The organism is Alphaproteobacteria bacterium, assembly GCA_024244705.1.
Taxonomy (GTDB): Bacteria; Pseudomonadota; Alphaproteobacteria; order JAAEOK01; family JAAEOK01; genus JAAEOK01.
Genome location: JAAEOK010000075.1, coordinates 57,672 through 159,494, shown reverse-complemented (window position 1 = coordinate 159,494; position 101,823 = coordinate 57,672). Strand labels below are relative to the sequence as shown.

Below are 101,823 nucleotides of genomic sequence, written 5' to 3'. Positions count from 1 at the left end.
CGTCTTCAACTCATACGACGACATCGTCGACCACTGCTGTGACGCCTGGAACAAGCTCATCGATCAGCCCTGGAAAATCATGTCGATCGGACACAGGCAATGGGCACATAGGTCATGATCAACGGGATTTGGTATAAGTGCAATATAAGTGCGATTTGAGATACCAAACCCAAAGCAATTGATTTGCCATTGGATCGAGTGACGCTCGAAAAACTGAGATCTTCAGGCTCATAACCTGAAGGTCGCAGGTTCGAATCCTGCCCCCGCAACCAAATTTTGAATTTATACTTCAATAACTTAGCCCCGAACCGACGGGGCTATTTCGTTGCTTGGGCGTTGCCAGTCTGTGGCATGGAAAATGCCCAAATTGTTCGTATTCCGAACCATTACCGGCGATTCCGTGCGACGTCCATGCAACACGTCGGGGCACATTGTTCCATCCGTGTTCCACCGAATTCTGTTACGGCTTACCGGCTGACTCTTAATCCGCGGGTACGGGGTTCGAGCCCCGATCCTCCCCCTCGAATCTTTTCAATGAGTTAGAAGAAATATGATCGTCTTGCTGGCCTTCTGGGCAACCCGGAAGCGCAAAACCCTATGAGCGGCCCTGGCCGTGGCAGCGGCGCCACTGGTCATGAAGCATGAGGTTAAAACGGCACGCCCGCATCCAGCGCGCCACCTGGCCGCCTTACGCGGACGCCGTGCCGAGGCGCCCGACGTGGAGCTCGACCACTAGGCACCGATGCTGTGCGGGCCAATGCTGGATGCTTCATGTCCACTTCCAACCAGCCCCGCTGCCATGCATTGGCCGACGATGCTCTCGGACACCAGACGAAAGACTTTGTCCTCGCGGAAGCGGCCGTGCCGGCTGACCGAGAAGGTCGAGTGGTTGGGAACCTTGAGGGAATCGATGGCAAGGAGAAAGTGGCAGGAGAGGTGTGTCTGAAGGGCGAGAAAAATGACCAAATGGCCTTCCAAACGGAGGCCGCTCACCAAGATCAGGCCACCCGTTGACTGCAAGGGGGATGCAATTCCTTTGGCGGCGGGAAGGTGGTACGATTTCCAGGAATTTGGATGGCGCCTGAGAAATGTCGGATGAACGGGCGAGAGCAGGAATAGCGTCAGGAGACGACGATGACCCAACTACCGCCAAGCCGGGCCGGCGACGTCGCCCGCAAATATCCCGAGCTATGGGCCGCCTATAACGACCTCGGCAAGGCGGTGTCAGGCATCGGGCCACTGGACGCGCGCGCCCGCCGTCTCGTCAAGCTTGCGCTCGCCATCGGCGCGCGGTCCGAGGGTGCGACCCACTCTCACGCCCGGCAGGCGCTCGAAGAAGGCGAGTCGGCCGAGGCGCTACGCCAGGTTGCGCTGCTGGCGACCACCACCCTTGGCTTCCCAGCCGCCGTCGCCGGCCTGAGCTGGATCGAGGACGTGACCGAGGACAAATAGGCGTTTACGCCGAATCTTCGAGTCGCTCCTGAATGGCCATATCTCTCGGACGCATGGTGTGTCCACTTTAAGATCAGTGTCAGGCCTTCTAAGAAACAATAATCAGGGCTGATATTTGCGCCGTCGGACTGGATATGGCGCCTAGTGTCCGCGTACAGACCTCGACTCCGGAATCTAAGCTATCGGAGGCGACACATGGCAGCCTCAGGATTCCGATTTCTCGGAAACGACAGCCCGAAAGCAGGTCGCCGCGGTGGCAGATTTTCGCCAAAGGAAGTCCATTGCTGGGCCGCCCGCCTGACAGCCGCGACAAGCTCACTCTTCTCCACCGGCTTGACGACATAGTCGACTACGCCGTCCCTCATTAGGTCGACGGCAAGCTTCACGTCTGGATATCCGGTCAGCACGATGATCGGAATGCCGGCGTAGTTCTGCTGGAAATAGGCGATGGCCTCGATGCCGTTGATTTTCGGCATGCGGATATCACAAATGATCACGTTCATCTCCAGGATGTTCTCTCGGCCGAGGGTCTCGATGGCCTCTTCGCCGTTCGTCGCCTCGATAATCTCGAACGCGGTGCCTTCGAGTTGGAGTCGAATGGTCTTGCGAATCTCCGCCTCGTCATCGACGACGAGTATCTTGTTCTTCATCTCAACGCGTCCCTTCAGTGATGTCTCGGATCGGGAATTCGATGGTACAAAGCGTCCCTTGGCCGATTTCGCTCTCGAACGCGATAGTCCCCGCGTATTTCTTGACGATCTGCTGAACCACGAAGAGTCCAAGGCCTTCGCCCTCGTCCGGTTCTTTGGTGGTGAAAAACGGGTCATAAATCTTCGCCAGATTCGTCGCCGCGATACCGCGCCCTGTATCGCGGATACGCACAGAGACCAGGTCTCCCTCTTGCCGGCTTTTGATCTCCAGCGTGCCGCCTTGGTCGATGGCCTGGAGGCCGTTGCGAATAACGTTGAAGAAGGCCTGCTGGACCTCTTCCGATTTTGCCGCGATTTCCGGCACCGGTTCCAGCCACTGCTCTATCTCGATGTCGCTGTCCTGGAGCGAGAGCTGGGCTATCGACACCGCCTCCTGAATCGCCTTGTTGACATCGACCGGTCCCAGTCCGTGTGCGTCGGCGGGTCGGATATAGCCGGACAGGTTCTTGATGATCTCGGCGATGTGCTTGCAATAAGTAATTATGTCCTGGGCGTGCGACTGGGACCGGGAGAGGTCGCCGCCGTCCCGGATCGCCTCCGCCGCACCCAGAACGGCATAGAGGGGATTGTTGATCTCATGGCCGATGCCGCTGGCCAGGGTCCCGATCGCGGCCATCTTTTCGGCTTGGATGAGGGCTTGTTCGGCGCGCTCCTTGGCGGCGACGAGCTCGGCCTCGGCGCGCTTTCGTTCAGTGACGTCGTGCAACATCACCGTCAAAAGCGTCGCGTCGTCTATCCGCAGCTTGGATACCGAGGCCTCGGCCGGAAATTCGGAGCCGTCCGCACGCAGCCCGATGATTTCGCTACGCTCGGTCATCAGCCTGCTCTGCTCGCCCGATGTCAGGAAACGCCTGACATGTTCGCCGTGCGCCGAACGGAAACGGTCGGGCATCAGGATGTCGAGCGGCCGCCCCATCATGTCGGCGGCCCGGTAGCCGAAGAGCCTCTCGGCGCCGGGGTTGAAGACGCGGATCCGCGACTCCTCGTCCATCGCGATGATCGCGTCCGGGGCCACCGTCAACATGCCGGCCAAGCCGGCGTCATGGCCTTGCGGCACCGTTGTTGGCGCTTCCCGGATCCGCATCAGTTCGGCGATGAGCTCGGCTTTGCTCATCGCCGCGTAATCCGACTTGGTATCGGTTTGACTGGTCATCGCCCCGCCTTCGGTCCGGGCCTCAGGACGACTCGCCCGGCTGTGCCCGGGTCCTCTGGTCGTCCCTGGCGATGGTATCAAAGCGCCAGAGCCGGTGGTAGGCCTCTTGACGGCCCGGCAATGCAGCACGTTTCTGTTCACGGCTGGCGACGATATGCAGATGCGTCCTATTGTCACCTGGACGCCGTAACCGTTTGCGTTTATCTGCGGTATCGGAGCCTTGTCGTACATGGAACCACCCGTTCTCTTGACTTGTCTGCCGTAGGCGGACGATCCTGGTCAGAAGCTCAAGGAGGGACGATGGTTCGCACCGCCGACCTTGTAGAGTATTCTTCGGATGCGGCGTTCGCGGTCGACGCCGGAATGAGGGTCGTCGGCTGGAATACAGGTGCCGAGACGCTGCTCGGTTACGCCCCTGAAGAGACGATCGGCAAATACTGCGGCGATATCCTGCTTGGAGTCTTTCCCAGCGGCGAGCCGCTGTGCACGACCATGTGCGCGGGCCAGGCGTGTTTTCTGCGCGGCGACAAGTGGGCCGTCGAAACCTGCCGTTTCCGGCACAAGAATGGCGACATGGTCTCCGCCAGCATCAGCACCCTGGTGGTGCCGGCCGGGAAATTGGCGAACAACGACGGTGATGCGGTGGCCGTGGTGTTCCTCCGCGAATCGGGTCCAAAGCCAGTCGAGCAGGCTGCCTCGCACGTTCTGCGTATTTACACACTCGGCCATTTCTGCCTAACCATCGGCGGCAACGGTCTGATCGTCGACCAGTGGAAGCGCCGGCAGGCGGCGACCATATTGAAATGCCTAGTGACGAACCTCGGCCTGCCCGTCCACCGCGAGCGCCTGATCGAATGGCTGTGGCCCGACACCGACGGCGGTCGCGGATGGGAACGGCTGAAGGTGACCGTCAGCTACCTGCGCGGTCAGTTGCGCGCCGAGGGCGTGCCCGAGGATGCGATCCAAACCGTCGACAAGTCTTACTTGCTGCGGCGCGATGCGGTCTGGGTCGATGCCCACGCCTTCGAGCAACGGGTCACCGAAGGCCGTAAACTGGCCAACCAGGGACGCCCGGCGGAGGCATTGGCGTGTTTCGACGATGCGCGGCGGCTCTATCGCGGCGATTACCTGGAAACCGACCTCTATACCGACTGGTGCGCCGAGGAACGCGAACGGCTCCACGAAATCAACCTGGAAATGCTCGCCGGGCTGGCCCAAAGCCACAGTGAGCTGGGTGAATTCCTGGAGGCGTCGCAGGCATGCCGGACGGCGTTGTTCCGCGACCCCTGCCGCGAAAGCTTCCTGCAGTCCCTGCTCGAGAGCCTGGTGAGGCTGGGCCGGCCCGATTGGGCAGAGGCCCAGTTCAAGTCCTGGCGCCGCCGGCTCGGAGAGGATTTCGGTCTCGAACCCACGGCCGAGACATGGCGCGTCTACCGCGAACTGGTCTGTGCGGAAGGGGACGCCTGACCCCTTTCCTTCTTTCCGGCACGCCCGCCCGACATCGCGAATAGCGGCCCCAAATCGCCGACACAACGGGCCACCGGCGTGTCACCGGCGTGTTACCGCCCCGTGCTAGGCAGGGAATCACCAACCATTGAGGTGGTTACCGGCATGTCACCGGGGAGTTACCAATGCGTGTTATCTGGGCAGCAGAATCATCCGTGGCGATGGATGAGGACGGGAATTCGGTGGATTGGGGATGTCGATGCCAGGATGCCGCAGATCGTTCGTAGCACGCATTTGGCTGGAAGGAGAGCCGGAGAGCCAGCCGACCTGGCGTGGCCACATCCGCTACGTCCAGGGCGAGCAGGAGGCCTATTTCGAGAACCTGCGCGAAATGAAGGAATTCCTCGAACGAATCAGCGGCATTCCCTTGCCGTTGCCGGACGCCGATGCCGACGGACGACAATTGAAAAAAGGCCATTAGCGGATACCGGCCTTTAGGAGAGCGTTTCATGGAGACGATGGGGTCACTGGCGACGAATGCGACGGCGGTGCTCGCCGCATTCGTTGCCCTACGACCCGCAGGTCAGATTGGGAGGGATACATTCATGACCGCAAATCACAAAGGGGGGTTGTTGAAGGGGCTGGCGGTGGTCGGCGCGCTGACGATCTCCAGCACTTTCGTAACGTCCGCCGGGCTGTCCCCGTCGCTGGCATCAACGGCACGCCGATGCCGTCCTTCGTTCGCGCTCTCGACGACGATTCGCGCTGGTACCTGGCCAATTTCATCAAGTCGCTGCAGGTCACGCCGACCCAGCACCAGGCGCTGCAGGCCAAAGCCGTCGACGGCGCCCTGCCGACCGCCCCCGACGACCCGGCGTGGGAATCGGCCGAGCCCATGGACCTGCGCTTGGCGGGACAGGTCGTCGCGGCGCCGCGGTGGCAAAACCCGAGCATCGAGCTGGTTACCGTCCAGGCACTCTTCAACGACGAAGAGATCGCCTTCCGCCTGGCCTGGGACGACCCCTTCAGGGACGTGACCCATGACCCGGATGCGGCCTTCGATCCGATCGAGATCGGCCGCGTCGGCGCCTTGAATTCCTATGTCGAGGCGGTCGACATGGTGCCGCGGGCGCTCGAGACCTACCGCGACTCGGTCGCCCTGCAATTCCCGGTCAAGCTGCCGGAGGGGACGAAGAAGCCGCATTTCTACCGCGGCGATTCCTCGAATCCGGTGCATTTGTGGGTGTGGAAGGCCGATCTCGACGCCGAGGGCGACCGCGCGGTAGAGGAAGGCAACGCGCGCGGCTGGAAGCAGCCGATCAAGATCCAGGCCGAGGACAAGCAGCATGTCGCGTCGAGCGCGCAATGGGACCAGGGCCGCTGGACCATCGTCACGAGCCGGCCGCTCAGGACCGACGACAAGAACGACGTCCAGTTCGAGAAAGGTGTGTTCATCCCCATGGCCGCCAACGCCTGGGACGGCTCCAACGGCGAGCACGGGCTGATCATGAGCCTGTCGACCTGGTTCTACGTGTTCCTCGAGGCGTCGACGCCGATCACCGTCTACCTTTACGCGGTACTCGCCTTCGTCGTCGTCGGGGCGCTCGGGATCTGGCTCATGCGCAAGGTGGAGCACGAACAGAAAGAAGAGGAGGAAGCGACATGAGAGCGATAACGCATGCCGCCGTCGCGGCGGCATTCCTGGCCGCGGCAGCCGTGCCGGGGCAGGCCGATGCCGCTGCCGGCGACGAGGTCTTCGCGGCCAAGGGCTGCACCGACTGCCACTACACCGAAGGCCCGGCGCGGGAGAAGACGATCGACGACCAGCTCGCCAAGAAGGGGCCGGAGCTGTTCTACGCCGGCAGCAAGTTCCAGAAGGACTGGCTGGCCGCCTGGCTCGCCGAGCCGGTGCCAATCCGGCCGATGAAGTTCGGCTCGCTGACCGAAGAGAACCCGGGCGGCCATCCCAAGCTCGAAGGCGGGGACGTCGCCGCGGTCACCGACTTCCTGATGGGCCTGACCTCGGCTGACGTTGAGGCCGGCGTCGTCAAGCCGAAGAAGAACCCCAAAGGGCGGCAGATCTTCACCAAGAAGATGCCGTGCAGCGGCTGCCACCAATATACAGCGCGTAAGGCGATCGCCGGCGGGCGCAGCGGTCCCTCGCTGGTTGAGGCTGGCCTGCGCCTTAACCCGGACTGGATACTGGCCTATCTGCGCAAGCCGGACGTGTTCAAGCCGGTGAAGTCGATGCCGGTCTTCGTCGGCATCCTGAGCGACAAGGACATGGCCAATGTCGCCGCCTATATCGCCAGCTTCAAGCCGAAGAAGTAGCAGGGGAAGGAGATCGATGATGAAAACGCTAGGTATTCTCGCGACGGCAGCTACCCTTGCTTTTCTCGCCGGCGGCAGCACCGCGCCGGCGGCTGAGATCGAAAAGGTGTTCCAATTCTATTGTGCCCAGTGCCATGGCCTCGGCGGCAAGGGCGACGGCCCCAACGTGACCAAGGACTTTCCGGTCTCGCCGCGCAACTTCACCAACGCGGCGGAGATGAACAAGCTGACCGACGCCGACCTCAAGAACGTCATCCTTGACGGCGGTCCGGCTGTCAGCAAGTCGCCGATGATGCCGCCTTGGGGCAAGACGTTGACCGCCGAGCAGGTCGACGGCCTGGTTAAGCACGTGCGCGTGCTCTGCAACTGCAAGGGCAAGGAGGGCTAAGAACGAACCCCGGATTCAGAAGACGTAGAAATAGAGGATGAGGACGATGACGATCGCGTTGACGGCCATACCGATGAAGATAACTAGGTCGGCGATGCGCTTTTTTTGCGGCATGGCCGGGACAGTAGGCGATCGCTCCGTCGCTGTCCATCAACGGGGCGCGGGGGATAGGCGATGAACGACATACCCGCCGACGGCGAAAAATATCCATGGGCCGGCCCGGCGCTGTTCATCGTCGTCCTGATCGCCATCGTCTTCTTCTTCTGGTGGCTCTTATAGGGGGGGCCGGAACCATGCTTCTCAAGGGCTATCTGCTCCCCTTCGTCGCCGCGCTCATCCTCTGGGCGGTCCTGTTCCTTCTGCTCGACATGGCGGTAATGAACATGCAGGGCCTGAGCCTGGCCTTCCATCCGTGAACGCCAGCCGAAAGGGGCCCCAGGGATGATTCCGCGTCTGCTTCCACCACTCGCAACCGCCGCCCTGGTCGCGGTTGCCGCCACCGGCGTGCTCGCCTACGAGCCGGCGCCGCATCTGACCGCGGCCGACTACCCGACGGTGGCCGGGATCAACAGCCGGGTGGCGGTGTGGATCGTCGCCCAGATGCATCTGTGGCTTGCCGCCTTCGTCCTGGCGGTGCCGATCTTTGTCTTCATCATCGAGGCGATCGGCATGCGCACCCGCGACCGGCGCTATGACGACATGGCCTACGAGTTCATCAAGATCAGCATCACCGCCTACTCGCTGACCGCCATCATGGGCGGCCTGCTCGTCTTCTGCCTGGTGCTGTTCTATCCCGACCTGTTCGCTTATCTGGCGACGATCTTCAAGGACTCGATGTTCTATTACGCGCTCCTCTTCTTCGTCGAGAGCGCGGCCCTCTATCTCTACTATTACGGATGGCAATGGCTCCAGGGTGGGTTCAGGAAGTGGGTCCACCTGACCATCGGCCTGGTGCTCAATGCCGCCGGCACGACCTTGATGCTGCTCGCCAATTCCTGGCTCACCTTCATGATGAGCCCGGCCGGTGTCGATGCGGCGGGGGTGTTCAGCGGCGACGGCTGGGCCGCCATGCACAACTTCCTGTGGAACCCGATCAACATCCACCGTTTCATCGCCAATATCGCCTATGGCGGCTCGATTGTCGGCGCCTATGCCGCCTTCAAGTTCCTGACCGCGGCCGACGAGCGCGAACGCGCCCATTACGACTGGATGGGCTACAACGCCAACTTCATCGCCATCCTTTCGCTGCTGCCCTTGCCCTTCGCCGGCTATTACCTGGCCGCCGAGATCTATGCCTACAGCCAGCAGATGGGGATTACCCTGATGGGCGGCATCTTCGCCTGGCTGTTCATCATCCAGGCGGTGCTCATCGGCACCTTGTTCCTGTCGGCCAACTACTATCTGTGGTGCGGCATGGGGCGCAGCGACGGTGCCCGACGCTATTACAAGTACATCAAATATATCGCCATTGTCCTGGTCGCCGCGTTCCTGGTCTGGTTCACCCCCCATACCCTGGTCCTGACCAACGCCGAGCTGAAGGCGCTGGGCGGGCCGCACCACAAATATCTCGGGCCGCTCGGCATCATGCCGGCCAAGAACACGGCGGTGAACGTGATGATCCTGTTCACCGCGATCAGCTTCATGATCTATCGCCGTGCCAACAAGGTCGCTGTCGTGCCCTGGGTCAAGGCCGGCAACGCCGCGCAGATCGCGCTCTTTACCGCCGGCATCGTCAACATCATGATCCTCGGCGTCTATTACGGCTATTTCACCAATAACGTCTACAAGATCGCGGCCTCGGTTCCCCAGGTGCTGACAACCCTGGTCGTCATCGTCATCGGCATCGTCCTCGACGGGTTCATGTATAAGGGCGCGCGCGAGGTCGCCCCATTGCGCTGGGGCCGCATCCCCGGCCGTGCCCAATACGCCCTGTTTCTGCTCGCCGTCGCCTTTACCTGGCTGATGGGCCTGATGGGCTATATTCGCTCGGGCATCCGCCAGCACTGGCATGTCGTCGATATCATGCGCGACGCCTCGGTCGACGCCTTCACGCCGACCCTGGGTTACGCCGCCAATGTCGTTTCCGTCGCCGCGATCCTGTTCATGGCGGTCGTCATCTTCGTCTTCTGGCTTAGCCAGCTCGGCGCCACCAGGACGGCGCCGGCCGGCTATTGGAAGGGGTAGGCGGCGATGCGCTCTTTCCTGCTGGTCATCGTCTTCGCGCTGCTGATGATCGCCTTCTTCGCGGCCTATTCCAATTTCGGCATCCCGCAGATCGAACCCGCACCGCCGCCCGTGGATGAGGAGATCGACCTCGAGGCGATGACGATGGATCAGTTCGCCGCCCTCGGCGAGCGTATCTTCGTTGGCAAGGGAACCTGCACGCTTTGCCACAATGCGCTCGGCCGGGCGCCGATGCTCGACAGCGCCGCCGCGGTTGCTGCCGAACGCCTGGCTGATACCCGCTACGCGGGCGAGGCCGATGATGTCGAGGGCTATCTGCTGGAATCGTTGGTCGCGCCCTCGGCCTACGTCGTCGCCGGGTTCGGCAAGAAGGGGACCGACGACCGCGAGAGCCCGATGCCCGACGTATCGGCCGGCTCGATTCGCCTAAACGAGGCCGAGATCACGGCGGTGATCGCCTATCTCCAGGATCTCGGCGGCGCCGAGATCACGGTCGAGATCCCGAGCGGCGCCGAGGAGCCCGCCGAAGAGGAGGTTGCGGCGACGACGGTGGAAGCCGAGCCGCGCGCCGTCATCGACGACCCGCGCGCGCTGATCGCCGAATTTGCCTGCGACGCCTGCCACATGATCGACGGCGAGGGTGGCGACCTCGGCCCCGACCTCACTGGGATTGGCGGGCGGCGCGAGCGGCCCTATCTACGCCGCGCCATCCTCGACCCCGACGCCGACATCGCCGAGGGTTTCGAGGCCGAGATGATGCCCGCCGACATGGGCGAGCAGCTCTACGCCAAGGAACTGGAGGTCCTGGTCGACTTCCTGGGCGGGTTGAAGTGAGGACGCGGTGATGAGAATTCCACGCCTGCTCCAAGCTGTCCTGGTTATGGTCGGGGTCTATCTCGGCTTCATCGTCGGGTTCGATGTCGTCCTCGGTCAGGTCATTCCGTCGAGCCTGCTGACGATGTACATGTTCTTCGTCGCCGCCGGCGTCTTCATGACCTTCACCTACGACGACGAACGGACCCGCGAGTTGGTGGCGCCGATCAAGGCGCTGGTCGAGGACCCGTCGCGGCGCTGGCTGCGCAACCTGGTCTTCACCGTCGTGCCGCTGGCCGCCGGGGCCGCCACCTTCGTACAGATGCAGCCCAGCTTCGACGCGCCGGTGGAGCTGCGCTCGATCCACCCGGCGCCGCCGACGACGGCCAAGATCTTCGGCCGCCGGGTCAACCTGCTGGAAGTCGAGAACCCCTTCCGCACGCTCGAAAAGGACGACCCGGAAGGCTTCGCCGAAATGGTCGTCGAAGGCGCCGAAATCTACATCCGCAATTGCCAGTACTGTCACGGCGACAAGCTCGACGGCAGGGGACCTTACGCCGCCGGCCTCAACCCGACGCCGCTCGATTTCCAGGACGTCGGCACCATCGCCCAGTTGCAGGAGTCCTACCTGTTCTGGCGCATCGCCACCGGCGGGCCCGGCCTGCCCAAGGAAGCCGCGCCGTGGATTTCGTCGATGCCGGTATGGCAGGACTTCCTGACCGAGGACGAGATCTGGAAAGTGATCCTGTTCCTCTACGACTATACCGGCCACCGGCCGCGGTCGTGGGAGCACGGGTGATGGCCGCGCCGACCCGTCTGGGTGGATTTCCGGCGGTGCTCGCCGCCGTGCTGATGGTGGCCGCGCCAGCGGCGGCAACACCGGGCGACGCGGATCGGGGGGAGGAGATCTACGCCGCCCGCTGCCTGCAGTGCCACGGCGAGGACGGCGACGGCCTGAGCCCGGCGGAGGAGCGCCTGAACCCGCCGCCGAGGGACTTCACCAGCGGGGACTACAAGTTCAGGAGCACCGCTTTCGAAGACTTCGTACCCAACGACGACGATCTCATGCGGATGGTCCGCGACGGCATGAACGGGACCGCCATGCCGGGCTGGGGCGACATCCTGTCGGAGCAGGAGATGTGGGACGTGATCGCCTACATCAAGACCTTTGCCGGGCTAGAGGAGGAGCAGCCGAGCGCCCAGGTCGATTATGGGACGATGATCGAATCCTCGCCCGACAGCATCGCCAAGGGCCGCGACCTGTTCCTCGCCAGCGACCGCTGCAGCGAATGCCACGGCCGCGACGGCAAGGGCGACGCGGTCAAGCGGCTGAAGGACGACAACGGCGCGCGGACCTGGCCGCGAAACCTGACCAAGGGCTGGACCTTCCGCACCAGCAACGCGCCCAAAGACATCTTCACCCGCATCTCGGTCGGCATCCCAAGCACCCAAATGCCGTCCTTCGCCGACCCCAAGAGCAAGAAGAAGCTGAGCATCGAGGAGCGCTGGCATGTCGCCAACTACGTCGCCTCGCTGGCCGATTCCGAGCGGGTGGTGCGGGCCGACAACACGGTCATCAAGGCGGCCAAGGTCGATGGCGGCCTGCCGTCATCGCCCGACGATCCGGCCTGGACCGAGGGACCGCCAGCGACTTTCTTCCTGGTGCCGCAGATCGTCGCCGGCGAACGCTTCTTCACCCCGGCCAACGACTCGATTACCGTGCGCGCGCTTTACGACGACACCGCGATCGCGCTGCTCGTCGAGTGGGACGACCGGACCCAGAGCATCCCCGGCGACGCCAAGGCGGAGGCAATCGCGGAGGATGGGATGGGCGAGGACGCGGTCGCCATCCAATTTCCCGTGACCGTTCCGCAGGGCATGGAGAAGCCCTACTTCCTGATGGGTGATGCCACCCGGCCGGTGAACCTGTGGCAATGGAGCAGCGGCACGACGGACACGTCCGAGGGCGTCACCCTGGCCGATGCCCGTGGCATCAACGACCGGCGCGAACGGGACGCCTCCGCCAGCGGGTTGACCGCCACGGGCAGCTACCGGGACGGCACCTGGCGGGTCGCGATGACCCGTCCGCTGACCACCGACGCGATCGGCGACGATCTGCAGTTCTCCGAGGGCCGCTTCATCCCGATCGCGTTCTTCAATTGGGACGGCAGCAATGGTGAGACTGCGACCAAGCACACGATGACCACTTGGTACTGGCTGCTGCTGGCGCCGGCCGCCGGGTCGCGGCCGATCATCGCCGCCATCGTCGTCGCCCTGCTGATCCTGGGCGCCCTAATCCTGTGGGCGCGCGGCGCGGCGAAAAGGAGCGGATCATGAGTGCACCGGGACCGGAGCGGGGCGCCATATTGCGGCTGTTCGGCGTCGTCCTGCTGTTCCTCAGCGCGCTCGACTTCATGCTGTCCTGGCGCGCCGGTCTCGCCGTCGATTCCTTTTACATCTTCCTGTTTGGCGCCGGCGTGCTGTTCTACGCCCTCGGTGCCATCCGCCGCGAAGGCGGACCGCGGCGGCGCCCCGATCACCAACAGAGAAGCCTGTCATGACCTCATCACCCGCGATTTCGGCGGCGGCGGCCGACGACAGTGTCGACACAGCGCCGGTCTCGCTGGCGCGCATTCTGGTCGCCCTCGACGCCTCCGATCACGCCAACCGGGCGCTCGCGGAGGCGGTCCGCCTGACCAAGACAGTGGACGGCGAGATCACCGGCATCCATGCCTATGCGGCGATGCTCCACGACCGCCGCTTCAAGATGATGGAGGGCGGCCTGCCCGAGCGCTACCGCGAGGAAGAGGAGATGGGCTACCAGCGCGAGGTCCACGACGATCTCATTACGCGCGGCCTCGGCATTGTCAGCGACAGCTACCACGACGTCGGTCGGGCGGTCTGCGACGTCGCCGGGGTGGCGTTCCGCCGCCTCAGCCCGGAGGGCAAGAACTACCGCCGGATCGTCGAGGCGGCGCGAAGCGGCGACTTCGACGTCCTCGCCCTCGGCGCGGTCGGCCTCGGCGCCGTGCCGGGCGGCTTCGTCGGGACCGTCTGCGAGCGGGTGGTTCGGCGCTGCCCGATCGACTCCTTGGTTGTCCGCGACCCGGAAAGGGCGATCGGCGACGGGCCGGTCGTCGTCGGCATCGACGGCTCGCCGCAGTCCTACGGCGCGCTGATGACGGCCCTCGACATCGCCGCCCGGGTCGGCGCCGAGGTCCATGCGGTCGCCGCCTACGACCCCTATTACCACTACGTCGCCTTCAACAAGATCGCCGCCGTGCTCAGCGAGGAGGCGGGCAAGGTGTTCCGCTTCAAGGAGCAGGAGGCGCTCCACGAGGAACTGATCGACGACGGCATCGCCAAGATCTACCAGTCGCACCTCGATGTCTCGACGACCATCGCCGTCGGCCTCAACGTCGAGATCACAACCAAGCTGCTCGACGGCAAGCCCTATCGGGCGGTGCGCGATTACGTCGAGACAGTGGGCGCCAGTCTGCTCGTCCTCGGCAAGACCGGGGTCCATGCCGACGATGCACTCGACATCGGCGGCAATGCGGAGAACCTGCTCCGGCTGGCGCCCTGCCATGTCTGGCTGACGCAGACGACCTACACGCCGCCCCTTGATGTCATTGCCGAGGAGACGACGTCGTGGAGCGTCGAGGCCGAGGCCAAGATCAATCGGGCGCCGGAATTCGTCCGCGACATGGCGCGGAAGATGGTCCTACGCCACGCCCAGGCCAAGGGCCATACCTTCATCACCTCGGATATCGTCGATGAAGTGACGGCCCGGATGATGCCGGGGGGGGGCGGCGGCGCGGCCGACCCGGGCCGCACCCTGGATCTGAGCGCGGCGGCAGCGAAGCTGTTGGCGACGGTGCCCGACTCGAGCGTCGCCGATAACATTCGGCTGCGCGCCGTCAAGCGGGCACGCCGCGAGCGCGCGCCCGAGGTCCTGGCCAAGCATGTGCGGCCGTTCCTCGACGCCGCCGACGGCGACGCGCCGACGTGGAGCGCGGCGGCGCTGGCCCGGCTCGCCCGGGTGCCGGAGATCGTGCGCGGAACGGTCAGGGCCGAGATCGAGGACATGGCCCGCGAACGCGAGCTCGGCGAGGTCGCCCTCGACCTCGCCGAGGCGGGCATCGCCGAGATGCGCAAGGCAATGTGCCCGGTGCCGCCGGGCGGCGGATCGGGCACCGAAGAGAAGGCGGAGTGAGGCCCGCCATGACCGACCCGGCGCCCCCCTTCCTGGTTGCTCTCAACCTGACCCGACGGTGCAACCTGCGCTGCGCCCATTGCTACCTCGACGCCGGCACCCGCACCGACGGCGGCAGCGCCGAGCTGAGCACCGACGAGGTCCGCTCGCTGCTCGGCGACATCGCCGCGCTCAGCGACGAGACGATGGTCGTGTTCACCGGCGGCGAGCCGATGTTGCGCCGCGACCTGACCGCGCTCGTCGCCCATGCCGCCGACCTCGGCCTGATGGCGGTGGTCGGCACCAACGGCATGCTACTCGACGACGCGCGCGCCCAGGAGTTGCGCGCGGCCGGGTTGCAGGGCGTCGGGATCAGCGTCGATTCCCTCGACCCCGATCATCACGACGCCTTCCGCGGCCGGCCAGGGTCGTGGGCGCGGGCGATGGCGGCGATCGACGCCTGCCGGCGCAACGGCCTGCGCTTCCAGATCCATTTCTCGGTCAACGACGACAACGCCGACGAGCTCGACGACATGGTCGCGTTCGCCCGCGATTCCGGCGCCTTCGTCCTCAACGTCTTTTTCCTCGTCTGCACTGGACGCGGCCAGGAGGCGACCAACGTCTCCGTCGACACCCACGACCGGGTGCTGCGCCGCATCACCGAGATCGCGCGCGACGAGGAGGGCCTGATGGTGCGCGCCAAATGCGCGCCCCACTTCAAGCGCATGGCCTGGGAGCTCGACCCGACCTGGCCGATAACCGCGGCCCACGGTTACGAGGCCGGCGGCTGTCTGGCCGGGACCCGCTATTGCCGGGTCACGCCGGAAGGCGGGATCACCGCATGTCCTTATATAGAAGAGGAGGTCGGCTCCGTGCGCGAGACCGACTTCGCTGTGATCTGGCGCGACGCGCCTCAGTTTCAGGCCCTGCGCGCGCCGGTCCTGGAGGGCCGCTGTGGGGCCTGCGAATACGCCAAGGTCTGCGGCGGTTGCCGCGCCCGGCCGCTGGCCCGCGACGGCAATCTGATGGGCGAGGACTTCCTTTGCGGCTACCGCCCCGGCGGCGGCGCGGTGATCGAGCCCCTGAACGCGGTCGCCGGCTCGCTGCCGTGGACGCCCGAGGCCGAGGCGTGGCTCGCCCGGGCGCCGCCCTTCGTTCGCCGCTTCGTACGCCAGAAGGCAGAGGACCATGTCCGCGCCAACCACGGCAACGAGGTTACCGGGGAGGTGATGGCGGAACTGGCGCGGCGCCGCTTCGCCGGGGGCTCCTTCCCACCCGCCGCAATGGGCGGAGGGGGCGAGCGATGACGGCAAAGGTGGTCATCATCGGCGGCGGCGTCTCCGGGTTGGCCACCGCCTATGACCTCGAGCGCCGGGGCCACAGTGTGGTCGTCCTCGAACGCCAGCACGCGGCCGGCGGCAACGCCGTCTCCGAGCGCGTCGGCGGGTTCCTGATCGAACACGGGCCGAGCACGATGAACGCCGCCTTGCCCGCCGGCGCCGATTTCTCGGCGGAGCTCGAGCTTGACGGCGCCCGTTGCGACTTCGGCGCGGGCGTGCAGCGGCGTTATCTCGTCGGCCGCGGCAGGCTCCATGGGATCGCCACCGGACCCTTCGGTTTCCTGACCTCCGGCTACCTCTCCGCCGCCGCACGATTGCGCGTGATGGCGGAATTCGCCATTCCGGCCCGACGCGGCGGGCCGGAAGAATCGGTGATGGCCTTCTGCACCCGGCGCTTCGGTGGCGAATTCGCTCGCCGGGTCATCGATCCCCTGGTCGGCGGGCTCTATACCGGACGGGCGGCCGAGCTTTCGGTATCCACGGTGTTCCCGAAGCTGGTCGCGCTCGAACGCGACTACGGATCGATCTCGCGCGCCGTGTTCAGCCGCCGCCGTCAGGGCGGCACCATGCCCGGGAGCCGCCTGTTCTCCTGGCGAGGCGGGATGGCGTCCCTGCCCGACGCACTCGCTGGCCGTCTCGGCGCGGCGGTGCGGACCGGGGTCACGGTGCGGCGGATCATTCCCCGCGGCCGCGAGTTCCGGGTCGAGGCGGGCGCTGCCGGGGCGCTCGACGCCGACGCGGTCGTCATCGCCACCCAGCCCCATGTCGCGGCGCAATTACTGTTCCCCGCGGACCCGGTGGCGGCCAACGCCGCGGGCCGGATCCAGGCGCCACCGCTAGCCGTTGTCTTCCTCGGCTATGCCCGCCGCCAGGTCGACCACCCCCTCGATGGCCTCGGCTTCCTCATCCCCGAAATCGAAGGCCGCGACCTGCTCGGCGCCCAGTTCCCGTCGACCATGTTCCCCGGCCGCGCGCCGGCCGGTCATGTCGCCGTCGTCGGCTATATCGGCGGCGCCCGCGCACCCGACCTGGCGCGGCTGCCGGCCGCCGACCTGATCGCTCTGGCGCGTGCCGAGTTCCGCGATTTGATCGGCGCCCGCGGTGATCCGACCGTCGCCCGCGTCCGCCACTGGCCGGTCGGGATTCCTCAATACCGCCTCGGCCATGGCGCCCTGGTTAAGGACCTAAACGCCGTCTGCCAACGCCGGCCAGGTCTGTTCGTCACCGGAAACTACTTGGCCGGGCCGTCGGTCGCCGCCTGCTTGACGACCGCCCGAGAGACCGCCGCCAACGTCGGCGCCTATCTCGGCGCAACCAGGGATGACGTTCCTGCGGTCGTCCGGCGGAACGCGACCTAGCACGACACAAGGAGAAATTGTGGCCAAAGTGGAAAGCCTGTACCGGACCACGCTGGCGGAGATTCTCGAAAGTGGGCTGGAAAACATCGACGAGATCGAGGCCGTCGTCGCGACGGTGTTGTGGAAGGACGGCTGCGTCACCGCCGGCTGGTCGGCACTGTCAGACAAACCTGAACCGGCCCGCAAAGGGTGCCGGTCCGAGGCGCTCAGGCCGCCAGCAGACGCCATTCGGCCAGCGCAGCGGAGCGGTTCTTCTTGAAAATATCGCGGCGGTTGAGGTGACGGTCGAGATTGAAGTGATTGTGGATCGAGGCGTGAGCGGAGGCAAACTTCTGCAGGGTCTTGATGTCCCGGAACTTGGCCATCGCTCCCTCTCGTCGTCGCATCGGCCGGTGGGAGTTTTCCGCGCGGTCGTTGAGCCACCGACCACAGGTCTGATCGGCAGCAACGCCGATGATCCTCATCGCTGAGCGATATGACAGAAGACGATCCGTCACGATCGACTGGGGTCGACCGTAGCGTTTCATTGCGCGCTTCAGAAACGTAAGCGCAGCCTTGCGATCCCGTCGCTTCGTCGCAAAAACCTCGAGCACTTCGCCTTCCTGATCAACGGCCCGCCACAGGCAGTGGGTCTCGCCATTGATCCGCAGGAAGATTTCGTCGAGGTGCCACCGCCAATGCGAAAAGCACCGATGTCCGACGCGCCGCTTTCTGATCTCGGCGCCAAGTATTGGACCGAATCGGTTCCACCAAAACCGCACCGTCTCGTGACAAACGTCGATACCACGCTCGAACAGCAGGTCTTCGACCTGGCGTAGCGACAACGGATAGCGGATGTACATCATCACCGCGAGGCGGATCACCTGCGGCGACCTGTTGAAATAGCGGAAGGGGTTCTTCATCCGCCCAAGCTACGGACCGCCCGTCCCCGCCTCAAGCAGTCTTACTCTGACACTCCCCTCCCGATCGGCCGTCAGCCCTGCTACGCGGCACTTCGCGGCAGCAAATGGTTTCTTAATCAAGTTCGTGTTCAATACCTGCGGACGTCGAAACGTGGTTGGACGGTAGGCGATGCGACCCGCATTCATCGTGGCATTGGTGCTCGGCTTGACGATTGCTCAGCCGGGCCGTGGCGAGCTCCCTTCGATTGGTGTCCCGACCGATGTGGTGGGGCAAATGGCATGGTTCGCCGAGAAGACAGACCTGCGTCTACCGACCGCGGTCAAGGTCTCGGCCGATCACTCGTTCTGCGGCCAAAGCGGCGCCCGCCGCGGCAAACAGATCGCAGCCTGTTTCGATCCCCAAACCTGGACCATCTATGTCGATCCCTCGCGGTGCAATGGCGCGCCGTTGACCCAGTTTCTATGCGTGTCGGAACGAAGGTTCCATGAGGCGGCCCATGCGGTCTGCGTGTTCAATCCCGGCCGCTGCCGCGGCGACGTCGGTCACGTCGATATCGATTTCTGGACCAAGCTGTATCGCATCGAGCTTCGCGACGCGCTGGAAGAGGCGTGGTGGCGCGAGCTCAAATCCTAATCCGCTAGCCGGACCCCGAAATCTCGGTCCCAGGTTCGACCGGGCCGCGCCGGTGGCTGACAACATGGCCATCCGCCATCCGGTTCCGCTAGTCTAAGCGCCATGTCGCCGGTATTTCATTGCCGCGCCCGCGCGGTCCTCCCGGGTCTTGCTATCGCCGTTGCCACTTGGGCTGGCGCCGCGGCGGCCGAAACCTCCTGTCGCGCGCCCGATCCGGTTTGCGCCGCTCGGTTGGCGGTGTTCGCGGTCACGGCCTTCGATCCGCTCGGTTCGGCGGTTCGCATCGGCGAGGACTTGCTGGTCACCAGCCGCCATGTCGTCGCCGATCGTGAGACCGCCGTGATCACGACGCCCGATGGCGGCATTCTCGAGGGGAAGGTCGTTCCCAGCGCCTATGGCGGAGACTTGGCGCTATTGCGTGCCGATGGCCTCGGTCCCGGGCCCACCCTAGTGCCCGCCGCGCCGGATACCGACAGTTACGTGTTTGCGGTCGGCGCCGATGTGGCGAACCGCAAGGTTCGAGTCTATGCGCCGGGCCGGATCGTGAATTTGCCGGCAAGCGGCTATCCGCTGGCGCGGCTTCATCACGATGCCTACAGCCAGCCGGGAAACAGCGGCGGTGCGCTGGTCGACCGTGACGGGCGGCTGGTGGCGATCGTGGTGTCGGGAGGCGAGGGTCGAAACGAGGCCATTCCGGCGGCCGCGATTGCCGATTTAACGGCATCGACCGGTCCCCAATATGCGGACCACCAGGCCGCGCTGGGCGCCGCCTACCGTGCCTGTTTCGAACTCCTCGACCCGCGGTTGGGCCGCCCCGGGGACCTCGACGATGCGACCGCGGCGGCCATCGCCGATCGCTGTCGGGCTACCGGAAACCGCCAATTCATGGACTTGGCGGGCCAGGTCCTCGGCGTCGGCCGCCGGCTTCAAGCCTCGGTGGCAATACTCGAGCATGCCCTGTCCCTCGACCCACATGCCTTCAACACCCGGCTCAGTCTTCTGGTGTCCTTGCACTTCGCCGGACGCTACGCCGACGAACTGGTCCACATCGATCCCCTGATCGCGGCGGCATCCGACGATGCCCAGGTCCTGCGGTTTGCGATTCAGGCCGGCAAATGGGGCGGCGATCGAGACCTGGCCGAGGCGGCCTATCGTTTGCTCGAAACGCATCACGCCGAGATGGCGCCGGCCGCCCGGCGATTCCTCGACAGCGACGCCCCGCCGCCGCGCCTGACCCCGCAATAAACGCAGGTCGAACCCCGTCATTCGTCGTCGGCGGGATTGGCGATCCAACCGAAGCGCGTCACCGCGGGCCGCTGATAGGGCGACCGATTGGCGCGGGCTAGGATCGCGGCCTTGAGCTCGGGCGCGCGCCAAGACGGGTTTTCGGCCAGCAGCCGCGCCGCGAGGGCGGCGACGCGGGGCACGGCGAAGCTCGACCCCGATGCCTTGCGCCTGGCGCCGCGATGGTCGATGGCCTCGACCTGCTCCGCCGGCACCATGAAATCGACCCGGTCGACGCCCCAGTTGGAGCCGGGCGCCAGCTTTCCGAACGGCGTCGACGATGTCACGACGAGGGCGTTGTCGAGGCCGGCCGCCGCCGGATAGCGCGGCGACCGGGCGAGGTCTTGGCCTTCGTTGCCGGCCGCCATGATAAACAGCATGTGGGGCCGGCTGCCGGCGGCATCGACGAAGGCGGACCACTCCTCGGGGTTCGTGCTGCTCATCGGGACCGTTACGATGAGCGCCCCGGCGCGGTCGGCGGCGGCGATCAAATCGGCCATGCGGTCCATGCGCGGCCGCGGATACCGGAACGGCAGGAGCCTGACGTCCGGCCCCTCGCGCAGCAACACGCTCGCCACCGCGGTGCCGTGATGAAGCGGAAAGAAGGCGCCGCCGCGGCCGTCGATATCGTAGGGACGGTCGTCGTCATCCCAGTAATCGTAGCCGAGGATGCGTCCGGCCGTGTCGCGCGCGAGACGGTCGGCGACGAAGGGGAGGGTGTAGTTGACGCCGCTATCGATCAGCGCAACCGTGACCCCGTCCGGGTCCGGGCCCGGCGGCGGCGGCGGGTTGAGCGGCTCGTCGTAAAGCACCGCTTGCAAGCCGGGATCGAGATGTTCGAGACGAGCGGGCCGGTCGCTGTCGTCATAGACCAGACGACGGCCATCGACATTCGTGCAATCGGCGCTGGCGGCAACCTGCAGCACCGGGCGCATCTTTCCGTCGCTAACCGGTTCGTCGTAGGTGATTGTGAAACGCCGCACCTGCCCGCGGACAAGGCGGCGGTCGACGACGATGCGTCCGCCGCGGTCGATGTCGAGCGCAACGGATTCGCGGCCGAATGCGTGCGGGCTGGGGATGACCGAACCGGCCGTGCTCGGAACCGCGTCCTGGATGGCCGTGGCGACCGCTTCGAGGCCGGCCTCCGGCGCCACGCACATCGCCTCTAGGACATCCCTCATCAAATCCGCGGGCGCGGGGTTGGCGGCCGCGAGGCCGGTACCGGCGGCGGCGACAAACGGCGCCAAACCGGCAACCGTGATTCTATGGATCCAGGATGAAGGTCGCATCGAAGAGTTCGCCGTCGCGAATCAGCGAAACCGTTATGGCCTGTCCCGGCCGATTGAGGTGGAACGCCGATAGGATATCGGATTCGGTGCGGATCTTGCGCCGGTCGATAGCGGTGATGATATCCCCGGACCGGATGCCGGCCCCGGCCGCCGCGCTGTTCTCGCTGACGCCGATGACGCGGACGCCCGAAAATTGTCCGCGCGCCGCCTCATCGAGGGGCGCGACGCGAACCCCCGGACGGCCCCGCACCACTTTCCCGTAGGCGATCAGATCCTGCGCCACGCGATCGAGCAGTCGCGCCGAAACGGCGAAGTTGACCCCGATGTCGGCATCCGACTGGCGGGTGAAAATGGCCGAGAGCATGCCGACCAGGCGACCCTCCATGTCCACCAGGGCGCCCCCGGATGCGCCGGGATTGACCGTCGCGTCGGTCTGAATGAAATCCTCGATGATATTGAAGCCGGTTCCGGCGCGATTGACAGCCGACACGACCCCGCAGGTGACCGAAAGATCGAGGCCGAACTGGTTGGCGATCGCACATACCGGTTCGCCGAGGGCCGGCGGCAGGGCGCGCTCGAAGACCGGTGCATCGAGATCGATCTTGAGCACGGCGATATCCGTCGCCGGGTCGCTGGCAATCGCGGTGGCGGCCAGGACTAGGCCGTTGGATAGCCGCACCTGGATGTCGGTTGCCCGATCGACGACGTGGGCCGCGGTTGCGATATAGCCGCCGGCCTCGATTACGATTCCGCTGCCCTCGGGCGCATCGGCCATCGGGTCGCCGGTGCCGCCCCGCGCGTGCCCCGGCCACAGCGGTAGGACGCTGACCACGCTGTCCAGGCTTTCCGGCGGCAACGCCCACGCCCCAGACGTCGCCGCGGAGATGGCGAAGACCGCCACGGCACGGATCGATAATGCTCGGCGTCGTTTGGACGGGACGGGCGTCTTGCGCCGATCAAGTCTCCGGAATCCCATGGTTCTTCCTTGTGCCGCGCCCGACTCCACGCATAAAGTACATTCATGAAGCGTCAAATCATGAAGTTTCTCGAGGTCTTCGCCAATCCCGGCAAGGAGGACGACCCCGAGCGCGGCGAGGTCGCCAACGCCGCCAATTTGCTTCAGATCGGCGAGTTCCAGGTGCTGCAGCTCGCCTATCGCAAGGCCTACGGCAAGGATCTCGACGATTCACTGACCGACCAGCTTTTCGCGGCCTATATGCTGCATGGGGATGTGCCGTCATGGGCCCTGCGCTACGCCCGGCATATCGTCGATCTCGAGAAACGCGGCATGCTGACCGATCAGGACCCGACCTATCACCGTTACGACAGCGACTACTACAATTACCAACCGGAAGGCGTACGGAAATTCGCGATCGCCGTCGGCGTGCTATTTGTTGTCATCGGCGGCGCCATTCTGGTTGGCCATCTGAGCGGCTACAAGTCGACGTCGATCCTGCCGCCTTACCACAGCGAGGACGAGCTTCGCCCCGCCGCCGCGCCCGAGAAACCCAGGACGCCGGTCCAGGGTTCCTAGAATCCAGGGTGGAACGGTTCCAACGCGATGTTTGAATTCGCCGGCGCACTCGAAACACCGATCAATTACCTGTTCCTGGCGGTAACGGGTTTTATTGCCTGGCGCGGCATTCGATACCGTAACGAAGACGGCGATACCGATACGGTTCAGCTGCTTTTCGGGTCCATCGCCGCGGTCTTCTTTTTCCTGGTTCTGATGCAGGACGTGCTCGGCGTGGTGCGGTTCTACTGAGAACCCGAGAGCAAGATCGTTTCAGATCGAGTCGAACTGAAACGTGAATCTTGCTCTAATTCAATATGTTAGGGTGTGATTCGCGGCTTAATTCGTTGCGACGTGAGCCGATCATACCCTAGCGGGGCGGATTTGACCGATTTCCCCGTTCGCCGGCCCGCATCGGCTAGCGGGCTAGCTCATGCGCGCCGGGCCGCGCAGAAAATCCCTCACCGATCCCGTGAATATCTCCGGCTCCTGCAACGCCATCTGATGGGAGACGCCCTCGATGATCCCGAGCTCGGCGCCGGGGATCGCCGCGGCGATGATGCGCGCGGCGGCGGGCGGCGTTCCCGCATCGTCGGACCCGACGAGGACCAGGGTCGGCGCCGTGACGGTGGCGAGGTGCGGCGTGAGGTGCATGGTGCCGATCGCCGCACAGCAGCCGAGATAGCCGTCGAGCGAAGTGGCGGCAATCATCGCGCATACGGCGTCGGGGACTGCCTTATTGGCGGTCCGAAAATCGGGTGTGAACCAGCGTTCGATCGTGCCCGCGGCCTGGGCTTGCATTCCCTGCTCCCGCGCGGCGTCGATCCGCGCCTGCCAGATCGCGCTTGCCCCATCGGGAAGTTCGGCGAGGGAGCTGCAGATGATCAGACGCGCGAGCCGGTCGGGATGCCGCACGGCGAAGCTCTGGCCGATCATGCCGCCGATCGACAGGCCCACGATATGGCTGCGGCCGATATCGAGAACATCGAGGAGGCCGGCAAGATCGTCCGCCAATTGCTCGATCGAATAGGGGCCGGGAGTGGCCTCGGTGTCGCCGTGGCCACGCAAACTGTAGCGCAGCACCCTGAAATCGGTCTGCAGACCGGCGGCGATTTCGGCCCAAGCATGGTGGCTGGTGGCCAGCGAGTGGACCAGGGTAACGACCGGCGCGCCGGTCGGCCCGTCGATGGCATAGTCGACCTCGATATCGCCGACTCGAGTTCTCATCGAGTGGCCGCCCGCATCCGCTACGGTTTGTACATCCGCTGGCGCTCGTCCTTTTCCGGGAGGCGCAGCAAACGTTGGTCCTCCGGCAGCTTGAGCTGCTCCAGGATGTAAATCGCGCGATCCCGGATCGTCGACGGCTGTGCCTCATAGAGTATCTTGTGGAAGATGTCGGGACCGTCGACCGCCCCTTCGTCGATTTCGAGGGCCTTGATGTAGTGGGCGACGGCGTCCTCGTAGCGGGCCTGGCGATCGTAGAGAATGCCAAGATTGGCATGGGCGGCGGCCAGCGTGCCGGCGCCCGTCGGGTCATCCGGTTCCAGGTTTGCGTTGAGGTAGTTGATCAGATAGGTGAGCTCGGCCTCCGCCTCGGTGTCGCGGCCGGTCTGTACGAAGACGATCGCCCGGCCCATGAGTGCGCCGCGATGATCGGGCTGCTCCTCGAGCGCGAGGTTGAAATCCTCGAGCGCCTCATCCCACTCGCCGACGCCGAGATGGATATCGCCGCGCCGGACCTGAAAGTCGCCCGGGATCGGGTTGAGGTAGCCGTGGATAACCCACGCCGTGAAGGCGACGAATGTCAGGCCCGCCAACAAAATGATGAACCGCCTGAGGACGCGCGGGTTCACGGGCCGGCCTGCAGCATGTAGCCGGTGTAGAAAAATGCGAAAACGAAGCAGAGCAGTGCAGCGGTCACATTGGCGCGGCGCTTCAGGGATTGGCGCCGGGTCTCATCGGAATCGCCCTCGCGGCGCTCGAGACGGCGCACCGATGTCACCCAGATCAACTGGCGGACCGGATAGAACAGTGTCAGCGCCAGAATCGCGGTCCACAGATAACGGCTGTCGGGCGAAAGCAGGTAGTCCATGTTCACTGTGATCGGCGTCGAAGAGGTGCATGCTAATAAAAACGGGGGGAAGGGTGAACCCCTTCCCCCCGCGAAAGTTGGATAAGTAGAGCTGTTAGCTCTGCTGTTCCGGTGCGACGTCGCCGATATCCTCGGCCAACGCCTCGACCTCCTTATCCGGAACCGTCGACATCTCCATCTTGTATGCCAAGAACCACATCATGAAGACGCCGAGCACCCAGAACAGGATCTGCCATGCCCAGATCGACGGTATGCCGAAGGTCCAGCCATCGACGCCGGCATCCGGCGCACCGAAGATGTAGTTGCCGAGCACCGCACCCGGACCGATTCCGAAGAACATCCAGGCCAGAGTGATGACCCACGCCGCCGGGATCAGCTTGCGCTTTTCAGGCGACAGGCTGCCATGTTCGGCGAGGAAGTTGTGGTAGGTCATGCGATGGGCGAGGGCATTGGCATTCTGGGTCGCGGCCGAGATCGGCAGCGCGATAGCCAGATTGACGAGCATGCCCCAACCGGCCGAATGGATGGTCCACGGCCAGCGGCCCCACGGCAGGTCGATGCCGAACCAGCCGGCGATCGTTTGGCCGAAGGTCTCGGTAAAGATGACGGCGATCAGGCCGCCCGCGAGACCCCAGGTCACACCCTGACGGGTGAGCCACGGGAACCAACAAACCGACGCCAAGGACGGCCACATCTGGAACCCGAAGGCGACCGCCAAGCCGCCCAACAGAACCAGGGCATCGGCCGAGAAGGTCGCCACCGCCAACGCCGACAGCACGATGAATGCTACGCCGCCGCGGCCGCACAGCTTCTGCGTCGCGTGCGAAGCGGTCGGATTGAGGTACTTCTTATAGAGGTCGCGGGTCAGCATCGCGCCAGCCGTCGACATATAAGCGGCACCCGTCGACTGCATCGCGGCCAAGGCGCAGACCGCCAATAGCCCAACCAACCAGGGCGCTTGTGTCGCCATCAGGTTCATGTAGTGCGGTACGATCGAATCGGGCTTTGCCGCGATCGTGTCGGGGAGGACGTTGGCGATCGCCAAACCTGCTTCGTTCACCGCCGGGTTGGCGCCGAGGATATTGCCGCCCATGCCCTGGAACGCGGTGAAGAAGAACAGGATGCCGCCGATCACCAGCGACGAGGCCCACACCTGTTGCGGCGCGAACGGACGCGGATCGTTATTGGCGAACGACCACATCGAGAACGCCGGTGCCGACTGAATGCCCATCAATGCGAACATGTAGGTCAGGCACATGATGCCGGTCCACAGACCGCCGACCGGGGTTTCCTTGCCCAAGCCGGCCGTGAACTGAATCACACCGGGGATGGCGAAGTAGGCGTTGTAGTCGCCGCCGCCGTAGCCCTGTGTGGTGCCCCATTTGCCGACATCGGAGGCGCCCAATGCGGCGAGACCCGATTGCAGCGAATCCCAGCCGCCGGCTGCCTGCAACGCAATCACACCGACGACCGCGATACCGAGGGCGAGCAGAACACATTGTGCGGTGTCCACATAAGCCACGGCCCGCAGACCGCCCGATGCGACGTAGACGAGGACGACGATCGACAGGATCCACATACCCCAATCCTTGGGGATCATGCCGTCGGTGAGGACGGTGAACAGGAAGCCCGAGGCACCGAGCTGGACACCCAGATAAGGGATCGAGAACAGCAGGGCCACGAGCACGGTCAGGATGCGGATGGCATTGCCCTGGAAATAATCGGACAGCATCTCGCCCGGCGTGACGTAGCCGTAGCGTTTGCCCAGCATCCACTGCCGTTTCAGGAACAGCACGCCGGTGAAGGGGATGGTGATCGTGTAGAACGATGCATAGGCGTATTGGAACCCGTCGCGAAAGACGAGGCCCGGATGACCCATGAACGTCCATCCCGAGAATGATGTTGCCGTCGCAGCGAGGATGAACACCCACATGTTCAACCGCCGCCCGGCGATGAAATAGTCGCTGGCGGTCTTCGCCATTCGCGCGCTTCTGAGGCCCATCGTGATGCAATAGGCCCAGTAAACGAGGACGAAGATGAAAAGCCAGATAACCTTCGCTTCCATAAGGCATCTCCCTTTCTTTGAAGCCCGATCCTTGTCGCGGGTCCACCTCTTGCCGAGGTCTTGCCTCCAACGGAGGGGCTAAAATCACGTCGTGGTAGGCCGATTTTTTGGTCCAAACGCACACCCGGCGGCGACCTACCACAGGCTGTGTGAACACTTCACCCAAATATCGCCCACGTCAATAATTTATTGGCAATATAATGATTTCAAAGTAAACATATTTACGATACGTGATGTAAATTTGTAAACAATGTAACAGCGCGGGATACGATGGCAGCGAAAGTCCTGATGGGTGGAAAGATCCGCCGATTGCGCCGCGAACGGGCGATGACCCAAGTCGACATGGCCCGAAAACTGGGCATATCGCCGAGCTATCTGAATCTGATCGAACACAACCAGCGACCGCTGACCCTGTCGATTCTTATCAATATCGGCAAGACTTTCGGCGTCGACCTGGAAATATTTTCCGAGGATGAAGAATCTCGTCTGGTCGCCGACCTCACCGAATTGTTCGGTGACCCGTTGTTCCGTGACGTCGATTTTTCCCAATCCGAGCTGCTCGACATGGTCACCGCCGCCCCCGGCCTGTGTCAGGAGGTGTTGGCCCTCTATCGCGCCTTCCGCAAGGCCCGAGAGGATGTGCGATCGTTGACGGAGCGTCTGTCCGACGACACTTTCCTGTCGACCTCGACCCACGAACTGCGCACGTTCCTGACCTCGATCAGATCATTTTCCGAGATTCTTCACGACCACAGCGATATGGAGCCGTCGCAGCGGCAGGCCTTTCTCGGCGTGCTGGTCGACGAAAGCGAGAAACTGGCATCGACCATCGACCGCATGCTCGACTTTGCCGATGCGGCCAGTCGCGAGGGCCAAGAAGGCGCCCTATCGCCGGCCGAAGAGGTGCGCGATTTCATCCAAACACAGGGCAATCATTTTCCCACGCTCGAGGTGGCCGCCGAGAATTTCATCGATTCGTTGGACGCCGAGGGCGGTTCGCGGACCCAGGCTCTGACCGCGGAATTGTCACGCCGGTTCGACGTCAGCATGCGCATTGTTCCGGTAAGCCCGGACGCGCCCGGCCACAGTTTCTATGATCCGGCGCGGCGTCGCCTGCTGCTCTCCGAGGCGTTGTCGATCCCGAGTCGCGACTTTCAGATCGCGCGCCGTATCGCATTGCTGTCGGCGCCGGATCTTCTCGATCCGCTGTTGGACGACAATGACCTGCTCGGTGCCGCTGCCCGCGAACGTGCGCGGCAGGTCCTTGCCGGCAATTTCGCCGCCGCGGCGATGATGCCCTATGAAGCGTTTCTCGAATCGGCGCAAACGCTCCGCTACGACATCGATCTTCTGTCCCGACGATTCGATGCCAGTTTCGAGCAGGTATGCCAGCGTTTGACCGCTTTGCGCCGGCCCGGCGCCGGCGGCGTGCCATTCCATTTCCTCCGCATCGATATTGCCGGCAACGTCTTCAAGCAGTTCAGCGGGTCGGGCCTGCACATCGCGCGGTTCGGCGGCGCTTGTCCGCGGTGGAACGTCCACACCGCGTTCCTGACGCCTGATCGCATCGATACCCAGATCGCGCGTATGCCGGACGGGACGACGTACTTCAATATCGCCCGCGCGCTGCGGCGCCCGCCCGCCCGTACCGGCGATCCGCCGGCTTGGCACGCGATCGGCTTGGGCTGCGAATTGTCCTACGCTCACGAAATTGTTTATGGCGACGGGCTCGACCTCGGCGCCGATGCCACCGCCGTACCGGTCGGCGTCACCTGTCGCCTGTGCGACCGGAGCGATTGTACGGAGCGGGTGTCGCCGGCGATGTTTCCGGAGCCGCGCGAGGCCGCTTCCGACAAGCCGGATTAGCGCTTCCGCTTGTTGCGCTGGCCTGGAATCAAAAGCCCCGCCGGCGGCGGGGCTTGGCAAGATGCGGCGAACCGCGCCTTGGTTGGGATCAGGTTAGCTGGTCAGAATGCCAATCACCACGAGTGCGGTGAGGCCTGCGATCAAAAGCACTACACTCTTGTTATTGTTGATCGTGGCTGCGAGCTGGGTCATTTCGGGTCTCCCTTGTTCAGTGGTCTCACGGCGTGCGCGTCGGAAACCGATTTCGAGCGTAGTGTGAAAATTTCACAATATGTGATAATTGTCAATGTTATTACTTAAGCAATTGTGTTATAACGAAATATACTTTGCAAAATATTCTGCAAATCTGTTAATATTGTAAATTTTCTCAGGTACTGATCCCAGTCCGGTTTGTCGCATCGATGCGTCAAACGGTTGCTCTCGCGGACAGGCGAGCGGTGGTCGATCAGGACCCCGACGCGCCGACGGCCGCCACCAGTGGGCCGTGGCTTGGCCCGTCGTGCGCAACCCCGCCGGTAGACGGGGTCCCATCGAATGGGCCGCGTTCGTTACATGCATGGCAAGCCGCGTACGAAAGGGGTAGAATTCATCCGGTCTGCTGTTCGGGACGATCCCGGCGGCAGGGAGGTGAACCGGCGCAGCGCGCCTCGTTATGGCCAGGACGGGAATGCTGCTGCCCTCGGATGTTGGAGCGTGGCGGATGGTGGAGTCGATCCTTATCGTCGAGGATGAGCCGAACATCGTCCTGTCGCTCGAGTTTCTCATGAAAAAGGCCGGCTATACGGTCACCGTGGCGCGGGACGGCGACGCCGCCCTGGCGGCGCTGGCTGAATCGGCGCCGGACCTGGTCCTGCTCGATGTCATGCTGCCCAAGCGTAACGGGTATCAAGTGTGTGAATCGATCCGGAAAAATCCGGACCTGGCGTCCGTCAAGATCATCATGCTTACCGCCAAGGGGCGCGATGCGGAACGTGACAAGGGGATCGCCCTGGGCGCCGACGAATACATCACCAAACCGTTCTCGACCCGCGAGGTGGTCGACAAGGTCAAGCAGCTCCTCGATGGCGGGGCGAACCGAGACCAATAGGATGCCCCAATGACGCGACGGGGTACCACTCGCGAACGTTCGCTGGCCCTGTTCGCGCTCGGCCTGTTGATATTCAATCCGCCGCTCTTGTCGCTGTTCAGCACGGACGGGTTTATCGGCGATTTTCCGATTCTCTACTTCTACCTGTTTTCCGCCTGGGCGGCGTTCATCGTCCTGCTGTTCCTCAGCGCCGGATGGCGCACCGCTGTCCGCCGGCAGCGTGCCAGGGACGCGCGCGCCGGCGACGATATGGGCCTATAGCCATGCTCGACGGCTGGTTCATCCTTTTCGTTTCTTTTGCCTATTTGTGCCTGCTGTTCGCCATTGCCTATTACGGCGACAAGCGGGCCGACGAGCGGCGTAGCCTCGCCAACAATCCCTATATCTACGCGCTGTCGATCGCCGTCTACTGCACCTCGTGGACGTTCTACGGGAGTGTCGGCCGGGCGGCATCGAGCGGCGTCGATTTCCTGCCCATCTATCTCGGCCCGACGCTGACCTTCGCGCTGTGGTGGTTCGTCCTGGTCAAGATCATCCGGATCACCAAGATCAACCGTATCACCTCGATCGCCGATTTCCTGTCCTCGCGCTACGGCAAGAGTACCCAACTGAGCGGATTGGTAACGGTCATCGCGGTGGTCGGCATCCTGCCTTACATCTCGCTCCAGCTGAAAGCTGTCTCGACCAGTTTCACCGTGCTTCTGAGCTACCCCGAAATCGTCATGCCGAGCGCCTTGGACAGCGTCCCGGTGTTCCAGGATACCGCGCTTCTGGTAGCCTTGGTCCTGGGCGTGTTCGCGATCCTGTTCGGCACCCGTCATATCGACGCCAGCGAACACCATGAAGGCATGGTGGTCGCGGTCGCCTTCGAATCGGTGGTCAAGCTGGTGGCCTTTCTCGCCATCGGCATCTTCGTCACCTTCGGGCTTTACAACGGGTTCGGTGACCTGTTCACCAAGGCCGCCGCCGTTCCGGCCGCCGAACGACTGTTCGTGGTCGGCGGCGGGAGCGATTACGCTCGTTGGGTGACGCTGATCATTTTGTCGATGGCGGCGATCTTGTGTCTGCCCCGGCAGTTTCAGGTCACGGTCGTCGAGAACCTCGACGAATCGCACCTCAAGAAGGCGATCTGGCTGTTTCCGCTCTACTTGCTGGTGATCAATATTTTCGTCCTGCCGATTGCACTGGCCGGCCTGCTGCAATTTCCCGCCGGGATGGTCGATGCCGATACGTTCGTGCTGACCATTCCGATGGCCCATGGCCAGGAGGGGCTGGCGCTGTTCGCTTTCATCGGTGGTCTGTCGGCGGCGACCGGTATGGTCATCGTCGCCACCATCGCGCTCAGCACCATGGTCTGCAACGATCTGGTGATGCCGGTACTGCTGCGCCTCGCCTGGTTGCGGCTGGCGCAAAGGGGCGAGCTCACCGGCCTGCTGCTGGCGATTCGCCGTGGGGCGATCATCGGCATCCTGCTGCTGTCCTACATCTATTTTCGCTATATCGGAGAATCCTACGCCCTCGTCACCATCGGGCTGATCTCGTTCGCCGCCGCGGCCCAGTTCGCGCCGGCGATCATCGGCGGCATTTTTTGGAAGGGGGCGACACGAATGGGGGCGCTGGTCGGCCTCAGCCTTGGCTTCGCGGTTTGGTTCTACACCCTGTTGCTGCCGTCGTTCGCCCTGTCGGGATGGCTGCCGACCGATTTCATCGATCACGGACCGGGCGGGGTCGAACTTCTCAAGCCTTACGAACTGTTCGCGTTGCAGGGGTTCGATAGGCTGTCGCATGCGCTGTTCTGGAGCATGCTGGCCAATATCGGCGGCTATGTCGCGGTGTCGTTATTCAGCCGGCAGAGCGCCATCGAGCGTATTCAGGCGACCCTCTTCGTCGACGTGCTCCGCCAATCGCGGGAGCCGGACGAGGCGCGGTTCTGGCGCGGCACCGCCACCGTCGCCGACCTCTACAACCTGGTAACCCGATTCGTCGGGCGGTCCCAGGCCGACCGCGCTTTCGCCGCCTATGGCCGGCGCCGAAACATCAATCTCAAGCGGCTAAAGGAGGCCGATGCCGATCTCGTCAATTTCGCCGAACGGCTTCTCGCCGGCGCCATCGGGGCGGCCTCGGCCCGGGTCATGGTGTCTTCGGTGACGAAAGGCGACATCGTCAGCATCGACGAGGTCATGGAGATCCTCGACGAGGCCTCCCACGTCATCGAGCATAGCCATCAGCTCGAGCAAAAATCGCGCGAGTTGCAGGCGGCCACCGCCCAATTGCGGGCCGCCAACGAGCGGCTCAAAGAACTCGACCGGCTGAAGGACGATTTCATTGCTACCGTCAGCCACGAATTGCGTACGCCGCTGACATCGGTGCGGTCGTTCGGCGAGATCCTCCACGACAATCCCGATCTCGACGCAGCCGAGCGCCAGGAATACCTCCACATCATCATTACCGAGAGCGAACGGTTGACCCGCCTGATCAATGAAGTGCTGGATCTGGCGAAGATGGAAGCCGGGCGAATGGAATGGCATTTCGCCGATGTCGATCCGCGGGCGGTGGTCGAGGAGGCGGTGGCGATAACCCGCAACCTGTTCAAGGAGAAGTCGATCGCGCTGGACGTGCAAATGCCCGAGGGTATGCGCTCGGTCCATGCCGACCGCGACCGCTTGTTCCAAGTCGTCGTCAACCTGTTGTCGAACGCCGTCAAGTTCTGCGACGGTGCCGGCCCAAAGGTCACTATTTCCGCTCAGGAGCTGCCGGCGGAATTGCGGATCGCGGTTGAGGACAATGGGGTCGGTATTCCTCGCGAGGCCCAGGAAATGATCTTCGAAAAATTCCAGCAGGTTGGCGACACCCTCGGCGACAAACCGTTCGGGACTGGCCTCGGCCTGCCTATTTGCCGTCAAATCGTCCAGCATTTCGGCGGACGCATCTGGGTCGAAAGCCGGCCCGGCCAGGGCAGCCGATTTACGGTCGCGATACCCTACGCCACGGAGGCGGTCCAGGCCGCGCAATAATGACCGCAGCCGCTTTCGACTCGCCGGTATCCATGTTAGACATCGCGAACAGCAGGTCGGGGGGTCGGTTCGGTTGAAAAGCCTGGGCGTACACACGCGGATATTCACCCAAATCGCGCGCGATCATATGGCGCCGCCACCGCCCTTGGTGCCGTGCGAAACGCCGGTGAGCGAGGTCATCGAGCGGATCGTCGATGGCGATGCGACGAGCGCGGTCGTCGTCGACGGCGATGGCGTCGCCGTGGGTATTGTCACCGAGCGCGATGTACTGCAGCGGATCACCTTTCGCGAGTCGCCGGAGACGCCGGTCGAGCGTGTGATGACCAATCCATGCCGGACGATCGGCGCTGACGAGTATCTGTTCCAAGCCATTGCCCAGATGCGGCGGCACGGACTCCGGCACATGCCGGTCGATGACGGCCGCGGCCGCGTGGTCGGCATTCTCCACCTTCATGTGGCCATGGGCATCGCCGCCACCCGAACCGTCGAGCGTATCGACCTGCTCGCCCATGAGGGCAGCATCGAGGGCATGGCCCGCATCAAGCGGGCACAGGTCGAGGTCGCCGACGAGATGATTGTCGACGATGTGCCCAAGCCGGATATCCAGAGCCTGCTGACCCATATCAACCGCGACATCCACCGTCGGGTGATCGATATCTGCCTGCAAGATATGGCCGCCGGCGAGTGGGGCGAGCCGCCGGTCGACTTCGCGGCCATCATCATGGGCTCCGGGGGGCGCGGCGAGAATTATGTCTATCCGGACCAGGACAACGGATTCATTCTCGATGATTATCCGGATTCGGACCACACACGAATCGACGCGTTCTTCGTCGAGTTGGCCGAGCGCATGACGAAAACCCTCGACTCGATCGGCTTTCCGTTCTGCAAGGGCTACGTCATGGCGATCAACCCGTTGTGGCGGAAGACCTTGTCGCAATGGCGCCAGCAGACGACATTATGGGCCAAGCGCCGCGGCATCGTCGCGCTGCGCCTGTCGGGCATATTTTACGATTTTCAGCCGGTCTACGGGAATCGCGCGCTGGCTTCGGCCCTGCGCGAACACATCACCCGTTTGACGCAAAACAGCCCAGTTTATCTCAACGCCATGTTCAAGGACGGTGAGGATCATGGTGTCGCACTCGGATGGTTCGGCCGTTTTATTACCGAGAAGGACGTTGAGGAGCATCGCGGCGAAATCAATCTCAAGCACTCCGGCACCCTGCCGCTGGTCGAGGCGGTCCGGCTGCTGTGCCTGAAAGGGGGCATCGCCGAAACGTCAACCATGCGAAGGCTGACGGCGCTCTATCAATCCGGCTATTTGGACGGTGACGAATTGGACTACCTTCACGGCGCCTTCCGGCAGATCTCCGGATTGCTGCTGCGCCAGCAGGTCGCCGACTTCAAGGCCGGCCGGCCGGTCAACAACTATGTCGCGCCGCAAAGTCTCTCGACGCGCGAGCGCGACCGGTTGATCGACGCATTCAAGGCGATCGCAAATCTGAGGGATCGGGTTCGCACCGATTTCACCGGGGACATATTCTGACGGCGCCGCATTTATGGTCAGAACTCGGCTTGTCGACGCCGCACCTCGACCGCGGTTTCGGAAACACCGATTGCCTCGGCCAGAGTCGTGATGCCCTGCCCTTCGAGCCTGTCGAGCATCTTTAGAAAGACCGCCGCCGTCGCCACCGCGTCGCCGATCGCCGTGTGTCGGCCGGCGATGTCGATGCCGAAGCGCTCGCATATTGCGTCTAGGGTGTGATAGGGCGTCTCGCTGTCGAGAACGACCGACAGCAGCAGCGTATCCAGAACCGGATTGTCGAAGACGACTCCGCACTCGGCCTCCTTCAGCCTCAAGAACTTCATGTCGAACGCGGCGTTGTGGGCGACGAGCACCGAACCGTCGATAAAACCCCGAAACTCCGGCAATACGTCTCGGGCGCTGGGCTTTCCAGCCACCATGGAATCGTCGATGCCGTGGAAGCGTATCGATTGCCGGGGTATCGGTCGTTCCGGATTGACCAGCTTGTCGAACGCCTCCCCGGTTAGGATGCGCTTGTTGACGATGCGGACGCCGGCGATCGAAATAATCTCGTCTCCTTCCGAAGGCTTGAGGCCAGTGGTCTCGGTGTCGAACACCACATAGCTCAGGTCACGAAGATTGCGGTTTAGAAGGTTCGCGTCCGGTGTCCCGCGGTCGAACAGGTCAAAGTCGTAAAATTCCGGACGCGGCGGCAGCGGCACGGCCGCGGTGGCTTCGCCGCGGGTCGCCGCCGGCACCGGCAGACGCAGTGCGGCGGCGTCGCCGCTCTCGGCCTCCTGCCATAGATCGGAGCCATGATGGTCGAGGATGTCGCGCAAGGTCATCTCACCTGGCGCCGATTCGATCGTCTGGTCGAGCCAGCCATCGATCGCGTCAATCGCCACCGGCGGGCCGTCCCAGGATATACGTACCGCCGGCTCATGTTCGCCTTCGGCCGAGATTTCGAATTTCGCGGTGTCGGTAGCCGCGGCCGATCCGCGGACTATATGGGCGAGGGCAAGGACAAGCAGAAACATGTCGCCGTGCAGGCGATGCGGCATTCCGGTTTGGATCAGTTCGATGGTCTTGCCATATTCGAGCCGGCGTGCCAGGGCATCGAAGAGGTCGCCGGAATCGAAATCCTCGCTGGGCCAGGTCGTGACCACGACGGCACGATAATACGACGCCAAATCTTCCACGACATGGGTCAGCCTGACGGTCTCCTCACTAAGCACCCGGTGAAATTGCGCCTTTTCGTCGGCCGATATCTCCGGATGGTTGGCGATCGTTTCCGCCGCCGCTCTCAAGTTGGCGGCCGGTGCGCGCAGCGCTTCGACCATTCGGCGCAGCCCAATGTCGCGTTGGCCCAATTGGGTCAATCGGCCGGCGCCATCGCTCATCGACAGCAGATAACCCACCGGCACCCCATCATGGCCGGTAACCAGCGACATGCGGACCAGCGCCGGTCGCGCCGGATGCCCGACCTCGGCCACGAAGGTCGATGTACCGCCGCCATGAGCGCCGGACCGGTTTTGGCGCGGACCGGTCAGAAATTCGAAGGCATGGACCAACGGTGCCTGCGATACGATATCGGTGACCGTCCGTCCCAGCCCCAGCCGATCGTTCTCGCCGACCAGCCTTTGCGCCGTCGGATTGTAGAGCAGAATCTGATGATCGAGGTTGCATACGATCACCGCGTCGTTGAGATCACGGATGATGCGCTCCAAATAGCTCTTCTGCGCTTCGAGCCGATCGGTTGCGGCGGCCATGGCGCGGACCAAGTCGCGGCGTTCGCCGACCAGCGACTCGGCCATCGCCGAGACCGCCTCGCCGAGCTCGCCCAGCCGCCGGCTGACGTCGAATTCGACCAAATGATCGGCATCCGAATAGACGGCGTGCTGCGTCTGCTGAGCGAGCCGCCGCAGGGGTACGAGCAGCCACTGCCGCAACAACATCCAGCCGACCAACCCGCAGACGACGATCAACACGGCGGCCAGGACTAGATAGGACCAGTACAGGACGCCGGCCGAGCCACCGTCGAAGACCTCACTTTTCTCAAGAAGCCACGCCTCGATCAGGGCAAGGACGATCGCGCCGCCGATTAGGGCCGCGAATACCAGTGCATAAAAACGAGTCAGGGAGCTGCGCATCTGTCCGATCCAGTATACCCCGCCGCCGGCTAACCATACCGCGCAATGACATTCGTATGAAGCGCGGTAGGCGGTCGAGGGGGCCTACACGCGCTTCGAGATGCCCTGGGAACCGTTGCAATTGCGCGTCTGCGTGCGCTAGAAAGCGCGGCCGCCACCGTTGGAGCAATTGGCTATGGCTTCGTACCAGTACATCTATGTCATGAAGGGGTTGGCCAAGACCTATCCCGGCGGCCGTCAGGTATTGCGGGATATTTGGCTGTCGTTCTTCCCGGGCGCCAAGATCGGAGTGCTCGGCCTCAACGGAGCCGGGAAATCGACTTTGCTCCGGATCATGGCTGGTATCGAGACCGAATTTGTCGGTGAGGCGTGGCCTGCCGATGGCGCCAGCGTCGGTTATTTGCCGCAAGAGCCCGAGTTGGACCCGGCCAAGAGCGTGCAGGAGAACGTCCTCGAAGGGTTGGCTCATCTCAAGGCGCTCGTCGACCGCTTCGAGGCCGTCAGTATGCGCTTTGGCGAGGCGCTGGACGACGCCGAGATGGATGCGCTCATCGCCGAACAGGCCGAGCTCCAGGAAAAGATCGACGCGGCGGACGCTTGGGACCTCGACCGCCGGATCGAAATCGCGATGGATGCCCTGCGGTGCCCACCGGGCGGCGCCGACGTGACGACGCTTTCGGGTGGCGAACGGCGCCGCGTCGCGCTTTGCCGCCTGCTTTTGCAGCATCCCGATTTGCTGCTTCTTGACGAACCGACGAACCACCTGGACGCGGAGTCGGTGGCCTGGCTCGAACGGTTTCTCCACGACTATCCGGGGACCGTCGTAGCGGTTACCCATGATCGCTATTTCCTGGATAACGTCGCCGGCTGGATCCTCGAGCTCGACCGCGGTCACGGCATCCCGTGGGAGGGTAACTATTCATCCTGGCTCGACCAGAAACGAACCCGCCTGATCCAGGAAGCAAAGCAGGACAGCGCCCGGCACAAGACCCTGGAACGGGAATTGGAATGGATCAGGCAATCGCCGCGAGCGAGACAGGCAAAGAGCAAAGCGCGCCTCAGCGCTTACGAATCATTGCTCTCCGAATCGCGCTCGGTCGATCGCGACGTCGAATCGGGCCGCATCGTCATTCCACCGGGCCCGCGCCTCGGCGATCTCGTGGTCGAAGCCGACCACCTGCGCAAAGGCTTCGGCGACCGGTTGCTGATCGAGGATCTCAGTTTGCGATTGCCGCCGGGCGGTATCGTTGGCGTTATCGGTCCCAACGGTGCCGGAAAGACGACGTTCTCTCGATTGATCGTCGGCGATGAGCAGCCTGACGGCGGTACGCTTCGTCTCGGAGACACCGTCAAGTTTGGCTACGTCGATCAGTCCCGGGACCGTCTCGATGGCGACCGGACGGTGTGGGAGGAAATCTCCGACGGCATGGCTGAAATCGAGCTCGGCAAGCGCAAGGTCAACAGCCGGGCCTACGTCGGCAGCTTCAATTTTCGCGGCTCGGATCAGCAGAAAAAAGTCGGACAATTGTCGGGAGGCGAGCGCAATCGCGTCCATTTGGCGAAAATCGTCAAGTCCGGCGCCAATCTCTTGCTGCTCGACGAGCCGACCAACGATCTCGATGTCGACACCCTGCGCGGACTGGAAGACGCGCTCCTCGATTTCGCCGGCTCCGCCTTCATCATCAGCCACGACCGCTGGTTTCTCGATCGCATCGCGACGCATATTTTGGCGTTCGAAGGCGATAGCCAGGTGGTCTGGTTCGAAGGCAACTATGCCGACTACGAAGAGGACCGGCGCAAGCGACTTGGCGAGGCCGCCAACCAACCCCATCGCATCAAGTACAAGCCGCTGACGCGGCGCTAGCTATTCGCGCAATTCGTCGTTCTTCCGGCGCAGGACGTCGAGCAGGGCGCGTACGTCACCGCCGTTGCTGCCGATGACCGCGGTAAACTCCTTCTGCTGGGTCAGGGCGAGGCTGATGCCCTTGGACACTACATCGACGATGATCGGATTGCCGCGATACTCGCGAACTCGCCACGTTACCAATGCCGGCTCGCCTCCCGGGGTCGACAAATGCGTTTCCACCCGCACGCCGACTTCCTTGCCGTTGGCGTCCCGGTCGGGCACCACTTCGACAACCTCGAAGATGGGGTCGACATCGAGCGAGAAACGCGCCGAATAGCTCAGCGAGATATACTCGTTGAACACGTCGATGTATTCGTCGATGAATTCCTTGTCGGTATCGCCGTAGTAATTGCCCAGGGTGAATACCGCCAACGCCTTGACCGCAAAACCTTCGCGGAACAGGTCGAGAAATTGTGCTGCCTTCTCCTTGCGCGGAACGCTTACATCGGTGAAGACCGCGATCACCCGCTTGCCGAAACTATCAACGAAGGGTGCCGCGGTTTCCTTCAGCGTGGCATCGGCCGGCCTGCCGAATGCGGCGAACACGACAATGGCGACTATCGCCGCCGAAACGAACGGTGTGGCGTTTTTCATTTTCCTCCCTCAGGCACGCCGTGGCCGGCGTTGTTTTTGTATTGGCACGTGGAAACGGGATTGCAGAGCAATCCCGTTTCAATTCTTGCCACGGCAGGGCCGGGAGGTCCAGCCTGTTGCTGCTAGTCGAGCTCTGAAATCGATGGTGCCGGCAGGTCCTCGGTCGCCGGACGGTCGTTGCGGATGTCGTTGGCCCGCTGCTGGCGATAGAGGCTGCGAATGGCGGCATAGTAGTCGATCGACGTGCGCTCGATCTCATCGAGGACACCGAGTACGGCGACCCGCCTGTTGAGGCCCTCGATCGGCGTCGACGCATAGCCGTAGTAATCGAGTTCGACCGGATTAATTTCCTGTCCGACCCAGAATAGCGGGTTGATGAAGCGGTCGACGACCCGGCCGCTGGCATCGCGGACCGAGGACGGGCCGAGCAAGGGCAGCATCAAATAGGGTCCGTCGGGAACACCCCAAACCGCAAGCGTCTGGCCGAAATCTTCCTCATGCCGTTCGAGGCCCATCTCGCCGGCGGCATCGAAGAAGCCGGCCATGCCGGCGGTCGAATTGACGACGAACCGCATCAGGGTCTCGGCCGCGCGGCCGGATTCGCCCTGCAGTATGTCGTTGGCGAAGGTCACCGGAGAGGCGACGTTGTTGAAGAAATTCTGGGTGCTGTCGCGGATGCCTTCCGGCACGGTGTCGCGATAGGCGATCGCCGCCGGCTTGATGGCGTTGCGATCGAGCCAATTGTTGAAATCGAAGACTTCGCGATTGAGCGGCTCGAGCGGATCGTTGGCCGCTTCGTACTCGGCGCGCTCTTCCGGGTCCTCCGGCGGCGTCGCGCAACCGGCGACAAATCCGACAATGATGGCCGCGCCAAGGAAACGCGAGAGGCTTTTGGTGAGTGTGTGAGTCATCATTCGAACGCAGGATATCCGTTGCCCTAACCAAATGCTTCTTCTTCTAACATCGTTCCCCGGTCGTAACAGTTCCCCTCCGGTGAATGACGTGCCGCATCTTTGCAGATTCGAGCGCCTTTGCCAAACGCTCATGAGTTACCTCAATCGAACCCGCCCAGATACTCCTACTCGCTAGTCTTTTCGCATTCCTTAACGGATTTCGTTAACACAACTTTTTAGAAAAGACCAGTCGCGAGAGGGGTAGTTTTGCGTGTTTGGCCGACACTGTTGCAAAAATGTCTCGGCTGGCCGGGAACGCCGACAACCGCCGGTCCGCGGGTTCTTGGCACATATCGGCGGGGCGGCGAATCGCCGGCTGGAAGCGAGTCCCGAAAAGCTTGACAAAGCAACTAATATAAAAATATCTTTATATTGTTATGGAGATTGATCGCACCTCACCATGGCGATGAGAGCCGGTTTGGATTCCTGGGTCGGCAGCTTGCGCGCGGCGGCCGAACCCACGCGGCTCCGTTTGCTCGTCCTCTGTTCGCGCACCGAACTCACGGTGAGCGAGCTGGTTGAGATTCTCGGGCAGAGCCAGCCGCGCGTCTCCCGCCACCTCCGCTTGCTGTGCGAGGCCGGTCTATTGGTAAAGGCGCGGGAAGGCACCAACGCGTTCTTCCGTGTCGCCACCGACGGGGCGGCGGGTGATCTCGTCGCCTATCTGATAGCCGCTCTCGATGCCGATGACCGGACCCTGGCCGAAGACCTTTCTCGGCTTGGTCTGATACGTACGCGTCGCGCCGAGACGGCCGCGACTTACTTTCGAAAAAACGCCGCCCAGTGGGACAAGATTCGTTCCCTCTATGTCGATGAGGCCGAAGTCGAAGACGCTCTGCTCGACCTCGTCGCCGCGCGCGGGGCTGAAAACCATCTCGATATCGGCACCGGGACCGGCCGCATACTCGAACTCCTCTCGCCCCACGTCGGTCGCGGCACCGGCATCGATCTCTCGCGCGATATGTTGGCCATTGCGCGCATCCGCTTGGAGCCGTCGGAGATGGCTTCGTGCCGCCTGCATTACGGCGACATGTACCGCCTGCCGTGGCCGGACGGCAGCTTCGACCTGGTTACCTTTCATCTCGTCCTGCACTACGCCGAAGACCCGGGTGCGGCGATCGCCGAAGCGGCACGTGTTACCGGCCCCGGCGGCCGGGTGATCGTCGCCGATTTCGCGCCCCACGATCTCGATTTCCTGCGCACCGAACATGCCCATTGCCGTCTTGGCCTGGGCGACGACGAGATCGCCGCTTGGTTTTCGGAGTCGGGGCTGGAACCGATCGCACCGAAAGTCCTTCCCGGCAAGCCGCTGACGGTCAAGATTTGGGCCGCCGATAGAGCTTCCGTCGTCGCTCTGCGTGCCGCCGAAGGAGGCCGGCGGTGAATCTTCGCGCCAAGACAGAAAAGTCGCCAACCGAACCGCCCCAATCGCCGGCGCGGCCGCCCCGGGTATCGTTCGAGTTATTCCCGCCCAAGAACGAGGCCATGGAACTGCAGTTGTGGAAAGCGATCCGGCGCCTCGAACCGCTGGCGCCAAGATTCGTTTCGGTCACCTATGGCGCCGCCGGCAGCACGCGCGAACGGACCCACCGGACGGTGAGCCGGCTGCGTACGGAAACCGGACTCGAACCGGCGGCGCATCTGACCTGCGTCGGCGCCGATTGTGCGGAGATCGACGACGTCGCCGATGCTTACCGGCAAGCCGGTGTGAAACATGTCGTCGCCCTGCGCGGCGATCCACAGGAAGGGGAGGACACGTACAGGCCACATCCCGGCGGTTATGCCTTTGCCTCGGATCTCGTTGCAGGCCTGCGGGCGCGCCACGATTTCGACCTCAGCGTCGCCGCCTATCCCGAATCCCACCCCGAAGCGATGAGCCCGGAAGACGATATCGACAATCTCAAACGCAAGATCGATGCCGGCGCGAATCGTGCCATTACACAATTCTTCTTCGACGCCGATGTCTACTTTCGGTTCGTCGACCGGGCGCGGGCGAAGGGCATTGCGGTGCCGATCGTTCCCGGCATCCTGCCGGTGACAAATTTTGCGCAAATGACCCGGTTCGCCGACATGTGCGGGGCGTCGGTTCCGCCGTGGCTGGCGATGGCCTTCGACGGCCTCGATGACGACCCGGAAACGCGACAGCTCGTGGCCATGTCGACGGCCTTCGATCAATGCCGGCGGTTGCGCGCCGGCGGCGTCGACGAATTTCACTTCTATACCTTGAACCGGGCCGAGCTGACCTATGCGATCTGCCACATGCTGGGCCTCAGGCCGCGGCCGGAATTGGCCAGGGGCGCGGCCTAGGGACGGACGGCGATGGCTCACCTCCTCGATTACTTGCGCGATCGCGTGTTGCTGCTCGACGGCGCCATCGGTTCCGAGGTGCAGGACCGCGACCTCGACGTGGACCGCGATTATCTCGGTCATGAGAACTGCACGGAGATTCTAACCAAGAGCCGGCCCGATCTGGTGCGCGATATCCATCTCGCCTACCTCGAAGCCGGTGCCGACGCGGTCGAGACCAATACCTTCGGCGGCTCGCCGACTACGCTCGGCGAATTCGGCCTCGCCGAGGACGCCTTCGCGCTCAACCAACGGGCCGCCGAACTGGCGCGGGAGGCGATCGCGGAATGCGCCCGCGACGGCCGCGAGAGGTTTGTTTTCGGCGCCATAGGGCCGGGCACCAAGCTGCCCAGCCTCGGCCACATTTCCTATCGCGAGGTCGAGGAGGCGATCGCTATCCAGGCGTCCGGGTTGATCGCCGGCGCCGTCGACGCCCTGCTCATCGAGACCTGCCAGGATACGCTGCAGGTCAAGGCCGCCGTCAATGGCGCGAAACGCGCGCGCGAAGCCGCCGGCGTCGATATCCCGCTCCTGGTGCAGGTCACCGTCGAGATGACCGGGACGCTTCTCGTCGGCGCCGACATCGCGGCGGCGGCGACGGTGGTCGATGCGCTCGACGTTCCGGTCATCGGGCTCAATTGCGCGACCGGCCCGCAGGAGATGGCCGAACACGTCAAATGGCTGGGCGAAAATTGGCCGGGGCCGATCTCGATCCTACCCAATGCCGGGTTGCCGGAACTGGTCGATGGTCAGGCGCGCTATCCGTTGAGCGCCGACGGCTTGGCCCAATGGCAGGAACGCTTCGTCGAGGAAGACGGCGTCGCCATCATCGGCGGCTGTTGCGGGACCGGTCCGGCGCATATCGCAGCGCTTGATGCCATGTTGCGGCGCCGGGCTAAGGACGGGACCCGACCACGACCCGTGCGGCGCAACAGTGTTTGGGTGTCGTCGCTGGCTTCGCTTTATGCCGCCGTGCCGCTGCGCCAGGAGAATGCCTATCTGTCGATCGGCGAGCGTTGCAACGCGAATGGCAGCCGGAAGTTCCGCGAACTGCAGGCCTCGGGCGACTGGGACGGCTGCGTCGAAATGGGCCGCGAGCAGGTGCGCGAAGGGTCGCATGCGCTCGACTTGTGCACCGCGTTCGTCGGTCGCGATGAGAACGCGGAGATGAAGGAAGTGGTGACGCGGATGCGTGGCAGCGTCAAGGCGCCGCTGGTCATCGACAGCACCGAGTTCGAAGTGCTCGAGAAGGCCTTCGAGCTCTATGGCGGAAAGCCGGTGCTCAACTCGATCAATTTCGAGGACGGAGAGGCGGCGGCGAGCGAGCGTCTGATCCTGGCCCGACGTTTCGGGGCCGCGGTGATCGCGCTGACCATCGACGAGACCGGCATGGCCAAGACCGCGGCGGCCAAGGTCGAGGTCGCGAAACGGCTCTACGATTTCGCCTGCGGCCGGTTCGGTCTGCCGCCGTCGGACCTGCTGATCGATCCGCTGACCTTCACCATATGCACCGGCAACGAGGACGATCGGCGGCTCGGACTGGAGACCCTGGAGGCGATCGAGCGAATCGGCAGCGAGTTGCCCGAATGCCAGATCATCCTCGGCCTGTCGAATATTTCATTCGGCATCAATCCGGCGGCCCGCGAGGTCCTCAACTCGGTGTTTCTCGATCACGCGTTGCGCCGCGGCATGACCGGCGCGATCGTTCATTTCAGCAAGATCATGCCGCTCCACAAGATCGCGGAAGAGGAAGCCAAGATCGCCGAGGACCTGATCTACGATCGGAGCGGTCCCGGCTACGACCCGTTGCAGGCGTTCATGGGCCTGTTCCAGGATCGCAAGGCCCAGGCCAAGGTGGCCAAACAGCGTGCCGAGAAGATCGAGGACCGGCTCAAGGACCGTATCATCGACGGCGACAAGCAAGGCCTCGAGGCCGAGCTCGACGACGCGATGAAGCAATATCCGCCGCTCGATATCATCAACACCTTCCTGCTCGATGGCATGAAGGTCGTCGGCGACTTATTCGGCTCGGGCCAAAAGCAATTGCCCTTCGTTCTGCAGTCGGCGGAAACGATGAAGCGGGCGGTGTCCCATCTCGAGCCGTTCATGGATCGTGTCGAGGGTCAGCACAAGGGCACGGTCGTGTTGGCGACGGTCAAGGGCGACGTTCACGACATTGGCAAGAACCTGGTCGACATCATCCTCACCAACAATGGCTACAATGTTGTCAACCTGGGGATAAAGCAGCCGATCGCAAATATCCTCGAGGCGGCACGCGAACACGACGCCGACGCCATCGGTATGTCGGGACTGCTCGTCAAGTCGACGGTCGTCATGCGCCAAAACCTGGCCGAAATGAGTCGCCAGGAATTGGATATTCCGGTGCTGCTGGGCGGTGCCGCGCTCACCCGCCGCTATGTCGAAGAGGATTGCCGGTCGTCCTACGATTGTGGCCGCGTGGCCTATGCGCGTGACGCGTTCGATGGGCTCAAGCTGTGCGATGCGATCAAAGCCGGCGGCTTCGACGATCACCTGAACGCGGCGGCCGAACGCCGCAAGAAGCGCCCGGTCAACACCAAGCGAAAGCTCGGCGCTCCCGGCGAGAGTCGCCCGCTGCGTCCGGTCGATAGCGAGGAGATTCGGCTGCGGCGGGCCGAGCTGCGGGCCGAATACGAGGCCCCGACACCACCGTTCTGGGGCGCGAAGATCATTGAGAGCGTAAATCCGCAGGCCTTACTGCCCTACCTCAACGAACGCATGCTCTATCAATTCCATTGGGGGTATCAGAAGAACGGCCGCGAGTTGGGCGAATATATGGATTGGGCGCGGAATGAATTGCGACCGATCATGCGGCGCGTCCTCGACCAGTGCACCGACGAAGACGCGATCCAGCCGCGTGCCGCCTATGGCTACTGGAAGGCCGCCGCCGACGGCGACGATCTTGTGCTGTTCGACGCCGACGGCGACACCGAACGCGCGCGTTTTTCGCTGCCGCGTCAGGCCCGCGAAGGCGGCCTGTGCATTGCCGATTTCTTTCGCGAGGCGGATTCGGGCGAGCGCGACGTGATCGCCTTGCAGGTCGTGACCATCGGACAGAAGGCTTCCGATGTGGCGCGGCAATGGTTCGCCGACGATCGCTATCAGGATTACCTTTACTTGCACGGTCTGGGTGTCGAGCTCGCCGAGGCGATGGCTGAATATGTTCACAAGACGGTCCGGTCGGAACTCGGCTTCGGTGCCGACGACGCGCGCGACATCGACAAGCTGTTGCAGCAGAACTATCGCGGTTCGCGCTATTCCTTTGGCTATCCGGCATGCCCGAATTTGCACGATCAGCGCCAATTGCTGACGCTTCTCGATGCCGGTCAGATCGGCGTTGACCTGTCCGACGAGGACCAACTCCATCCCGAGCAATCGACTTCGGCGATCGTGGTCAGCCATCCCCAGGCAAAATATTTTTCAGTATAAGTCGGCGGCGACAGCGGCCGATTGGGGGCCAAGTTGGACACTGGCCCAAAATTTGGAATCGGAGTATCACCGTCCAAGGCCGTCAGATTTTTCTCGAGGATCCCGTGAAACTATTGCTCGCGACCGTGTTTGCGATAATGCTTGGGCTCGGTGCCGCCCGGGCCGACCAGGATGCCGACTTCAGCGCCGCCGTCGGGCTGGCCGAACAGGGCAAATACGCCGAAGCGGCATCGCGGCTACGCATCCTCGCCCAGCAAGGCCACGCGGGCGCGCAGTATAATCTCGGCTTCTTCTATGATTTGGGCCTCGGTACGGAGCAGGATTACTACGCCGCTTTCAATTGGTATAGCCTTGCCGCCGCCCAAGGTCTGCCGGAAGCCGAGTACAATATCGGCGTCATGCACTATCTCGGCCGCGGCGTCGACAAGGATGTCGCCCAGGCGGCGGAATGGTATCGCCGCGCGGCGGAAAACGGTCTTCCGCAGGCCCAGACCAATCTCGCCGTATTCTACGAGTCCGGCCAAGGCGTCGAACAGGATTACGAGAAGGCGCTCGAGTGGTACGGAAAGGCGGCCGACCAAGGCTCCGAGAAGGCCATGTTCAATCTCGGATTTTTATATGTGAAGGGGCTGGGCGTGCGGCGCGATCTGGTGACCGCCTACAAATGGTTTACGCTTGCCGCGATGGGCGGGCATGAACAGGCGACCAAGAACCGCATTTTAACCGGTCAGGCCATGAGCGACGACGAATTGGGGGTTGGCAACGCCGATGTCCGGGCCTTCATCGAAACTCACCCCGGGTTCGAAAAGCGAATTCGCCCCTGAGGGACCCGGCGATCGTCGGCCCGGCGATCATTCTCGATTTGAAAAACGTCGATCCGCGCGCTCGCAGAGCCATCGATAAAGTGGCCCCAGAAGCGCGGGCAGCACGTAGATCGGAATCTGTCCAACGGCGAAGAACAGCAACATGTCGTACTCGGTCGATCCCGCCAGGGCGGCCAGTATGAGCGCCATGTTGCGATTTCCATTGATCAGGCCGACGGTCAGCGCTTGGCGTGCGCCGAGGGCGGCGAACACGCAGGCGCCGACGGCCTGAAGACCGAGATTGGCGATGAACGCGGAGCCAATCATGGCGAATACGAAAGCCGGGCGCGCAAGAAGAGTCGCGGTGACGCCGTCCATGATGGCGATGGCGAAGACGACCATGAACACGACCAGCAAAGCGTCGACCCCGCGACCGACCGGCTCTCGGCGTGCGGCGGGGACCGCCACCCGAAGCGTGGTCGCGACGGCGACCGCACCGCCGGCGAGAAGCACGAGCCGCAGCATGAGCTCCAAGCTGCCAATATCGATCTCGAGGCCAAGCAGGTTGAGCGCCATGATTGGAATCGTAATCGGCACGATAAGCGTTCCGACGAAGACCGCGACCGCGGCCAACGGGACGTCGAGGCGCAGGAGCTGAGCGAAGGGCATCGACGAGATAATCGGCGGCGCCGACGCCATCAGCACCAATGCCGAGGCGAGCGCCGGGGACACGCCGAGTGCGTCGACGACCAGCCACATGGCGATCGGCATTATGCCAAGCAGCCAAACAGCGACGACCGCGATCAGTATGGGCCTCTGAACATGGCCGGCGACCGCACCCCAGTCGAGTCGATAGAAGGCGGCACAGAGAAGGACGAACACGCTGGGCACGAGTAGGGGGCGCATGGCGGCAGCCAGCGGCGGCAGCATAAGCCCGACAAAGACACCGGTCGCGAGGACCGTTGTCGCGTGACGGGCAAGGAGTATCAGAAAGCGGTCGATCATCATTCCTGCCAGCGGGATCCGGCAATGACGCTATCCGCTTTCGAACGCGCCGCCAATGGCGTGCCTCGATTCCCTGTCGGATCGGCAGGCCGACGACACTTCGAAATGGGTATGGACCGGGGCAGTTGCGATTCGGCGGCGATGCGTGAATCGGGCATCGTATGGGGTGTGGAAACGCTCGATTCGTTCCTCGCTTCGCCACGCGAATTCGTGCCCGGCACCAAGATGACGTATGACGGCATCGACGATCCGATCGAGCGCGCCGACTTGATCGCCTATCTCAAAGAGGCAACCAAAACTTCGATCGATGTCGCGGATTAGCTGGTCTGGTGGCTCTCCGGACCGCGGAACCAGAATGGTTTGATCCGTCCAACCAAGGCATTATGGTGAGGCGCGATGACATTCGCCGCGCCCATTGACAGCCATCGCGAAACCGTTCGACCGGAATGGATCGACTACAACGGTCACATGAACGTCGCCTATTACGTCATGGTCTTCGACCATGCGACCGATGTTCTGTTCGATACCATTGGTACCGGTGAGGACTATCGGACGCGGACGAACCGGTCTTTATTTGCCCTTGAAATGCATATCGGCTACCAGCGTGAGGTGCGCGAAGGCGATCCCTTGCGGGTGACGACGCAATTGCTGGGTCACGACGCCAAGCGCCTGCACTACATTCACACCATGTACCACGCGGTTAGCGGGTTTCAGGCGGCGACCCGCGAACACCTGTCGCTCCACGTCGACCTTGACCGAAAGCGGTCCAGCGCGATGCCGACGGAGGTTCAACGGCGGCTCGTTGCGCTGACCGAGGCGCATAAGGATCTGCCGATCCCGGCCGAGGTCGGCAGCGTGATCGGCATACGACCGTGACCCCAAAGGGTGCGAGGGGGACACGATTTGGCGCCATTAGGCGCGGCGATCAAACGCCATAACGAGGGGATCTCCGGGACGCGGCGGCCATGGTGAAAGAAGGCTTTCAAATCCGCAAGGCGCGACGCAATGTTTTGGCCCGGTTGCTGCGGTTGGGTCGCCACGACGACACCCGCCTTCTGATCCTGGCGGTCGTAGTCGGGGTCGTGTCCTCGTACGCCGCGATCCTGTTCTGGGAACTGTTCGACGCGATCCGCGAGCTGACGTTCGGGACGCCTTCGGAAATCGCGCTGGTCGATTCCACGACGACCCCGTGGTGGTTGATACTCTTGGTACCTTCCGTCGGCGGTCTTTGCATCGGCCTTTTCGTTTATTACCTGCTTCCGGACCGACGGCCCCACGCGCTCGCCGATGTGATCGAGGCGGTGGCGACCCGCGATGGGCGGCTGTCCCTGCGCGCCGGCCTGGGCGCCGCCATCGTCAGCGCCGCATCGATCGGGGTCGGCGCTTCGGTCGGCCGCGAGGGCCCCATCGTGCATCTGTGCGCGACGATCGGCTCGTGGATATCGGCCCGGCTCAAGCTCAACGCGACGATGTTGCAAACCCTGCTCGGATGTGGCACCGCCGCCGGTGTCGCGGCGTCGTTCAACGCCCCCATCGCCGGCGCCTTTTTCGCCTTGGAAGTCGTGCTCGGCCACTATGCCCTGCGTTCGTTCGCGCCTGTCGTCATCGCCTCGGTGACCGGGACACTGATCTACCGGCTGCATCTGGGCAACCAACCGGCCTTCGTGAAACCGGAATACATTGTTGCCTCGTTATGGGAGTTCCCCGCCTTTGCCCTGCTCGGGGTGGTCAGCGCCGGGGTCGCCCTGGTCTTCATGTGGAGCCTCATGACAGCGCAGAACATCACCGAAAAAATCCCCGTTCCGCCATGGCTGCGCCCGGCGATAGCCGGTCTGTTGGTCGGGCTGATCGCGCTGGCATTCCCACAAATTCTCGGGGTCGGGTATTCCTCGACCAATGCGGCGCTCAACCAGCTGCTGCCGTTGTGGCTGTTGCTGGCGCTGATCCCGGCCAAGATCATTGCCACCGCGGCGTCGTTGGGCGGAGGCTTCGGTGGCGGGGTGTTCAGCCCCGCGCTGTTCATCGGGGCGATGACCGGCGGCGCCTTCGGTTTTCTCGCCAGCGGTCTGTTTCCCCACCTGTCGTCGGGGCATGGCGCCTATGCATTGATCGGCATGGGGGCGGTCGCGGCGGCGGTCCTCAATGCGCCGATGTCGACGATCTTGATCGTGTTCGAATTGACCGGCGACTACGCCGCGACGATCGCAGTCATGGTTGCGGTCGTCATCGCTTCGGTCATCACGCACCAGGTTATTGGCGGGTCGTTCTTCGATTGGCAATTGCGCCGTCGTGGCATCGATGTCACCGGCAGCAGACACACGCGTCTTCTTCGCCACTATCGCGTTGACGATGTGATGGATGTGGATTTCGCCGCCATTTCTCCCGACGCCGGGGTCAAGGAGGTGCGCCGCCTGCTTCAAAAGGCGCCCCATGGCGAGCTCTTCGTCGTTGACGAGGCCGAGACCCTGATCGGCACGATCACTTTCCAGGATCTGCGAGAGGCGGCCTTCGACACCGGGTTGGACGACACCATCAAGGCGGGCGATCTCGCCGACCTCCATCCGAAGGTGTTGATCGTTTCGGACGACCTCGGCCGGGCCCTGCAAATCTTCGAGAATCAAGACGATCCCCACATCCCGGTCGTCGATTCCAAACAGAGCATGAAATTTCTTGGATTGGTCCACGAACGCGATGTCATCCTTCGTCTCAATCGCGCGATCGCCGGCAACGATTTATCGTCGCACGCCCACGGCGCCCGCTAACACCGGGCTAATAGGAGGAGCGTAGCCGCAAATAGGTGTACCGATCACGCGAGCCGATGGTGACGTCGTGAAGCGCAACGCCGCGGAGGACGGTGAGGGGCACGTCGACACCTGCCTCGCCCAGCGCCCACACCGCCAGATAGAAATCCGCCAGGGTCGGCACCGCCACCTCACCGACACGCAGAATGATGTCATCGGCCTCGATCCCGGCCTCGGCCGCCGGTCCGGCGCCGGCAACCCTGACGACGAAAAGATGGCCGCGATCCTCCTCGGCAAATATGCCGAGCCATGGCTTCGGCGGCGACGCCGACCGCCCCTGGGTCAGCAAGTCGGCGAGCACCGGTTTGAGCGCGTCAACGGGCACGAACATATTGCCGGGGGCGCCATCGTCGCCGCCGTAGACGTCGCCGACAAAAAGCGAACCGATGCCGCGCAAGGTGCCGTCGGCGCCGATCAGCGCCGCGCCGCCATATTCGCGATGCGGCGGCAACGTGAAAATGGCATCTTCCAGCAGGTACTCCCAATATCCGGCGAAGCGGCGTCGCTCCGCGACGATTACGCCTTGCGCGGATGGCGCCGCACCACGGCTGAGGACGAGCGCGTGTTCGTCGATGCGCAGATCGTCGGAGCGCCCGAGCCGGATCGGCTTCGCATCCAGCGGCTGCAGAGCGCGGAGCAGGCCGAACCCGGTGTCATAATCGTAGGCGATGATGTCGGCGGCGACGGTGTTGCCGCCGGCGGTGGTGAGCGCGACCTGGTCTGCCTCCAGAATGAGATAGCCGATGGTCAGCACCAAGCCATTGTCGTCAATGACCACGCCGCTGCCGGCTCGTTCGGTGCCGAGCGTTCCCGCGGTCCGGGCATCGCTGGGAATGGTCGCCTCGATGCCGACCACGGCATCGAAGATTTCGGCCAGGTCTTGGGCTTTGGCCGCTGGTGCCGCGGCGCAGCACAGGCAAAGCACGAACAGGGCGATCCGTTGCCGGCGGAAAACGACCATATCTCATCTCCCTTCCTTGCCATAATGATGGTCCTGTTGGGGGGCGATTTCCAGCCCCTGTATTTGAGCGTCGAACGCCGCGCGGCGCTGCGATATAGTCGGGCCGCCATGGTTGAGTCCTTCGAATTTGACGATGAAATAGCAACGCCCGAGCACTCCCGCGGCGCGGTTGCGCCGCCGCCCACCTACCTCGAGGGTCTCAACGAATCGCAGCGCGAGGCCGTCGCGGCCACCGAAGGCCCGGTTCTGGTTCTGGCCGGTGCCGGGACCGGTAAGACAAGGGCGCTGACCACCCGCTTGGTCCACATCCTTGCCACCGGTCGCGCCCGTCCCCATGAAATCCTGGCCGTCACCTTCACCAACAAGGCGGCGCGGGAGATGAAAGCACGGGTCGACGCCCTGATTGGATATCCGGCCGAGTCCTTGTGGCTCAACACGTTCCATTCGCTGTGTGTCCGCATTCTGCGGCGCCATGCGGAACTGGTGGGTTTGCGCTCGAATTTCACCATCCTCGACACCGACGATCAGATCCGCCTGCTCAAGCAGGTGATGGCGGCCGAGGACATCGATACCAAGCGGTGGCCGCCGCGAACCCTGCTCGCCATCATCGATCGCTGGAAGGACCGTGGTCTCGCGCCGGGGGACGTGCCGGAGGGCCAGCGGACGGACTTCGCCGACGGACGCGTGCTCGCGCTCTACGCCATTTACCAGGAGCGCCTGACGACCCTCAACGCGACCGATTTCGGCGACCTAATTCTCCATTGCCTGAAAATTTTCACCGGCCACCCCGATGTCCTCGCGAGCTATCAGGAGAGGTTCAAATACCTTCTCGTCGACGAATACCAGGACACTAACGTCGCCCAGTATCTGTGGCTCCGCCTGCTCGCCCAGAAGCGGCGCAACATTTGCTGTGTCGGCGACGACGACCAATCGATCTATGGCTGGCGCGGGGCGGAGATCGGCAACATTCTGAAATTCGAAAGCGATTTCCCGGGCGCGCGGATCATCCGCCTCGAGCGCAATTACCGCTCGACCGGCCATATCCTGGCCGCCGCCTCGGGCCTGATCGCCTGCAACGACGGCCGCCTCGGCAAGACTCTGTGGACCGAGGGCGAGGAAGGCGAGAAGGTGGTCGTCCATGGGGTCTGGGACGGCGAGGAGGAGGCGCGACAGGTCGGCGACCTGGTCGAGGACCTACAGCGCAAGGGTCACCCGCTCGACGATATGGCCATCCTGGTGCGGGCCAGCTTTCAGACCCGGGAATTCGAGGAACGCTTCATCACCTTGGGACTGCCCTACCGCGTCATCGGTGGGCCAAGGTTCTACGAACGGCGCGAGATCCGCGACGCCATGGCCTATTTGCGGATCATCAATCAGCCCGACGACGACCTCGCCTTCGAGCGAATCGTCAACGTCCCCCGTCGCGGAATCGGAAATGCCACCCTGCAGGCGGTTCATCATCTGGCGCGCATCCAGGGAATGCCGTTGCTGATGGCGGCAGCGCGATTGATCGAAACCGACGAACTCAAGCCCCAGGCGCGCCGCGCGCTCGGCGGCCTGATCGAGGATTTCGCGCGCTGGCGAAGCCTGATCGAGACAATGCCGCATCCGGAGTTGGCGGAAACCGTGCTCGACGAATCGGGGTACACCGAAATGTGGCAGCGCGACAAGGCGCCGGACGCGCCGGGCCGCCTCGAAAATCTCAAGGAGTTGATCGTCGCGACAGCCGATTTCGAGAATTTGCAAGGCTTTCTCGAGCATGTCAGCCTAGTCATGGAGAACACCGAGGCCGCTCAGGGCGACATGATCAATCTGATGACGCTCCATAGCGCGAAGGGATTGGAGTTCGAAACCGTCTTCCTGCCCGGCTGGGAGGAGGGGTTGTTTCCTCACCAGCGTGCGCTCGACGAGGGCGGCATCGCGTCGTTGGAGGAGGAACGCCGGCTAGCCTATGTCGGGCTGACGCGGGCCCGGCGCCGGGTGCGGATTTTCCATGCCGCCAACCGGCGGATACACAATCTCTGGCAAAGCGCGATCCCGTCCCGCTTCGTCGACGAGCTGCCCGCCGACCATGTCGAAAGTGACACCCAAATCGTCGGATTCGAGAGCAATCCGTATGGCGGGCTGAGCGAGGCCGTTCCCCGCACCGGCTTTGGCGGCCGGTCGCGCCGTTCGCGCCGCGACGGGGTGGTCGCCGACGATGGCACCGACATCCTGCCGTCCACCGCCGACAGGGATTTCGCTATCGGCGCGCGGGTATTTCACCGCAAGTTTGGCTATGGCACCGTCACCTCGGTCGATGGCGACAAGCTGGGGATCGATTTCGACCATACCGGCGAAAAGAAGGTCATCGACAGTTTCGTCCAGCCGGCCTGAGCGGTGTGAACATCGAATTGCACCGGCTCGTCGTCGACGTCTCCGAGGCCCAGGCGAACGAATTGGCCGACCTTCTGGACGCGGCCGGGCCGTCGCCGGTTTCCTATTACGATTGCGGCGGCCTGTGGCGGGTCGAAATCCTGTGCCACGGTCTCCCGACAGCGCGCGACACGGCCGAATTCGAGCGGCTGGCGCGCGCCGCGGGCGCCGCCGGCGATGTGCGGCTCGAGCCGGTTTCCGATATCGACTGGCTGGCCGAGAATCGGCGCCAACTGGCGCCGCTGCGGATCGGCCGTTTCTTTATCCATGGGACGCTGGAGCCGGTCTCGGTACCCGCCGGCTGTATGGCGGTTGCGCTCGATGCCGGCCTCGCCTTCGGCACCGGCCGTCACGCGACGACGGCGCTGTGCCTCGAGATCATGGCCGGGCTGGCCCGCCGCCGCCGATTCCACCGGGCGATCGACCTCGGTACCGGGGCCGGGCTGCTCGCCATCGCCGCTGCCCGTCTGTGGCCGGGGCGTGTGTTGGCCACCGATATCGATCCGGTGGCGGTTTCGGTCGCCCGCGACAATATGCGCGCGAACGGTGTCGCGGGGCGTGTCGAGGTGGTGCGCCGTGATGGGCTCAAAGGGGTTGGGGGAAAATTCGACCTCGTTGTCGCCAATATCCTCGCCGGCCCTCTGCTCAAACTGGCCCGGGACGTCGCGGGCGTCACCGAACGGGGTGGCGTCGTCGTCCTATCGGGTCTGCTTGACCATCAGGCGACGGCGGTAATCTCGCGCTATCGCAGTCTCGGTTTCACGCTTCGCGCGCGCCGTGGACGCGACGGGTGGGTGGCACTGGTGTTCTACCGCTGAAAAGACGGCGGCGGTCCCCGAAGGAACCGCCGCGCGTCGATCAGCTCATTGCGACCCCGCTAGGCGGCATGCCGCTCCGCGGCCGGGCCATGGGCTTCCGGTAAGGCGGCGCCAGACGAAGTCGGCAAAACCGGCCGTTCGAAAGTGACGACGGCTGCCTTCGGCCTGCCGCCAGCCGCTTCATAAGCAGTGTCGTCCGACCTCGGTTCGTGGCCCGCGGCCATCAGCTCGATGTCGTACCGGGTCAGGCCGATGTCGGCCAGCGTTCGGTCATCCAAACGCAGCAGCTCACGGTAGGTCGCCCGGCGTCGTCTCCAAGCGCCGAATTTGTTCCGCAGGCGCTCGACGATCTCGTCGAGCGCGGTGCCGATGGTCGAAAACCAATACACGGTGGCCTCCGCCCGAAGCACTTCCGCCGCTACGATATGATCGATCGCGCCGACGGACCGGCGCGCATCGGTAGTCACTCGCCTCGCGGTCGAATTGAGTTCTTGGTACATGGTCGCACCTCTGGTCCGTAAGAAATTGAAATTGTTAACAAAGCAACGCATTTGTGCGCTGCACAATGTTGAACGTAAGCTGTCGATAGGCCGTTCTCTAGAGTAGATATTGCATTGCAGCATTGCTGCTTTTGCATGCGGGTCGCGGCTGCGAGGCGCGTTGCCGGGGTTGCTTGGGCACCGCCTCATGCCTAGGTTCGAGGAGAGACGGAATGAGGAACAGGGCGATGCAGCAAGTTGCGAAATGCGCCGCGGCGATGACGCCGTCGGACCGGATCGCGGCCCTTCGCGGGGAGTTCGATCGCCTGTCCGTCGATGGCTTTGTCGTGCCTCATGCCGACGCCCACCAGGGCGAATGGATGCCGCCGCGCGACGAGCGTCTGGCCTGGCTCACCGGGTTTACCGGTTCGGCGGGCCTGGCCGTCGTGCTGCGCGCGAAGGCGGCGATTTTCGTCGATGGGCGCTACACCCTGCAAGCCGAAGCCCAGGTCGACGGGTCGCTCTATGAGTTCCGCCATCTGGTCCGCGAGCCGGCGACCGATTGGCTGCGCCAAAACCTCGACAGCGGCGCTCGGCTCGGCTTCGATCCCTGGCTTCACGGCATCGAGGGCGCGGAACAGCTGGAGAAAGCATGCACCGCGGCCGGTGCCACGTTGGTTGCGGTCGACACCAACCCTATCGACGCGATCTGGCTCGACCAGCCGCTGCCGCCGACATCGCCGGCGCGGCCCCATGGCATCGAGTTTGCCGGCAAGAGCGCCGCCGAAAAGCGCGAGGCGGTTGCCGCCGCGTTGGTTCGCCAGGCGGTCGACGCGGCCATTTTGACCCCCACCGAATCGACGGCTTGGCTGCTGAACATTCGTGGGCGCGACGTTCCTTGTGTCCCGGTCACTCTCGCTTTCTCGATCGTCCACGCTGACGGAACAGTCGATCTCCTCATCGACCGGGCCAAGGTCGGCGACGCGCTGCGCGCCGATCTCGGCGATGACGTTCGGGTTGGCGGCCAGGATTCCTTCGGCTCGTTGCTCGATGATCTCGGTCGAAAAAAGCAGAAGGTCCTGGTCGATTCAGCGCTGACTCCCGATTGGGTGCGACGCCGACTATCGGCGGCGGGGGCCGAGATCGTTCGCGGTCAAGACCCCTGCGCGTTGCCGCGGGCGATCAAGAATGAGGTCGAACTCGCCGGTGCGCGTCATGCCCATGAGCGCGACGGGGCCGCGCTGTGCCGGTTCCTGGCCTGGCTCGACGAGGCCGCCGCGGCCGGCGATGTGACCGAAATCGCCGCCGCCGCGCGCCTCGCCGAATTCCGCGCCGGGGGAGAGCATTATGTCGGGCCCAGCTTCGATACGATTTCCGGCGCCGGCGCCAATGGCGCCATCGTTCACTACCGGGTCACGCAGAAAACCAACCGGTCCCTCGAACCGGGATCGCTGTATCTCGTCGATTCCGGCGCGCAATATCTCGACGGCACCACCGACGTCACGCGGACCGTGGCCATCGGAACGCCGGGCGCGGAGGAGCGCCGCCGCTTCACCCAGGTTTTGCGGGGCCACATCGCCCTGGCAACGGTGTGGTTTCCGGCGGGCACCACCGGGTCGCAGCTCGATATCCTGGCCCGGCAGTTCCTGTGGCGTGACGGCGTCGATTACGACCACGGGACGGGCCATGGGGTCGGCAGCTTTCTCCGCGTTCACGAGGGCCCACAGAACATCGCGACGCGCCCCAATGCGACGCCGCTGGCGCCGGGCATGATCCTGTCAAACGAGCCCGGCTATTACCGGACCGGCGCCTACGGCATCCGGATCGAAAACCTGGTCGTCGTCGTCGCCGACGAAACCGCGGAGACGGAACGCGACATGCGCGCCTTCGAAACCCTGACCTTGGCGCCGATCGATCGCAATCTGATCGATACCACGCTGCTGACCCCGGAGGATCGCGCTTGGGTCGACGCCTACCACGCCCTGGTCCGCGAGGTTATCGCGCCGCGCGTCGACGGCGCAACCGCGGCGTGGCTTGGGCAGGCCACGGCGCCGCTATAGACCGCGCCGCTACGCCGCTATACGGCGGTACGATGGTCCCATTCCGATCCGGGAGATTCACCGTGTCACAAGACCCACCCCATCTCGTCCGCGCGTCCGCTCATCGGCCCGAGGACGCCCATTGCATGCACCACCCGCTCAATCCGAATGCGGAGATATTCATGACGCCGCTGAGCGACCGCGCCGGCATGCGGCGCGCCCACCTGTGGCTGGCGCGCGTCCCGCCGGGAAAAGAAAGCTTCATCTATCACGCCCACAGCGTGCAGGAGGAGTTTGTCTACATCCTCAGCGGCCACGGCACGGCCGAGATCGGCGATCAGCGATTGGAGGTCGGTCCCGGGGATTTCATGGGCTTTCCCACCGATGGCGTCGGTCATCATCTGCTCAACACGGGCAGCGAAGATCTGGTTTATCTCATGGGCGGGGAACGCACGGCATTGGAAGTCGGCACGTTTCCGCGTCTCGGCAAGCGGGTGATCTTCGAGGCCGGCGCCACGATGGCCGAGGGCAAGGTCACCGTCGTCGACGACGATAGGGCGAGCGTCATGTCGGTGGCCGAATGGATCGACGCGGGACGAACCGAGGACGAACCGGGCTAACACCGCGCCAGGCGCGGCGCGCCGCCATCGACGATTCCCGCGCGGTAATAGAGCCGATCGATCCCGGCCCAATAGGCCGCCGCCTCACACATCGGACAGGGCGGCGACGACGAATACATGACGCAACCGCCGAGGTTGCGCGACCCCAAGCGGCGCACGGCGTCGCGTATCGTCTCCATCTCGGCGTGCGCGGTGGGATCACCGTGGGTTACGACACGGCTCGGCGCTTCACCGACAATGATGCCGTCGCGGACGATGACCGCACCATAGGGTTGGCCGCCCTCGTCGACCGCCCGCCGCCGCATGGCGAAGGCCCGGTCGATGAAGGCCTGGGGCGAGGGCTTCGCCGGCTGCGGGATTGGAGAATTTTTTCCATCGCTGGCATTGGCGCCACGTCGAACGCCGGCGGCGAGCACCGTCCCGATCGCCACCGAGCCCAAAAGCCACACCCGTCGCGTCCACATGATCCAGACTCGTCCTAGGTTGAAGCGATGCGAAGATCGCGCCATCTGCAACGATCCAACTCGACCGCAGCATAGGGGCGGAGGTCCGGCGGCGCAAACCAGCCGCCGCGGCGGTGATGGTCAGACGACGGCGAAGTCGCCCTCGAACGAGGCGAAGTTGTTGGCGAAGAGCTCGTCCTGGATGAACGCGACCGATGCGCCATCATAAGTGAAGAGACCGTCCTCACCGGTAGTTTCGTGCCGGGCCTCGAGGATCAGTTGGTCGCCGAACGTGCCGGCGATCGAGAAATTCTCGTAGTCGGTCTCGGCTTCCAGCACGTCGCCGATGAAGATCGGCACCGCGCCATCCGCGTCGAGCTGGTACAGGCCGTCGCCGCCGGCGGTCGGATGGTCGACCGCGAAATAGAGGCTGTCGCCGGCGACCGTGAGGTCGTCGGGATCGGGATCTGGTAGAGGGTCTGCCGAGAGGGGCGGACCGATGTCGACGACGGTGACGAGACCGGTGTCGCCGTCAAGCTTGAGAAGGTTGTCGCCGTCTGGCGTGTCGGCGAGAAAATAGACGTCGCCGTTGAACTCGACGAAATCCTTTGGGCCGGAGGATGTCGCGCCGGGATTGATGTCGATGACGTCGAAGGTGCCGTCCTCGCCGTTGAGGCGGAAAAGCTCGGTCCCGGTCGCCGGATCGGGCGCAATCGCCGGCCGCGAGGCGACGAAATAAAGGTCATCGCCAAGGACGAAGAAATCGCCCGCACCGGACGGGCTGCCGTCCGGATTGACTTGAACCGTGCTAAGGGTTCCGTCGCTTTCCAGGCGATGCAGTTCCTTGGTCCCGGCGTCGGTAAAGGCAGTGAAATACAGGCCGCCGTCGAATTCGATGAGATCGGTCGGGCTCGAAGCGGACGACACTGCGGGTACATCACGAATACCGATCACCGTGGGCACCGCGCTGCCGGCGTCGAGCTTGAATAGCTCGGTTCCATTGACGGCGTTGGTCGCCCTGAAATAGAGCGACCCGTCGAAGACGGCGAAATTCGATGGGTTTGAGCTGGCGGCGTCGGGATTGATGTCGATGACGCTAACCGCGCCGGTAGTGCCGTCGATTTATCTGAGTTCAGTCCCGTTTACCGGGTCGAAGGCACTGAAATAGAGGTCGCCGTCGAAGACGAAGAAGTTCGAGGGATTCGAATTGCTGGCATCGGTATTGATGTCGAAGAGGGTGATCGCGCCGGTCGCACCGTCGATCTTGTAAAGCTCGCGGCCGGTGGCGTCGGTGTCGCCGGAAAAGTAGATATCGCCGCCGAATTCAAAGAAATTGGTCGGATTCTCGATGACGCTGGTGCCGTCCGGCCCGACGACACGAAACGCCGTCGTCCCGTCATAGGCCCACAACTCGTTGCCGGCGGCGCCGGCGGGACCGTCGAACAGACCGATCCTGTTTGCTTCCGGCGGCTCGACGGGCGGGTCCTCGCCCGGGACCGGGCTGCCTTGATCGAGCAAGTCCTCGAGGTTGGCTTGCGCCGGCGGCGGCAGTTTGTTGATGATCTCGAGGATGTTTTCGCGCGCCGCGTTGGCGACGCCCTGCGGGCCGTTGCCTTGACCGAGACCGCCCAGCGTGGCGCCCCCGTCGGGACCGGGCGGGCCGAAGGGTGGGCCCTCGAGGTCGTCGTTGAACACCGGGTGGCCCGACGAATAGGCCGACGCCGTCGGATCGATATTCGGATTGCCGTTGCCGCCGCCGCTGGAGTCTTCGGTCTCGTCGTCTTCATTGTTCTTCTTGCCTTTGCCGCCGGCCATGGCCAGCGCGGTGCCGGAATTTCCCGGTCCTTCGGTGGAATCGCCAGTCGTAGGCGGCCCGTTGCCCTAACCGATGGCGGCGAGTTGGACCTCGCCTTCATCATCCAACAGGTTCGTGTTTTCAAGCCCCGTTACCTGGGTGCTCTTGGTATCGGCGGGGTGATCGACCGGCATTGCCATCTTGGCACCTCATCCATTTTCGACCGGTGGGTGACTAGAGCACCGCACCAATTCGTTGTTCCTTGCGCCGAACCATTCCGGCGCGCGATGTCCGGCATTTGATGAAAACCCCAAGGTTTCCAAGCCGTCCACTGACCGGTGCCAAGATAGGCGAACAGTGTTTACCAATGGCTAGGATCGATCGTTAACGGATCGCCGAGCAATATCGTTAACGCGCCCAATTCAACCGCCTGAATCCACGGAACGGGCTACGAATCATGTATGACGCCCAGCGAATGGGTCGCGGCGGGATTGCCGGAAAGGCCTAGATCCCGACGAGCTCCAGCCATTGGTCTTCGGTGAGGATGGTCACGTCGTGTTCGCGCGCCTTGGCCAGTTTCGATCCGGCGCCCGGGCCGGCGACGACGATGTCGGTCTTGCGGGACACCGAGCCGGAAACCTTGGCACCCAAGGCCTCGGCACGCGCTTTTGCCTCGCTGCGGGTCATTTGCTCGAGGGTGCCGGTGAACACGATCGTCTTGCCGGCGACAGGCGACCCGCTATCCGGCGCCGCGAAGGCCTCGATCGACAGCTCCCGCGCCAAATCGTCGAGCACCTCCTGGTTATGGGGCTCGGCAAAGAAGCCGAGAATGTCGTCGGCGACCGCGGGCCCGATGCCGTCGATATCGAGCAGGTCGTCAAAGGCCTCGCCGTCGCGCGCCTGCGCCGCCGCCATGGCGTCGCGCCAGCCTTCGAGCGTGGAATATTGGCGGGCGAGCAGGCGGGCGGTGGCCTGGCCGACCTGGCGGATACCGAGCGCATAGATGAACCGTTCGAGGTCTATCCGACGGCGCCCCTCGATGGCGTCGATGAGGTTGGCGGCGGATTGTTGGCCCCATCCGTCGCGCTCAGCCAACTCGTCGCCGCGATCGTGGAGGCGAAAAATGTCGCCGGGGGTGCGGATCCAGCCGTCGCGCCAAAACGCCTCGACATGGCGGCCGCCGAAGCCATCGATGTCGAAGGCATCGCGGGAGACGAAGTGGCGCAGCCGCTGTATGGCTTGCGCGCCGCAGATCAGGCCGCCGGTACAGCGGCGCACCGCCTCGCCGTCCTCGCGCACGGCAAGGCTGCCGCAGACCGGACAATGGTCCGGGAAGACGTAAGATTTGGCACCCTTCGGCCGGCGTTCGGTTACCACCTCGACGACCTGCGGGATGACGTCGCCGGCGCGCTGGATCGCCACCGTATCGCCTTCGCGGATATCCTTGCGCGCGATCTCATCTTCGTTGTGGAGGGTCGCGCGTGAGACGACGACACCGCCGACCGTGATCGGGGTCAATTCGGCGACCGGGGTCAGGGCGCCGGTGCGACCGACCTGGACGGCGATCGAGTTCAGCACCGTTTGCGCCCGTTCGGCCGGAAACTTATGTGCGATGGCCCAGCGCGGCGCGCGACTGACCATACCCAGCCGTTGCTGCCAATCGAGGCGGTTGACCTTGAACACGACACCGTCGATGTCATAGGGCAGCTCCGCCCGTTGGGCGGCGATTTCCCGGTAGAACGACAGTGCCTCGTCGAGAGAATGGCACAGGCGAACCAGCGGATTGACCAAAAATCCCCAGGCCTGCAATCGTTCCAGGAAATGCCAGTGGCTGTCCCCGGGCGGTTCGCTGATCTCGCCCCAGGCATAGGCGAAAAAGTGCAGCGGCCGTTCCGCCGTAATGCCGACATCGAGTTGCCGGAGCGATCCGGCGGCGGCGTTGCGGGGGTTGGCGAAGACCGGATCGTCGGCAGCGGCGCGGCGTTCATTGAGGGCAAAGAAGTCCGCGTGACGCATATACACCTCGCCGCGCACCTCCAAATTGTCGGGAAGATCGGTCCCGTTCAAGGTGTCAGGAAGGTCGTCGATGGTCGCCAGATTGCGGGTAATGTCTTCGCCCTCCGTTCCGTCGCCCCGGGTTGCACCGAGGACGAATGCGCCCGACCGGTAATGCGCGGCGGCGGACAAGCCATCGATCTTGGGCTCGGCGACGACGTCGATCGGTTCCGATTCGGCGAGGCCGAGAAACCGACGAACGCGGGCGAAAAATTCGGCCAAATCATCTTCGCCAAAGGCGTTCTGCAATGACAGCATGGGCACCGGATGGCGCACCTTCTTGAACCCTTGGCCGAGGGCGGCGCCGACCGTCTCCAACGGGCTGTCGGCGCGTTTCAGGTCGGGAAAGCGTGCCTCGATGGCCTCGTTGCGCCGGCGCAGCGCGTCGTAGTCGGCGTCGGAAATCTCCGGCTCGTCATTGGTGTAATAGAGCCGGTCATGACGGCGGATTTCCTTGCTGAGCCGGGCCAGTTCCGCTTTGGCCTGCGCCGTGGTCAATTTATCGACCGCGATCGAAGAGGCGGCCTTGGCGCTCATGCCGCGTCTCCGTGGAGGAGGCTGGCGGCGGCGGCGCGGGCCGCCGCGGTTACCCGGCGCCCCGACAGCATGCGGGCGATTTCTTCCTGCCGTTCTTGCGCGGCGACCGCTTCGACCCGGGTATGCAGCGTCCCTTTGGCGGCCGATTTCTCGACCCGCAAATGCTGATCGCCGCGGGCCGCGACCTGAGGCGAGTGGGTCACCACCAACACCTGATATCCCGTACTGAGCCGGGACAGCCGCTCGCCCACGGCGGCCGCGGTCGCGCCGCCGACGCCGCTGTCGACTTCGTCGAAAACCAGGGCCGGCGCCACCCCAGATCCGGCCAGGACGACCCGCAGCGCGAGCATCAATCGGGACAGCTCGCCGCCCGACGCGACTTTCGACAACGGGCCGGGGTCCTTGCCGGGCACGGTCGCGATCAGGAAACGGACGCGGTCGGTTCCCGACGGTCCCCAATCGTCCTCCGGCCGCGCGTCGATGCGCGTCTCGAACACCGCCTTGTCGAGGTGAAGCGGCGGCAGCTCGACGGCCATCGAGCGGTCGAGGCGGCGGGCCGCCTTGGTCCGCGCTTCGTTGAGTTGCCGCGCTGCCACCAGATAGCGTTCACGCGCGAGCTCGGTTTCTCGTTGCAGTCGCGCCCGCGCATCGTCGCGGTCCTCGATCAATGCGAGGCGGCGCTGAAATTCTTCGATCAGTTCCGGGAGATCGGCGACCTCGGCGCCATGTTTGCGCGCGACATCGCGCAGCCGGAAAAGCCGCTCCTCGATTTCCTCGAGCCGGTCGTCGTCGAGGTCGATGTCATGGCCGGCCGATCCCAGTGCCGCCCCTGCCTCGGCGGTCTCAGCGATGGCCCGATCGAGGGCGGCGCGGGCATCGTCGAGCAGGGACCCGGCCAATGGCGCGATATTCTCGATCCTGGCCAGCGCCGTCCGAAGACGGCTTTCGACGTCGTTTTCACCGCCCAATTCCGACACCGCCGCGTTGAGCCCGTCGATCAATTTGTCGCGGTTCATCAGGGTCGACCGCCGTTCCGCCAGTTCGGCTTCTTCCGACTGCTGCGGCCGCAGGGCGATCAACTCGGCGACGGCGTGGCGAAGATAGTCCTCGTCGGCGCGCGCCTTGTCATATTCGGCGACCGCTTCGGTCTCGGAGGCGATCGCCTCTCGCCACATGTGCCACGCCTCGCCGACGGTGTCGCAATGGCTCGACAGACGGCCAAACGAGTCCAGCAGCCGGCGGTGCGAATCCGGATCGACCAAGGCACGGTGTTCCGACTGACCTTGCACTTCGACCAATGCGTCACCCAACGATCGCAGCAACGTCGCCGTCGCCGGGCGGTCGTTGACGAAGGCGCGGCTGCCGCCGTCGGCCGATATCGTCCGGCGCAAGACGATATCGTCGCCGTCGTGAACGTCGTGGACGCGCAGGATATCGCGTGCCGGGTGGTCCGAAGCGACCGCGAAGGCGGCAACGACGGAGGCCGCCTGGGCTCCGCTGCGGACCAGGCTGCTATCGGCGCGGGCGCCGATCGCCAGTCCCATGGCGTCGAGGAGGATGGATTTGCCGGTCCCGGTTTCGCCGGTGAGGACGGTCAATCCCGATGCGAATTCGAGATCGAGCCGGTCGATGAGGACAAAATCGCGAATGGACAGCCCGGTCAGCATCTCACGTTCGGCGGGTTCAATACAGCCAGTCGAGGGCGCCCGCGTTGTCGATTTCTTCCGGTTTGCCTTCGACTTCGACGCCTTCGACCAGTTCGTAGGTGTCGAAATACCACGTGCTGCCCGGGTAATTGTAGCCCAGGACCGCGGCGACACGCCGCGCGTTCTCATTGAGGCCGAGCGCGGTGTAGCTTTCACCAAGGCGATGCAGGGCCTCCGGGACATGGGTGGTGGTGTCGTACTTGTCGACCACGATCTTGAACCGATTGATTGCCGCCAGGTAGTCGCCGCGCTTCTGATAAAAGCGCCCGACCTCCATCTCCTTGCCGGCTAGGTGGTCGACGATGAGATCGATCTTGTGGCGCCCGTCGCGCGCATACCGGCTTGCCGGAAAGCGCCGAACCAGGTCTTGAAAGGCAACCAACGCTTCCTCCGACGTCCGTTGATCGCGCCCGACGTCGGTGATCTGACGATAGTAGGACAGCGCCTTGAGGTAGTACGCATAGCTGACGTCGCGGTTGCCCGGGTGCAGCTGGATGAACCTGTCGAGGGCGATGATGGCATCGCCATAGTCGCCGTTCTGATAGTTCGCATAGGCGGTCATCAATTGCGCCTTAGTCGCCCACACCGAATAGGGATGTTGGCGTTCGACTTCTTCGAATTGCTGCGCCGCGATTTGCCGCTCGCCCGAGATCAAGCTGTCCATGGCGTTGTTATACAACTGCTCGACCGGAGGCTCGCTGGGGATCGCATCTTCTTCCTCGGCGGTCTCGTCGGATCCGCAAGCGGTGAGCCCGAGAAATAAGATCGCCGTCGCGATCAGACGCACCACAAGTCGTTCGCATTCAGCCAATTTGGTTCCGCCTTTCAGCGTTCGAAAAGAGCCTGTTTCGTGGTCGAAACAATAGCCGAAAATAGCCGAAATAAAAGATCGTTCAGCGCCTTGCTAGAACGACGGGCGGTCGATTGCAACCACCCGCCACGCGGACCGGTCCGCCATCAATTTCGATATGACCGAATGTGTCAAATCGTGACCGGATCGCAGGCCCTCGAAGCGGCCTGCCAAGGGATGCCCGAGCAAGCTCAGATCGCCCAGACAATCGAGAATTTTGTGGCGGACGAACTCGTCGGCGAAGCGCAGGCGGGTGCCCGGCCTCAGGCCATCGGGTTCGACCACCACCGTGTTTTCGATAGTCCCGCCGAGGCCCAGCCCGCGGTCGCGCAGGCTATCGATCTCGGAGCCGAGACAGAACGTGCGAGCCGGACATATCTCGGTGCGGAAATTGATATCCTGGGCCGCCGCGTCGAAACTCTGACTGCCGATCGCCGTCCCCGGATAGTCGATGGTGAAGGCGACCGAAAACCCGTCCATCGGTTCGAGCCGGGCACTGCGATCGCCGTCGCTGACGGCGACCGGTTTGAGGACCTCGATCATGCGCCGGAGTGCCGCTTGTGGTTCGAGCCCGGCGCTGTCTATCGCCGCCACGATAGGCGCCGCGCTGCCGTCAAGCGCCGGCGGCTCGGGGCCGTCGATATCGATGACCGCGTTGTCGACGCCACAGACGGCGAGAGCGGCAAGCAGGTGCTCGACGGTCGAAACGCGCTTGTCCCCGCCCGCACCGAGTACCGTGGCGCGATCGCCGGCGATGACATTGCGCCAACTCGCATCGATCACCGGCATCGTGTCGGCGATGTCGATGCGGCGGAAACCTATGCCGCTGTCCGCGCGCGCCGGGCGCAGAACGATTGATGACGGAAGGCCGCTATGCAATGCGGTACCGACCAATGTCGTCGCGCCGGCGAGGGTGTGTTGCTCCCGGTAGGCCAGGGCGGCGGTGGCCGGAGCGTTGACCATGGTGAAATTTCCTTTCGCCGCCAATTCTTAGACCTGGCAGGGCGAAGAGAAAAGAGCCGATCTCTCGGCGCCGATCGAGGGGAAAAAATGGGGCTCCGGGGGGAGGTGCCCGGAGCCCGCAGAGTAGGTGCGACCAATCAGTCGCGCCGTCAGTTCGCCTGGCGACGCAGAAACGCGGGGATCTCTAGGAGTTCCTCATCGTTTTGCAATGCCGTCCGCTGATCGGACTGATCCAGACCGGTGATGTGGGTCTGGATCGGCTTGACCTCCGATTCCGTCTGCCGTGCCGCGGCACCGGTCGCGATCTTGGGTTCGCTACGGGCGGCGTCGGGGGCCCGATCGTCATCCACCGCCTCGGCGAGATCGCGCGCCGCACGCGTGACCCGCTTGAACAAGCTGGCCGCTCGTCCGCCTTCCGATTTCCGTGCCGGTGCCGACTCTGGCTCGGGACGGCTGGCGTTGGCCAAGGCCGCTGCCGCGAACTCATCGGGACGATCCTCCGACTGCACCACCGGTGCCGTTTCGATCGGCGGCGGAGCGATGAAGGGTGGATCGGCCGGGGTGCTCTCCTCGGCGACGCCGGCGACAATGTCGGCTTCGGAAGCGGCAATTTCCTCGACCGCATCATCGTTGCCAGCGTCGGAACGCGCCGGCAGTTGCGGCATTTCGAACGCCTCCTCGTCGCTGTCGACCTGCTCGGCGACGGCAACGGTTTCGGCTGCGGCCGGCGCCGCCTCCGGCTGCGGTTCGGGAATCTCCCGAGCGACGTTATCGGCGACCAGACTGATCGTCGTCGTTCGCGGCTTGACCGTGACATCGGCGTCGATGCCGGTCGCGACCACCGATACGCGCATAACGCCCTGCAACGATTCGTCGAAGGTCGAGCCGAAGATGATATTGGCCGCCGGATCGACTTCGTCGCGAATGCGGTTGGCCGACTCGTCGACCTCGAACAAGGTCAGATCGAGGCCGCCGGTGATATTGATCAGAACGCCGCGTGCGCCCTTCATCGATATCTCGTCGAGCAACGGATTCGAGATCGCCGCTTCGGCCGCCTGAACGGCGCGGTTTTCGCCCTCGGCTTCGCCGGTGCCCATCATCGCCTTGCCCATCTCGCTCATCACGGTGCGGATATCGGCGAAGTCCAGATTGATCAGACCGGGCATGACCATCAGGTCGGTGACCCCGCGGACGCCCGAGTTCAACACATCGTCGGCCATCTTGAAGGCGTCGGCGAAGGTTGTCTTCTCGTTGGCGACGCGGAACAGGTTCTGGTTCGGAATGATGATCAGGGTGTCGACGAACTGCTGGAGTTCTTCGATTCCCTCCTCCGCGATCCTCATCCGGTGTTGGCCCTCGAAATGGAACGGCTTGGTGACCACGCCGACGGTCAGAACGCCGCGTTCCCGGGCCGCCCGCGCGATGACCGGGGCGGCACCGGTTCCGGTGCCACCGCCCATGCCGGCGGTGATGAAGGCCATATGGGTGCGGTCGAGCGCATCCAGGATCTGATCCATGCCCTCTTCGGCCGCCGCGCGCCCGATGTCCGGCCGGGCGCCGGCACCGAGGCCCTCGGTGATCGATACGCCGAGCTGAATTCTGTGCTCGGACTCCGACAAGGCGAGGGCCTGTGCGTCGGTGTTGGCGACGACGAAGTCGACGCCCTCAAGGTTGGAACGAATCATGTTGTTGACGGCGTTGCCTCCGGCACCGCCGACACCGAATACGATTATCTGCGGTTTCATTTCAGCCTCTTTCTCGGGGATGGTAAGGTTAACGGTCATTTTTTCCTCCGCTTGGTAGCACCAGTTGCCTGATCCCCATCAGGCGTGAGATTCCGGTATGGTTAAAAGTTGACACGGATCCATTCACCGAGCCGGCCCATCAGGCCGTTCGGCTCCTCGGGGTTAAGGCCGGCCCAGGCGGTGGGCGCGACGTGTTTTTCGACACCGTAGTTCAGCAGCCCGGCGCAGGTCGAAAACGCGGGGCCGCTGGAAGCGTCGGCAAGGCCGTTCAGCCGCGTCGGCCGGCCCATCCTGATCTGCTTGTCCAGGATCAACGCGGCGAGGTCCCGGACACCTGAAAGCTGCGATGTACCGCCGGTCAGGACGACCCTGTTGCCGGCGACCTTGCCGAACCCGCTCAGCTCGAGTCGGGATCGAACTAGCTCGAATATTTCCTCGATGCGCGGCTGAATTACGCCCGTAAGCAGCGATTTCGGCACATGGTTGGGTTCGGCGTGATCCGATTCACCGATCGGCGGAACGTCGATGACCTCGTGCTGGTCGGCCGGGGACGCTATGGCGCTGCCATACAAGGTTTTCATCCGCTCGGCGTGAACGACCGGGGTCGACAAGCCATGGGCGATGTCGTTGGTGACGTGGATGCCGCCGACCGGGATGAAATCGGTGAAGACGACCTCGCCTTCATAGAAGACGGCGATGGTGGTCGTGCCGCCGCCCATGTCGATCAATGTCACGCCGAGTTGCGTTTCATCGTCGACCAGGCAAGCGAGGGCGGAGGCATAGGGGGAGATGACCATGGCATCGACACTCAGATGAGTACGGTCGATGCAGGTCCGGATGTTGCGGACCGCGCTGACACCGGCGGTGACGAGATGGATATCGACGCCGAGCCGGTCGCCGTACATGCCACGTGGGTCGCGGATGCCCTGGCTGTTGTCGATCGTGTAGCCGATCGGGATCGAGTGCACGATGCTGCGATCGCTGTCGATCTGATATTCGCGACCGCGATCCAGAGCGCGGTAGATATCGGTTTCGCTCACCTCGTGGCCGCCGATGGCGATCTCGAGTCCGATTGTTCGCGACGCCGGGTAGCCGCAAGAAATATTGACGACCACGCCGTGGATTTGCTCGCCGGCCATCTGTTCCGCCGCGTGCACGGCGGCTAGGACGGAGCGCTCAACGGCGTCCATGTCGATGATCGTCCCTCCCCGCATGCCCTTCGAGACCTGATGACCGAAGCCGCGAAGATGGAGGCGGTCGTCCTCATCGGTGTGGGCGATGAAGCAGCATACTTTGGTGGTGCCGATGTCGAGCGCGGCGATCGTGCCATGTCGTATTCTGGCCACGTCCTAAGTCTCCTTGCCTTTTTGATCAGACGCGATGGTGGTGCCCGGTGCCCGTCGAATGACCAGCTTGCCGGGAAATAGGCGGAGGTCGATTGCGATGATGCTCTTGTCGAAGAGGTCATCTTCACGAACCAGGGTCGCCAATCGGCGCCAAGCGGCGACGGCCTCGTGCTCGGGAAGGCTGACGCTGATCCCGTCGGCGAATTCAAGGTTCCAGCGTCGCCCGCCGACCCGGACCGCTGCCGCCACGCGGCGCGCCAGATCCGGTTCGGTGCCGAGCAGCCGTATCAGCCCGAGCGCGTGATCGGGTGCGTCCGGTCCGACGACCACCGGAAGATGGGAAAATCGCCGCGGCGGCTCGACGTCGATAACGCCACCCTCGGCATTGATCATCCTGATGCGGCGTTCGTGCTGCCAAATAGCCAACGGCAGATGTTCTTCGATCTGGACGCGGAGCTCGTTCGGCAGCCGCCGCTCGACGGTCGCCCGCGCGACCCACGGCAGCAATTCAATACGCTCCCGCGCCGCTTCGGGCTCGACGGCGAAAATCGGCGAACCGCGGCGGACGCCGAGCGCGGCCAAGGCCTCCGCCGATTCGGTTTCAACCCGTCCGCTGATGACGATATTCTCAACGCTGAGGCCGAAATCCGCCAGACGCTCGATCGCGGCGAATTGCAATCTGGCAGCGCCGTCTTCGATGACTCCGGACCGCCACAGCCAGACCGGGCCACAGATCATGATCGTACCGATCGCCAGGACGGCGGTCGCCTGGACGCCGTTGCGAAGCCCCCGGTTCGGCGGCCGCCGGCGCTCGCCCGGCGCAAGATTGTTGCGGCCTGTCAAACGTCGCATTGCGCGTTCTCCACCATCCAAGCGCACAAATCGGGAAACGATATGCCAATCGCCCGGGCCTGCTCGGGGACCAGCGACAGCGAGGTCATGCCCGGCTGGGTGTTGACCTCCAGACAAAGCAGTTGTCCCGGTTCGCCGCCGGTATCGTCGTAACGGAAGTCCGCCCGGCTGACGCCGCGGCAGCCCAACGCCCGGTGTGCGACCACTGCTAGGCGGCGGGCTTCCTCATGCACCTCGGCCGGGATCTGCGCCGGCACGATGTGGTCGGCTTTGCCGTCGGTGTATTTGGCGGTGTAGTCGTAGAAGCCCTCGCGGGGCTGGATTTCGGTGACTTCGAGGGCACGGTCGCCCATCACCGAGACCGTCAGCTCGCGGCCGGGGATGTAGGGCTCGACCAGCACGATATCGCCATAAACCCATTCCTCTTCGGTGAATGGGACCGCCTCGTCGGTTTCGGTAACGATGCGGACCAGGACGCTGGAGCCCTCGTCGACCGGCTTGACGACATAGGGACGATCGATCACGTCGCCGACCCACAATTCCGCCGCCGCATGAACCCCGCCCGGCGTGCAGGGCACGCCGGCCGCTTCGAGCACGATCTTGGCCATCGGCTTGTTCATCGCGACCGCCGAGGCGAGCAAACCGGAATGGGTGTAGGGAATGCCGACAATGTCGAGCAGCCCTTGGATGCAGCCGTCTTCACCCCAGCGCCCATGGAGCGCGTTGAAGATGGCGTCGGGCCTTGGCTCCAGGGCGGCCATGATCGCCGCTACGTCACGGGTGACGTCGACCGTGGTCGCTTCGTAGCCGGCCTCGAGCAGCGCGTCCGTGACCGCGGCACCGCTGGCCAGCGATACTTCGCGTTCGGCCGACCAGCCGCCCATCAAGACCACCACGCGCTTATTCATCGCCAACCTCACGGAGGCCGTGCGCGGGGGCGTCGCCGATGCGGCGAATCTCCCACTCCAGAACCACACCTGTGGCGGCCTTGACGCGGCGCCGAATTTCCTCGCCGAGGCCTTCCAAATCGGCCGCGGTCGCGCTGCCGGTGTTGATCAGGAAGTTGCAATGCTGTTCGGACACCCGAGCGCCGCCGCGGACAAGACCCCTGCAACCGGCCCGGTCGATCAGTTGCCAGGCCTTCTGTCGCGGCGGGTTCTTGAACGTGCTGCCGCCGGTGCGGCTGCGAATCGGTTGGCTGTCTTCGCGGGCGGCGCGAATCTCGGCCATGCGCGCGGCGATTTTTCGAGGGTCGTCGGCCGCGCCGCGGAACCGTGCGGAAACGAAGATCAGATCTTCCGCGACGGTCGTATGGCGATAGGAAAATCCCATATCCGCCGCGGTGGTCTTGGTCACGTTTCCATCGCGCCCAATCGCCTCCGCGTCGATCAACACGTCGGCGATTTCGCGGCCATAGGCGCCGGCGTTCATGCGCAGGGCGCCGCCCACCGAACCCGGAACCCCGGACAGGAACTCCAATCCGCCAAGCCCCGCCGCGGCGGCTTGGCGCGCGACATTGATATCCATGGCGCCGGCGCCGGCCACGACCGTATCGCCGTCGACCGAGATCGTCGCGAAACCCCGTGTCAGGCGAATAACGAGGCCAGCGACGCCGCCGTCGCGGATCAACAAGTTGGATGCCGCGCCGATGACGGTTATCGGGACGCCCGGCGGGACGCTCCGCAGCATCGCCGCCAGATCGTCGCGGTCGGCGGGTTCGAAGAGGACCTCCGCCGCGCCGCCGACGCGGAACCAGGCGTAGCGGTGAAGGGGTGCGTCGGCGATGAGCCGTCCGCGCGCCTTGGGCAGTCGATCGATCAGATGATCCGTGCGTGGCGCCGCCATCATCGACCCGTCCCCGTCTGTGGGGCTTCCGCCGCAAGCGCGGTCAGCTGCTCGGGCAGGGCGTTTGCCCATGTCGTGATACTGCCGGCGCCGAGACAAACGACGAGGTCGCCCGGCCGAGCTATGGCGTGAACCAGGCCGGCAAGGCCCGCCGGATCGTCGAGCGGTTCGACGCTGCGATGTCCATAACGCCGCAGACCTTCGACCAGGGCATCGCGGTCGGCGCCCTCGATCGGCTCTTCGCCGGCGCTATAGACGTCGGCGACGATAACCGCGTCGGCATCGTTGAAGCAGGTGCAGAATTCCTCGAACAGAGCGGCCAGCCGGGTAAATCGGTGCGGTTGGACGACGGCGATGACCTGGCCGTCGCCCGCCGCCGCGCGTGCCGCGCTGAGCACCGCGGCGATTTCGACCGGGTGATGACCATAATCGTCGATGATCGTGACGCCGCCGACGATGCCGACCCGCGTGAACCGGCGCTTGACGCCTTCGAACCCGGCGAGCCCGGTGCGAATGAGATCGTCGTCGATGCCCATTTCGATGCCGATGGCGACAGTGGCCAAGGCGTTGCGCACGTTGTGCTCGCCGAGCATCGGCAAGCGCAGGTCCTTGATCTGCCGGGCGCCGCCACCTGCGCGATCGGCGATGGTGACATCGAACCGCGACCCCGCAGCATCGAGCCCTATATCGGTGGCGCGGATATCAGCCTGTGGGCTGGTGCCATAGGTGATGATGCGCCGGTCCGAGACCCGAGGGATCATCGATTGAACTTCGGGATGGTCGATGCACAGCGTTGCGTAGCCATAGAACGGGATATTGCTGACGAAGGAATCGAAAGCGTCACGCAAGGCGTCGAACGAACCGTAGAAGTCCATGTGTTCGGGGTCGATGTTGGTAACTACCGCGATCACCGCCGGCAGCTTGACGAAGGTGCCGTCGGATTCGTCGGCCTCGACCACCATCCATTCGCCGTCGCCGAGCCGCGCATTCGTGCCGTAGGCGTTGATGATGCCGCCGTTGATGACGGTCGGATCGAGCCCAGCGGCATCGAGCAGGGCGGCGATCATCGAGGTCGTGGTTGTCTTGCCATGGGTGCCGCCAACCGCGATCGACGCCTTCAAACGCATCAATTCGGCCAGCATTTCCGCGCGTCGCACGACCGGGATATGCCGCGCCCGGGCCGCCGCCACTTCCGGGTTGTCCGCGCTCACGGCCGACGAAACGACGACGACTTCGGCATCGCCGAGATTTTCGGCGGCGTGACCGGTGGCGATCTCGATGCCCAGCGCGCGCAGGCGATTGACGTTGACGTTCGCCGCGATATCGCTGCCCTGAACGCGATAGCCGAGGTTGCGCAGGATCTCGGCAATCCCGCTCATGCCGATGCCGCCGATGCCGACGAAATGGAGCGTGCCGATTGTGAGGGGTAGTGTTCTCACGCGTGACCCTCCGTACGCCCGATGACGGAGATCACCAAGTCGGCCAAACGCGCGGCGGCGTCGCCGTGGCCGAGCGCGCGGGCCTTGGCCGCGGCCGAAGCGAGTTCGTCCGGACTGTCGAGCAGGGCGACCAAGCGCTGGGCGACAAAATCGGGGGTGAACTCCTCGTGGGCGGCGACCCAGGCGGCGCCGGCGGCCTCGAGAGCGGCGGCGTTCCACGTTTGGTGATCGTCCATCGCATGGGGGTAGGGGACGAGCAGGGCGGGGCGGCCGGCGGCGGTGATCTCGGAGACGGTCGACGCCCCGGCGCGAGATATGATCAGGTGCGCAACCGCCAAACGTTCGGGAACGTCGTCGAAGAACGTTGCCAGGACCGGGCTGACGCCGATCCGGTCATAGGCCGCGCGCACGCGGTCGAGATCCTCCGGCCGGCACTGCTGGTTGAGGTCGATCCGCTGCCGCAACTCTTCTGGCAGCTGTGCCAGCGCGGCCGGCAGCACGTCACTGAAGACGGTTGCACCCTGACTGCCGCCGAGGACGAGAATTCGGAGCTTGCCGTCGGCTTCCGGCGCCACATAGGGCGTCTCGCCGACATGACGGACGGCGGCGCGGACCGGATTTCCGGTGACGATGACCGAATCGTGCTGCTGCAGTTTCTTGGGCAGACCGACGACGTCGTCGAACGAGGCTGCGACCGCCGATGCCGCGCCGGCCCAAAGCCGATTGGCCCGGCCCAGGACCGCGTTCTGTTCGTGAATGACGATTGGCCGCTTCGTCAGCACCGCCGCCGTCAGGGCAGGGACCGAGGCATAGCCGCCGAATCCGACCACGGCCGATGGGGATAGCCGGCTCAACAAACCGTTGGCCTGAAAGGTGCCCCGCAACAAATGCCAGGCGGCGCTGACCTTCTTCGCCAGCGGGCCGGACGGCGACGCAGAGTCGATCTCGAAGGTCTCGACCGCGTTGGGCATGGCGTCGTAGCGCACGCCACGATCGTCGGAGAATAAAGCCAGGCGAAATCCGCGATCGATCAATTCGCCGGCCAGTGCCGCGGCCGGGAACATATGTCCGCCGGTGCCGCCGGAAGCCAGCACGACGGGCTTCGCCTGTGCGCCGCCGTTCATAGACTGTCACCGGTACCGGGCCGCCGGCGCGTCAGGGCCAGCACCATGCCCATGCCGAGCGCGAGGGCGAGGTAGGAAGAGCCGCCATAACTGATGAACGGCAGGGTCATGCCTTTGGTCGGGATCAGCTGCAGGGTCGACGCCATGTTGATGATCGCCTGCAGCCCGAACTGCACCAGCAAGCCGGTCGTCGCCAGGAGAACGAACAGGTTCGTCTCCTGAAGCATGCGGCCGAAGCCGCGTAGCAATACGACGGCAAACAGGGTGACGATGATCAGGCACGCGAGAAGGCCCAATTCCTCGCCGGCGACAGCGAAGATGAAATCGCTGTGCGCGTCGGGCAGCGCCTGCTTGACGGTGCCCTCGCCAGGGCCGCGCCCAAACAGGCCGCCATTGAGGAAAGCCTCATGGGCCAGTGTCAATTGATAGCGGTCGCCGGCCGTCGGATCGAGAAACGTATCGATGCGATTGGCGACGTGGTCGAAGCTGTGATAGGCCGCGATCAGAGCGAACACGCCGCCGGCGAAGAACAGGACAACCCAGAAGATCGGCATCCCGGCGAGGAAAAACTCGGCGAACCAGATCACCGAGATCAAGACCGCCATTCCCAGATCGGGCTGCATGATCAAAAGGGCGACGATCAGGAAGCACATCGCCGTCGCGATGATATTGCCGGGGAAGGTGTCGGACAGGTTCTGCTCGGCGAACATCCAGGCCGCGACCACGGCGAATGCGGGTTTGACGAACTCCGACGGCTGCATTGAAAAGCCGCCAATCGCGATCCATCGCTGTGCACCTTTGATCTCGGCGCCGACCACCAATGTCGACACCAGCAGCGCCAGGCTGACGAGAAACACGATGGCGGCAAGCCTGCGGATGGCACGCGGCGACAGCAGCGAGACGCCGATCAGTATGGCGAGCGCGAACGGCACCAACAGGAACTGGCGCTTGACGAAGTAAAACGTCGGCAGGTCGAGGCGTTCGGCGATCGCCGGGCTGGCGGCCATAACCAAGAGCGCGCCGAAGGCGACGAGCGCTGCCAGCGCGGCCAGCGTCCAACGGTCCACGGTCCACCACCATTGGCCCAACCGACTGGTATCGGTGCGCGGGACGACGATCGTCATGATGCCGTCCCCTGGCGCGCGGCAATGGCCTCTGCGCTGCGGCGGAAAGCCTCTCCGCGCGCTTCGAAATTGGCGAATTGGTCGAACGACGCGGCGGCCGGCGACAACAATACCACCGCGCCCGGGCGGCCATCGGACCGCGCCGCGCTGTAGGCATCGTCGACGGCGGCTGGCAGGGTTCCCGAAATCGTGTGGGCGACGCCGCCATCCAACTGGACGGCGAAATCGTCCGCGCATTCGCCGATCAAAAAGACGTGGGCGATGCGGTCGATGTGGCGTTTGAGGTCGGCGATGCCGCCGCTTTTGGCCCGGCCGCCGGCGATCCAATAGATATTGTCATAGCAAAGTAGTGCTTTTTCGGCCGCGTCGGCATTGGTCGCCTTGCTGTCGTTTATGAATGTGATGCCGTCGACGACAACGACCAATTCCTGCCGGTGCGGGAGGCCGGGGAAACTTATAAGACCATCCACGATGATGTTTGGGGCGATGCCGATGGCACGGCAGGCGGCATAGGCGGCAGCGGCATTTTGCCAATTGTGGGCACCGGGCAAGCCGTTCAAGTCGCGGAGGTCGGCGACTTCGGTGGGATTGGCGCCGCCGGTATCGGTCAATATGCCGTCCAGAACATAGACGCCGCCGGCGATCGGCTTGCCAACGGCGATCGGCACCACGTCGTTCGTGCGCCGCGCGCGCAGCTTGTCGTAGATCGAACGGGAGGCACCGTCGTCGACACCGACGATCGCGGTCTGGCCCCGACCTTGGCCGTTGAAGATGCGCGCCTTGGCGGCGACATATCCGTCCATGCCGCCGTGCCGGTCGAGATGGTCGGGCGTGATGTTCAGCAGTATGGCGACATCGAATACGACCGACGGAATACGTTCCAGCTGATACGAGGAAAGCTCCAGAACATAGCAATCGCCATCGCCGAGGGCGCGCATGGCTAACGCCGGTGGGCCGAGGTTGCCGCCGACTTCGATATTGCGGCCGTCCGCCTTGAGGATATGGCCGATCAGCGCCGTCGTCGTCGACTTGCCGTTGGTTCCGGTAACACCCACGTAGGCGGCCTTGGGCTGGCTGCGATACAACAGTTCGATATCGCAGATGACCGCGGCGCCGGCGTCACGCGCCGCGGCGGCGACCGGGTGGGGCGCCGGGTGCGTGTCGGCTATGCCGGGGCTCAAGACCAGCGTATCCGAGGGCCGCCAATCGACCTTCTGGAGGTCGCGCAATGGAACGCCGCGTCCCGCCGCCGCCTCGCGCTGTGACGTGGTATCGTCCCAAGCCGAAACGTCCGCCCCGCTCGCGATCAGTGATTCCGCCGCCGCCAGCCCCGACCGGCCGAGGCCCATGACGGCGATCGCGCGATCCCTGAAGCTGGCGACGTCGATCATCGGCTCACCTCAGCTTCAACGTTGCCAGCCCGGCCAGGGCCAGGATGGAGGCGATGATCCAGAACCGGATGACGATGGTCGGCTCGGCCCATCCCTTTTTTTCGAAATGGTGGTGCAGCGGCGCCATGCGGAAGACGCGCTTGCCGGTGAGCCTGAATGAAACCACCTGAACGATGACCGAAACCGTCTCGAGCACGAACAATCCGCCGATGATGGCGAGAACCAATTCGTGCTTGACGATGACGCTAATGGTGCCGAGGGCGCCGCCGAGCGACAACGATCCGGTGTCGCCCATGAAGACCATCGCCGGCGGCGCGTTGTACCACAGGAAGCCGAGGCCGGCGCCGGCCATGGCGCCGCAAAAGACGGCCAGCTCGCCGGCGCCGGGGATGTAGTGAATTTGGAGGTAGTTGGCGAACACGGTGTTGCCGCTGAGGTAGGCGATCAACGCCAGGCAGGTGGCGACGATCATCACCGGCACGATGGCGAGGCCGTCGAGGCCGTCGGTCAGGTTGACGGCGTTGGATGCGCCGACCATGACGAACACGGCGAAGGGGATGAAGAACCAGCCGAGGTTGACGACGACGTTCTTGAAGAACGGGACCGTGAGCACACCGGCCATCGGTTCGGCGCTGAGAAAGAGCACCAGCAAGGCGGCGAACGTCGCGATCGCGATTTCACACGAAAATTTGATCCTAGCGGGTACGCCCCGGCTGCTGCTTCGGGTTACCTTGAGATAGTCGTCGGCAAATCCGATCGCCCCGAAACCGACCGTCACCGTCAGCACGATCCAGACGAATGGATTGGTCAAATCCGCCCACAAAAGGGTCGACAGGGTGACGGCGAGAAGGATCAGGATCCCTCCCATCGTTGGAGTCCCGGCCTTGCGGATGATGTGATCCTCCGGGCCGTCCTCCCTGATCGGTTGGCCTTCGCGTTGTCGTGCACGCAGCCAGCGAATGACCAAAGGTCCGAGCGCAAAGCTGATGAGCATGGCCATGACAACGGCGCCGCCGGTTCGAAAGGTCAGGTATCGAAAAAGGTTGAAGACGCTAATTTGGTCGGCCAGTGGGGAGAGCAGGTTGAAGAGCATGGTCCGGCCTATCCCTATCGCCCATTGGCGATTCGGGCGCCGGGGCTGGCCAGGGCCGTGAGCGCGTCGACGACGATGTCCATCCGGCTGCCATGTGACCCTTTGACGATTATGACGTCGCCGCCGGCCAAGGAAGAGACGAGGTCGTCGACCAGCGCGCTGGAGTCCTTGGCGTAGCCGCCCTTCATGGCTTGCGGCAGGCTGCCGTAAAGGTGCGCCATTTCGGTCCCCGCCGCGAACACCAGGTCGACCTCGTTTTCGGTCAGCGATTCGGCGAGCGCAACGTGCAGACGCGCCGAATCCGAGCCAAGCTCGAGCATGTCGCCGAGTGCCGCGATCCGCCGTCCGCCGGCGCCGGGCTGGGTCGCGTTGAGCGTCGACAGGGCGGCGCGCATCGAGACCGGGCTGGCGTTGTAGCTGTCGTCGATCACCGTCACGGCGCCGCCGGCGACGGGAACGATGTGCCGGCGTCCGCGGCCGATACACGCCGTCAGATCACCGAGCGCCACCGCCGCCGCGCCGATATCCGCGCCGATCGCCTTTGCCGCCGCCAATACGGCCAAGCTGTTGAGCGCGTGATGACGGCCGGACAGACCGATGCGATAGCAGATCGCGCTGCCGTCGATGATCGCGGAAACCGCGGTCGAGGTCGGCTCGACGGTACAATCGACTAAACGGGCATCGGCTTCCGGATGGGCGCCAAAGCCAATCACCGTACGTACGCCGTGACTGCGGGCGACATCGTTGAGGTACGGGAAGAACGCGTTTTCGCGATTGAGGATGGCCACCCCGTCGGGCCTGATGCCTTCGAAAATCGCGCTTTTTTCCTCGGCCACATCGTGGATCGAATCGAACGCGGCGACGTGGACGGCGGCGACGGTAGTTATCACCGCGACGTTCGGCCGCACGAGCCGCGATAGAGCGCCGATCTCGCCCGGGCTGTTCATGCCGATTTCGAACACGCCGTAGGTCGCGTCAGCCGGCATGCGGGCGAGGGAGAGCGGCACGCCGATATGGTTGTTCAGGTTGCCGATGTTGGCGACGGTCGGCGCCTGCCGTTCCAGGCAGTGGCGCAGCGCTTCTTTGGTTCCGGTCTTGCCGACGCTGCCGGTGATGGCGGCGATGCGGGCGGTCGCCCGTTCGACCGAGGCGCGTCCGAGTGCGGTCAGCGCGACCAGCGTGTCGCCGACTTCGATAAGCGGCACATCGCAAGACATTCCGTCGGGAACTCGGTCGACGACCGCCGCCACGGCACCCTTGGCGACGGCATCGGCAATAAATGCGTGGCCATCGAAATTAGGTCCTCGGAGGGCCACGAACAGGTCGCCGGGGCGTAGCGAGCGGCTATCTATGGAGACGCCGGTCGCCGTCCATTCGCCCGCTACCGGGGCGCCGACAGCACCGGCGACATCAATTGCGGTCCACAATGGGGGAGCCGCGATCACGGCTCATCCTCAAGCGCAACCACAGCATCGCGCGCGACCGTCACGTCATCGAAAGGAATAACCCGGTTGCCGACCGTCTGGCCCTGCTCGTGACCCTTGCCGGCGATCAGAAGGGTATCGCCGGGCCTTAGTTCGGCGACGGCGCGGGCGATCGCACGGGCGCGGTCGCCGATCTCTTCGCAGCCGGGGCAGCCGGCGAGGACTTCGGCGCGGATGGCTGCCGGGTCTTCGGTTCTAGGATTGTCGTCGGTTACGAAAACCACGTCCGCGCTGCGGGCCGCGGCGGCGCCCATCGCGGGACGCTTGCCGCGATCGCGGTCGCCGCCGGCGCCGAAGACGCAGAACAGTCGCCCCCGGGTGTGGGGCCGCAGCGATTCCAGGACCGTTTGAAGGGCACCGGGCGTGTGCGCGTAATCGACGAAAATAGCCGCGCCACGGGGATGGCCGGTGACCGGCTCGAGCCGGCCGCGCACACCCTGAAGTTTCGCCAGCGCCGCGACGGCGGCATTCGGTTCGCCGCCTTCGGCGATGACGAGGCCGAGCGCGGCGAGGGCGTTCATCGCCTGGAAGGCGCCGGTCAACGGCAGCCGGATATGGTGGACCGCGCCATCGATCGCAATCGTCAGATCCTGGCCGCCCGGGTCCAGGTCTTGGCGAACGAGTCGCAGCTCCCGTCCCGCGCGGCCGTACTCGATAACGCCGTGGCCGTGGTCGCGGCACAGCGCGGCGAGGCTTTCGAACTCGGGCGCGTCCGCATTCAGAATCGCGGCGCCGCCGGGCGCCATGACCTCGCGGAACAGGCGCGCCTTGGCGGCCAGATAGGTCTCCATCGAGCCGTGATAGTCGAGATGATCGCGCGACAGGTTGGTGAACGCGGCGGTGGTGACGCGAACCCCGTCGATGCGGAATTGCTCCAATCCGTGGCTCGAGGCCTCGAAGGCGAGGTGGGTAACGCCCCGGTCGGCGAGCTTGGCAATCTCCTGGATCAAGGCCACTGGGTCGGGTGTGGTCAGGGAGAGGGTTTCGCAATAATGCGAGGCCTCAATACCAAGAGTGCCAAGGCTCGCCGCCGGGTAACCGAGATGCGCCCAAATCTGGCGCGTGAAACTGACGACCGAAGTCTTGCCGTTGGTGCCTGTGACGGCGGCGACGTGCTGCGGCTGCCGTCCATAGAAGGCCGCTACCATCAAGGCGAGGCGGCGGCGCGGGTTCAAATCGAGAAGGTGTGGAATTTCCTCCGGTAGAATTTCTTGCGGCGTATCGAGCGGCGCCAGAACCGCGGCCGCGCCGTGGGCGACGGCCTGGGCGATATAATCTCGACCGTCGGCATGCGATCCGGGAACGGCGGCGAAGAGAAAACCGGGCTCGACGCGGCGCGAATCCATGGTCAAACCATGGATTTCCGTGTTCTCCATCGCCGCCGTCGGTCGGTTTTCCATTCCACTCGCTTCCATCAATTCACTCAGCCGCACGGACCTTTCCTTTTGCCGCCGCCTGCTTGAATGCGGCCGACGTAGAGTTTTCCTGTGACGCCGCGATGTCGAAGGACCGCGGAATGTCGAGCATCGGCGCGACCCGCTCGATGACGCGGCCGACGATGGGCGCCGCCACCATCCCGCCGGTGGCGTAGCCATGTGTCTTCTCATTGCCCTTCGGCTCGTCGACCAGAACGACCACGACGTAGCGTGGATCGTTCATCGGGAATGCGCCGACAAAGGACGACAGCAACTTGTTGTGGACATAACCGCGATCGCCGATTTTCTCGGCGGTGCCGGTCTTGCCGCCGACCATCAGCCCGGGAACGTCCGCCCGTTTGCCGGTGCCGTGAGTGACCGCGAGCCGGAGCAACCACTGCATTGCCGCCGAGGTGCGTGGCGATATCACTTGGCGGCCGATGGGATGCTCGTCGCCCAGCCGCTTCAGCAATGTGGCGGGGCGGAGCACGCCTCCGTTGACCACCGCGGCGGTGGCGCTGGCGAGTTGCAGCGGGCTGATCGATATGCCGTGCCCGAAGGCGACCGTCGCGGTGTTGATCTCCCGCCATCGCGCCGGGGAAAGGGGATGTCCGGACTCGGGCAACTCGATCGAGGCCGGGCGCAACAAATCGAGGTCCTGGAGAAACCGGCGCTGACCGTCAATGCCGACGTCGAGCGCCATCTTGGCGGCACCGATGTTCGACGAATAGATGAAGATCTCGGGCACCGAAAGCCAACGGCGCTTCGGCTTGTAGTCGTCGATAGTAAAGCCGGCGAGGCGAATCGGCCGGGTGGCGTCATAGCCGCCGTCGAGAGCGACCACGCCGCTCTCCAACGCCATCGCGGTGGTGAATATCTTGAACGTTGACCCCATTTCGTAGACGCCGAGGGTGGCGCGATTGAAACGACCGGCGCGATCGCCGTCGGTCGGCGTATTGGCGTCGTAGTCGGGCAGCGAAGCCATCGCCAGGATTTCGCCGCTATGCACGTCGATGATGATGCCGGCGGCGCCGAGCGCCTTGAATTCGCCGATCGCGGCCTGGAGTTCGCGCCGCAGTGTGTGCTGAACGCGGGTGTCGATCGATAGCTGAACCGAAGCCGAGGTGCTGGTCAGGATGTCTTCGAAATAGCGTTCGACGCCACCGAGGCCCTTGTTGTCGACATCGGTGAGGCCCAAGACATGCGCGGCAAGCCGGCCCTGCGGATAGACCCTGCGCTCTTCGCGTTGGAAATAGAGGCCCGGAATGCCGAGACGATTGACCGCGTATTTTTGCTGCGGCGTAAGATGTCGGCGGATCCAAACGAAGCGGCGTTCGCTTTCGAGCCGCGCAACCAGTTCGCTTTCCGACAGCTCGGGCAAGACGCGGACCAGCCGCCGGGCAGCGTCGCGAGCATCGATGACCAGTTTCGGATCAGCATAAAGCGACGCCGTCGGGAGGCTGGTCGCCACGATCACGCCGTTGCGGTCGACGATGTCGGCGCGCTCCATGCGGTAGGTCTGATTGACCGGTGCCTGGGACAATCGCGGTTCGGCGCCGCCCTCGATCATCGCCATGTCGACGAGCCGCAAGCCGATGACGGTGAACGCGATGGCGAACATCAGCCCGCCCATCAACATCCGCGTCCGGCCTCGTTCGAGCACCAGCTTCGTGGCGCCGTCGAAACGGATGCGGCCGCCATCGTGTGCCGCGCTCGTCGGCGCTTGGGGGGCTGCTCGGCGCCGGAACATCACTGCGAACCTCTGCCGCCCGCGGCGAGGGTCGGCTTGATGCGCGGCGTCGGAATCGCGGCAACCGGCGCCACTTGTTGGTCGTTCGAAGTCAGGGCCGAAACTTGAACTTCGTGGCGCTGCGTCTCGGGCTCCAGATCCAAGTGGCGTTCGGCCAGATCCTGGAGCCGGCCAGGCCGATTCAAAAAGGCCCATTCCGCCTTGAGGACATGGATCGCCTCCTGATAGGCGATGATCTCGCCATTGCGCTTGGCAAGGTCTTCCTCCAGCGCGACCACGTCGTACTTGAGCTGGTACATCGAATATCCGGTCACCGCGGCGAGCGCGAACCAGATCAGGGTCGACCGCCGCATCATTGAGGGATCTCCTGCGGCCAGGCCGGCGCCGGGGTTCGCTCGGCGGCCCGTAACCGGGCCGAGCGGGCGCGCGGGTTGGCGCTGATTTCCGACGTTTCGGGGCGAATCGGTTTGCCGCCGAGGAGGCGGAAGGTGGCCTCGCGCCCGTTTGCGCCCTCTGGCAGATGGCGCGACGGCCGCGGCGCGCGGCCGCTGCGCAGCTTCAGAAAGTCCTTAACGGCGCGATCCTCCAGCGAGTGGAACGCGACGACGGCGAGACGGCCGCCGGCGGCCAACAGGGCCTCCGCCGCCTCGAGGCCGCGGCGCAACTCGCCCATCTCGTCGTTGACGTAGATGCGGAGCGCCTGAAACGTCCGTGTCGCCGGATGCAGGCCATCCTTGGCGCGCGGTACGGCGTGGGCGACGATTTCGGAAAGCTCGGCCGTGCGGGTGATCGGCCGGTTGCGCCGGGCCTCGCCGATGGCATGGGCAACCCGCCGCGAACGGCGTTCTTCGCCATACTTATAGATAATGTCCGCGAGTTCATTCTCGGCCATCGAGTTGACAACGTCGGCGGCGCTTGGCCCGTCCTGGGACATGCGCATATCCAGCGGGCCGTCGTGTTGAAACGAAAAGCCACGGTGTGCGTCGTCGAGTTGCGGCGAGGACAGGCCGAGATCGAGCGCGACGCCGGCGACGTCGCGTATATCGAGCAGTCGCGCCATGTCGCCGAAGCGACCCGCGACCAACTTAAGGCGATCGCCGAATTCTTCTTCCATCGCGGCCCCGCGCGCGATCGCGTCGGGGTCGCGGTCAATGGCCCAGACCCGGCAGTCGGCGGCGCCGAGGAAGGCGCGGCTATAACCGCCGCCACCGAAGGTGCCGTCAACGATGATGGCGCCGTCGCGGGGTTGCAGAAGGGCGACCACTTGGTCGATCATGACGGGCACGTGTCCGCCGCCCGAAATATTTCGCGCCGCCGCGGTCATTCGCCGTTCCCCCGCGGCCTTAGACTCAGCGTTGCACCCTGGGATTTGGCGCGCCCTCGCGCCGCCGCCAGACGCTGGTTGAACGCCTCCGGTTGCCAAATTTCGAAGGTTTCGCCGCGGCCGACAAACGCGGCCTGGTCGGTAATCTCGGCATGGTCGGCCAAATTCTGGGCTAGCAGGATGCGGCCATCGCCATCGAGCGAGAGCTGATGCGCGTCGGCGAAGATCGTCGCCGACAGGTCGTCCTGGGCGTCGGAAAAGAGATCGAGGTCGGTTACGCTGGTCGACAATCGCTCCATGAAATCCATGCCGCAGCCGATGATGGCCGAATCCTTATAGGATCGGAATGCGACGATTCCGTGGAAACTCTGGCCCTGGAGCGCGGCGCGAAAGCTGGCCGGAACGGACACGCGGCCCTTCCGATCCACTTTGTTGACATATGTCGACAGAAAAAGCGTCACCGATCTCCCCCAGACCATCCTTCGCCAACCCGAATACAGCGAAGGCCCGACGCCCCACCGGGCTCCCACCCGTTTTATATGGGACAATATGGGATATCATGGGGAAAACTGGGCGTCAATGGAAATGTAAAGTAAATATATGGTTAAAACCAAGGCTTTCCAGGTGCAATTTGAGAGCTTGATGTATTGCGACGGCATCAATACCGGGAATGCCAGAAGACTCGTCGCCGATTGCCCGATTTATTCTCCTTCATTCAAATGTTCTTGTTATGTTCTATTACAATAGATTAAGGAAGTTGGTGATTTGACCTTACTCCAAAGCTGAATTATCGAGACCAAACCTTTGTAAGGTAGCGATTTGGCCGTCGGTGGCGCGTGAGCGAATGGTGTCAAAGGCGGACCCCATCGGGGCGACGGCAATGACCGGCCGGGGCCGTCGACCGAGCCACGTCCGGTCGCCCAAGGCGTTGAAAAATAGGTCAGGTGGCCTGTAAGCCGGGTTCTGTCCCGGCGCCCCTCGCGGCGCGCCATGGATGGCCATTCATCTGGGACGTCCGTCTCCGGACGCCTCGCGCGACCGACCCGGGCGGCATCGCGGGAACGCGACTGCCGGCGAACCGGCGACCGCCCCTACTTGGTCTTGCTCCCGGTGGGGTTTACCGTGCCGCGCCCGTTACCGGCCGCGCGGTGCGCTCTTACCGCACCCTTTCACCCTTGCCGGCGCGCCCGGAGGCGGGCCGGCGGTTTGCTTTCTGTGGCACTTTCCCTAGGGTCGCCCCCGCCGGGTGTTACCCGGCACCGTGTTCCCGTGGAGCCCGGACTTTCCTCCCCCCGCCCGCGAACGAGCGAAGAGCGGCCATCCGGCCACCTGACCTTTTCCGTAGGTAGCGACTGGTGGGCTTGCCGTCAATCCATCATGCCGACCACGGCCCTCGCAAGGGCAGCCGTTTCACCGTCGATCTCGCCGTCGATCCGCCGTGGCCGGTAATGACGTTGAAACGCGACCACGCTGTCCGTCACGGTCTGCGCGCGGTCGCCACCACCCGACATGCAATAGCCAAACGCCGCGAGGTCGTCCGCCGCCGCGGCAAGATCGACTGCCGACGTGTCGACGTCCTGTGGCCAAACGCCGATGCCGGCGGCCGCGAGACCGGGCCAATCGAACATCTCTCCAGGGTCGAGCTTGCGCGACGGCGCGACGTCCGAGTGTCCGAGGACTCGCCATCGCGGGATCGGGTGGCGGGCGATGATTTCGCCGGCGAGATCGATGAGGGCCGCGATTTGCGCTTGCGGAAACGGACGGTAGCCGAATTCGTGGCCGGGATTGACCAACTCGATACCGATCGAGCGGCTGTTGATATCGGCTTCTCCCGCCCAACAGCTGCGGCCGGCGTGCCAGGCGCGCCGCTCTTCGGCAACCAGACGATAGACCGTCCCATCCTCGTCGATCATGTAGTGGGCACTGACCCCCGTTTCGGCATCGGTCAGCCGATCGAGGGCGTCGGCCGCCCGTTCCATTCCGGTGTAATGGAGCAACAGAATATCCACCGGGTTGCTTACCCGCGGCCCGTGGTTGGGTGACCAGCGGTCGATTTTTTTTGCCCCGGTTCGAGACATGCCGTCGTGCGCCGCCTGCGATTGTGTCCGGCCCGACGATAAACGGTCGCGGCGTTCGGCAATAGACCCGATCGACGTCGCGCCGCAAAGAGTTGAAATGGCCGCCGCCGACCTGTATTGCTGCGCCCATCCACACCGGTTCCGGCCCGTTCCAAACCTTTCCCGAATTGCCATGGCGCATAGATCGAAGCATTCCCGCTGGGCGCGACAGGCGGTGTCGCCGTCGCCCGTTAGCGTCTGCAACGCACCGTGACCGTGGAACTCGCCATCATCGTGCCGACCCTCAACGAGGTCGGCAACGTCCGGCCGCTGTTCGAACGCATCGGCCGCGCATTCGATAGCGACGCCTGGGAAATCGTCTATGTCGACGACGATTCGATCGACGGAACGGGCGATGAACTGCGACGGCTGGCGCGAGAGAATGACCGGGTCCGGGTGATCCACCGCATCGGCCGATCCGGATTGTCCTCGGCCTGCATCGAAGGCATCCTGGCAACCGAAACGCCCTTCGTTGCCGTCATCGACGCCGATCTCCAGCATGACGAGACCTTGTTGCCGACGATGTTGGAGGTGCTGAAGAGCGAGGATGTCGAGATCGTTGTTGGCAGCCGCTTCCTGGAAGGCGGCAGCGCCGAAGGGTTGTCGTCATCGACACGCGAGCGGATGAGCCTGCTGGCGCGCCGTATCAGCCGGATCGTGACGCGCATGCCGCTCACCGACCCGATGAGCGGCTTCTTCATGTTGCGGCGCGAACTGTTCGATGAGGCGGCCCACGGATTGACCGCGCGCGGCTACAAGATCCTGCTCGACATTCTCGCCACGGTGCGCCGCCCGGTGCCGGTGCGGGAACTGCCGTTCCACTTCCGCGCGCGCCATTCGGGCAAGAGCAAGCTCGACGTTCTGGTCTCGCTCGAATTCCTCATGCTGGTCCTCGACAAGCTGTTTCGCGGCTGGATCCCGGTCGGGTTCATGCTTTACGTAATGGTCGGGTTGGGCGGCCTCGCCGTGCATCTGACCTTGCTCGGCTTGCTGTTCCGGATCGGCGAGTTTCCGTTCATGTGGTCGCAGGCGATCGCCACCATCGTTGCGATGACCGTCAACTTTCACCTCAACAACATCATCACGTTCCGCGAACGACGGCTCGGCGGCTGGCTCGCGCTGCGCGGCCTGGCAACCTTCTACGCCGCGTGCAGCATCGGCGCCGTGATCAACGTGACCGTCGCTCAGTTTCTCTTCGATCGGGGTGTGATCTGGTTCCTCGCCGGGTTCAGCGGTGCCGTCGTCGGCGCGGTGTGGAACTACGGCATGAACGCCACCTTCACCTGGCGCAAGCGCTAGGAAGGGCTAGAGAATTTCAGTTTTTGATTGCATCGCTCCGATTCTAAATGGGGAGAGAGCGACGTGGCGGTCTCATTTCCGTCATCCCGGGCGCGGCGCAGCGCGAAGCGGTGCACCGCAGAACCGGGATCGATCCCGGATTAGCAAAGCAGCACTTCGTGCCGCATCGCATCCGGGACGACGAAGGGGCGAAGGTCGAATCAATCAAACGCTGATTGGACCTAGCGGTCGGGCTGCGCTTCCGGCGCGATCATGCGCGGGCGGCGGATGATGATGACCGCGACACCGGCCAATATCGCGGTACCGCCGACCAGGACCCGCCAGGTCAGGGCTTCGTCGAGCATGGTGACACCGGACAGCACGCCGAACAGCGGCACCAACAGGGTGAACGGCATGGTCTGGTTGACCTCGTAGCGCGGGATCAGGAAATACCACGCGCCATAGCCGACGATGGTGACCATCACCGCCATGTAGAGGATGGCCGCATAGGCCTGCCATGGGGCATCGACCAGCGCTATGGCCGCGCCGGGCTCGAAGGCCCACGAGGCGAGCAGAAGTTGGGGCGCGGTAAACAGCGACAGCCAGGCGTTGAGCTGGAAGCCGTCGATCGGGCCCATGCGCTTGATCACGATATTGCCGAACGCCCACATCAGCGATGCGGCGATGACCAGGCCAAGCGGCAGAAGGTTGCCGTCGAACCGCGGCTCTCCGGCCAGAACGACGACGCCGAGGATGGCGGCTGCCATGCCCAACAAACGTCGCCAGCCGAGATAATCCTTGAAGAAGAAGGCGGCGAGCAGAGCGGCGAAGGGGACCTGCATTTGGATGGCGATGGAGGCGACCGAAGCATCGATGCCGCGCAGGCCATAGAACATGAAGCCGAAATGGAGACTGCCCATGACCAGCGACAGCACGATGATCGATCCCCACTGGCCGCGGGGCCGGCCGACGAACGGCAGCAGCATCGCGGCGACCAGAGCGAAACGGGAACCGGTCAGCATCAATGGATCGAGATGCATCAACCCGATCTTCGCGATGACGAAATTCAATCCCCAAATCGCCATCACGGCGACCGCGAGCACGATGTGAACGGGGCGCATGGAGCTAGCCGGTCGGTTCCAGAGACTCGCTCAGTGTCTCGAGTTCGAGCCAGCGATCCTCCATCTTTGTTCGCTCCTGGATCGCTTCTTCGAGACGCCTAGTGGCGCCGTCGAAGCCCTCGCGGTCCGTGGTGTAAAAGGCGCCATCGGACAATTTGTCCTCGAGCGTGGCGATCTCGGCGCTGATCGCCTCGATCAGGCCGGGCAGGATTTCGAGCTGACGCCGGTCCTTGTAGCTCAGCTTCGTTTGCCGGCGCGGCCGCTCTCTGGTCCGTGGCGCCGCCTCGCTCTTGGGCGCCTTGAACGCGACCGCCCCGCGCCTGTTTTCTTTGCGCTGGGTTAGATAGTCGCTGTAGCCGCCGGCGTACTCGGTGGCCCGGCCGTCCCCTTCCATGGCGATCGTACCGGTGACGATGCGATCGAGGAAATTTCGGTCGTGGCTGACCAGCAGCAACGTTCCCGGATAGTCGCTCAGCATGTCCTCGAGCCGCTCGAGGGTGTCCATATCGAGGTCGTTGGTCGGTTCGTCGAGCACCAACAGCTCGCTCGGCCGGGCCAGGATCTTAGCCAGCAGCAGGCGGTTGCGCTCGCCGCCGGACAAACTGCTGACCGGACTCTTGGCTTGCTTCGGATCGAATAGGAAATCCTTCAGGTAGGCCACCACGTGGCGCGGCCGGCCATGCACCCAGACCGTGTCGCCGCCGCCGGGGCACAGGGTCTGCCACAGGGTCTGCTCGCGGTCGAGAATCGCACGATGCTGGTCGAAATAGGCCACGGTCAGGCTCTTTGTCAAGCGCACCCGTCCGCCGTCGGGCTCGAGATCTCCGACCAAGAGCCGCAGCAATGTCGTCTTTCCGGCGCCGTTGGGGCCGAGGATACCGATGCGGTCGCCGCGCAGGATGCGGGTCGAAAAACCGTTGACGATCGATAGGGGCTGGTCGGCGCCGGGAAAGCTCTTGGACAGGTCCTTGGCATCGATGACGACACGGCTTTTCAACTCGCCGTCCTCGGCGGCGATCTTGGCGCGCGCTTTCTCACCGATCAGGGTTGCGCGGACCGCGCGGAGATCCTGCAGGCGGCGCAGACGACCCTGATTGCGCCGCCGCCGCGCCGTCACGCCGCGATGCAGCCAACGCGCTTCGGCGGCCAACTTGCTGTCGAGTTTCTCGACCGCTCGGGCCTCGGCGGCGTAGACATCTTCCTGCCACGAATCGAAGGCTGCAAACCCCTTGTCGAGGCGCCGCAGGCGGCGGCGGTCGAGCCACAGGGTCCGATTGCTCACATTGGCGAGAAAGGTCCGGTCGTGGCTGACGACCAGCACCGAGCCGGGATAGTCGCGGAGAGTCCGCTCGAGCCATTCGATTGTCGCGAGGTCGAGATGGTTGGTCGGCTCGTCGAGCAACAGGATATCCGGCCGCCCGGACAAGACCCGCGCCAGACCGGCACGCCGACCTTCGCCGCCGGAGAGCGAATGTAGCGGGCGCGCGCCATCGAGACCGACCTGATCGAGCGCGGCGTCAACTTCGTGGCTCGCGGCGCCGCCGGCGGACACATACTCGAGCACCGTCTGATCCGGTGCCAGGACCGGCTCCTGGGGCAGGTAGGCAAGCCGGGTGCCCGGTTGCAAGAACGTGTCGCCGCTATCCGGTTCGATTTCTCCCGCCAGCATTCGCAGCAATGTCGTCTTGCCGGAGCCATTGCGGCCGACCAAGCACGCCCTTTCGCCGGCGCCGATGCGGAGATCGACGCCTTCAAAAAGCACATTATCGCCGAGCCTGAGGTGGATGTCGGCGATGGTCGTGAGCGGCGGTGCCGACATTCCGTCGTTCCGGATGATGATGTTTTTCTATGATCGCAGGCAAAACCTACCGGCGACGCGCGGCGATCCTAGACGGGCTTCCCGGCTTTGACCACCGGCGAACGCGCAGGCCACCGTTGCGTCGCGTGCGGGACGGACGGCGGTTACAGGGTAATGCGCAACCCGTCCTCGGCGGTCTCGTAGTCGGCGTCGTCGCGGTGCGCCAGCATTTCGGTTCCCATATGGGTCAGCATGACGCGGTGTGCACCGACCCGCGGCAATTGATCCTTCAGGGTCATGTAATCGAGGTGATGCTTGACCGGCTTGTCGTACATCGACGCTTCGATAATGAAGAGATCGGTATCGCGGCCGAGCGGGATCAGCGATTCGGTCCATCCCGTATCGCCCGAATAGGCGATCGTGCGGCCGGCACAGGTGACACGCAGGCCGTAGGGGGGACACCCGCAGGCATGGGCGACCTCGATCGGCATCACTTCGACGCCGCAGACTTCGACCGCGACCTCGGCATCGAGCTCTCGTACGTCGACGTCGAACCGTCTCTCGACCTTGGTCGAGCCCGGATACATCACCTCCATCAGGCTGTCGAGGCGGGTCGCCGTGCCGGGCGGGCCGGTCACGATCAATGGCCGCTCGCGGCGCGTGAACTGGGCATCGATAATGAGGAACGGCAATCCGCCGAAATGGTCGCCGTGCAGGTGGGTCAGCAGCACCGCGTCGATCTCGCCCGGGTCGATGCCGTGCTTCTTGAGCGCGATGAGCGACGATGCGCCGCAATCGATCAGAACCCGGCCGCCGGCGTGAGAGACCATGAAACAGGTCTGGAACCGGCCGCCATTGCCGAACGCATCGCCACAGCCCAGGACCATCACCTCGACGCTGCTCAGCTTATTCCCCTTTCCTTGCTGACCCGGTCCCAGGCACCGTTGATCGTCGCCAGCTTATCGTTGGCGAGATCGATGAACTCCTGCGGCATGCCTTGGGCGACCAACGTATCCGGGTGGTTCTCGCGCACCAGTTTGCGGTAGGCCGATTTCAGTTCCGCATCGCCGGCCTCCCGGGTCATCCCGAGGATGACGTAAGGATCGGCCTTCTGCGGCCCCATCTGTTCGGCCTCGATACGGCTGAAGGTCGCCGCGTCGAAGCCGAAGATTTCCGAAACGCGATGGAGGAATTCCTTTTCCTTGGCGTGATAAACGCCGTCGGCGCGGGCGATGTGGAACAGCGCGTTGAGCAGTTCCTCGAGCACCCGCGGATGATTGCGGAACATGCGCGCGACTTGCTCGGCGTAGGGCTCGAACCCGCGTGCGTCCTGCCGCGCCTGGTTGAAGACGCGGGAGACGTTCTTGATCTCGTTCTCCGGAACTTGGAAGACTTCGCGGAAGGCGTTGATTTCGTCCTTGGTGACGACGCCGTCGGCCTTCGCCATCTTGGCGCCCAAGACGATGACCGCAATGGTGAAGGCGATGCGCTTGGTCGCCGCGTCGGGGTCGACGTCATCGCTCTGTTGCGTTCGGTATCGGTCGACCGCGTGTCCCGCGATCACGCCGACCAGCGCGCCCAACGGCCCGCCCATCGCGAAGCCGGCCGCGCCGCCTAGAATCTTGCCCCAGACGCTCATCGTGCGCGGTCATGCCGCGTTGGATCGGCGGCCGGCGTTGGGGAGGGCGCGGACATCAGCCGCCTCCGCCGGGGCCAATCAGACCGAGACCGGGCAGCCGCAACTTGAGATCGAGCGGATCGATGCCGATGCCGAGGCCGAGCACGCTCAACTCGATTCCCTCCTCGCTCCCCGCCAGAATGCCGAACACCCCGCCGAGCGACAGCTGATAGCCGGTTCCGCTCGGCGTCGGGGCGACAATGGCGCCGCCGGCCAGGTAATCCTTGCCGACCGCGGTCGGCGGCAGATCGAGGCGCAACGCGGGCACCAGCCGGGCGACGAAGGCGGTGAAGGTATTGCTGTTGGGTCCCGGCCACACGCGGTAGGCATCGTTGTGCGGGTAAGCGGTGACGGCACGCTCGATCGCGGGGATCGCGGCGGCGGCCTCGGTGCCGCGCAACTCGGCGAGAACCTCGGGGGCGCTGCCGAACCATTCGGTATCCGGCCGCCGATCGCGGATGGCTACCGCCGGTAGGCCTCGGTAGTGGCGCCAGCCGATCACCTCATAGGTGGTGTAGGTGGCGGCATTGGCCGGCTTGACCGCGATCCAGGTATGGATGCCGAAGGCGCCGCGCCAGGAAAAGGCACGGGCGGCATAGACTTGGACCAGGGCCTCCTGGGTTGCGGTCGGATCGGGGGCGATGCCGGTCACATTATGGGTCGCTGTCCGCCAGTCGCCGCGCAGCGGCGCGACACCGGTCGCGATTGTGGCCAGGGGCCCCATCAGAACCAGTAGGACGAGACAGAGGAACAAAACCATCAAGCGTCGCGCCATCCTCATGGTGCCGACGCTAGCCGTGGATTGCGTTCGGATCAAGGCGTGGATCGAAACCGCGGCCGAACGCGATACCGCGCCGACGAGGTTGTTGCAGGTCGAATGGGGCTCGGCGCAAGGTAGGCGCCGTCAGGCTGCTCGACCCGCCGGGGTCCCGGGTTACGGCGGCCGCGACAGGGCCAATTGCGAAAGAGGTGCGATGTCCGCCGCTCGAGCTTCGACCGTCAGCCATCGGCTGAGCGCCAATCGCCTTTCATTGTCGGTCGCCGGGGCGACGGTGCTGGCGTGGATCGCGGTCGAAATTCTGGCGACGGCATACGCGGGCAACGTCGCCGCCGGTGCAACGGGCCCGTTGTTCGAGCTCATCGCCGGGCACTTTGCCCTGCGCTGGAAGTTCTCCGACCTGCCGCCGGTGATGACGTGGCAGGCGATCGTCGCCGTCATCCAGGCCTTCATCTTGGCTGCCGGTTTCGGTTGGCTGCTGGCGCTGCGCGACGGGTTCGTTCGCTGGATCATGGGCGCCGACGCCTATGCCCGTCTGGCCGATCCGCGCGCCTTGCAGGTGCTTTGCGCCGTTCTCTTCACGGTGTTCCTTGGCGCTCACCTCGGCACCGGCCTGTTCCGCGACTACGCCGCCCATGCCATCCAATGGTCGGCAACGCTCGACGGCCTCGATCCATGGCGCGACCCGGCGGCCGGCAACAATGCCTACGGCCCCCTGTTCAATGTGTTCGCCGTCGCCTTCGCGGTGAATCCGTTGTGGCCGGTGGCGCTGTTCCTCTATCTCTGGTTCGGCTGCTGGCTGTTCATTCTCGGCCGGCTGCTCGACCAGGGCGGACGGCCGTTCGAATCCGCTTTGTTCGCTTCCGTGCTCTTCGTCATGGGCCCCTATTTCTGGGTTCTGCTCGGCTTCTACGCCCATTTCGACATCGTGCCGGCCGCCGCCGCGTTGTTCGCGGTCCACTTGGCCCTCGCCAAGCGGCCGCTCGGCGCCGGGGCGATCCTGGGCCTCGGCGTGCTGGCCAAGTTCTACCCGATCATCGTGCTGCCGTTCCTGATAGTGCGCGGGCGTGCGATCGACTGGCGTCCGGCGCTCGGCTGCGCCCTCGTCGTGGCGGTCGGCACCGCGGTCGCATTCGCGATCTGGGGCGATTCCATATTCGACCCGGTGGCCTATGCCGCCGATCGCCGCACCCGCCATCTGTCGATCCTTCGCGTCGGCGAGGGTCGCATCGTCGCGGCATTGACCGGCCAGCAATTCTCGTTGCGCGCGCTCGGCGTACCGCTCGCCGCCCTCTGCGGCCTCGCGCTCTTTGCCTATTGCGTGTGGAAGGACATCGACGCCGAGGTCGGCGCCGCCCTGGCGCCGGTCGTCGTGCTGCTGTTCTACCCGCTCGCCCACTTCCAATTCTTCGCGATTTGCTTCTTGCTGATCGCCTATTGGTACGCCACCGATCGAAGCGGCCTTTTCCAGTCCGCCGGCTTGCGCCGCGCGACGGTCCTCTATCTCGGCTGGGTCTCGGCGTTCGCGGTTCTGTTCTATCTGTCTCAGGGTCATATGCGGCAGGATCCGGCGCGCTGGGTGCGCGACTTCGCCGGCCTGCCGGCGTTCCTTTTCGGAGTCTATTTCGTCTGGGCGGCGTTGCGCGCCGCGACGAAGGGCGGGGTCAAGAAACACCTGGCTTGACCTGATCCCAGGAAACGATAGCTTCGCCGGAAATCGGCACCTGGGATAAATGTTGATGACCGACGGCCACTGGCAGTTCTGGATCGATCGCGGCGGCACCTTCACCGACGTCGTCGCCAAGCGCCCGGACGGCGCCGTGGTCACCCACAAACTGTTGTCGGAAAATCCCGAACAATACGCCGACGCGGCACTTCAGGGGGTCCGTGAGCTGCTCGGCCTGGACAGCGGCGATGCGATACCGGAGGCCGATATCGACGCCGTCAAGATGGGCACGACGGTGGCGACCAACGCATTGCTGGAGCGCAAGGGCGACCGTACCGTTCTGGTCATCACCAAAGGCTTCGCCGATGCCCTGCGCATCGCCTACCAGAACCGCCCCAGATTGTTCGACCGGCACATCGTACTCCCCGAACTGCTGTACGAGCGGGTGATCGAGGTCGACGAGCGTGTGCGCGCCGACGGTCAAGAAATCGTGGCGGTCGATCTCGACCCCGCCGGTGAGAGCTTACAGCAAGCCTACGACGACGGCATCCGTTCGACGGCCATCGTCTTCATGCACGGCTATCGCTATCCAGATCATGAGCGCGCGGTGGCAGAGCTGGCGAAGCGGATCGGCTTCACCCAGATCTCCGTGTCCCACGGCGTGAGCCCGCTGATGAAGCTGGTCAGCCGCGGCGACACGACGGTCGTCGACGCTTATCTATCGCCGATCCTGCGGCGCTATGTCGATCGGGTCGCGACCGAGCTCGGCGACGTCCGGCTGATGTTCATGCAATCCAACGGCGGCCTGACCGACGCCCGCTTCTTCCAGGGCAAGGACAGCATCCTGTCGGGTCCGGCCGGCGGCGTGGTGGGTATGGTGCGGACCGCCGAGATGGCGGGGTTCGGCGAGATCATCGGCTTCGACATGGGCGGCACCTCGACCGACGTGTCCCATTACAACGGGGAATACGAGCGCGCCTTCGAGACCCAGGTCGCCGGCGTCCGCATGCGCGCGCCGATGATGCAGATCCGCACCGTCGCCGCCGGTGGCGGCTCGATCCTCGTTTTCGACGGCATGAAATACCGCGTTGGTCCCGAATCGGCGGGCGCCAATCCTGGTCCCGCCTGCTACCGGCGGGGCGGTCCGTTGGCGGTCACCGACTGCAATGTGATGCTGGGCAAGATCCAGCCCGAATTCTTCCCCAAGGTGTTCGGGCCCAATGCGGACCGGCCGCTCGACGGCGACGTGGTTCGTGACAAGTTCGCCGCGTTGGCCGCCGAGATCAAGGCTCGCACCGGAGACGCCCGCACGCCGGTCGAAGTCGCCGAGGGATTTCTCCGCATCGCCGTCGATAACATGGCGAATGCGATCAAGGAGATCTCGATCCAGCGCGGCTATGACGTCACCGAATACACCCTTTGCTGCTTCGGTGGCGCCGGCGGCCAGCACGCCTGCCTGGTCGCCGACGCGCTCGGCATGACACGGGTCTTCCTTCATCCCTTCGCCGGCGTGCTGTCGGCCTATGGCATGGGTCTCGCGGATATGCGGGTGATTCGCGAACAGGCGGTGGAGGCCCGTCTCGGCGACGAGATTTTACCCGACCTGAAAGCCGTGCTCGAACGGCTCGAGGCCGAAGGCCGTGCCGAAATGCGCGCCCAGGGCATCGACGACGACCACATCCGCGTCAAGCACACGATCCACCTCCGCTACGACGGCACCGATGCGCCGCTGATCGTCGATTTCGGCGATACCCAGGTCATCATCGCGAGCTTCGAGCACGCCCATCGCCAGCGCTACGGCTTCGTCGTCCCCGACAAGCCCCATGTCGTCGAGGCGGTGGCGGTCGAGGTCATCGGCCTGACCGAAACCGTCGAAGATCCGGTGGTGGCCGAGCAGGGCGCGCCATCGGCGTTGCCCGACGCCCTGGCCCGGGTCGCCATGGTCAGCGGCGGCGGCAATTACGAGACCCCGGTCTATGCCCGCGAGACGCTTCGGCCCGGGCACCGCATCGACGGTCCCGCCGTGCTCATCGAGGCGACCAGCACGACGGTCATCGAGCCCGGCTGGCAGGGCGAGATCACGCCGCGCAACCATGTCGTCATGACCCGCGTGGTGCCGCTACAACGGGCCTCCGCGGTGGGCACCAAAGTCGACCCGGTGATGCTGGAAATCTTCAACAACCTGTTCATGTCGATCGCCGAGCAGATGGGCGCGACGCTCGAAAACACAAGCTATTCGGTCAACATCAAGGAACGGCTCGATTTCTCCTGCGCCATCTTCGACCAGCACGGGCAGCTGATCGCCAACGCGCCCCACATGCCGGTCCATCTGGGCTCGATGAGCGAGAGCGTGCGAGCCATCATCCGCGAACGCGGCGGCACCATGGCGCCGGGCGACGTCTATGTCCTCAACGCACCCTATAACGGCGGTACGCACCTGCCCGACATCACAGTGATCACTCCGGTGTTCGATGACGCCGGCGCGACCATCCTGTTCTATGTCGGCTCGCGCGGCCACCATGCGGATATCGGGGGTATCACGCCGGGCTCGATGCCGCCGGACAGCACGACGGTCGAGGAGGAAGGCGTCCTGATCGACAACTTCACCTTGGTCGACCGCGGCCGGTTCTGCGAACCGGAGTTGCGGGAATTGCTCGATTCGGGGGCTTATCCGGCACGCAATCCCAACCAAAACGTGGCCGACCTGCGCGCCCAGATCGCCGCCAACGAGAAGGGCGTCCAGGAATTGCGCCGCATGGTCGACCATTTCGGTCTCGATGTCGTCCACGCCTATATGGGCCACGTCCAGGACAACGCGGAGGAACAGGTGCGTCGTGTCCTCGACGTGCTCAAGGACGGCGAATTCACCTATCCCCTGGACGAGGGTGGCGAGGTCCACGTCGCCGTCACCATCGACAAGGCGGCGCGCAGCGCGACCATCGATTTCACCGGCACCTCGGACCAGCTGCCCAATAATTTCAACGCGCCGTCGGCGGTTTGCCGGGCGGCCGTGCTCTATGTCTTCCGTACCCTGGTCGATGACGAGATCCCGATGAACGAGGGCTGCCTCAAGCCGCTCAGTATCGTCATCCCGGAAGGCTCGATGCTGAACCCTCAATATCCGGCCGCCGTCGTTGCCGGCAACGTCGAGACCAGCCAGATGATCACCGACACGCTCTATGGCGCGCTCGGCGTCATGGGCGCGTCCCAGGGCACGATGAACAACCTGACCTTCGGCGACGACAGGTACCAGTATTACGAGACGATCTGCGGCGGCTCCGGCGCGGGGCCCGATTTCGACGGCTGCGACGCCGTCCATACACACATGACCAACTCGCGCCTGACCGATCCCGAAGTGCTCGAATGGCGCTTCCCGGTGATGGTCGAATCCTTCGTCATTCGCCGCGGCTCGGGTGGGGGCGGCGTGCATCGCGGCGGCGATGGCGCGGTGCGCCGGATCAAGTTCCTCGAACCGATGACGGCGGCGATCCTGTCCAACCATCGCCGCGTCGCGCCCTATGGCATGGCCGGCGGCGAGACCGGCGCGCTCGGACACAACTATGTCGAGCGCGCGGACGGTACCATCGTCGAGCTCGGGCCGACCGACAAGATCGAGCTCGGGCCGGACGATGTCTTTGTCGTCGAAACGCCGGGCGGCGGTGGCTTCGGCAGCGCCGGCGAGACCAGGGAGGCGGCGGGGTAGCTTTGCCTCCGGCAGGGCACATCGTCCTGCGGCCGAGCGGCGGACGGACGCGAATGCAGAGAGGAGATGTCGATGCGGGTGGCGGTCATCGGCGGCGGGCCGGCGGGTCTCTATTTCAGTTATCTCTTCAAGCGGCGTCGCGGCGATGCAGAAATCTGGCTGGTCGAGCAGAACCCGCCCGATGCGACCTTCGGCTTCGGTGTCGTTTTCTCCGACCGCGCCCTCGAGTTCCTGCGCGCCGACGATGGCGAAACCTACGACCTCATCCGGCCCAGCCTCGAAACCTGGCACGACCTTCGCATTGTCCATGACGGTGAGATCATCGCAATCGACGGCATCGGCTTCTCGGCGATCGGCCGCTTGGAGCTGCTACGCCTCCTCCAATCGCGGGTCGCCTCGGTCGACCTCCGACCGGACTTCGGCCGTCGAATTGACAGTCTCGATGAATTGGCCGACGCCGATCTCGTGATCGGCGCCGACGGCGTCAATTCGCTGGTCCGCGGCACCTACCAGGATGCCTTCGGCGCGTCGGTTACCTATTTCTCGAACAAGTTCGTGTGGTACGGCACGACCAAGCCGTTCGAGACGCTTACCCAGACATTCCACCGAACCGCCGACGGCGTTTTCAACGCGCACCATTATCGTTACGCGCCGGGGATGAGCACATTCATCGTCGAGACCGACGCCGAGACCTGGGCGCGCGCGGGCTTTGCGGAAATGACCGAAGCCGAGACGAAATCCTATTGCGAGGAGACTTTCGCCGAAGATCTCGATGGCCATTCCCTGGTTTCCAACAAGTCGGTTTGGCGGAATTTTCCCCGAGTGTCCAACCGCCGCTGGTCTGCCGGCAATGCCGTGCTCGTCGGTGACGCGCTGCACACCGCGCATTTCTCGATCGGCTCCGGGACGCGGCTCGCCCTCGAGGATGCCATAGCCCTGGCGGAGGCGCTCGAGATGCATGGCGATGACGTGCCCAGGGCGCTCGAAAGTTATGAGAAAGAACGGCGGCCGATCGTCGAAAAGCTGGTCGCCGCGGCCAATGCGAGCGGCGCGTGGTACGAGAGTTTCGGTCGGCATATGGAACTCGATGCCTGGAACCTCGCCTGGCGCTATATCCAGCGCAGCGGCCGCGTCGACACCGAGCGCCTGCGGGCGAATTCACCAGGCTTCGTGGGCGAATATCTGAACCGTCGGTCGGCGAAGGAGATCAGCCCGTGAGCGCGGACGCGTCGGACGACGACACCATCGTCGATCGCGTGCCCGACGATGCGCCCGGTGCGGCCGAGATCGGGTTCTCGGTGCCTGATCGCTACAACGCGAGCGAGATCCTCTTCCGCAATCTTGAGACCGGCCGCGGCGACAAGATCGCGATCTACGGCGCTACCGGTGATTGGACCTATCGGCAGCTTTGCGAGCAGGCCGCGCGGTTCGGCAACGGGTTCCGCGAACTCGGCCTCGCGCGCGGCGACCGCGTGCTTCTCTTCCTCGACGATACGCCGGTCTATCCGGCGGCCCTGTTCGGCGCCATTCGGGCGGGCCTGGTACCGGTCCTCATCAATACGCTGTCGCCGGTCGAGTTGGTCCGCTTCTATCTTCAGGATTCGCGGGCCCGTGCCGCCATCGTCGACGCCGCCTATGCCGACAGTTTCGATGGGGAGACGGTCGACGGCACGGCCCTCGAAACCGTCATCGTGAATGGGCTGGCTTCGCTCGCGGGTCGCTTCGAGATCAAAGACGCCGAGACCTGGCTCGCCGGGCAGGAGACCAGGCTCGATGCCGCGCGGACCGACCGCGACGACATGGCGTTCTGGATGTACAGCTCCGGCAGCACCGGCCGGCCGAAGGGAGTCGTCCATCTCCAGCACGACATGCTCTACACCGCCCAATCCTATGCCCGCCATGTCATCGCTCTCGGCCAAGACGACATCAGCTTCTCGGTGCCCAAGATCTTTTTCGCCTACGGGTTCGGAAACTCGGTCACCTTTCCGTTCGCCACCGGCGGCGGCTCGGTGTTACTCGCCGGGCGCCCCGACCCGCAAGCCGTTTTCACCGCGATCGAGCGATTTCGCCCGACCGTGTTCTACGGCCTGCCGACGCTCTTCACGGCCCTGCTGAAGGATCCGCGAAGCGCAACCGCGGACCTTTCGTCGCTGCGGCTTTGCGTCTCGGCCGCCGAGGTGTTGTCGGCGGAAATCTTCAATGGCTGGAAGGAACTGTTCGGCCTCGAGATCGTCGAGGGGCTGGGGTCGACCGAATTGCTGCACATGTACCTGTCGAATACGGTCGAGCAAAAGAAGCTGGGCGCGGCGGGAAAGCGCGTTCCCGGTTACGAGATCCGACTGACCGACCGCGCCGGTGCGCCGGTCGCCGCCGGCGAGGAGGGGATCCTTTCCGTCCGTGGTCATTCGAGCGCCCCGTGCTATTGGGGTCAGTCGGAGAAAACGGCCGACACCATGCGCGACGACTGGATCTGGACCGGCGATCGTTTCGTCGAGGATGAGGACGGGTTCTACTTTTTCCGCGGCCGCGCCGACGACCTCATCAAGGTCAGCGGTCAATGGGTCTATCCGCTCGAAATCGAGCTGTGCCTGGCCGAACATCCCGCCGTGCGCGAATGCGCCGTCTTCGGCGTCGAGCTGGCGGACCGGCGGATGACGATTCGGGCCTTCGTCGTCCTCGAACCCGGCCGCGCGGAGTCGGCGGCGACGACGAAGGAACTGCAAGCCTATGTCAAGGCCGCGCTGCTGCCGTACAAATATCCGCGGATCATCGACTACACCAACGAGTTGCCCAAGACCGGAACCGGCAAGATCGATCGCCAGGCGCTAAAGGCGCGGCCGTTGGAATCCTGACCATCCTAGAGCTTCGATAAGTACGGCTGAACTGGAAGCATTCCCCGAATGGTCATCCCGGGCGCAGCGCAGCGCGCAGCGGTGTGCTGCAGACCCGGGATCCCGGACCGGCGAAGCAGCACGACGTGCTGAACGCATCCGGGACGACTGAATTGGCCGGATCAGGATATCCGGGATACGCCTTAACCGGATTCCGGCGCCGGGTCGCCTATGTTAGAGCCAGGCGCCCGGGTCTTCGATCGGCTTGCCGTCGTTGAAGCGGAGAAAACCCTTCACCAGCCGATAGATGTACCACAGGAAGACAACCAACAGCAGCAGGAAGCCGATGAAGATAACGGTCAGCACGCCGGCGATGATGCCGGCGATGAGGCCGAGCCAGAAGGTGCGGATGAGCCACCGGTAGTGGCTTTGGAGAAACTCGTCGGTAACCTCATTGACCTTGATGTGGGCGATGATGACGCCGGCCACCGCGGTCAGGCCATTGATCAGGCTCAGACCATAAAGAACGTAGGTAATGAGCAGCAGGTTGCGCGCTTTCTGCGCGTCGTCCCCCGT

86 protein-coding genes, 1 other RNA gene and 2 pseudogenes (1 of these 89 cut by a window edge) are annotated in these 101,823 nt (G+C 64.2%); 41 read left to right on the top strand and 48 right to left on the bottom strand.

Features of this window, described 5'->3' with window-relative positions; genetic code table 11:
• The coding region (locus GY791_13595; GenBank protein MCP4329458.1) for an IS630 family transposase at nt 1–118 on the top strand (118 nt) is incomplete at its 5' end.
• Between the two features lie 614 nt (nt 119–732).
• On the opposite strand, the gene GY791_13590 is transcribed toward GY791_13595, so the two are convergent.
• Nucleotides 733–1,020, bottom strand: a complete 288-nt coding sequence (locus GY791_13590) for a hypothetical protein (GenBank protein MCP4329457.1) — start codon at nt 1,018–1,020, stop codon at nt 733–735.
• Between the two features lie 68 nt (nt 1,021–1,088).
• On the opposite strand from GY791_13590, the pseudogene GY791_13585 reads away from it, so the two are divergent.
• A pseudogene (locus GY791_13585) lies at nt 1,089–1,452 on the top strand (carboxymuconolactone decarboxylase family protein).
• A 179-nt stretch (nt 1,453–1,631) separates the two neighbouring features.
• Here GY791_13585 and GY791_13580 read toward each other — a convergent pair.
• Together GY791_13580 and GY791_13575 are read right to left on the bottom strand one after the other, a co-directional pair.
• Nucleotides 1,632–2,102 (bottom strand): response regulator, encoded by a 471-nt coding sequence (locus GY791_13580; GenBank protein ID MCP4329456.1) that lies wholly within the window; start codon nt 2,100–2,102, stop codon nt 1,632–1,634.
• A gap of 1 nt (nt 2,103) precedes the next feature.
• Nucleotides 2,104–3,315 carry a PAS domain S-box protein gene (locus GY791_13575; protein MCP4329455.1) on the bottom strand — a complete coding sequence of 404 codons (1,212 nt, stop codon included), beginning with the start codon at nt 3,313–3,315 and terminating at the stop codon, nt 2,104–2,106.
• A 300-nt stretch (nt 3,316–3,615) separates the two neighbouring features.
• On the opposite strand from GY791_13575, the gene GY791_13570 reads away from it, so the two are divergent.
• From GY791_13570 to GY791_13505, 14 genes are all read left to right on the top strand, one after another.
• Nucleotides 3,616–4,782 carry a PAS domain S-box protein gene (locus GY791_13570; GenBank protein MCP4329454.1) on the top strand — a complete coding sequence of 389 codons (1,167 nt, stop codon included), beginning with the start codon at nt 3,616–3,618 and terminating at the stop codon, nt 4,780–4,782.
• Between the two features lie 232 nt (nt 4,783–5,014).
• The gene (locus GY791_13565) at nt 5,015–5,242 is read left to right on the top strand and encodes a hypothetical protein (protein MCP4329453.1); all 228 of its coding nucleotides are present in this window, start codon (nt 5,015–5,017) and stop codon (nt 5,240–5,242) included.
• 246 nt (nt 5,243–5,488) lie between these two features.
• Nucleotides 5,489–6,427, top strand: coding sequence for a hypothetical protein (locus GY791_13560; GenBank protein ID MCP4329452.1), 939 nt, complete (start codon nt 5,489–5,491; stop codon nt 6,425–6,427).
• Nucleotides 6,424–7,092 (top strand): c-type cytochrome, encoded by a 669-nt coding sequence (locus GY791_13555; protein MCP4329451.1) that lies wholly within the window; start codon nt 6,424–6,426, stop codon nt 7,090–7,092. The genes GY791_13560 and GY791_13555 overlap by 4 nt, the downstream gene beginning before the upstream one ends.
• A 16-nt stretch (nt 7,093–7,108) precedes the next feature.
• Nucleotides 7,109–7,480 (top strand): cytochrome c, encoded by a 372-nt coding sequence (locus tag GY791_13550; protein ID MCP4329450.1) that lies wholly within the window; start codon nt 7,109–7,111, stop codon nt 7,478–7,480.
• Between the two features lie 441 nt (nt 7,481–7,921).
• The gene (locus GY791_13545; protein ID MCP4329449.1) at nt 7,922–9,664 is read left to right on the top strand and encodes a cytochrome ubiquinol oxidase subunit I; all 1,743 of its coding nucleotides are present in this window, start codon (nt 7,922–7,924) and stop codon (nt 9,662–9,664) included.
• A 6-nt stretch (nt 9,665–9,670) separates the two neighbouring features.
• Nucleotides 9,671–10,498 carry a c-type cytochrome gene (locus GY791_13540; GenBank protein ID MCP4329448.1) on the top strand — a complete coding sequence of 276 codons (828 nt, stop codon included), beginning with the start codon at nt 9,671–9,673 and terminating at the stop codon, nt 10,496–10,498.
• 10 nt (nt 10,499–10,508) lie between these two features.
• Nucleotides 10,509–11,276 (top strand): cytochrome c, encoded by a 768-nt coding sequence (locus GY791_13535; protein ID MCP4329447.1) that lies wholly within the window; start codon nt 10,509–10,511, stop codon nt 11,274–11,276.
• A complete protein-coding gene (locus tag GY791_13530) occupies nt 11,276–12,814 on the top strand; it encodes a c-type cytochrome (GenBank protein ID MCP4329446.1) in 1,539 nt (512 codons plus the stop codon). The genes GY791_13535 and GY791_13530 overlap by 1 nt, the downstream gene beginning before the upstream one ends.
• Nucleotides 12,811–13,038 (top strand): hypothetical protein, encoded by a 228-nt coding sequence (locus GY791_13525; GenBank protein ID MCP4329445.1) that lies wholly within the window; start codon nt 12,811–12,813, stop codon nt 13,036–13,038. The genes GY791_13530 and GY791_13525 overlap by 4 nt, the downstream gene beginning before the upstream one ends.
• Nucleotides 13,035–14,693, top strand: coding sequence for a universal stress protein (locus GY791_13520; GenBank protein ID MCP4329444.1), 1,659 nt, complete (start codon nt 13,035–13,037; stop codon nt 14,691–14,693). Before GY791_13525 ends, GY791_13520 begins: the two co-directional genes overlap by 4 nt.
• Nucleotides 14,694–14,701: 8 nt before the next feature.
• Complete coding sequence (locus GY791_13515) at nt 14,702–15,979, top strand: radical SAM protein (GenBank protein ID MCP4329443.1); 1,278 nt, start codon at nt 14,702–14,704, stop codon at nt 15,977–15,979.
• Nucleotides 15,976–17,370: a protoporphyrinogen oxidase gene (gene hemG, locus GY791_13510; GenBank protein ID MCP4329442.1), complete on the top strand. Its 1,395-nt coding sequence runs from the start codon at nt 15,976–15,978 to the stop codon at nt 17,368–17,370. The genes GY791_13515 and hemG overlap by 4 nt, the downstream gene beginning before the upstream one ends.
• A 19-nt stretch (nt 17,371–17,389) precedes the next feature.
• Nucleotides 17,390–17,629, top strand: a complete 240-nt coding sequence (locus GY791_13505) for a hypothetical protein (GenBank protein ID MCP4329441.1) — start codon at nt 17,390–17,392, stop codon at nt 17,627–17,629.
• On the opposite strand, the gene GY791_13500 is transcribed toward GY791_13505, so the two are convergent.
• Complete coding sequence (locus GY791_13500) at nt 17,577–18,272, bottom strand: IS6 family transposase (protein ID MCP4329440.1); 696 nt, start codon at nt 18,270–18,272, stop codon at nt 17,577–17,579. The two genes, GY791_13505 and GY791_13500, sit on opposite strands and share 53 nt — an antisense overlap.
• A 169-nt stretch (nt 18,273–18,441) precedes the next feature.
• On the opposite strand from GY791_13500, the gene GY791_13495 reads away from it, so the two are divergent.
• Both GY791_13495 and GY791_13490 read left to right on the top strand, forming a co-directional pair.
• The gene (locus GY791_13495; GenBank protein ID MCP4329439.1) at nt 18,442–18,906 is read left to right on the top strand and encodes a hypothetical protein; all 465 of its coding nucleotides are present in this window, start codon (nt 18,442–18,444) and stop codon (nt 18,904–18,906) included.
• A 102-nt stretch (nt 18,907–19,008) separates the two neighbouring features.
• The gene (locus GY791_13490; GenBank protein ID MCP4329438.1) at nt 19,009–20,151 is read left to right on the top strand and encodes a hypothetical protein; all 1,143 of its coding nucleotides are present in this window, start codon (nt 19,009–19,011) and stop codon (nt 20,149–20,151) included.
• A 17-nt stretch (nt 20,152–20,168) separates the two neighbouring features.
• On the opposite strand, the gene GY791_13485 is transcribed toward GY791_13490, so the two are convergent.
• On the bottom strand, nt 20,169–21,479 hold the full coding sequence (locus tag GY791_13485; protein ID MCP4329437.1) for a S8 family serine peptidase: 1,311 nt from the start codon (nt 21,477–21,479) through the stop codon (nt 20,169–20,171).
• Nucleotides 21,454–22,380 carry a PDZ domain-containing protein gene (locus GY791_13480; GenBank protein ID MCP4329436.1) on the bottom strand — a complete coding sequence of 309 codons (927 nt, stop codon included), beginning with the start codon at nt 22,378–22,380 and terminating at the stop codon, nt 21,454–21,456. Before GY791_13480 ends, GY791_13485 begins: the two co-directional genes overlap by 26 nt.
• A gap of 120 nt (nt 22,381–22,500) precedes the next feature.
• On the opposite strand from GY791_13480, the gene GY791_13475 reads away from it, so the two are divergent.
• Together GY791_13475 and GY791_13470 are read left to right on the top strand one after the other, a co-directional pair.
• Nucleotides 22,501–23,013 (top strand): hypothetical protein, encoded by a 513-nt coding sequence (locus GY791_13475; GenBank protein MCP4329435.1) that lies wholly within the window; start codon nt 22,501–22,503, stop codon nt 23,011–23,013.
• Between the two features lie 27 nt (nt 23,014–23,040).
• Complete coding sequence (locus GY791_13470) at nt 23,041–23,244, top strand: hypothetical protein (GenBank protein MCP4329434.1); 204 nt, start codon at nt 23,041–23,043, stop codon at nt 23,242–23,244.
• 174 nt (nt 23,245–23,418) lie between these two features.
• Here the strand turns inward: GY791_13470 and pcaD are convergent, their stop codons facing one another.
• The 4 genes from pcaD to GY791_13450 all read right to left on the bottom strand — a co-directional run bounded on the left by pcaD (nt 23,419) and on the right by GY791_13450 (nt 27,149).
• On the bottom strand, nt 23,419–24,219 hold the full coding sequence (gene pcaD / locus GY791_13465) for a 3-oxoadipate enol-lactonase (GenBank protein ID MCP4329433.1): 801 nt from the start codon (nt 24,217–24,219) through the stop codon (nt 23,419–23,421).
• Between the two features lie 20 nt (nt 24,220–24,239).
• The gene (locus tag GY791_13460) at nt 24,240–24,845 is read right to left on the bottom strand and encodes a tetratricopeptide repeat protein (GenBank protein ID MCP4329432.1); all 606 of its coding nucleotides are present in this window, start codon (nt 24,843–24,845) and stop codon (nt 24,240–24,242) included.
• Nucleotides 24,842–25,084 (bottom strand): hypothetical protein, encoded by a 243-nt coding sequence (locus GY791_13455; GenBank protein ID MCP4329431.1) that lies wholly within the window; start codon nt 25,082–25,084, stop codon nt 24,842–24,844. Before GY791_13455 ends, GY791_13460 begins: the two co-directional genes overlap by 4 nt.
• A gap of 94 nt (nt 25,085–25,178) precedes the next feature.
• Nucleotides 25,179–27,149, bottom strand: a complete 1,971-nt coding sequence (locus GY791_13450) for a sodium:solute symporter (GenBank protein MCP4329430.1) — start codon at nt 27,147–27,149, stop codon at nt 25,179–25,181.
• Nucleotides 27,150–27,419: 270 nt separating this feature from the next.
• On the opposite strand from GY791_13450, the gene GY791_13445 reads away from it, so the two are divergent.
• The 4 genes from GY791_13445 to GY791_13430 all read left to right on the top strand — a co-directional run bounded on the left by GY791_13445 (nt 27,420) and on the right by GY791_13430 (nt 34,659).
• A complete protein-coding gene (locus tag GY791_13445; GenBank protein ID MCP4329429.1) occupies nt 27,420–29,015 on the top strand; it encodes a DUF2083 domain-containing protein in 1,596 nt (531 codons plus the stop codon).
• Nucleotides 29,016–29,715: 700 nt separating this feature from the next.
• On the top strand, nt 29,716–30,102 hold the full coding sequence (locus GY791_13440; protein MCP4329428.1) for a response regulator: 387 nt from the start codon (nt 29,716–29,718) through the stop codon (nt 30,100–30,102).
• Nucleotides 30,103–30,365: 263 nt separating this feature from the next.
• Nucleotides 30,366–33,116, top strand: a complete 2,751-nt coding sequence (locus tag GY791_13435; GenBank protein ID MCP4329427.1) for a histidine kinase — start codon at nt 30,366–30,368, stop codon at nt 33,114–33,116.
• A 127-nt stretch (nt 33,117–33,243) separates the two neighbouring features.
• Nucleotides 33,244–34,659 carry a CBS domain-containing protein gene (locus tag GY791_13430; protein ID MCP4329426.1) on the top strand — a complete coding sequence of 472 codons (1,416 nt, stop codon included), beginning with the start codon at nt 33,244–33,246 and terminating at the stop codon, nt 34,657–34,659.
• 17 nt (nt 34,660–34,676) lie between these two features.
• Here the strand turns inward: GY791_13430 and GY791_13425 are convergent, their stop codons facing one another.
• Entirely contained in the window at nt 34,677–36,788 is a 2,112-nt protein-coding gene (locus GY791_13425; protein ID MCP4329425.1) for a PAS domain-containing protein, read from the bottom strand.
• A gap of 175 nt (nt 36,789–36,963) precedes the next feature.
• Between GY791_13425 and ettA the strand changes: the two genes are divergently transcribed.
• Nucleotides 36,964–38,652 (top strand): energy-dependent translational throttle protein EttA, encoded by a 1,689-nt coding sequence (ettA, locus tag GY791_13420; GenBank protein ID MCP4329424.1) that lies wholly within the window; start codon nt 36,964–36,966, stop codon nt 38,650–38,652.
• Here the strand turns inward: ettA and GY791_13415 are convergent, their stop codons facing one another.
• Both GY791_13415 and GY791_13410 read right to left on the bottom strand, forming a co-directional pair.
• Nucleotides 38,653–39,288 carry an ABC transporter substrate-binding protein gene (locus GY791_13415; GenBank protein ID MCP4329423.1) on the bottom strand — a complete coding sequence of 212 codons (636 nt, stop codon included), beginning with the start codon at nt 39,286–39,288 and terminating at the stop codon, nt 38,653–38,655.
• 122 nt (nt 39,289–39,410) lie between these two features.
• Nucleotides 39,411–40,199 (bottom strand): VacJ family lipoprotein, encoded by a 789-nt coding sequence (locus GY791_13410; GenBank protein MCP4329422.1) that lies wholly within the window; start codon nt 40,197–40,199, stop codon nt 39,411–39,413.
• A 448-nt stretch (nt 40,200–40,647) separates the two neighbouring features.
• On the opposite strand from GY791_13410, the gene GY791_13405 reads away from it, so the two are divergent.
• The 4 genes from GY791_13405 to GY791_13390 all read left to right on the top strand — a co-directional run bounded on the left by GY791_13405 (nt 40,648) and on the right by GY791_13390 (nt 46,879).
• Nucleotides 40,648–41,625, top strand: coding sequence for a metalloregulator ArsR/SmtB family transcription factor (locus GY791_13405; GenBank protein MCP4329421.1), 978 nt, complete (start codon nt 40,648–40,650; stop codon nt 41,623–41,625).
• Nucleotides 41,626–41,726: 101 nt separating this feature from the next.
• Complete coding sequence (gene metF / locus GY791_13400) at nt 41,727–42,548, top strand: methylenetetrahydrofolate reductase [NAD(P)H] (GenBank protein ID MCP4329420.1); 822 nt, start codon at nt 41,727–41,729, stop codon at nt 42,546–42,548.
• 12 nt (nt 42,549–42,560) lie between these two features.
• Nucleotides 42,561–46,055 (top strand): methionine synthase, encoded by a 3,495-nt coding sequence (metH, locus tag GY791_13395; GenBank protein MCP4329419.1) that lies wholly within the window; start codon nt 42,561–42,563, stop codon nt 46,053–46,055.
• 104 nt (nt 46,056–46,159) lie between these two features.
• Nucleotides 46,160–46,879, top strand: a complete 720-nt coding sequence (locus GY791_13390) for a sel1 repeat family protein (protein MCP4329418.1) — start codon at nt 46,160–46,162, stop codon at nt 46,877–46,879.
• 27 nt (nt 46,880–46,906) lie between these two features.
• On the opposite strand, the gene GY791_13385 is transcribed toward GY791_13390, so the two are convergent.
• Nucleotides 46,907–47,866, bottom strand: coding sequence for a hypothetical protein (locus tag GY791_13385; GenBank protein ID MCP4329417.1), 960 nt, complete (start codon nt 47,864–47,866; stop codon nt 46,907–46,909).
• A gap of 102 nt (nt 47,867–47,968) precedes the next feature.
• Here GY791_13385 and GY791_13380 point away from each other — a divergent pair, with 102 nt between their 5' ends.
• The 3 genes from GY791_13380 to GY791_13370 all read left to right on the top strand — a co-directional run bounded on the left by GY791_13380 (nt 47,969) and on the right by GY791_13370 (nt 50,625).
• Complete coding sequence (locus GY791_13380; GenBank protein ID MCP4329416.1) at nt 47,969–48,184, top strand: hypothetical protein; 216 nt, start codon at nt 47,969–47,971, stop codon at nt 48,182–48,184.
• 75 nt (nt 48,185–48,259) lie between these two features.
• A complete protein-coding gene (locus GY791_13375; GenBank protein ID MCP4329415.1) occupies nt 48,260–48,739 on the top strand; it encodes a thioesterase-like protein in 480 nt (159 codons plus the stop codon).
• An 89-nt stretch (nt 48,740–48,828) separates the two neighbouring features.
• Nucleotides 48,829–50,625, top strand: coding sequence for a CBS domain-containing protein (locus tag GY791_13370; GenBank protein MCP4329414.1), 1,797 nt, complete (start codon nt 48,829–48,831; stop codon nt 50,623–50,625).
• Between the two features lie 7 nt (nt 50,626–50,632).
• On the opposite strand, the gene GY791_13365 is transcribed toward GY791_13370, so the two are convergent.
• Nucleotides 50,633–51,625, bottom strand: a complete 993-nt coding sequence (locus tag GY791_13365) for a serine protease (protein ID MCP4329413.1) — start codon at nt 51,623–51,625, stop codon at nt 50,633–50,635.
• Nucleotides 51,626–51,733: 108 nt separating this feature from the next.
• On the opposite strand from GY791_13365, the gene GY791_13360 reads away from it, so the two are divergent.
• Together GY791_13360 and GY791_13355 are read left to right on the top strand one after the other, a co-directional pair.
• Complete coding sequence (locus GY791_13360) at nt 51,734–54,001, top strand: UvrD-helicase domain-containing protein (GenBank protein ID MCP4329412.1); 2,268 nt, start codon at nt 51,734–51,736, stop codon at nt 53,999–54,001.
• Between the two features lie 5 nt (nt 54,002–54,006).
• Nucleotides 54,007–54,858 (top strand): 50S ribosomal protein L11 methyltransferase, encoded by an 852-nt coding sequence (locus GY791_13355; protein ID MCP4329411.1) that lies wholly within the window; start codon nt 54,007–54,009, stop codon nt 54,856–54,858.
• A 59-nt stretch (nt 54,859–54,917) separates the two neighbouring features.
• Here GY791_13355 and GY791_13350 read toward each other — a convergent pair whose 3' ends face one another.
• Nucleotides 54,918–55,358 (bottom strand): DUF1127 domain-containing protein, encoded by a 441-nt coding sequence (locus GY791_13350; GenBank protein MCP4329410.1) that lies wholly within the window; start codon nt 55,356–55,358, stop codon nt 54,918–54,920.
• A 227-nt stretch (nt 55,359–55,585) separates the two neighbouring features.
• Here GY791_13350 and GY791_13345 point away from each other — a divergent pair, with 227 nt between their 5' ends.
• Nucleotides 55,586–57,397, top strand: a complete 1,812-nt coding sequence (locus GY791_13345; GenBank protein ID MCP4329409.1) for an aminopeptidase P family protein — start codon at nt 55,586–55,588, stop codon at nt 57,395–57,397.
• Between the two features lie 125 nt (nt 57,398–57,522).
• On the top strand, nt 57,523–57,996 hold the full coding sequence (locus tag GY791_13340; protein ID MCP4329408.1) for a cupin domain-containing protein: 474 nt from the start codon (nt 57,523–57,525) through the stop codon (nt 57,994–57,996).
• Here GY791_13340 and GY791_13335 read toward each other — a convergent pair.
• The 26 genes and pseudogenes from GY791_13335 to GY791_13210 all read right to left on the bottom strand — a co-directional run bounded on the left by GY791_13335 (nt 57,993) and on the right by GY791_13210 (nt 86,355).
• Nucleotides 57,993–58,460: a nucleoside deaminase gene (locus GY791_13335; protein ID MCP4329407.1), complete on the bottom strand. Its 468-nt coding sequence runs from the start codon at nt 58,458–58,460 to the stop codon at nt 57,993–57,995. The genes GY791_13340 and GY791_13335 overlap by 4 nt on opposite strands.
• A 120-nt stretch (nt 58,461–58,580) precedes the next feature.
• Nucleotides 58,581–59,393, bottom strand: coding sequence for a hypothetical protein (locus GY791_13330; protein ID MCP4329406.1), 813 nt, complete (start codon nt 59,391–59,393; stop codon nt 58,581–58,583).
• 84 nt (nt 59,394–59,477) lie between these two features.
• Nucleotides 59,478–59,561, bottom strand: a pseudogene (locus GY791_13325) (hypothetical protein).
• On the bottom strand, nt 59,562–60,254 hold the full coding sequence (locus GY791_13320) for a hypothetical protein (GenBank protein MCP4329405.1): 693 nt from the start codon (nt 60,252–60,254) through the stop codon (nt 59,562–59,564). It lies immediately after the preceding pseudogene.
• Between the two features lie 484 nt (nt 60,255–60,738).
• Nucleotides 60,739–62,826, bottom strand: a complete 2,088-nt coding sequence (gene ligA, locus GY791_13315; GenBank protein MCP4329404.1) for an NAD-dependent DNA ligase LigA — start codon at nt 62,824–62,826, stop codon at nt 60,739–60,741.
• Complete coding sequence (recN, locus tag GY791_13310; GenBank protein ID MCP4329403.1) at nt 62,823–64,493, bottom strand: DNA repair protein RecN; 1,671 nt, start codon at nt 64,491–64,493, stop codon at nt 62,823–62,825. The genes ligA and recN overlap by 4 nt, the downstream gene beginning before the upstream one ends.
• A gap of 16 nt (nt 64,494–64,509) precedes the next feature.
• Complete coding sequence (locus tag GY791_13305) at nt 64,510–65,322, bottom strand: outer membrane protein assembly factor BamD (GenBank protein MCP4329402.1); 813 nt, start codon at nt 65,320–65,322, stop codon at nt 64,510–64,512.
• A 114-nt stretch (nt 65,323–65,436) separates the two neighbouring features.
• Entirely contained in the window at nt 65,437–66,345 is a 909-nt protein-coding gene (lpxC, locus tag GY791_13300) for a UDP-3-O-[3-hydroxymyristoyl] N-acetylglucosamine deacetylase (protein MCP4329401.1), read from the bottom strand.
• Nucleotides 66,346–66,494: 149 nt separating this feature from the next.
• Nucleotides 66,495–68,129 (bottom strand): cell division protein FtsZ, encoded by a 1,635-nt coding sequence (ftsZ, locus tag GY791_13295; GenBank protein MCP4329400.1) that lies wholly within the window; start codon nt 68,127–68,129, stop codon nt 66,495–66,497.
• Nucleotides 68,130–68,191: 62 nt separating this feature from the next.
• Nucleotides 68,192–69,436 carry a cell division protein FtsA gene (gene ftsA / locus GY791_13290; protein ID MCP4329399.1) on the bottom strand — a complete coding sequence of 415 codons (1,245 nt, stop codon included), beginning with the start codon at nt 69,434–69,436 and terminating at the stop codon, nt 68,192–68,194.
• Nucleotides 69,437–69,439: 3 nt separating this feature from the next.
• A complete protein-coding gene (locus GY791_13285; protein ID MCP4329398.1) occupies nt 69,440–70,288 on the bottom strand; it encodes an FtsQ-type POTRA domain-containing protein in 849 nt (282 codons plus the stop codon).
• Complete coding sequence (locus GY791_13280; protein ID MCP4329397.1) at nt 70,276–71,196, bottom strand: D-alanine--D-alanine ligase; 921 nt, start codon at nt 71,194–71,196, stop codon at nt 70,276–70,278. Before GY791_13280 ends, GY791_13285 begins: the two co-directional genes overlap by 13 nt.
• On the bottom strand, nt 71,189–72,136 hold the full coding sequence (gene murB / locus GY791_13275) for a UDP-N-acetylmuramate dehydrogenase (protein MCP4329396.1): 948 nt from the start codon (nt 72,134–72,136) through the stop codon (nt 71,189–71,191). The genes GY791_13280 and murB overlap by 8 nt, the downstream gene beginning before the upstream one ends.
• Complete coding sequence (locus GY791_13270) at nt 72,133–73,572, bottom strand: UDP-N-acetylmuramate--L-alanine ligase (GenBank protein MCP4329395.1); 1,440 nt, start codon at nt 73,570–73,572, stop codon at nt 72,133–72,135. Before GY791_13270 ends, murB begins: the two co-directional genes overlap by 4 nt.
• Nucleotides 73,569–74,696 carry an undecaprenyldiphospho-muramoylpentapeptide beta-N-acetylglucosaminyltransferase gene (gene murG / locus GY791_13265; protein MCP4329394.1) on the bottom strand — a complete coding sequence of 376 codons (1,128 nt, stop codon included), beginning with the start codon at nt 74,694–74,696 and terminating at the stop codon, nt 73,569–73,571. Before murG ends, GY791_13270 begins: the two co-directional genes overlap by 4 nt.
• Nucleotides 74,693–75,820: a putative lipid II flippase FtsW gene (ftsW, locus tag GY791_13260; GenBank protein ID MCP4329393.1), complete on the bottom strand. Its 1,128-nt coding sequence runs from the start codon at nt 75,818–75,820 to the stop codon at nt 74,693–74,695. The genes murG and ftsW overlap by 4 nt, the downstream gene beginning before the upstream one ends.
• A complete protein-coding gene (locus GY791_13255) occupies nt 75,817–77,211 on the bottom strand; it encodes a UDP-N-acetylmuramoyl-L-alanine--D-glutamate ligase (GenBank protein MCP4329392.1) in 1,395 nt (464 codons plus the stop codon). The genes ftsW and GY791_13255 overlap by 4 nt, the downstream gene beginning before the upstream one ends.
• Before the next feature lie 4 nt (nt 77,212–77,215).
• Nucleotides 77,216–78,304: a phospho-N-acetylmuramoyl-pentapeptide-transferase gene (locus GY791_13250; GenBank protein MCP4329391.1), complete on the bottom strand. Its 1,089-nt coding sequence runs from the start codon at nt 78,302–78,304 to the stop codon at nt 77,216–77,218.
• 14 nt (nt 78,305–78,318) lie between these two features.
• Nucleotides 78,319–79,746: a UDP-N-acetylmuramoyl-tripeptide--D-alanyl-D-alanine ligase gene (gene murF, locus GY791_13245; protein ID MCP4329390.1), complete on the bottom strand. Its 1,428-nt coding sequence runs from the start codon at nt 79,744–79,746 to the stop codon at nt 78,319–78,321.
• Entirely contained in the window at nt 79,746–81,203 is a 1,458-nt protein-coding gene (locus GY791_13240; protein ID MCP4329389.1) for a UDP-N-acetylmuramoyl-L-alanyl-D-glutamate--2,6-diaminopimelate ligase, read from the bottom strand. Before GY791_13240 ends, murF begins: the two co-directional genes overlap by 1 nt.
• Nucleotides 81,204–81,207: 4 nt before the next feature.
• Complete coding sequence (locus tag GY791_13235) at nt 81,208–82,953, bottom strand: penicillin-binding protein 2 (GenBank protein ID MCP4329388.1); 1,746 nt, start codon at nt 82,951–82,953, stop codon at nt 81,208–81,210.
• Complete coding sequence (locus GY791_13230; GenBank protein MCP4329387.1) at nt 82,953–83,309, bottom strand: hypothetical protein; 357 nt, start codon at nt 83,307–83,309, stop codon at nt 82,953–82,955. The genes GY791_13235 and GY791_13230 overlap by 1 nt, the downstream gene beginning before the upstream one ends.
• Complete coding sequence (gene rsmH, locus GY791_13225) at nt 83,306–84,277, bottom strand: 16S rRNA (cytosine(1402)-N(4))-methyltransferase RsmH (protein MCP4329386.1); 972 nt, start codon at nt 84,275–84,277, stop codon at nt 83,306–83,308. The genes GY791_13230 and rsmH overlap by 4 nt, the downstream gene beginning before the upstream one ends.
• Nucleotides 84,274–84,738, bottom strand: a complete 465-nt coding sequence (gene mraZ, locus GY791_13220) for a division/cell wall cluster transcriptional repressor MraZ (GenBank protein ID MCP4329385.1) — start codon at nt 84,736–84,738, stop codon at nt 84,274–84,276. The genes rsmH and mraZ overlap by 4 nt, the downstream gene beginning before the upstream one ends.
• 475 nt (nt 84,739–85,213) lie before the next feature.
• Nucleotides 85,214–85,610: RNase P RNA component class A (rnpB, locus tag GY791_13215), an RNA gene on the bottom strand.
• Nucleotides 85,611–85,644: 34 nt separating this feature from the next.
• Nucleotides 85,645–86,355 carry an N-acetylmuramoyl-L-alanine amidase gene (locus GY791_13210; GenBank protein ID MCP4329384.1) on the bottom strand — a complete coding sequence of 237 codons (711 nt, stop codon included), beginning with the start codon at nt 86,353–86,355 and terminating at the stop codon, nt 85,645–85,647.
• Nucleotides 86,356–86,592: 237 nt separating this feature from the next.
• On the opposite strand from GY791_13210, the gene GY791_13205 reads away from it, so the two are divergent.
• Nucleotides 86,593–87,693, top strand: coding sequence for a glycosyltransferase family 2 protein (locus GY791_13205; protein MCP4329383.1), 1,101 nt, complete (start codon nt 86,593–86,595; stop codon nt 87,691–87,693).
• 221 nt (nt 87,694–87,914) lie between these two features.
• On the opposite strand, the gene GY791_13200 is transcribed toward GY791_13205, so the two are convergent.
• From GY791_13200 to GY791_13180, 5 genes are all read right to left on the bottom strand, one after another.
• On the bottom strand, nt 87,915–88,793 hold the full coding sequence (locus GY791_13200) for an EamA family transporter (protein MCP4329382.1): 879 nt from the start codon (nt 88,791–88,793) through the stop codon (nt 87,915–87,917).
• Nucleotides 88,794–88,797: 4 nt separating this feature from the next.
• On the bottom strand, nt 88,798–90,612 hold the full coding sequence (locus GY791_13195; protein ID MCP4329381.1) for an ATP-binding cassette domain-containing protein: 1,815 nt from the start codon (nt 90,610–90,612) through the stop codon (nt 88,798–88,800).
• 143 nt (nt 90,613–90,755) lie between these two features.
• Nucleotides 90,756–91,478 carry an MBL fold metallo-hydrolase gene (locus GY791_13190; GenBank protein ID MCP4329380.1) on the bottom strand — a complete coding sequence of 241 codons (723 nt, stop codon included), beginning with the start codon at nt 91,476–91,478 and terminating at the stop codon, nt 90,756–90,758.
• 14 nt (nt 91,479–91,492) lie between these two features.
• Nucleotides 91,493–92,230 carry a DnaJ domain-containing protein gene (locus tag GY791_13185; protein MCP4329379.1) on the bottom strand — a complete coding sequence of 246 codons (738 nt, stop codon included), beginning with the start codon at nt 92,228–92,230 and terminating at the stop codon, nt 91,493–91,495.
• Nucleotides 92,231–92,285: 55 nt separating this feature from the next.
• Entirely contained in the window at nt 92,286–93,044 is a 759-nt protein-coding gene (locus GY791_13180; GenBank protein MCP4329378.1) for a DUF3750 domain-containing protein, read from the bottom strand.
• A gap of 199 nt (nt 93,045–93,243) precedes the next feature.
• Between GY791_13180 and GY791_13175 the strand changes: the two genes are divergently transcribed.
• From GY791_13175 to GY791_13160, 4 genes are all read left to right on the top strand, one after another.
• A complete protein-coding gene (locus GY791_13175) occupies nt 93,244–94,731 on the top strand; it encodes a DUF2029 domain-containing protein (protein MCP4329377.1) in 1,488 nt (495 codons plus the stop codon).
• A 49-nt stretch (nt 94,732–94,780) separates the two neighbouring features.
• Complete coding sequence (locus GY791_13170) at nt 94,781–98,416, top strand: 5-oxoprolinase (protein ID MCP4329376.1); 3,636 nt, start codon at nt 94,781–94,783, stop codon at nt 98,414–98,416.
• 72 nt (nt 98,417–98,488) lie between these two features.
• A complete protein-coding gene (locus GY791_13165) occupies nt 98,489–99,634 on the top strand; it encodes a monooxygenase (protein MCP4329375.1) in 1,146 nt (381 codons plus the stop codon).
• Entirely contained in the window at nt 99,631–101,268 is a 1,638-nt protein-coding gene (locus tag GY791_13160) for a benzoate-CoA ligase family protein (GenBank protein MCP4329374.1), read from the top strand. Before GY791_13165 ends, GY791_13160 begins: the two co-directional genes overlap by 4 nt.
• A gap of 213 nt (nt 101,269–101,481) precedes the next feature.
• On the opposite strand, the gene GY791_13155 is transcribed toward GY791_13160, so the two are convergent.
• Nucleotides 101,482–101,823, bottom strand: the 3' portion of a protein-coding gene (locus GY791_13155) for a hypothetical protein (GenBank protein ID MCP4329373.1). Its footprint extends 24 nt past the window's final position; the window shows 342 of its 366 coding nt (coding positions 25–366); the start codon falls outside the window, past its right edge; its stop codon occupies nt 101,482–101,484.

Excerpts from the sequence above, each read along its gene's own strand:
- ettA (MCP4329424.1), top strand. The coding sequence starts at position 36,964 with ATGGCTTCGTACCAGTACATCTATGTCATGAAGGGGTTGGCCAAGACC.
- GY791_13230 (MCP4329387.1), bottom strand. The coding sequence starts at position 83,309 with ATGATGCGGCGGTCGACCCTGATCTGGTTCGCGCTCGCCGCGGTGACC.
- GY791_13580 (MCP4329456.1), bottom strand. The coding sequence starts at position 2,102 with ATGAAGAACAAGATACTCGTCGTCGATGACGAGGCGGAGATTCGCAAG.
- GY791_13490 (MCP4329438.1), top strand. The coding sequence starts at position 19,009 with ATGTCGCCGGTATTTCATTGCCGCGCCCGCGCGGTCCTCCCGGGTCTT.
- GY791_13440 (MCP4329428.1), top strand. The coding sequence starts at position 29,716 with ATGGTGGAGTCGATCCTTATCGTCGAGGATGAGCCGAACATCGTCCTG.
- GY791_13535 (MCP4329447.1), top strand. The coding sequence starts at position 10,509 with ATGAGAATTCCACGCCTGCTCCAAGCTGTCCTGGTTATGGTCGGGGTC.
- GY791_13450 (MCP4329430.1), bottom strand. The coding sequence starts at position 27,149 with ATGGAAGCGAAGGTTATCTGGCTTTTCATCTTCGTCCTCGTTTACTGG.
- GY791_13200 (MCP4329382.1), bottom strand. The coding sequence starts at position 88,793 with ATGCGCCCCGTTCACATCGTGCTCGCGGTCGCCGTGATGGCGATTTGG.
- GY791_13335 (MCP4329407.1), bottom strand. The coding sequence starts at position 58,460 with ATGTGGACGCGACGGGTGTGGCTTTTGGGCTCGGTGGCGATCGGGACG.
- GY791_13575 (MCP4329455.1), bottom strand. The coding sequence starts at position 3,315 with ATGACCAGTCAAACCGATACCAAGTCGGATTACGCGGCGATGAGCAAA.
- GY791_13165 (MCP4329375.1), top strand. The coding sequence starts at position 98,489 with ATGCGGGTGGCGGTCATCGGCGGCGGGCCGGCGGGTCTCTATTTCAGT.
- GY791_13425 (MCP4329425.1), bottom strand. The coding sequence starts at position 36,788 with ATGCGCAGCTCCCTGACTCGTTTTTATGCACTGGTATTCGCGGCCCTA.
- GY791_13360 (MCP4329412.1), top strand. The coding sequence starts at position 51,734 with ATGGTTGAGTCCTTCGAATTTGACGATGAAATAGCAACGCCCGAGCAC.
- GY791_13210 (MCP4329384.1), bottom strand. The coding sequence starts at position 86,355 with ATGTCTCGAACCGGGGCAAAAAAAATCGACCGCTGGTCACCCAACCAC.
- GY791_13560 (MCP4329452.1), top strand. The coding sequence starts at position 5,489 with ATGCCGTCCTTCGTTCGCGCTCTCGACGACGATTCGCGCTGGTACCTG.
- GY791_13190 (MCP4329380.1), bottom strand. The coding sequence starts at position 91,478 with ATGGTCCTGGGCTGTGGCGATGCGTTCGGCAATGGCGGCCGGTTCCAG.
- GY791_13570 (MCP4329454.1), top strand. The coding sequence starts at position 3,616 with ATGGTTCGCACCGCCGACCTTGTAGAGTATTCTTCGGATGCGGCGTTC.
- GY791_13185 (MCP4329379.1), bottom strand. The coding sequence starts at position 92,230 with ATGAGCGTCTGGGGCAAGATTCTAGGCGGCGCGGCCGGCTTCGCGATG.
- GY791_13540 (MCP4329448.1), top strand. The coding sequence starts at position 9,671 with ATGCGCTCTTTCCTGCTGGTCATCGTCTTCGCGCTGCTGATGATCGCC.
- GY791_13175 (MCP4329377.1), top strand. The coding sequence starts at position 93,244 with ATGTCCGCCGCTCGAGCTTCGACCGTCAGCCATCGGCTGAGCGCCAAT.
- GY791_13370 (MCP4329414.1), top strand. The coding sequence starts at position 48,829 with ATGGTGAAAGAAGGCTTTCAAATCCGCAAGGCGCGACGCAATGTTTTG.
- GY791_13195 (MCP4329381.1), bottom strand. The coding sequence starts at position 90,612 with ATGTCGGCACCGCCGCTCACGACCATCGCCGACATCCACCTCAGGCTC.
- GY791_13445 (MCP4329429.1), top strand. The coding sequence starts at position 27,420 with ATGGCAGCGAAAGTCCTGATGGGTGGAAAGATCCGCCGATTGCGCCGC.
- GY791_13515 (MCP4329443.1), top strand. The coding sequence starts at position 14,702 with ATGACCGACCCGGCGCCCCCCTTCCTGGTTGCTCTCAACCTGACCCGA.
- murG (MCP4329394.1), bottom strand. The coding sequence starts at position 74,696 with ATGAACGGCGGCGCACAGGCGAAGCCCGTCGTGCTGGCTTCCGGCGGC.
- GY791_13475 (MCP4329435.1), top strand. The coding sequence starts at position 22,501 with ATGAAGCGTCAAATCATGAAGTTTCTCGAGGTCTTCGCCAATCCCGGC.
- GY791_13520 (MCP4329444.1), top strand. The coding sequence starts at position 13,035 with ATGACCTCATCACCCGCGATTTCGGCGGCGGCGGCCGACGACAGTGTC.
- GY791_13250 (MCP4329391.1), bottom strand. The coding sequence starts at position 78,304 with ATGCTCTTCAACCTGCTCTCCCCACTGGCCGACCAAATTAGCGTCTTC.
- GY791_13285 (MCP4329398.1), bottom strand. The coding sequence starts at position 70,288 with ATGCGACGTTTGACAGGCCGCAACAATCTTGCGCCGGGCGAGCGCCGG.
- ligA (MCP4329404.1), bottom strand. The coding sequence starts at position 62,826 with ATGAGCGCCAAGGCCGCCTCTTCGATCGCGGTCGATAAATTGACCACG.
- ftsZ (MCP4329400.1), bottom strand. The coding sequence starts at position 68,129 with ATGACCGTTAACCTTACCATCCCCGAGAAAGAGGCTGAAATGAAACCG.
- GY791_13565 (MCP4329453.1), top strand. The coding sequence starts at position 5,015 with ATGTCGATGCCAGGATGCCGCAGATCGTTCGTAGCACGCATTTGGCTG.
- GY791_13470 (MCP4329434.1), top strand. The coding sequence starts at position 23,041 with ATGTTTGAATTCGCCGGCGCACTCGAAACACCGATCAATTACCTGTTC.
- GY791_13280 (MCP4329397.1), bottom strand. The coding sequence starts at position 71,196 with ATGAATAAGCGCGTGGTGGTCTTGATGGGCGGCTGGTCGGCCGAACGC.
- GY791_13530 (MCP4329446.1), top strand. The coding sequence starts at position 11,276 with ATGGCCGCGCCGACCCGTCTGGGTGGATTTCCGGCGGTGCTCGCCGCC.
- GY791_13485 (MCP4329437.1), bottom strand. The coding sequence starts at position 21,479 with ATGCGACCTTCATCCTGGATCCATAGAATCACGGTTGCCGGTTTGGCG.
- GY791_13410 (MCP4329422.1), bottom strand. The coding sequence starts at position 40,199 with ATGACTCACACACTCACCAAAAGCCTCTCGCGTTTCCTTGGCGCGGCC.
- GY791_13525 (MCP4329445.1), top strand. The coding sequence starts at position 12,811 with ATGAGTGCACCGGGACCGGAGCGGGGCGCCATATTGCGGCTGTTCGGC.
- metH (MCP4329419.1), top strand. The coding sequence starts at position 42,561 with ATGGCTCACCTCCTCGATTACTTGCGCGATCGCGTGTTGCTGCTCGAC.
- murB (MCP4329396.1), bottom strand. The coding sequence starts at position 72,136 with ATGATGGCGGCGCCACGCACGGATCATCTGATCGATCGACTGCCCAAG.
- GY791_13375 (MCP4329415.1), top strand. The coding sequence starts at position 48,260 with ATGACATTCGCCGCGCCCATTGACAGCCATCGCGAAACCGTTCGACCG.
- GY791_13430 (MCP4329426.1), top strand. The coding sequence starts at position 33,244 with ATGGCGCCGCCACCGCCCTTGGTGCCGTGCGAAACGCCGGTGAGCGAG.
- GY791_13350 (MCP4329410.1), bottom strand. The coding sequence starts at position 55,358 with ATGTACCAAGAACTCAATTCGACCGCGAGGCGAGTGACTACCGATGCG.
- GY791_13545 (MCP4329449.1), top strand. The coding sequence starts at position 7,922 with ATGATTCCGCGTCTGCTTCCACCACTCGCAACCGCCGCCCTGGTCGCG.
- metF (MCP4329420.1), top strand. The coding sequence starts at position 41,727 with ATGGAACTGCAGTTGTGGAAAGCGATCCGGCGCCTCGAACCGCTGGCG.
- GY791_13170 (MCP4329376.1), top strand. The coding sequence starts at position 94,781 with ATGTTGATGACCGACGGCCACTGGCAGTTCTGGATCGATCGCGGCGGC.
- pcaD (MCP4329433.1), bottom strand. The coding sequence starts at position 24,219 with ATGAGAACTCGAGTCGGCGATATCGAGGTCGACTATGCCATCGACGGG.
- hemG (MCP4329442.1), top strand. The coding sequence starts at position 15,976 with ATGACGGCAAAGGTGGTCATCATCGGCGGCGGCGTCTCCGGGTTGGCC.
- GY791_13180 (MCP4329378.1), bottom strand. The coding sequence starts at position 93,044 with ATGGCGCGACGCTTGATGGTTTTGTTCCTCTGTCTCGTCCTACTGGTT.
- GY791_13495 (MCP4329439.1), top strand. The coding sequence starts at position 18,442 with ATGCGACCCGCATTCATCGTGGCATTGGTGCTCGGCTTGACGATTGCT.
- GY791_13435 (MCP4329427.1), top strand. The coding sequence starts at position 30,366 with ATGCTCGACGGCTGGTTCATCCTTTTCGTTTCTTTTGCCTATTTGTGC.
- GY791_13255 (MCP4329392.1), bottom strand. The coding sequence starts at position 77,211 with ATGATCGACGTCGCCAGCTTCAGGGATCGCGCGATCGCCGTCATGGGC.
- GY791_13415 (MCP4329423.1), bottom strand. The coding sequence starts at position 39,288 with ATGAAAAACGCCACACCGTTCGTTTCGGCGGCGATAGTCGCCATTGTC.
- GY791_13365 (MCP4329413.1), bottom strand. The coding sequence starts at position 51,625 with ATGGTCGTTTTCCGCCGGCAACGGATCGCCCTGTTCGTGCTTTGCCTG.
- GY791_13235 (MCP4329388.1), bottom strand. The coding sequence starts at position 82,953 with ATGTTCCGGCGCCGAGCAGCCCCCCAAGCGCCGACGAGCGCGGCACAC.
- recN (MCP4329403.1), bottom strand. The coding sequence starts at position 64,493 with ATGCTGACCGGGCTGTCCATTCGCGATTTTGTCCTCATCGACCGGCTC.
- GY791_13555 (MCP4329451.1), top strand. The coding sequence starts at position 6,424 with ATGAGAGCGATAACGCATGCCGCCGTCGCGGCGGCATTCCTGGCCGCG.
- rsmH (MCP4329386.1), bottom strand. The coding sequence starts at position 84,277 with ATGACCGCGGCGGCGCGAAATATTTCGGGCGGCGGACACGTGCCCGTC.
- GY791_13405 (MCP4329421.1), top strand. The coding sequence starts at position 40,648 with ATGAGAGCCGGTTTGGATTCCTGGGTCGGCAGCTTGCGCGCGGCGGCC.
- GY791_13385 (MCP4329417.1), bottom strand. The coding sequence starts at position 47,866 with ATGATGATCGACCGCTTTCTGATACTCCTTGCCCGTCACGCGACAACG.
- GY791_13345 (MCP4329409.1), top strand. The coding sequence starts at position 55,586 with ATGCAGCAAGTTGCGAAATGCGCCGCGGCGATGACGCCGTCGGACCGG.
- GY791_13340 (MCP4329408.1), top strand. The coding sequence starts at position 57,523 with ATGCACCACCCGCTCAATCCGAATGCGGAGATATTCATGACGCCGCTG.
- GY791_13550 (MCP4329450.1), top strand. The coding sequence starts at position 7,109 with ATGATGAAAACGCTAGGTATTCTCGCGACGGCAGCTACCCTTGCTTTT.
- GY791_13320 (MCP4329405.1), bottom strand. The coding sequence starts at position 60,254 with ATGGCCGGCGGCAAAGGCAAGAAGAACAATGAAGACGACGAGACCGAA.
- GY791_13380 (MCP4329416.1), top strand. The coding sequence starts at position 47,969 with ATGGGTATGGACCGGGGCAGTTGCGATTCGGCGGCGATGCGTGAATCG.
- GY791_13240 (MCP4329389.1), bottom strand. The coding sequence starts at position 81,203 with ATGGAAGCGAGTGGAATGGAAAACCGACCGACGGCGGCGATGGAGAAC.
- lpxC (MCP4329401.1), bottom strand. The coding sequence starts at position 66,345 with ATGGTCAACGCTCCGGCCACCGCCGCCCTGGCCTACCGGGAGCAACAC.
- GY791_13500 (MCP4329440.1), bottom strand. The coding sequence starts at position 18,272 with ATGAAGAACCCCTTCCGCTATTTCAACAGGTCGCCGCAGGTGATCCGC.
- ftsW (MCP4329393.1), bottom strand. The coding sequence starts at position 75,820 with ATGACGATCGTCGTCCCGCGCACCGATACCAGTCGGTTGGGCCAATGG.
- GY791_13455 (MCP4329431.1), bottom strand. The coding sequence starts at position 25,084 with ATGGACTACCTGCTTTCGCCCGACAGCCGTTATCTGTGGACCGCGATT.